Below are 111,223 nucleotides of genomic sequence, written 5' to 3'. Positions count from 1 at the left end.
TTCACTCCGGAGGAGATCCGGCACCTGTTGCAACTCGCAGCCAGCCTCAAGATGGCGAAAGCAGGCGGATATGAACAGCAAATGCTTCAAGGCAAGAACATCGCCCTCATTTTCGAGAAGGACAGCACACGCACCCGCAGCGGGTTCGAGGTGGCGGCCTACGATCAAGGCGCGCATGTCACTTATCTGGGACCATCCGGCAGCCATATCGGCCACAAGGAAACCATGAAGGACACCGCGCGAGTTCTGGGCCGGTTCTACGATGGCATCGAATATCGCGGCTTTGGCCAAAAGGATGCCGAGGTGCTGGCGGAGTTCTCCGGCGTGCCGGTGTTCAACGGGCTGACGGACGATTTTCACCCGACACAGATCCTCGCCGACCTGATGACCATGCGCGAGTTCACGCACAAGCACCTGTCTGATATCGCCTTTTGCTTCATGGGGGATGCAGGGAACAACATGGGCTCAAGCCTGATGGTTGGCGCCGCCCTGATCGGCATGGATATCCGCCTTTGTGGTCCCCAAAGCTGCTGGCCCCACGATGACCTTGTCGCGCAATGTCGCACCATCGCCGAGACCACGGGTGCGCGGATCACGCTGACCGAGAAGCATGCCGAAGGATTGGAGGGGGCCGATTTCGTTTATACCGATGTCTGGGTCTCCATGGGCGAACCTGATGACGTCTGGGAAGAACGGATCGCTCTGCTACAGCCTTACCGCGTGACAACTGAGGTCATGGAAAAGACGAAAAATCCCTACGCCAAATTCCTCCATTGCCTGCCCGCATTCCACAACAGGGATACCGAAGTCGGCGAAGCAACGTTTCAAAAATTCGGTATCGATTCCATGGAAGTGACCGAAGAGGTGTTTGAAAGCGCAGCGTCAGTCGTTTTCGATCAGGCAGAAAACCGGATGCACACGATTAAGGCGGTCCTCGTCGCCACAATGGGGGCCTGACATGCGCATCGTTGTGGCCCTTGGCGGAAACGCATTGTTACGCAGAGGAGAGCCGCTGACCGCAGCCGTACAGCGTACGAACGTGAAGATCGCGGCACTTGCACTTGCAGATCTCGCGCGTGACCACGAAATCATCGTGGCCCATGGCAACGGACCACAGGTTGGTTTGCTGGCCCTCCAAGGTGCGTCCTATGATCCTCAAAAACCATGGCCGCTGGATGTACTGGGCGCTGAGACAGACGGCATGATTGGCTACCTGATCGAACAGGAATTGATGAACGCGCTCCCAAAGGGTTCGCACTGCGCAACTCTTCTCAGCCGTGTGGAGGTGGACCCGAAAGACCCTGCCTTTGGCACTCCCAGCAAGCCCATCGGTCCTGTCTATTCCGATACAGAGGCTGCGCAGGCAGCCCGCGACCACGGCTGGCAGATGGTCCAGGAAGCAAACGGCGGCATGCGCCGCATTGTGCCGTCGCCAATGCCCCTTCGCATCATAGGTTTAGACGCCATAAAGGTTCTTTTGGACGCTAAGCATATAGTCATCTGCGCTGGCGGCGGAGGCATTCCGGTTATCCGAAATGCGAGCGGTGACATGGAGGGCGTCGAGGCGGTGATCGACAAAGACCGAACGTCAGCCCTTCTTGGCCTTGGCCTCGGCGCAGACGCGCTTTTGCTTCTGACTGACGTGCCAGCTGTCTACCGGGATTTTGGTGCTCCAGATCAGAGCGCGATCAGCACGACAACGCCGGCAGAACTTGGGAACCTTGACCTCCCGCCCGGTTCGATGGGTCCAAAGGTCGCTGCTGCGGTGGCCTTCGCAACAGCCAGCGGCAAACTCGCCGGTATTGGACAACTGACAGATGCCCGCGCCATCATAGAGGGGCGTGCCGGGACCCGGGTGCTGGCAGAGTAGCCCAAAGCTGGGCGACGCGCAGCAGATCAACCGTCAGCCCAACAACCATTCGCATCTGACATTCGAGGCTAGGCATGAAACCCACTCCCTTCAAAACAACCCTCAAGAACGGCGCATCCGTTCTCGTAAGAGAAGTGACACCGGCAGATCGCCATCTGTTGGAGATTGGTTTCGCGCATTTGTCCGGTCGAGCGAGGTACTTCCGGTTTCTGGGGGCGCACAAGAACCTCACAGAGAAAGAACTGGACAGGTTCACAGCCACAAATGACCCGGACCACGTCGCGGTCGGAGCTTTGCTCGGAGATGGACCAATACAAAAACCGATTGGTATCGCTCGATATATACGGCTGACCGATCAAAAGCATGTCGCTGAGATTGCGGTCACCATTGCGGATAGCCATCAACATCAAGGGCTTGGCAGTCTTCTGCTTGGAGTGCTGGCGGAATTCGCGAAGCGGGGCGGAATTACCGAATTCAATGCCCTGGTCCACAGCGAGAACACAGCAATGCTCGGGCTTCTGGATCAATTCGGCGGCACCCAGACATCACTTGGTGGTGAAGATATCGAGGTAACTTTTCCTGTATCCGCCATTTCTGTGCTTATTTCCAAGTTATCGGCTGCAAAGCGCGGAACAATGGGTGGAGCGGCGCGGAAAATCGTCAAGCTGACCTCGGCCAAACTCCAGCGTTTTGTGAATGTCCATCCGGAACTATCGGAAATTGCGGCTCCAGACCAACCTACATCAGTATGGGAGAACGAGGGTGGTGCCATAGTCTGAATGTCCGCCGGTTCTCGGTGGACATGTACCAGTCCGAGTGAGCCAGAGACACGTGGGGCAAGCTGTCCCAACTTTCCCATGCCCTGCGTGTTTCTCGTTTTCGGACCGTCCACGGAAGGACAATCCAATGACACCCGACACAAACAAATCAGCCAACGTTGCTGAAAAGATGAAAACCGTGAAGGCCGCGTGGGACAAGGCGCCCTCCGGGCCGAAAAAGGATGCTGCACTGAAGCATTATCGGGCGGCCGAGAAGGCCCATTTGGCCAAGAACGACGCCGACACGCACAAGGAACTGGACGCCGCGACCCACGCTCTCGCGTGACATAACGGCATGTCTGCCCGGCAATGCATGCCGGGCAGGTGTACTCGGAAAACCAGTTCAGGAACTCCCGCTCAAGCCCTCACAATCATTTCATGAAGACCTGATTAAAATAGTTTCAGGTGGCCGGTCATGTTAGCCGTGCCGCCCATCATTCTATTTGAACGCCCTCATGGCCGACTAAGGTCGCCGACCATCAATTTCACCGCCGCCAGACATTGGGATTACAGGGCAATCTCGTGGAGTGGGTTTGACGACGCAACAGCATTCTTTTCCTTAGGCTGATCGGGGTTAGTGCGGTTCTTGGAACGACAGGCGAAAAGGACTCAATCGCCGAGTTCGGAACATGGCACCACGTCATCTTCTGGAAAGGCTCGCTCCAAAAGGACAAGTTCCATGACCAAGATTACTGGAATTCTCTCTGCCGCAACCGTCATCACCCTGGCGGGCTGCACCTACAACAATGGTACGCCGAACCAACCTGCAACGGGTGCGGTTATCGGCGGTGTGACAGGGGCGGCTATAGGCAACGCAATCGGCGATGACACGCGATCCACCATCATCGGCGGCGCGATCGGCGCTGCGGTGGGCGGCGCCATCGGGGCCGATATGGCCCGACAGGAACGCGAGTTGAACCAGCAGCTGGCGGGCAGCGGCGCGGTCATCACCAATACCGGCAGCCAGCTGCGTGTCATCCTGCCCGAAGGCGTGACCTTCCCGACCGGGTCCGCCACTGTCGCCTCCAGTTTTCGGCCTGCCCTGCGCGAAGTCGCCCGTTCACTGAATGCGCACCCGAACTCGACGGTCCGTGTCGTGGGTCACACCGACACCGTTGGCTCTGCCGCCTACAACATGCAACTGAGCCGGGATCGCGCTCTGGCCGTCGCCCGCATCCTGATCAGGGACGGTGTGCCCGCGTCGCGGATTACCTATTCCGGTCGCGGCTACAACGAACCGATCACGACGAACGCCACGGCCGCCGGCCGGGCGCAGAACCGTCGCGTCGAAATCGTGATCACGCCCACGCGCTGACCGGCATCAATGCGAAAGCAGGGCATCGCCGGCAGCATAACTCCTGGCCGCACCGGATTTGGCGACCACCTACCCTCAGAAAGGAATACGCAATGGACAAGGATCGGTTGATCGGCTCCGCCAAGGTGGTCAAGGGCAAGGTCAAGGCTGCCGTCGGCAAAGCGGTCGGCGACGCCAAGCTCGAAGCGGAGGGCCAGGCCGACAAGGTCGAGGGCAAGGTCCAAAACGCTGTCGGCGGCATCAAGGATACGATCCGTGACGCCTAGAGCCCCAGTGCTTCGGGCGTCCACTCATTCGCAGGCAATGGTCCCGGCAGCGCGGCCTCCTAGCGATCAGTGTTCCGGCTTGGACAAGAGTTCCACCTGCCAGCGAGGACAGTTCCGATGAGCCGAAATCTTCTTCTTGTCTTGATCGGAGTCCTCGCCGTCTGCCTCATCGGCGCAGGCTATCTCTACTATCAGGAACGCCAAAGCGGCATCGACATCGAGATCAACGAGCATGGCATGACCATAGAGGGGAACTGAAACAACCTCTTGCCGACAATACCACCATCGGAGCGTCTCGCATGACGAGCGCGCCCCAACGTAGGAGAAAGCGCCATGACACTCGGTACGATCCTGATCGTTATTCTTGTCATTTTTCTGCTCGGCGGGTTCAGCGGGCGCTTCGGCGGCTATGGCTATGGCTTCGGTCATGCCGGGACCGGTGTGCTTGGTACCGTATTGATCATCGTTGTCATCCTGATGCTGCTGGGTCGCATCTGACGGCACGCCAATGCGCCGCGACGTCAGCGGAGAATGGGCCCTTTATGATCCATGTAGGACGGATCGAACTGGGCAAACTTGACCAGTTGGTCATAGTCGTCGAACGCGACGAACCCGTCCCGAAACGTGATCATGCCTGCTTCACGAAGCTGCCGCAGGACCCGATTGACGTGGACGGCGCTCAGCCCAAGCGCATCGGCCAGGTGGTATTGCGTCAGCGGACAGGCATAGCCGTCCTTGTTCCCCAGTCCCACCAAGGCAAGCCTTGCGCCAAGCTCCAGCAGGAAATGCGCCATGCGTTCGGCCGCATCGCGACGCCCCACATCCACCAGATGCTCGACCACCATCGCCTCGTCCCGGGACGCCGCCCACAGGACTGCCGTGGCCAACCGGGGCGTTTGCGCAAATGCGTCCAGAAGGTCGGCAACGTGGATTTCGGTCACCTCGATATCCGACACCGGCTCGATGCTGTGATCCGAGACATGCAACAGGACGCTGCGCAGCCCCAGGAAGTCGCCGGGAATCTGGAAATCCACGATCTGCCGCTGACCATCCTCAAGAAGCTTGTAGGAACAGGCCCAGCCGGAGGCGAGGATATAAGCGGCCTGATACGATTGCCCCTGATGAACAAGATCCCGCCCGGCCACAAAGGTGCGGCGGCGCTTGTGCAAGGACGCGAGCACCGACAATTCAGGGTCCGACAGGGCGACGAATGCGCCGAGCTTTCGGACAAGCGGAGTGTTTTCGATCATTTGTTCCCGTCCAGCGCCTGACACAGTCTTAGCCAAAACAACCGCAGCGACGACTGATGTGGATCAGCGCAGCATAGCAGATTTCTTGCCAGTCTGCCCTGCAAGCAGCGGGCGCCTTTCGGCGTCGCTCATGCCGGAAAGGTCAAGACCCCATGACGGACGATCATAAGTATTCAGGCATGGCAGCCCTCTCAGTTTGCGAGGCCCTGCTCCTCGCACTGAATGACGCCGGGATTTTGCCCGAGAAAGAGATCATGGGCGTTCTGACGGATGCCGCTGCCACCCATGAGAACGCCGTTGGATCCGCGGCCGATGTCGAAAGGCACCAGGCTGCGGCAGCCTTGCTCCGACGGATCATTGCTGGGGGGAATTCGGTTCGCAGGGGGTGACTCTACAGATGGCGCGCCTGGTTCAGGCCAAGATGGCGCACGCACCAAGTTCGGAGAACAGGGCCCATTATCTACAAAAGGAGGAAAACCATGAAACATCACGAAAAACCTAAGTCCCGGTCCCCGGAGGTCTCGGACGAAACCGGCGAACACAAGCGCGGGAAGGCCGCAGAAGACGAACCGCACACACCAGACGAAGGCGCTCAAAAGATCGACCGACCCGGTTTTGATTTGAGTGGCTCATCTGACGACACACATGCCGGAACGGGTTTGGGTCTAGGTGCCGATGCATCCGACACAGCCGGTGACAGACGGCTTCCGGGGCGCCGGCCTGACAACAAGCTGACAATCCCCCGCTGGGGTGGGCCCGAGCGAGATGGCAGGACCGAACCTGACAGGAAACCGTCGGGCAGCAAAACGTAGGTCCCAATGAACGCCTTGCAGATCGGCACGCTTCTGATTGTGTTCGCCGGCGTGTTCGGAGCGGTAAATCACATCGTCTTCCGCCTGCCATCTGCTATCGGCATCCTGATCGTCGCCCTTGCCGCATCCTTCTGCGTCCTAGGCCTGGATGCGCTGCGCCCCGATCTCGGTGTCGCCACGGAAATGCGGCAGTTCGTGACCGAAGCCGAGTTCTCACGGACCCTGCTCGAAGGAATGCTCGGCCTTCTGCTGTTCGCTGGGGCCCTCCACGTCCGCCTCGAGGATCTGCGGGAACAGGCCTGGACAATAGCGATCATGGCAACGCTCGGGGTGGCGCTTTCGGTCACCGTCGTCGGATTCGGCTTCCATTGGGTCACCGGCATGCCGTTGCTGGCGGCACTTGTCTTTGGCGCACTGATCTCACCAACCGATCCGGTGGCCGTGCTCGGTGTCATGGCCGAAGCCAACCTGCCGAAGTCACTTGAAGCCAAGATCGTCGGCGAATCCCTGTTCAACGACGGCGTCGGCTATGTCGTCTTCCTGGTGCTGGTCGGTCTGGCTTTCCAGCCGGTCGGCGGGCATGCCGCTGCCGATACCGTCGGCATCATCATGTTCTTCCTGAAGGAGGTTGGCGGCGGCGCGCTGCTCGGGGGCGTCCTCGGATTCCTGACATACAGGGTCATGCGCCGGATCGACGACTATCCGCTGGAGATCCTGCTCTCGCTGGGGCTGGCCCTGGGAGGGTATCAGCTCGCTGTCGCACTGGGCCTCTCAGGTCCGATCATGGCCGTGGTTGCCGGGCTCTTCATGGGGGATATCGGCATCAAACATGCGATGTCAGAACAGACCCAAGCGTATCTGAGCGGATTCTGGACCGTTATCGACGAGATTCTCAATGCGGTTCTGTTCCTTCTTATCGGCGTCGAAGTCTTCGTCGTCACCCTGAACTTCGACACGATTTCCGCTGGAGTCGCAGCGATTGGCCTGTCTCTGGTCGGACGCCTCTTCGCCGTTGCGGTTCCGGTTGTTCTGATCCGGCCGTTCCGAGAGTATTCGCGCGGGGTTGTGCCCATCATGACGTGGGGCGGGCTCAAGGGGGGAATCTCTGTTGCCCTCGCGCTCAGCCTGCCGGACAGCGACTGGAAGCCGCTGATCCTGACTGCGACCTTTATCGTCGTCGTGTTCTCGATAATCGTTCAAGGGCTCACGATCGCGCCTCTGGCCCGATTTCTGAGCCAAGAACCAGAGTAACGTCAGGCGTAGCCACTCACGAACGGGCCGGTTGCGTCGCCCTGGTCACGTCTTCGAAATCGCAAGCAGCGCTTCCCACCCTGATCGTATCATGGAGTTGCATTATCTTCTCACGATCAGATGCGGGCGCGCTGCGGCTGCATCTCTCCATGACATCAAGCAGTCGTCCGACAAGATCGGCGTCTCTGATCCCGTACCGGGCAATGGCCGCAAACGCCGAACAGACCAATTCCGCGAATGTCACCGGATCGAAAACGACCCGCAGCTTCATGTCCTGATCCAGGACCCGGCCAGAGGGGAAGTGCCGATCCGCCAAGATCCCAAGCACCTCACCCAGGCGATCCAAGCAATAAAGTGCGGTTGTCGGGTCGTTGACGCCCGGCGACAAGGCACGTTGCGCGATTTCCACAGTCCGCCTGAGCGAGAACTCGATATCGTGGTCGGGCGTACGCTCGGGGCCAAACGAGAACGCATCGGACAGCTCGTCGGCAACCGCATCCGAGACCCGGCCATAGGGGAAGGCAACGGCCAGCGAACCCGCCCCGGGTACAAAATTGCCGATCCGACCCTCGATCCGGACAACAAGATCGTTGTCGCTGGCGACCTGCACAAGCCGGTCCAGATCAATCGACTGAATGTAGCCGCCGCCAGACGCGACCACGGAGCGGCTGTCTGAGTCAAAGTCGGGGGGCAAAGCCTCTTCGAGCGATTTCTCCCGAAATGATGCGGAGGGCGTCCGGCCGTTCTCCGGGAAGACCCGCGCAACGGTTTTGCGGGCCTCCACCGCGAGTTTCTCCAGAATGGTCTCGATGCGGATCGAAGTCGCGATGTGGTGGATGAAGTAGATGAGCGTCGCGAGGCTTGCGACGGCCAGGATCATACCGAAGCTCACGGCGATCACCGGCACGAAGTAGGAGTCGCCGCTTCCCCGAACGGAGGCAAGGACCAACAGGCAATATACGAAGGTGGACAGGAATGTGCCCAGCACGATCTGATTGCCTCGGTCGCGCATGAAATTGCGCAGCATTCGGGGGCCGAACTGTGAAGATGCCAATTGCAGGGTCAGCATCGTCATCGAGAATGTGACGCCAGCGACGGTGATCATTGATCCCGCAATAGCCGACAGGATCGCCCGCGCGCTTTCTGGCCCGAAGGCATAAGTCCATTCGTCGATCCATCCGAGCCATGCGGCCTCAAGAGCGTCCAGCATGACAAACAAGATAGCCGTTGCCATGGCCGAGAGTGCCATGACCGACGGCAGAAACCAGAAACTGCTGTGCAGTCGGTCCCATGTCCTTGATATGAGTTTGAAGTGGCCGCGCATCGTTCTCCGCACCCCGGTAGGGATACTGTCATGAGCTCATTTCATCTTTTCTCGCGAACGACATGATCGCGTCGATCAGACGATCCTTGTGGCTTCACACGCGCTCCGACTACTCGCCTTTTTCGTCGGATTTAGTGACGCGGGTCTTGCCGGCGGGGCGTTCGTTTGCCCGCCTAAGCTCATCCTGTGTGCCGATGTCACGCGGCAAACGTCCACCGGAACGCCCGGCTTGAGAGATGGTGCCTTTGGCACCAAGCCCGTGGTCGGCAGTGTCAGGTTTTGGGGTTTTCCCTTTAGTCATCGCTTTGCCTCCAATTGTTCCGCTACAAATATATCCGCACTCAGCGAAGGCCGAAAAAGCCGAGTATGAACAAGACAATGACCACGAGGCCGACGATGTATACGATCCGGTTCATTGTATTCCTATCTGTTCTGAGAACGGCCATTGCCCACCTACATCGCTGAGCTTGGCACATCGGAATTCCTGCCAGATTGACATCAGTCAGTGCGCCAGCAATTTCTTGCGCTCTTCAAATTCCTGAGTGTCGATTTCACCCTTTGCGTAGCGCTCCTTGAGCAACATCAGCGCCCGATCAGGTGCAGGCCCGCCACTACCGGCCACGCCGAACAGCCGCAGGAGGTAGATTGCACCAACGACGATCCCGACTAGGATTAGGATCATGAAGATCGGACCAAGTACCATTCCGAACCCTCCCCATTGATCACCGCCCCACATCATATCGTGCCCGTGATAGAAGGGTGCATCACGGTTGGGCATTTCATCGGCTTGCGCTAAGGCCATGTTGGCCGTCAGGGCCGCTCCGATGGCCAAGGTCGTCGAGCGTGCCGCAATCCAGATTCTCATCGGACATCTCCTTGAATGTGGCGGCAAAAGCCGCTCTGCGATCATCAAATCGGAAATGTCCCGAACGCACACTAATCTGCATCACTCTGTGCGCTGCTTTCAGGGGATATCATAACGAAGAGATAAAGACCTTCGAAGCGTGGGCCTTGAGCCCGATGCGGCAGCCCGGACACGCGCCTCGGAAAGGCCGGACCACGCGGTCGATGGTTTCGACTGAAAGGATGCTGCCATGAACTACACGATCAACCGCACCTTCGAGGGGGTATCCTTCGAGGATATTGACGCCCGAACACGCACAGCGCTGGCCGAAAATGGCTTTGGCGTTCTGACCGAGATCGACGTCAAGGCGACGATGAAGAAGAAGCTGGATGTCGAGATGCCGCCCTACAGAATCCTCGGCGCCTGCAGCCCGAAGATGGCCTATCAAGCCATTGGGTTCGAACCACGCGTCGGCGCCATGTTGCCCTGCAACGTGATCCTGCGCGAGGTTGAGGGCGGGGTCGAGGTCAGCGCGGTCGACCCGGTGGCCTCGATGCAGGCGATCGAAAACGCTGAGTTGACGGCCGTTGCAGGCCAGGTGCGCGACCTGCTGGCCAAGGCCGTGGCGGCGATCTGAGCTGCTGAAGACCGGCGTCACATGGCCCTGCCCTCCAAACAAGGGGCGGTCGCGGGCAATTCGTGAAACCGCATCAGGCTGCTGGTGCGGGCTCAAGCAAACTCAAGGAGCTTTGCATGTCCCCCACCCATCCGCAAACAGACCATCGGGACCCAACCGACGACGATCTTTCGGAGCTGGAGGGCGACCCGGACACCGGGTCTGCTGACGTCGACCCAGTCTGCGGGATGACCGTTACGCTGAAGCCTGACACTCGGTCCGAGACGTTTGACGGCAAAACATATCATTTCTGCTCAGAAAAAATGTCAGGCGACCTTCAAGGCCGATCCGCCATCGTACGCCACTTGCCCGCCTGACCAGCCCGTTAACACCGCCCCGGCCGAGGTCCAGTACACCTGCCCGATGCACCCCGAGATCCTTCGGGACGCACCCGGTGCCTGCCCGCTCTGCGGTATGGCGCTGGAACCGATGGAGCCGACGGACGGGCCAAACCACGAGCTGGTGGACTTCACCCGCCGCATGTGGATCTCGGTGGCGGCGGCTGCCCCGCTGATCGTGCTGACGATGGGGCCGATGGTGGGTTTGCCCGTGCGCGACTGGCTTGGGGCTAAGACCGCGGGCTATCTTGAGTTGGCGCTGGCGACGCCAGTCGTCCTTTGGGCCGCACTGCCGTTTTTCCAACGTGGATGGGCGTCAATCGTCAACCGGTCGTCGAACATGTGGACGTTGATCTCGCTGGGCGTGGCGGCGGCCTATATTTATTCGCTTTTTGCGGTATTCTTGCCCGGCCTATTCCCCGAAAAATCCCGAACAGGCGATGGCGTTGGCACCTATTTCGAGGCATCGGTGGTGATCGTGGCGCTGGTCTTTTTCGGCCAGGTGCTGGAACTGCGGGCGCGCGAACGCACGGGCGATGCGATCCGAGCGCTTCTTGACCTCGCGCCAAAGACCGCGCGGCGCATCGAGGCAGATGGCTCCGAAAGCGACGTTCCGTTGGACTCCATCGTGGAGGGCGATCGCTCGCGTGTGCGACCCGGCGATGCGGTCCCGGTCGATGGCGTGGTGATCGAGGGGCGATCCTCTTTAGATGAAAGCATGCTGACGGGCGAGTCGATGCCGTTGGAAAAAGGTCCGGGCGATGCGGTGACCGGGGCCACGATCAACAAGAACGGCAGCCTCGTGATCGAAGCGAGCAAGGTCGGTGCAAATACAGTGCTGGCGCAGATCGTGGCGATGGTGTCGAACGCGAAGCGGTCGCGCGCCCCGATCCAGGGGTGGCAGACCGGGTCTCGGCAGTCTTTGTGCTGACCGTGGTCGGTGTGGCGATCCTCGCCTTTGCGCTCTGGATGATCTTCGGCCCGGAACCCGTGCTGGTCTTTGCAATGGCAGCCGCCGTGTCGGTGCTGATCGTCGCATGCCCCTGCGCGCTTGGGCTGGCGACCCCGATCTCGATCACCACGGCGGCGGGGCGCGGAGCGCAGGCGGGCGTGCTCATAAAGGATGCTGAGGCGCTGGAACGCATGGCGGGCGTCGACACACTGATCGTCGACAAGACCGGCACGCTGACCATGGGCAAGCCGAAACTGACCGATATGGTGGCGCTTGCCGATATCACAGAGGCCGAGCTACTGTCGCTGGCCGCGGCGCTGGAACGCGGCTCGGAACACCCGCTGGCCGAAGCGATCGTGGAGGGGGCCGAGGCGGCGGGCGCCGCCCGGCAAGAGGCCGCCGAGTTTGCGGCTGTCACCGGCAAAGGCGTGCGCGGACAGATCGGCGGGCGCGCAGTTGTCCTCGGCAATGCGGCGATGATGAAGGACCTGGGGCTCGACACGGGCGTGGCCGAAGATAGGGCCGACACCCTTCGCACCGAGGGCAAGACGGCGATGTTCATCGCGGTCGACGGGGCGCTGGCGGGCATCGTCGCAGTGGCCGATCCAATCAAAGAAAGCACCGCGCAGGCGATCAAGGAACTTCATGCTCTGGGCCTGCGGGTTATCATGGCAACAGGTGACAATGATCGCACCGCGCAAGCGGTGGCGGGCAAACTCGGGATCGATGAGGTGCGCGCCGGCGTGCTGCCCGAAGCCAAGAAGTACCTAATCGACCAGTTGCGTCGAGAGGGGCACAAGATCGCGATGGCGGGCGATGGGGTGAACGACGCCCCCGCCCTGGCTGCAGCAGATGTGGGCATCGCCATGGGCACCGGCGCAGACGTGGCGATGGAAAGCGCGGGGATCACCCTACTCGGCGGCGACCTCATGGGCATCGTGCGGGCGCGCAAGCTGGCCCGCGCCACCCTGCGCAACATCAAGCAAAACCTGTTCTTCGCCTTCGCCTATAATGCGCTTGGCGTGCCGATCGCAGCAGGATTGCTCTATCCCCTCAGCGGCCTGCTCCTGTCTCCCATGATTGCCGCGGCGGCTATGAGCCTCTCCTCGGTCTCAGTCATCACCAACGCACTGCGGCTGCGACGGGTCGAACTCTAGCGGCAATGGGAACAGACCGCAGAGCAGCTCGCCCTGCACTGCCATCAAGCCGATTAAGGTTTTGCCCCTGGTCGTTCGGCCTGTTCACGCGCGCTCAGAACCATGCGCCAAAGCGGCTTCAGCGCTTCCAGCGCCAGCAGAACCCCGACCCCGGCCAGGGGCGGCACGGCCAGCCAGATGCCGCCGAGCACGCCAAAACCGAACATATCCCGGGCCGGAGCCCAAACGAATGTCACCGCAAGCAGCGACGCCACAATCGGCAGCACGACGGCCAGCGCCTTGTTCGGCCGCAGCAGTGCCGACAAGATCGAATTGGAGTTGGACCGATCGATCAGGATCAACGCGACAACGCCGAAAACCAGCGTGGCAAACGCCAGTCCGCGCACCTGATCGGGATCAAGGCCGTAGCCGGGCGCAAACCACGCAGCAGAGCCCGAAATCCCCAGCACCATCAGGCCCTGCAACAGGCTCCAGACCACTGTGGGCCAGGAAAACAGCGGCTCATCCGCAGGGCGCGGCGGGCGTTGCATCACGCCGTCCTCTTCGCGCTCGGCCTCGAAGACCAGCGCACAGACAGGGTCGATCACCATCTCCAGAAAGGCGATATGCACTGGGCCAAACAAAAGCGGCATGCCAAAAAGCAGCGGCATTAGCGCAAGACCCGCAATCGGCACATGCACGGCGATGATAAAGCTCATTGCCTTGCGCAGGTTGTCATAGATCCGTCGGCCCAGCCGTACCGTTGTGACGATGGAGCCGAAATCATCGTCCAACAAGACAATCGACGCCGCCTCGCGCGCAACATCCGTGCCACGTTCGCCCATCGCCACGCCGATATCGGCGGCCTTGAGGCTGGGCGCATCGTTCACCCCGTCGCCTGTCATCGCCACTACGGCGCCTTTGGCCTTTAGCGCATTGACGATACGCAGTTTCTGTTCGGGCAGGATGCGGGCGAAGATCGTTACGGTCGTGACCGCTGTGGCAAGGTCATCCTCCGACATCGCCGACAGATCATCCCCCGTCAGCACGATATCGCCGGGTAACCCCGCTTCGGCCGCAATCGCGCGCGCCGTGACCGGATGGTCCCCGGTGATCATGATAACCTGAATTCCTGCCGTCCGACATTCAGCCACGGCAGCGGGGACCGAGGTACGCACGGGGTCAGCCAGACCGACGAGGCCCAGCAGTCGAAAGGCAAACCCGGTCTGCGTCTCGGGCAGGTCCTGCCCGGCCGGCCATGACGCCTCGGCCACAGCCAGCACGCGCAGACCCTTGGCGGCCATCGCGTCCAGTTGTGCCGAGATGACGACTCGCTGATCTGCTTCCAGCTTGCACAGATCGGCAATCGCCTCGGGTGCGCCCTTGGCAGCTATGGCAAAGGCATCCTCGGCCTGCCAGACCTGCGACATGGCCAGAAGATCGGGCGACAGCGGATAACTGCGGATCAGAGTCCGCCCAGCCCCCGGCAAGGTCTCACCTTCCCGCAGGTCATCGGCTGCCAGCGCGTGAAACGCCACTTCCATCGGGTCGAACGGCTCGGGTGCCGAGGCCATGACGCCTGCCGCGGCCAGCTCGCGAAAGGCGGGGGGCAAGGGCACTTTCCCTGCAATCTGGTGGGCTGAGCCATCGACCAGTTGCAAGGCGACAATTGTCATGCGGTTCTCGGTAAGAGTCCCGGTCTTGTCGGTGCACAGCACGCTTGCCGACCCCAAAGCTTCAATGGCGGAGGCGCGGCGCGTCAGCACTCGGGCCTTGGAAATGCGCCAGGCCCCCATTGCCATGAAAACCGCAAGGACCATCGGAAACTCTTCGGGCAGCATCGCCATGCCGACCGCGATCCCGGCCAGCAGGGCATCCAGCCAACCGCCGCGCAAGAAACCGTAAAGCGCTACGACAACCGCGCTTATGCCTATGCCTATTCCAGCCATGGCAATCACAAGGCGCCGCATCTGGCTTTGCAAATGAGGCGTCTCGGGCTCGATCTGGCTCAGGCTTTTGCCGATCTTGCCGATCTCACTTTCAGCGCCAATCGCGGTGACCTCGGCCAGCGCCGATCCGCGCACGATCAGCGTGCCGGCAAACACTTGCGGCAAGTCGTGGCCGCCCGGACGCACATCGGCCCCTCCCGCTCCCACCGTCTTGCGCACGGCCTCAGCCTCGCCCGTCAAGAGGGACTCGTCCGCCGACAGGTCCGCGGACTCGATCAGCATCGCGTCGGCTGGCACCCTGTCGCCCTCGGACAATACGATCAGGTCACCGCGCACCACTTCACGCCCCGCGATACGCAGGCGCGCACCGTCCCGGATCACCAGTGCGCGGGGGCTGGACAGATCACGCAGCGCCTCCAGCACTCGACCGGTGCGAGCCTCCTGCACCGCCGTGATACCGATGGACATGCAGGCGAAGGCCAGCAGGATCAGCGCTTCGGCTCGACTGCCCAACAAAAGATAGACCACGCCCCCCACCAAGAGCAGCACCAGCATCGGCTCTTTCAGAACGTCCAATACGATGCGAAAGGAAGACCTCCGCTTTGTCGTCGCCAATTCATTGGGTCCGTCAGCGGCCAACCGCGCCTTCGCCTCGGCTGCAGTTAGCCCAGATTGGGCCAGTTCCGGAGCGAGCGTCGTTGCGTTCATGCCTGTGATCCATCATGCATCGATTCTGGTGTTGCCGCGATGGTGGCGCAAACGGCCCGCGGAAACCCTGATCTCGGTCAGCACCGTGTTTCGGTGCGACGAGAGTAAAAATCGCAAGGTGCACCGCGGCTGTGATAGGGAACGTCGTATCGCCGCTTTCAAAACCGCGAGCTACCCGATGACGGGCTTTAGAGCAAAAAATGAATTCATAGGTTCAAACAGACTTCAAATAGACCAGATCGACGCAACCGCCAATCGCTGAGCGAAGCGCGCCATAGCGCGATTTCAAGTTGCATATACAGCGCACACGATGCCCATTACACTTTTGTATTTAAATACAAAACTGTCGAATCCATCATAGCAGCTGCATCATCGTGTGCTGCAAGTCGCACCTCAACTCCGACCGCAAGATCAGAAAGGGCACCCCGCCCGCCTGAAAAACTGCCCGAGACCGGCACGATTTGGTGAATGCCGCGACCGACTGCGACTGGAATCAGGTTCTGAGACCCGACACTTCGGTTCGTTGGATCGAAGGCAATCCATCCAGCACCGGGGACAAATATCTCGACCCAAGCATGGGTAGACCCTGAACCCGCCGACCCAACGAGGCTCATTTCGGGATCGGACAGATAGCCCGAGACGATGCGGGCGCCAAAGCCAAGCCGGCGGGCTGCCTCTGCAAGCAGGACCGCGAAATCGCGGCACGAGCCCCATCGCCGGTCGAGCGTCTCGATCGGTGACTGAGTGCCCTCGTCATCGCGGCTCTGGTAGAGAATTTGCGTGGAAACGCCGTTGCTGATGTCCTTCAGCAAGGACAACGTGTCGGTCGGGCGCGCCATGACAAAGCCCTCGACCCATAGGGAAAGCCGGCCGTCCGGGTCGGGATATTGCGGAACCGTCAACGCGCCCAGATCCGTCCATTCGTCGTCGGCGTAGACAAACGGGTACTGCGCGGCCGAGGCAGCGATGGCAAAGACCGGCCAGGCCGGCGCGGTGAGTTCCACGGAAGCACGGCTCTCGATCGCCAGATGATCCGTCACGCCGTCAAAGACGGCGGTGGCGACAGCGTTGCCGGCCACGTCATGCGCCCAGGTCACCGTCGCCGTCGGAGAAATCGAAAGGGCATGCGCAAGGAGCCGCAGTTCCCTTGTTTCTCGGGGGCGCAGCATCAACCTGTGCGGCCCGAGAGACACCTCGTGCCGGTATCTGTAGGTCGTGGTGTGAACGATCTCGAGGCAGGCCAAAATGATGTTCCAGTCAGGATTGAGGAAGACGGCGCGCGGCTGCGGGGATCAGCGGCGGCGAGATGCGCCCGGGCTTACGGGCACGGCGTTCCGCCAGGCATTCAACCCCTTGCAGCGTCGGCAAATCCGTTCTCCGAAGCCTTCGCTCCAGAACGAGGTTTCGCATCGCAGGCATCGGCGTTCTTGCGGAACATCTCCCACGGACCTTGGGGTCGCGATGTCCGGTACGTCACCCTCGGCGATGGCCTGGTCCGCCATCACGTTTTCCCCTCAGCCAGACGGGTGCGCAAGGGCGGCGGCGAGTCCGGTCGCGTAGGCATGCCTTCGTTTTCGGCGGTCCGGATCGACTCTTCGTCCCGCGCTCCTCGGGCGGGCGTCTTCGAAGGCGGCGCAGCCAGGGTCGCATCGGACGTCCCAGACCGGGAATAGAGATGTCGCAGGTGCGCCTCGGAGACCCCGTCGGCCTTCATCACGAGCTGTACCATCGGATCAGCCAGCATTTCCTCAAGGAAGAAGTCGGACAACTCCCTGCCCGTCAGCTTGTCCCTGGCGCGTGCTTGGTCCAGATCGGCAAGGGAAACGGTGAGCGTCCTCGCAAGTCCAGGATGCGATGCCCGGGAATGAAGTTTCACCAGGACGGAGGCTTTCCAGGCTCCGGGATTCTTTTGATCCGGGGGTGAAACCAATTCCGTTTCGATCTCGTACTCTCCCGCCGGGAGCGTCTCGTCAAAGCCTGGAACGGTGAACGGGCGGGAAAAAACCGCAACGGTCTTGCTCGTCAGTTCTTCCATTGGCGTGATCCTTTCCCTTGGTGCTGCGGTTGGTCCGCGCCCCTCATAGAAATGAGGCGCGTAGTCCGTGTGCGTCTCAAGATGTCTTGGACTTCGCGGGTGCTTCCTTGCCTGCGGCCATGGGCTCGTTCTTCTTGGCAGGGGTCGTCGCTGTTTTCGCAGGCTTGGGCTTTAACGCAGCCGCAGCCCTGGCGGTCAGGTCCTTGAAGGACATTTCATCGATCCTTTGATTTTCCGACGCCAACTCCTCGTCCATGTCGGACCGGGATACCTCGCATCGGTACTGTACATATGGGGGCTGGCGACCCGAATTGCGATGGTGCGTCGAAAAGAAAGCCGAGGTCAGTCAGGCCAATTCATCCGTCCAGACCTTGAATTCCGTCAAAGTGTTCTGACCAAATGTCTGGGTCAGAGGGACGTCAGCGGCATCGCGGCCACGCGCGATCAGAATTCTCGCAATCCTCGGCTGGTTATTCCGCGGGTCGAACATGTGCCATTCACCAGCGAGAAAAACCTCCATCCACGCGGCGAAGTCCCCTGGCGGATGAGGCAAAGGCTCACCGATGTCGCTCAGGTATCCGGTGCAGTAGCGGGCCGGAATGTTCATGCAACGACATAGAGCGATTGCGAGATGGGCTAAGTCGCGGCAGACACCCTGTCGCTCGGCCATGGTCTGCGATGCGGTGCGCGTCGCCTTTGCCTGCATGTAGTCGAAGCGGACATGTCCGTGCACGAAATCGCAGATCGCCTGGACGCGTGACCATCCGGCGTCCGTGGTCTCGAACAGGCGCCACGCCTCCTCCGATAGGAGGTCGGTGTCGCAATACCGGCTGCCCTGCAGAAACACGAGCGTCTCGAAAGGAAGATCCTGAACCGCGTGCTGCCGCGCGCCGGGCATGGAGGGATCAGGCTGGCCCGTGTCGCGGAAGATGCCATCCGTCGACAGGCAGAAGTCGCCCTCCGGGGCCACCATCCGCGTGCACCAGTTGCCGAACCCGTCGCGATAGCTTTCCAGCGGCACGCTCGGCTGCGTCACGAGATAGTCGGCACGCTCCAGATCGCCAAAGCGCGAGTAGTGGACGTTCAGCATCGCAATCAGCGGCGTCGGCTGCGGGAAGCTGTAGCGCAGACGGCACCCGATGCTGACGCGCATGCCGGACATACGGCCGCGCCTGGTCATGTCATGATCATCTTGCAAGGGTGAGCGTCCGAGGCATCGCGTCAGTACCATCCTTCGCAAGGACGGGGAAGGCGAAGGACGCGATCAGACCCGCTATAACTGCCGTCCCCGCGATCAGCCTCGCCAGCGGATGTCTCATCGCCGCTTTCTCCTTGGCGGACCAGAGTCCGCCGGTTGCCCCGCGTGTCTTCGATGGCCCAAGCGTGAGCGTTCCGGTCAGCCGTCGAGTTGGCGCGGGCGATGGCGGGGAGACTCTGGAATTCGGTCTCGTTGGCATGCCTTCGTTCTCAGCCACTTGGATCGCGAAGTCCGTCGGGACTGTAGGGTGGGTGCTGCTGGTCATCGGGGCGACAATTTGTGCAAGGCCGCAGCGGCAAGAGCATGTTCCTTCTGGTGGTAGTCGCCGCGGAACTTGCCGTCGACCTGCACCTCCCAGATGCCGTTTCTTTCGCGAACCTGAACCCCACCGCGCTGTGCCGGCCGGTCCATGGAAGAATCCTTTGCTCCTCTGCTTTTCGGCGGCACGGGTTTCATGTCGGTCATTTCCGGCTCCTTCGCCTTTGGCACGTGCGCTTCTCCGAGGAGCATCACAGCGCGAATGAATTCTGCCGCATAATCATCGGTTTCGCGGTGGTCGTGCTCGCGCTGGGTCACTTTCATCGGCTCCACGAACCGTTCTCGCAGGTGGTCCACGAAACGCGGCTCGGTACGGGCCATGTAGGCGATCAGAGCCTGCAGGATCCGTTCATGGGCCAGCACGCGCCGTTCAAGATCGGTCGTCTCTGCGGCCATCCTGGTGAGATGTTTGACTGATGTCATAGCGTATTGTCCTCCTCGCTGCGCGGTGCGACGCTGGATGTCGTGTCCTTGAGCCTGGGCAGGCAGGCCCTCGCCTCATCGCGATCCAGATCTTGCCATCCACCTACCAGCCAAGCGCAAATCGTGCGCTGACGCAGGTTAGGGGCACGGAATTTAAGTGGGTGTGTCTTGCTCAGAAGCGGACAGAAACCGAGCGCGGTGGTCCAGGTGTCATTGACGTGCTTCCCGATTGATACCCTCTATTCATGCTTGAAACCTTCCAACATGAACCTATCGGCCTGCTTCGACCTCCGTCTGTGTCAAGATTGGCGTCGCGGGGTCTTGCGCTGGTCGGGCCCTGCCGATTGACGCCACGCCACCGTCGCCTGGGACGCTGCCCGGATCGCGGAGTGGGTCTGCCTCGCCCTGCATGCCGCGCAGGAACTGGAATAGATCGCTGTCCGTCGTCAGGACAAGCGTTGTGTCGTCCGAGATCATGTCGCCGTAGGCCTGCATGGTTCGGGTGAAATCGTAGAATTCGACCGAAACGGCATCGACATTGTAGGCGCCCGCATAGATTGCTGCTGCTGCGGCATCGGCGGCACCGCGGATTTCCTCGACGGCGCGATAGGCTTCGGACTGGATCTTGTTGAGATCGCGCACTCTGTTGCCTTGAATACGGGCCGCTTCACCGTTGCCTTCGGACAGGAACCTTTCGGCGATCTGCCGGCGCTCCGAGATCATGCGGTCATAAATCTTGGGTCGCACGCTCTCATTGTAGTTTATGCGCTTGAAACGAATGTCGAGAAGCTCAATCCCGAAGACGCGCACCTTCTCCGCCGCCGCCTCGAAGATCTGCTGCTCGACCAGCGCCCGCCCCTTCGTGATGGGAACCAGTGCGCCAATGTCCTGCGCAAGCTCCTGATCAGTCAGAAGCGTGTCGCGAAGCGGTGTCCGGCCCCTGGTCGTGCGCACAATCTCGATGAGTTCGTGCTTGGCGACGGCGTTCCGCGTCTCGCTGCCGAGGATATCATCGAGGCGCGACTGGGCGCTGCGCTCGTCGCGCAGGCGCAGAAAGTACTGCAGAGGGTCGGTGATCTTCCAGCGCGCGAAGAGATCGACCGAGATATAGAGCTTGTCCTTGGTGGGCATGTCCGATGGCGAGCCGTCCCACTCCAGAACCCGGCTGTCGATCCGGTTAACCTCCTGAACGAAGGGGAGTTTCAACTTGAGACCAGCCTCGGTGATCGGCGCGCCGACCGGCTTGCCGAACTGGGTGATGATGGCCTGTTCGACCTCGCCGACCGTGTAGACGGCGGATGACGCAGCGACGACCCCGGCAACCGCGATCACCGAGGCAATAAGCGAAAGGGTCTTCATCGTTGCTCTCCTGTCTGTCGATCAAGGTTCAAAAGCGGCAGGATGCTTGCCGTGGACCCGTCGACAATGATCTTGGAACCAATTCCCGGCAGAACATCCTGAAGGGTTTCGATGTAGATCCGGCGCCGGGTAACTTCGGGCGCCAGACGGTATTCCGTCAGGAGCGCCTTGAATCTGGCCGCATCGCCCTCGGCTTCGTTGATCCGCCTCAGGCGATACCCATCGGCTTCGCGGATCCGCTGGTCCTTTTCGCCTTCGGCCAGAGGTATGACGCGGTTGTATTCGCGGCGGGCCTCATTGATGATCCGCTCCTTCTCTTGTTGTGCCTGGTTGACCTCGTTGAACGAGGCTTGAACCGGCTGGGGCGGATTGATGTTCTTCAGCTGTACCTGATCGATGCTGATGCCCATCGCGTATTTGGTCGCAAGCGCCTGCATCTTCAGCAGGGCTTCGCTTTCGATTTCCTGGCGCCCGACGGTGATCACCTCGTCGACTGTGCGGTCTCCCACGACTTCGCGCATGACGGACTCCGAGACGTAGCGCAGGGTCGCGCTCGGCTCACGCACCTCGAACAGAAATTTCCGAGGTTCGGAAATCCGGTACTGCACCACCCACTCCACGAGCGCGGCGTTGAGATCGCCAGTCACCATCTCGGTCTCGCGGCGCCCGTCCGTCGGGCTCTGATAGGGATCGGAGGCACCCGGAGTCGTAAACCCGAACTCCTGTTTCAGCTGGCGCTTGACCGGGACCAACGTGGTCACGTCGATCCCGAACGGGATCTTGAAGTGCAGCCCCGGAGGGACCTCGGCCACGTACTTCCCGAACCGTTGGACAATTGCGACGGAGTCGCTCGGCACCGTGTAATATGAGGTCCACGCCCCAAACGCCGCAAGCGCAATGGCGGCCCCGATTGCAAGACGCTTCACCGGTGGCAGACCGTCCGGCAGGATGCCGTGCAGCCGATCCCGGCCCCGCATGAGAATTGCATCAACCTCAGGGGGAACGCGGGTCTGCTTGTTTTTCCAAGGTCCGCGATCTTCCGGTCCATTATCATCAGAAGGCATCGCAAGCTCCTATCTCGGTTTTGGCACTCGGGGCGATGCCTGGCTCGCGCGTTTGACGGTGCGACCCGTTTTGCGCCATCACATCGTCGGCTCTGAACGGCATGACCTCAGAGGTCCAGTTCCTTCAGGCAGGCTTGCGCAATGTCTCGGTCTGGGGCATCGGTTCCTGGCATCGTCGCCCAGCCGGCGGTCATGAGAGCGTCGCGCTTCTGGTAGGTTGAAGCTGCTCGGATCGTTGCAAGCTTGTCCGCACGAGCCGGGTCTGACCGCGCCATGTCGAGGCAGACCGGTACCATTGAGGCGACGACATCGTTACGGGACATCGCCACCGCCCGGTCGTTCGAGGTGCCGCCGGTCACCCAGCCGCCCCAGGTAAAACCGACCACGCCGACGAAAACCGCACCGATCACGGCACCATAGATGCCGGGTTTGAGCCATTCGGGAGTATTCATTTTCAGTCCTCCTGCGGAGAAAGCGCCGCTTCGCTGTAGTTGTTCATCTCAGTCGGTCCCTGATCCCGGCTCAGCGCCTCATTCAGGTCGCGCTCTGATATCCTGTGCAGTTCCATCCAACCCGCCCGATCACCTCTGCCAGGAACGGTCATATGGATCGCCGTCCTCTGATAGGTTTCGAAACCCTGTCCGCGGAGAAGTTCCTCTTGAATCAGGACTTCGTAGTCCCCGGCCGGAAGTACGTCCGGAAAATCGGCTAGGCTGAACGGGTGCAGGAAAGTCACCCTCAAACTGGATGAACGCACGCTCATCTCTGGCCTCCACGATTTTGGCAGATCCGTCGCTCACCACTGTTGACGGCCCCTTGGAATGCGGGACGGACCAGTCGAACGATTGAGTGTCTTGTACCTCGGGATCGTCCGACTGGTGCTGACGCATGTTAGTCCCGGGCACCGAACCGGCTGCGACCCCGTCCTTTGGGCAGTCGCCCACACTGACCCGTGTAAGGGCGGCGAGACCGACCTGCGCGTATCCTTTGGGAAACAGGAGCGATCTGGGTTCCTGCAACCCTTGAAAGGATTGGCGATGGCCGACAACAATGTTCTCAACCCGCACCCGCCCGAGTTCGATCGGTTTCTCCAAGCATACGTCGGCAAGGACCGGAACGGCTATGCCGTGACTGTACTCTCCACTCTCGCGCGGCTCGGCCTCGATCCATGGAAGGAAACCGCTGAACTGGTCACGCTGGGGCACGACGCCGCGCAGGCACGCTTGGGAACGCTGCTTGCCCGATTTCGGGACGTACCCGCGCTCGCCAGCGATCACGGGAGGGTCGCACGAGACTTGAGCGAGCTGCTTCCCGAAGGCCGGGCGTCAGGTAGCCTGAAGCGAGCTGCCTCGACGGTCGCCGACGGGCGCCCGGGAGCAAGCGGAGCGATCTGGGCGGTGCTCGCGATCATCTTTGTACTGTTTCAGATGTTCATGGTTGGCGGGTCGGGGTCAGGCGAATGACCGTCTCAACCGCAGCCATGGGCAGACCGGCACATGCGGCACACAAGTCCGGGACGCTATCGCCTCGCGAACAGGGCGTTCTCTGGGACTTGGAGGAACACTTCTGGACCAGTGGCGCCGACAACGCGCGGGCAACGACTGCGACCAACGCAGTCATGGTCTTCCCCTATCCGCCCGGGATCCTCCAGGGCGACCAGATCTGGACCCATCTTCGGGAAAGGACCGGCTGGCGCACCGTTGTCATGGCCGAACGGCGCGTCACGCGGTGTCGTGATATCGCAATTCTCACCTATCGCGTCTCGGCAGAGAAACCGGATGTGCCGATCTACAAGGCCCTCTGTGCCTCAACCTACCTCAACGATGACGACAGATGGCTGCGGATTTCCCACCAGCAAACTGCAGTGAATTGAGAAGCGCATGGGCAACCGACCTGCCGCAGGCGTCGGGGCTAACCTGCGTCAGTGCGGCGAGGCGCCGACTCCGTTTAGGTGAGACGTGCCGCCGAACATTCGGTGGTGCATTTTTCCGAGTACCCGAGAAGCGTGTGGGCGTGTCGATCTCCAAAGGACGGCATGTCGACACGCTTCTTATTCTCGGAGCGTCCAGGAAAGGACAATTCCAATGACTCCCGAACAGAACAAGACTGCCGAGAAGATGACGTCCGTGAAGGCCGCTTGGGACAAGGCGCCCTCCGGCCCGAAGAAAGACGCGGCGCTGAAGCACTACCAGGCAGCCGAGAAGGCGCATGAAGCGCATGACGACGCTTTGACGAACAAGGAACTGAACGCGGCGTCAAACGCTCTTGCGTGACGTCTAACGTCAGATAACGTCTGACCTTACAAACGGGCCGCCTTTCGATATTCAAAGGCGGCCTTAACCATTCCGTGACCTCCGCATTGGCTGGATAGCTACTAACACAAATCAGTGCTGAGACGGATTAGGTGAGGCATTGTGGATATTGCCCGCCAGAATCCTGGCGGGAACACTGTCCAAGCTCCCAACATATCTGAAACCGGCGGCGCCCCGATCATTTGAGCCGCCAATTGAATTTGTGCGCTTTGACCAGTCCAGGAAAGGACTACACAATGACACCTCTTTCAAACATCATCTCGACAGCGCGAGTTGCCCGGCTCAAGCTGCTCTTGGGGTCGGCGCTAATCTTCGCCTCTATGGCTGCTGCCGGTCAGGCGGAAAGCCTTTATCCTCAACCTGTGCCACTGGGCCAGACTGCCGACGTCGTGCGCCCTGAACCGCGCGCCTTCACTAAGGTGAAAAGCCGTTACCCTCAGCCTATTCAACAGGAACAGTCGGCAGACGTTGTGCGGCCAAGCGCGCGTGCCGACATGAACAACTGCACGCAACTGGAGCTGTCGGCGAAGATGTCACCGGACGAGTGCGGGACTCTGACACTGAATGATGTTGTGAAACGTCTGACCGCGATGAGGGATGCAGACAACAGCAAGTGAACGTATTTCCAAGGGATTGCTGATCCGCACGTCCGGACAAGCTTAGTCGCCGCTCTGCACGACCCGCAGAGCGGCGAAACTCGTCATTTCAAGAGCGGCCCGGTCTGGTCCAGATATGCCGGATCGAACTCGGCGAAAGCCACGAGCCTGTCGAAGTCGTCAAAGGAAACCCGACCGTCTCGAAAGGTCACCAGCCCTCTTTCGCGCAGCTGTCGCAGGACGCGATTCACATGAATGGCACTTAACCCCAGCACATCCGCGAGGTGGTACTGGGTCAGCGGGCAGTCGTACCCATCCTTGGTCCCCATGCCCACCAGCGCAAGCCTCGATCCCAGTTCCAACAGAAAATGCGCCATGCGGGCGTCCGCATCGCGCCTGCCGATCCCGACGAGATGTTCGACCACCATGGCCTCGTCCCGTGACGCGGCCCATAGAATGGCCGTCGCAAGCCTGGGCGTCTGCGCGAAGGCGTCCAAAAGGTCACTCTTGAGAACCTCGGCGGCCATGATGTCCACGATCGGCTCGAAACTGTCGTCCGAGGTCCGCAGCAGCACGCTGCGCAGGCCGAGGAAATCCCCGGGCACCTGGAAATCGACGATCTGGCGCGTTCCGTCAGGTTGAAGCTTGCAGGAACAGACCCAGCCTTCCGACAGGATATACGCGGCTTGATCGGATTGCCCCTGATGCACCATATCACGCCCCGCGACGAAGGAGCGACGGCGCTGGTGCAGGCGCTCACACGTCCAACTCTGCCTTTGACAAAGGGACAAAGGCCGAAAGCTTGCGGGTCAAAGGGCTGTGTTCGGCTGATGTCATAAAGGCTCCCGGCGTGTCGTGACCCAAGAGCGGAAATCGGCCTGGACACTGCTCTGGATCAGTCCAGCATAGAGCACTTTCTGCGACAAGTACGCGTGTATTTGAGCCTCACCTTCTCTCAGGTTCACGATGCCAAGGAAGGAAACTCAGATGTCCACCGCAAGCGAACATGCAGGCCAGGCCGCCCTATCGATCTGCGAGGCGCTCCTGCTTGCCAGGAACGATCGCGGGTTGCTGCCGGAACACGAGATCGTGGGGGTTCTTCGTGACGCCGCGGCGACCCATGTGAACGCCCTTGGCACCGAACTCGAAATGGAAAGGCACCGGGCCGTCGCCGAAATGATCAACGCTATCATCGCTGGCGGGAACTCTGTTCGACGCCCGTGAACCGCTCGGGGGGCGGTGTCGATCGGAATTCTCGGAGTGGAGACCGAATGGGATACCGCGGACTTGCGCGCAACGCAGCTAAGCATTCGACCCGGCCCGTTTCGCCAACGAAATCTCAACAAGGAGCACTTCGATGTCATTCACTCCCCTCCACGACCGGGTGCTCGTTCGCCGCATTGAAGGCGACGAGACGACCGAGGGCGGTCTCATCATTCCCGATACTGCCAAGGAGAAGCCTCAAGAAGGCGAAGTTGTCTCCGTTGGTGCCGGGGGAAGGCGCGAGGACGGCGAGCGCATCCCGATGGACGTCAAGGCCGGCGACCGGATCCTGTTCGGAAAATGGTCCGGGTCAGAGATCAAGCTCGATGGTGAAGACCTTCTGATCATGAAGGAGAGCGACATTCTCGGCGTGATCGCCTGAGTCCGAAACCTTTCACATCAACCTCAGTCTCAGGAATTCACATCATGTCCGCCAAGGAAGTTCGATTCAGTACCGACGCCCGCGACCGAATGCTGAAAGGAATCAACACGCTGGCAAATGCCGTCAAGATCACCCTCGGCCCGAAGGGCCGAAACGTCGTTCTCGATAAATCCTGGGGTGCGCCGCGCATCACAAAGGACGGTGTGACCGTCACCAAGGAGATCGAGCTGTCGGACCATTTCGAGAATATGGGCGCCCAGATGGTCAAGGAGGTCGCGCAGCGCACGAACGACGAGGCTGGCGACGGAACCACCACGGCAACCGTACTCGCCCATGCGATTGTCCGGGAAGGCATGAAGTCGGTTGCGGCCGGCATGAACCCGATGGATCTCAAGCGCGGGATCGACAAAGCCGTCGCTGCGGTCGTGGCCGAGATCAAGACCATGTCCAGACCGGTCGGCGACAGCGACGAGATTGCCAAGGTCGGCACCATTTCGGCCAATGGTGAAGTCGATATCGGTCGGCAGATCGCCGACGCGATGGCCAAGGTCGGCAAGGAAGGCGTGATAACCGTCGAGGAAAACAAAGGGTTGGAGACCGAGACCGAAGTGGTCGAAGGCATGCAGTTCGACCGCGGTTATCTGAGCCCCTATTTCGTCACGAATGCTCAGAAAATGGTCGTCGAGCTGGATGACTGCGTCGTCCTGCTTCACGAGAAGAAGCTGACCTCTCTCATATCCATGGTGCCGTTGCTGGAGGCTGTGATTCAGGCCGAGAAGCAACTGCTGATCGTGGCCGAGGATATCGAAGGCGAGGCGCTGGCGACGCTGGTCGTCAACAAGCTGCGCGGCGGATTGAAGGTGGCGGCCGTCAAGGCGCCGGGCTTTGGGGATCGCCGCAAGGCGATGATGGAAGACATCGCCGTGCTGACGGGCGGACAGGTGATTTCCGTTGAAATGGGCACCAAGCTGGAGAACGTCACCATGGACATGCTCGGGTCCGCCAGAAAAGTCACGATCACCAAGGATGACACGACGATTATCGACGGTGCCGGCGACAAAGGTGCTATCGCGGCGCGCGTGACGCAGATCCGGGCGCAGGTCGAGGACACCACCTCGGACTACGACAAGGAGAAGCTGCAGGAACGGCTCGCCAAGCTTGCCGGTGGCATTGCCGTGATCCGGGTCGGCGGGGCAACCGAGATCGAGGTGAAGGAGCGCAAGGACCGCGTCGACGACGCGCTGAACGCCACCCGCGCTGCGGTTCAGGAAGGTGTCGTGCCCGGCGGCGGCGTGGCCCTGGTTCACGCTGGCAAGGTGCTGGCGACGCTGGAGGGTGAGAACAATGATCAGGATGCCGGCATCAAGATCGTCCGCCGCGCGATCCAGGCTCCGCTGCGCCAGATCGCCGAAAATGCCGGGGTCGACGGATCGGTTGTCGTCGGAAAGGTGATCGAGAACGACAGCCCAAACTTCGGTTTCGACGCACAGGCCGAAGAATACGGCGACATGCTGAAGGCCGGTGTCATCGATCCGACGAAAGTCGTTCGGATCGCACTGGAAAACGCCGCGTCCATTGCCGGGCTATTGATCACGACCGAGGCGATGGTCGCGCAAAAACCCAAGGAGGGCGGCGTCGGTAACGAAATGGCCGATATGGGTGGAATGGGCGGAATGATGTGAAGATCTGCGTCCCTTGGTCACGAGCCTCAGGACGCGAAACCAAATTCTTGAAGGACTTGAACACGGATCAATTCGTTAAGCAAATCCAGAACTAGGAGAAACTCAAATGACCAAAGGTGACAAACGACGTGGCAACCGTGAAGCGAAGAAGCCTAAAAAGGTGAAGGAAAAGGTCGTTGCAACAGCCGACTTCACGAAGGGCAAAACCTTAACCAATCTAGGCGAGCACAAGAAGAAATAGGTAGAGGGCCAAGTGATTGGCTATCACCGAATACGGAGCCTGATGGCGGCGGGAGACGACGCGCATAACACTTTGGCAGAGCTTCCGCTGCGCAAGGCTGCCCCTATGAGACGGGAAGCACCGGAGATTTCTTTCATTCGCGGAGGCCCGGACGCTTGCCACCTGAGCGCAGGCGCGGCCTCATGCGCGAAGCGAGAGGCAGCGTATTTCGAGTGCCGGATCGTGATCTCCTGGAAGTCCTCGACGCCCCAGAGGTTGCGGTTCTGGCAGACCGCGCGCAGGTAGAAGCTGGCGATGCCGAGCGTCTTGGCGCCCACCTCCGAATTCCAGCAATAGAACCCCCGGAAATAGAGGTCGGGCGAGCCGTCGGGCATCAGCCCCGCCTCGATCGGATTGAGGTCGTCGACGAGAAACAGGAACACGTCGCGGTCAGAGGCGTACAGCGTCGTCGTCTCCTTCGTCACGTCCACGCGCGGGTTGTAGATGCCGGTCGACCAGTCGAGCACCCCCGGCACCTTCCAACGCGTGTCGCCGGTGCCGTTGCCCGCGATGCGCTGCACGGCGGAGACAAGTTCGTGGTCGTAGATTCGCCCGTAGTCGGGGCCGGTCACGGCGCGCAGCTCCGTGCGGCCGTCGGCGACTTCCAGCGTCTTGATCTGCTCGGCCCGGTGGTTGGTCAGTCCGTATTGCAGGTTGATCCCGGCGAGCGGCGCGGGCAGTTGCCGCAGATAGGCCGCCGGCGCGCCGACGATGCTGGCGAGCTGGCCGAAGGACCAATGCGTCGGCGCGATGGGTTCATCCGCGCCCGGCAGGACAAGGCCCAGCTTTTCCGGGTCGTCGCAATGCGCCTCGACCAGGATCGCCGCGCTCTCCACCGTGCGCGTCCGGCTCCGCTCCGCCCGGCCCTTGACCGAGGCGAAAAGGTCGTCGAGCGACAGATATCGCTCGTCATCCGGCCGCACGAACCACTCCGACGACACGCGGTCCACGTTCTCGCCGCGCGACACATCCACCTTGTAGCCGCCGCTGATATCACGCCCGGCATCGATAATTTCGGTGTTCATTGGAAAACCTCCGCGACGGGCGCCGGAGGCCTCTCCTCCAGCCCTCAACCCGTCACGGCACCCCTCCCAGTCTCTTGCTCTCTCGCTTGGCCAGTGGCTGCTTACTGCGCCTTAGTGACACCTGCGTTGCGCGATTCGGGCGGCCTATGGCAGACTTCGTTCAGGCAACGGTCTTCGCGCCCTACCACAGCTTAGGGCCCCTGAATGGTGAGAATTCGCATAGAACAGCGCAGTATCTCCGGTTTCCGGGCCGCCGATTTGTGCGACGCTGTAGCAGCCATCAATGCGCCAGACTACGCGAGTATGCGCGCGCCCCACCTCCAACCCGTTATGATGCATAGGCTTTTTCCTTCGTACGCGCGCCACCCTCTGGCAGGCTGGCGACTATGGAATGGGACCAGAAAAGCAGGCCGGGGGCTGACGCCTCAAGGGACGCCCAGGACTCATCTCGGGGTGGCGGAGCGACTGAGAACAAAATCGCGCGCCTCACTCCTGCTGGTGATGACCCGCGGCTGGTCACCCTTGTTCGCTTGTTGGCGCGGCAGGCTGCGAGAGATTTCATTGAGGCGGAGAACAGGCGACATGCACGGGCTCGCCTCCACGATTAAGGGGGCCATCGCATGAAGGCAGCGCTTTGAGCTCGGTATTCATCTGACAACCAACGTGATGCGTCGATCGAGGACCAGCTGCGCATCTGCCGTGCACGCGCGGAGCGGGAAGGCTGGACGATTATCGACAGCTACACGGATCGCGCGATTTCCGGAGCGTCCTTGCTTCGGCCCGGCGTTCAGGAACTGATCTCGGATGCGCTGAAGGGGCGGTTCGACGTGATCCTCGCGGAGTCGCTGGATCGTCTCTCCCGGGACCAGGAGGACATCGCCGGGCTCTACAAGCGGATGCGCTTTGCAGGAGTGAGCATCGTGACGCTGTCCGAAGGTGAGGTCAGCGAATTGCACATTGGTCTCAAGGGAACGATGGGCGCACTCTTCCTAAAGGATCTGGCTGACAAGACCCGGCGCGGTCTTCGCGGGCGGGTCGAAAAGGGACGCTCCGGTGGTGGGCTCTGTTATGGGTATGACGTGGTTCGCACGGCCGATCCGGACGATCGGGGCGAACGGGAGATCAACCCAGCCGAAGCAAACGTCGTTCGGCGCATCTTCAGGGATTACTTGTCCGGACAATCATCGCGGACGATCGCAATGACCTTGAACCGGGAGGGCATTTCGGGACCGCAGGGCAAGGAGTGGGGGCCGTCGACGATCCACGGCAACCCGAAACGAGGGACGGGCATTCTCAACAACGAACTCTACATCGGGCGGCTGGTCTGGAACCGTCTGCGATACATGAAGGATCCTGACACCGGCAAGCGCGTCTCCCGCCCGAACCCGGAAAGTGAGTGGGTTGTCCAGGAGGTCCCGGACCTTCGGATTGTGGACCAAGATCTCTGGGACGAAGTGAAGAAAAGGCAAAAGAGCCTTTCGTTTGAGACGTCGCCGACAGGCAGCAATCCGATGAACGATAGACGGCGGCCGAAGCACCTTTTCGCCAGCCTCATAAAGTGCGGTTGCTGTGGTGGTGGGTATTCCCTGATCTCGAAAGACCTGCTTGGCTGCGCAGCGTCGCGGAACAAGGGCACATGCAATAACCGTCTGAACATCCGTCGGGATGCCTTGGAGGCGTCGATCTTGAATGGTCTTCGGAAGCATCTCATGTCGCCGGAACTCTTCAATGAATTCTGTTCCGAGTTCACGCGCGAGGTAAATCGGCTCCGGATCGAGCGCGGAGCCGACCTGGCCGGCTGGAGGAGCGAACTCGAGAAGGTTGACCGAGAGCTTGACAAGATGGTCGACGCCATTCTTCAAGGCTTCCCGCCGGCGAAACTCAAAGACAAGGCCGAGAAGCTGGAGGCGAGGAAGGCGGAGTTGACCGAGCTTCTGGACAATGCCGACGAGCCGCCGCCATTGCTGCACCCGAACATGGCACGGATGTATCAGGATCGGATCGCGAAGCTCTGCGAGAACCTGCAATCCGAGGAAGATCGAGGCGCCGCCGTCGACGTGCTTCGGTCACTGGTCGATGAAATCACCCTCGTGCCCGAGAACGGCGAACTATCCATCGTCCTGCGCGGCGACCTGGGGGCGATCCTGCGCTATGCAGCCGGAAAGCAAAACCCCGACTTCCTTTCGGAGGCCGAGGCTTTGGACAACCTGCTTTCGCAGAAATCGTTGGTTGCGGGAGGGCGCAGCAGACGATCCCGGCAAACGGGAGGCAAAAAAGCAAAAACCTCCGCGGCAGGACCGGCGGAGGCATCGCAAGTATCGTTGGTTGCGGGGGCTCGCAACTCACGATTCCTGCGGTTGGTTGAGAGCGTGGTCCCGCGGCTTGTGGCGTAGAATTGGCAAGCTTGGCGTGAATAGGTGTGGGCAACACGAATTCAGCCTTTTCGGGAGAACCGGAGCCCGGTGATACCCATGTGCACATGATCCGCACACACAAATGGCCGAAACGTCTCTGACGCCTTGGGTTTCGGCCCGATCCTCCATCGGTGAAGATAAGGTTGGAGGCTTTCAACGCATTATTGCGAACATTGCTGGCGTCGAGCTCATTTGGTGAACAGTTAGTTGGCGCCTACATATTGGCTGCGGGTACGAAGTTTATGTTAAAGATATTGACGTTATGCCAGATACGCGTGGCATGACACCTGCACGGAGTGCATCAACCAAATTCACTCCGCAGTTTGTTGATTAGAAAAAGTGCTCCTGCGGCTCACCATAGCTATGGCAACCCATACGACCAGGCGTAGGGTCATTGCGCCCATCGTTCGCATCTCGAAGGCTTCGCCGGACAAGATGCGGAAACCAAAAAACAAGAACACAACCGCGATAGAAATCGCCAGGAGGATCGAAAGTGAGGCCGCCCAGCGACGCCGCGTCGCGATCCCGACCCCCGCCAGCACATAGGCAAATCCTGACAGGAAATTGAACCACAGGACAAACCAGACGACGTTCCCCGCGGCTGCCCGCGCCGTGTCATCCCCGAACAGCACGCGACCACCTGACAGGATCGTCAGGAGGCCGAACAGAATGGCTACGCCGGTAGCCGTTCGTATTGGCCAGCTCTTGTATGCACGGTTCTTCACGTCGCTTCCTCTCCTTGAACTTCCAGAACCCCATCGCGCAGATGAAACAAACGGTCGAAGCGGTCGTAGATCTTTTCGTCATGGGTGACGGCGACAATGCAGGCATCCTGTTCGGCAGCCAGTTTGCGCAGAAGATCCATCACGATCCCCGCGCGTTTGCTGTCCAGCGCCGCCGTAGGCTCGTCCGCAAGGATGATGCGCGGACTGTTCGCGAGCGCGCGCGCGATGGCCACGCGTTGCGCTTCACCTCCGGACAGGAGTGCCGGCATGGTGTCCTTTCGATGGCCTACTTCAAGATAATCGAGCAACTCCACAGCCTGCGCTTGAGCCTCCGCAGACGACCGACCTGCCAGCGTCAACACCAAGGCGACGTTGTCGCGCGCGTTGAGAAACGGAAGCAGGTTATGGAACTGAAAGATGAAGCCGATCTTGTCGAGCCGTAGGCGGCGCAGATCGCCGCGCAGGGCGCGGTTGTCATAGACCAGTTCGCCGTCCAGCGTCACCCGGCCTACGGTCGGCGCGATGATGCAGCCGATGACGTTGAGCAGTGTGGTCTTGCCCGACCCCGACGGGCCCAGCAGGGCCACGACCTCGCCACGGCGTACGGTCAGGCCAATGTCGCGCAGCGCATCGACGCGCGCCTCGCCCTCGCCAAAATGCTTGGAGACGCCGGCGATCTCGATCAGGGGCTGGCGCGCGTCATCCATTGTTCAGCCTCCGATCGCTGTTGCCGGATCGACCTTCAGCGCTGCGCGGACACCAAGCCCGCTGGCGACGATACAAACCACGATGATAATCCCGCCGAGTGCCGCCGCATTCACCGGCTCCAGCACGACGCGGCGGGGGAAGTAGTCCTTGACCAGCAGGATCAGGATCAGGCCGAAACTCCAGCCAACCATACCCAGGGCTAGCGATTGTTGCACGATCAGGCTGACGATGGTGCGATCGGGCGCGCCGATCAGCTTCAAGGTGGCAATCTGTTTGAGTTTTTCCATCGTCATCGTGTAGATGATCAGCGCGATCACCACGGCCGAGACCGTCAGCAGAATACCGAGGAACAGGCCGATCTGCCGCTTGGCGCGGTCCACGACCGACCCGATCAGGATCGCCTCCTGCTCTGCCTGCGTCAGCGCGCCGAGGTGCTTCCACTGACGAACAGTGGTGGCGACACCCTGCGGATCGGCCGCGGGTTCGAGCCGGGCGATGACCGCCGCAACGGTGTCGGCGCTTTCCAGCAGGCCGGCACCCCGCGCGGTCTGGACTCGCTGGGCTGGCGGGGCAAGTTGCGATTGCAGGGTTTGCGCATCGACGAGTGTGATGAACGCGGCAGGGTCGCCGCCCGAATTCATCGTATCCTCGACGAGGCCAACGACAGCAAAGCTGTTGCGGCCGAGGCGGATGCGGTCGCCGACCACAAGCCCGGTCTGCCGGTCGGCCACTAGTTCGAAATGGGTCTGCGTGATACCGCGCCCCTCGGCAATTGCCTGCGGCCCGCCGGGGCGCCCTGGCTCATAGCCGATGACATACAGGCGCAGTGTGTCGCCCGCATGGCGCGCCTCGACGGTCTGGTAGGTGATGCTGCCCGCTTCTGCCACGCCATGCAGCCGGGCGACGGCATCACGCGTGCTGCCGGGGATCTTTGAGGCCTCCGCAAATGGGCCTTGCGTGCCCGATTCCACCACCCAAAGATCGGCTTGCGGTGCCTTCACGATATTTAATGCGTCGGCGACCAGACCATTGTAGATCCCGATCATCGCCAGCACGACCGCCATCAGCAGACTGAGGCCAAGACAGGTCAGCACAAATCGAAACAGGTTGTGACGCACATCGCGGTAGGCGAGGTTCATGATGCCCTTCCCCCCAAGACACGCGCCATCCGCCCTTCGGACAGGCCTTTCGCGGGAGCCGAGACCACCTGGTCACCCTCGGCCAGTCCGCTCACGATCTCCAGCCGTGCGTCTTCCGTGCGGTGGCCGAACACCGCAGAAACCTCGGTCAGTTTCTCGTCCCGCACCACCCAGACGCGGCCCTGGTGCCCATCGAAACCGCTGACGGCAATCTCGGGCACAAGGAAGGCTTCGGTCAGAAGAGCGACGGTGATCCTGACTTCGGCCTGTTCTCCCAGATAGACTTGCGGCGGACAGCGGTCGCAGGCGATCCAGACGCGCCGCTCCTCGTTGACGCGATCACTCTCGATACCGATCCGCGCCACCGTGCCGCTAAAGACCTCGTGTGGCAGCGACCGCAGCCGAACTTCTGCCGACTGGCCCAAGGCAATGGCACCGGCACGCGCTTCGTCGACATAAGCCAGTGTCCAAACGGTTGTGGGGTCCATCAGCGAGAAAATCGGCTCGCCCGCACGCACGACCGTGCCCGCCTCGACATGTCGATCAACGACAATCGCGTCGAAGGGTGCCCTCAGAACATGATGATCGAGGAGCGCTTGCTCGTAGCGCAATGCAGCTTCGGCATCGGCACGTTGTGCCAGCGCGACCGCGATATCGCTTTCGGCCACGGCAAGCTCCGCGGCCGCGACGTCCACGTCGCGCTGCGCTTCCTCCGCTCTTTGCGCAGAGATCGTGTTGCGGACGGCCAAGGCTTGTTGACGGGTATTGGTCGCCTCACGCTGTGCAAGAACGGCACGTGCACGCACGACGTTCGCGCGGGTTCGTCCAAGTGTCGCGTCCGCCGCTTCGGCGGATGCGGCGGCACGTGCCACCCGGGCCTCCTGTTCGGCGGCGTGCAGTCGCGCCAGTATCTGACCCCGCGCAACGGCATCGCCATTATCGACCTCCAGACCGGTCAAGGCGGCGCCAACCTCGAACCCGATCCGGGAAACGATGCGCGCCTCCACCGTGCCAAGTCCGTAGATCCGGACCGGAACATCCCGATCGATGGTGACCACCTGCACCGCGATGGGGCGTTCGGTCAGAAAGAACCAACCGGCCATGACGATCAATGCGATGACTGCAATGGCAACGAGGCTTCGGCGTGTTCTGCGTTTCATGAGCTTGGCTCCCCGTCTGGGGCGCCCCGAAACAGGCGCATCTGCGCGTCGAGAAGTCGCTCGCCCTCTGTCGCAAGCGGGAACGAGCGGTCGCCGAGTGACCAACGCAGCGCCATCCCCTGAATCAGCGAAATCAACAGGACCGCGGCATCTTCCGGGACAAGATCGGAGCGAACGCGCCCCGTATCACGGGCGCGGGTGAGCTCTGCCTGCAGCAGTCCCTGAAACCGCGTCATCAGTACGCGGAAACTCTGCCGCAGATCGCTGTTTTCGGTTTGCAATTCGTGTGAATGCAGGATCGCGGGGATCGCGGGATTGGCTTCGATCTGGCGAAATTGAACGAGAACGAGCGCGACCAGCTGTCGATCCGGCTCACGCTCTTTCGCCAGTGCTCCCTGCCATGCGTTTGTCATCCTTTCAGTGATGACCTCTGCCACCGCCTGCCAAAGGGCCTGTTTCGTCGGGAAATGTCGGAAGATCGCGGGTTGGGTCAGCCCAACGGCATCCGCGACTGCCTGGGTCGTAAGCCGGTCCGGCCCAAGCTCATCAGCCAACCTCAGGGCGGTTGCAACGATCTCTGCCTTGCGATCATCGGCGGATTTGCGCGGCATTTCCGTTGTCCTAGTTAGTTATCTATTACTAACTAATATCTCTCCTTTCGTTCTTCAAGTGCCGTTCTGCGGCCCCCCGCCCGGAGGACCTGACGTTCATCAGACCGCCACTGCATGCCGCGCGATATTGGTCGCAAGATAGGCATCAAAGACTGCTGCAACCACTCGCACAACCGGCGCGCCTTCCTTGGTCATAGAGATCCGGCCAGCACGGCGCGCAATCAGTCCGTCCGCTTCGAGCGTGGCCAACTCCTGCTCATGGATGTGATACCAATTCTGCGAGACACCGGCCCGCAGGGCCGCCGCATCAAGATCAACTTCGCCGGTACACATCAGCCGGTCGATCACATGGCCCCGCAAAGTATCATCCTGGCTCAGGGCGACGCCCTTGGCGACCGGCAAAACACCGGCGTCGATGGACCGTGCCCAAGCCCCGGTTTCCGACAGGTTCTGCACATATCCCGAAGGGGTGCGACCGATGGATGTCGATCCAACCCCGAGCATGGTTTCGGCACGATCTGTGGTATAGCCTTGGAAATTGCGCCGCAGGGTGCCTGCCTTGGCGGCTTTCGCCATGGAATCGTTTGGAAGTGCGAAGTGATCCAGTCCGATGGCGACGTACCCCGCCTCGACCAGCGCGCTGGCGGCCGATTGTGATTGTCGAAGCCGTTCTGCGCTCCCCGGCAGCGCGGTTTCATCGATCAGTCGCTGTTTCTTGGCCATCCAAGGCACATGTGCATAGCCGAAGAGCGCAATCCGGTCCGGGCGCATGTCGATGCAGAGGCGGATCGTTTCCAGCAGCGTGGCGACAGTCTGGTGCGGCAGGCCGTAGATCAAATCGAAGTTGATGCCCGCCACCCCTGCCCGGCGCAACTCTTCGACCGAATGGCGCACCATTTCGGGTGGCTGGACGCGATTAATGGCTTTCTGAACCTTCGGATCGAATTCCTGCACGCCGAAACTCGCGCGGGTGAAGCCCAACTGTCCGATCCGCCGGATCATTTCATCCGTGAGCGTGCGCGGATCGCTCTCGATGGCAAGTTCGGCGTCAGCGGTGATGTCGAAATTGTCCCGGACGCTCTGCATCGCGCGCTCCAGATCATCCGGCACCAGCGCCGTCGGTGTCCCCCCACCCCAATGCAGATGAGAAATCGACATGCGGTCCGGCAATTGTTTGGCCAGAAGACGGATTTCCTGGTTGAGCGTCTGCGCGTATTGCGCGACAGGCGCATCTTTTCGGGCCAACTTCATGTTGCACCCGCAATACCAGCAAAGCTCGCGGCAATAGGGAACGTGCAAATAGAGAGATACGGGTTCCTTTGGAGAGAGCGAGGAGAGCCAGTTGGCGTAATCCGCTGGCCTTACCGCCTTGGAGAAGTGCGGGGCAGTCGGATAACTCGTGTAGCGCGGTACATTGCGGCTCATGTAGGTTTTCAGCGTGTCCGTCATTGATGTTCCGATCTGCTCCGATCATGCCCCGACTTGATTCCGGGAAAAAATGTCGCGCGATTGTTGCCTGTCTTCCAAAAGCCATTTCAATCAGCTCATGTTCTGATCATTCTCACCGACAACCCTTGATCCGTCCTTGACCGAGATCACAGATGCGGCGTGAAAGGTCTCAGGCCACATCCCGTTCCTTGTTCAACACAGTTTGTAGCCAACGGACCAAGTCCTCCAGGGAAGGCTCGAGCTCTGTTGCTTCAGGGCCCACGAAGTCTTGAAAGGCCTCCAAGTTTAATGCGTTGACCCCAACAAGAACGGGCATATCGCGCGCAATGGCCTCTGCGATCACCGAACGGAACCCCCGACCATCGGCCTCGTGCTTTCCGAACTTGTTCACGATCAGCAGCTCCGGGGTGGCCTCAAGCCCTGTCTCGACCAGTCCAACAGCCGTTTCGAGAGTGGCAGGGTCCAGTCGGCATCCCCTCGCCCCGGCCCCGAGGTTCTGGGAAATTCGCAACACAGGCCCGTCCGGAAGCACCTTGACATCCATGTCACACGGATGCGCGCCACAATCCGTGTTGATCTGAACCGTGCCGCATGTGCGATACCCGTCAGACGCGAGGTGTTGCGCCAAAGTGAAAAGCAACTGATCGGTATCACCGCGCCCAGGGCCCATCGTATAAGCAATCTTCATGGTCTTTCTTCCTTTATCAATCACGGAAGGGCTGGAACTCGACCAGCGCACCTTCCGGCAGAACTTCAACTTCCGACGGAATCAAAATGACGCCATCTGCTGCGGGAAGCCGCGCCACGCGGCCGGAATGGGTGGTCTTGTCAAAGCGGACGATCTCGCGGCCTGTGCTGTCGAAACCTGAGATTTCCGCGAGCCGCACTTCGCATCGCCCGTAGCTGTGGCGCAACTCCTGTGACAGCACCACATGACGGCGGTCGGGCGATGACGCGCTGTTCCCGGCAAGGGACTGGCAAAGCACCGTTCCGAAAAGCTGCCAGGTGACGAATGCGGAGAGCGGATTGCCTGGCAGCCCCAGCCAATGCGCCTGTCCCAAACGACCGTACGAGACCGGCTTGCCGGGTTTTATCGCAACGCCGCTGAACACCATATCCAGACCAAGATCACTCAAGGCGGGTTTGACATGATCTTCCTCACCCACCGATATCCCGCCGGTGGTGACGATCAGGTCGACCTCGTCGGCAAGCGCGCTGAGCTGCTGCCGCAGAGCTGCGCGATTGTCCCGAAACCCCAGGACATCGACCAATTCGATCTCCGGAGCAGGGATCAGAGCGCTTAGCATCGGCGTATTCACATCCCAGATGCCGCCAGAGCTCAATGTCCGGCCGGGGGAATTCACTTCATCACCGGTGACAACAAGCGCAACCCGAAGCCGACGGCGCACGCAAACGGTTGCCCGCCCTGCTGCCGCGCAGGCTGCGATATCACGCCCCGTCAGGGTGCGGCCCGCAGGGACAACCATGTCGCCCGCCGCCATGTCCTCGCCCTTGCGCCGGACATGCGCGCCTGCCAGAATCTCATGCGAAACGATAATGGTGTTTTCTGTGCGTCGGACGTTTTCCTGCATCACGACCGCATCCGCACCATCGGGCATCAGAGCGCCTGTAAAGATCTGTGCTGCCGCGCCCATCGGCAGCGGTTCCGAGCCGCGCTGCCCTGCCGGAATGCGGGTGACAACGGGAAGCCGCCACGGTCCCGGCCCGACCAGGCAGGCCGTGTTCAGCGCAAACCCGTCCATCGCGGCATTGTCAAACGGGGGTGCGGCCGCGATTGCAGCAATAGGTTCGGCCAGAGTTCGTCCACGCGCCCCGGCAAGCGCCACCTCTTCGGACTCCCGAACGTGTCCCGCGTTCCGCAAAATCTGCGCAACCGCTTCATCGATTGATATCAAATCCCCCGGATGATCAGCAGAGCCGCATCCGCACCCCTGCTCTTCGATCCTCGTGAGAACAGTCATTTTGCAGCCTCCTGTTGGAAATGCCCCGGGCCCACAGTGCTGTCGAGATCGCGCAACCGCCCGTCCTTCAGGCCATAGATGAGCCCGTGAATGCGGATGTTGGCTTTTGCGCGCCAAGCTCTCTGCATGATCGGCGTTTCCGCAACACGCCGAACCCCTTCGATGACGTTGAATTCGGCCAGCCTGTCTTGCTTTGCTTCCGCGCAATCCTCCCGCGCGAGGTCCACGGCGTAGGCGCGGGCCAGGCGGCGGATCGGCTCCAACCAATGGTCGGCCAGGCCATGCGGTAGGTCCTCCGTGGCGGCCTTCACGCCGCCGCAGCCATAATGGCCACAGACAATGATCTCGCGAACACGCAACGCATCGACGGCAAACTCAAGCGCCGAAAGCATGTTCATGTCGCTCGAGTGGATCACATTGGCCACATTGCGATGGACAAACACTTCGCCGGGATCCAGCCCGGCGACGACATTGGCAGGCACTCTGCTGTCAGAGCAGCCGATCCAGAAGAACTCGGGCGATTGCTGTTGTGCCAGCCTCGGGAAGTAACCCGGCTCCTCGGCATTGATCGTGTCAGACCACCGGGCATTCCGCTCCAGAAGATCAGCCAGCATGTTCCGCTCCTTGTTCGGTTGCCTGTCCACGGCGCTCCAACATATGCGCGCGCATCTTTTCGAGATCTGCTTTGGTCAGCCGCGCGCGGGCTAGCGGAAGGAGGATGGCATTCTCGAGGATCAGATGGCGCCGCGCATGCGTGGCGAAGTCCGACATCTTGGCGCAGTCCGTATCGGACAACGGCTTTTTGCGATCCGCTTGGGCCACGATCAACGCGGCAATGGCCGGGGAATCGCCAATCGCATGGCGGTGATCGGCTTGCAGACGCGTGATCATCTTGTCAATTTCCTCGTCCGGATCGCATCGTTCCAGCATCAAGGGAAAGAGGTCACTCTCCTCGTCCGCAAGATGCTTTGGCAAATCGTCGATCAGGAATGTGCGCATCATTGCGATGTCTTCGTGATCGACCGGTTCTCCCTCCACCATGCGATCGATCAGGGTGCAGACTTCCCGCTCACGCAGGTGGTCTTCGGCCATGAAATCCAATGGATTCTCTAGCGTCACAAGGCGATGTGTTGCGCTGCGTGCCGTGTTCAGACGTCTGTCTCGATCTCGCGCCATCGGTCCTTCCTCCCGTTCAGACCTGCTTCAAATCCGCCCCTTCGATATCTGCGGATTGGACCAACTGGTCGACGAACCGCCGCGCTTCGCGCGCCCATGCGGCCTTTTCGAGCGCCTCCGCAATCCTGGCACGCACCGCAGCCAAGGGGAGAACTTGTCCCAAGGCCAGAGCGTCCATGCGAATGATGTGGTACCCGTGCCGTGTCAGGACCGGTTCGGATGTGACCTCCCCCTCAGCCAGAGTGCGCAGTGCGGCCTCGAATTCCGGAACTGTATCTCCCGGACCCAATTGGCCTAAAGCTCCGCCCGAGGATTTCGACCCACAGTCACTTTCGCGGGCGGCCAGGGCGGCAAATGCTTTCGGATCGTTTGACGCGATGTCCAACAGTTTTTTGGCGCGGTTCAACGCACGGTCTCGGGCTTCCGCGTCTCTTGGATCACAGGCAATGAGAATATGTGACACCTCCCAAAGTGGCGGGGACCGAAAGCGCGAGGGATCCTTGCTCCACTCGGCCTCGATTGCAGCGTCATCGGGGGCTCCGACATCGATGGCCTCTTCGAGGAGGCCCCGTATCCGGGCCTCCTCGTCGGTCTCGAAACGGCCCGGCCCCACCTCCTGCGGGTCAGCGGCAATGCCGCGTGATCGGGCTTCCTGCAGAAGCAGCGTTCGGATCGCAACTGCGTTGGCCGCTTTCCGCCAGGCAATTCCGGGCTTGCCCTTTGGGGCGTCCTGGTTCTGCGTTTCTGCGGCGACGAGCGTGTGCGGCACATGCTCGCCGTTCACGATCAGATCGGGAAACATTGCTGCATTCATGATCCCTACTCCGCCGGCGTTGCTTTGGGCGCAGCGCGCTTGGGCAGTGGTTTCTGCCGCCGCGAGCGCACCAATTGGTATCCGGGGCGCAACAGGTACCGGAACGGCGCGGCAAAACCGGACACCATGTGCACCAGCCGGGTGAACGGAAACAGTGCCGTGATGATGAGCCCGAGGAAGATGTGCAGTTTGTAGAGCCAGTGCACGTCAACCACCATGGCCCAGGCGTTCAGGTTCCATGACACGATGCTCTGCGACCAGGTCATGAAACGCACCATCTCTGCGCCATCCATGTGTTGCAGGGTCTGCGTGATGGTCAGAAGGCCGATCACCAGCTGCCACCAGATCAATACCATGATAATGATGTCAGCCCAGCTGGATGTCATCCGGATACGGCTGTCGCCCAAGCGGCGATGCAATAGCATTGTCGCACCGATCAATGCAGCGATGCCCGCAGGGCCGCCAATGAGCACGGCCATCCATTGCTTGACCCAGTACGGCACGCCAATCGCGTCCAGCACCCAGACCGGGGTAAAGAGCCCGACCAGATGCCCGAAGAAGACGGTGATGATGCCGACGTGAAACAGGATCGACCCCCAGATCAGTTGCTTGCGACGCAAAAGCTGGCTCGATGAGCTCTTCCACGTGAATTGATCCCGATCGTAGCGGGCGATCGAGCCGACCACGAGGATGGTCAACGCGGCATAGGGCATTATGCCGAAGATGATGAAATCGATATCGAAATTGGCAAACATGGTGCTTTCTCCCTATTCGGCCGCGTGGTGCGGTGCGGGATTGACGGGTGTGTCCATGCGCGAAAGCATGTCACGAACTTGCGGGCACCCCGCATTCGGGTCTGGGCCGAAAAGCACTTCGCTTTCTTCCCAAACCTCGTCGAGGGCCTCCAGATCGGAAGGATCGTCATCGGGCTGCGCCAGCATCTCGGCCACTGCGCCCTGGTCGGCCTTTGCGCCTGCCAGCTGCAAGAGGCTGGCAAACACAGCACCGTAGTTGCTTTCCCGCCGGCCAAGTCGTGCGTTCAACGCCTCAAAGATATGGGCTGCATCCGCGAGAATGTCCTGTGCTTCCGAGAAGGGACGCGTCGACAGGAATTCCAGCAGGACCGGCAGGTGATCAGGCAGTTCCGATGTATTCGGCTCGAAGCCGCCCGCGCGATAGGTCTCGATCAGAGACACCATCGCCCCGCCCCGGTCCCGGCTTTCGCCGTGGACATGCTCGAAGAGGTTGAGCGACAGGGTCCGCGATCGGTCGAAGAGCAGCACGAACTGTTCTTCGAGGTCATAGATGTCGCGCCCGCCAAGCTCCTCCACCAGCGGGCGCAACGCCCGACGGGCTGCTGCTGTCAAACGCGTGTCCGAGGCCAGAACGGCGCCGATCTCGGGCATGGCATGCTGCAGCTCGCGTGTCGGGTAGCTCAGAATGAGCGAGAGTGCTTTCAAAGTCCGGTCCATATCACATCGCCTCCGTGGGCATCTTGAGGGGCCTTTTGGAACCACCGAAGAGGGAACCCTTGGTTGATCCGCCGCCGCATCCATTGGTGTCGGTAAAGCCGCAGCCGCCACGCAGGTCATAGGCTTCTTCGACCTGCTCGCGGTGCGTGGTCGGGATGACGAACCGGTCTTCGTAATCTGCAAGGGCCATGATTTTATACATGTCCTCGATTACGCGACCGCTCAGGCCGACGCGGGCCGCAATGGCCTCGTCGATCACACCCTCGATGGTCTTGGTCCGCATGTAGGACCGCATGGCCAGCATACGCTCCAGCGCGTGCACCACCGGCTCTTCGTCTCCGGCCGTCAGCATGTTGGCGAGGTATTTCACCGGAATGCGCAGGTTCTTGACGTCGGGCATGCCACCATCGGTCCCGATCGCCCCGGCTTCCGCCGCGTTCTGGATCGGGCTGAGTGGCGGGATGTACCACACCATTGGCAGCGTCCGGTATTCGGGATGCAGCGGGAAGGCGACCTTCCACTCCATTGCCATCTTCCAGATCGGGCTTTCCTGCGCGGCCTTGATCCAATCCTCGGGAATGCCGTCGGCACGGGCCGTCTCAATAACCACCGGGTCTCTGGGGTCGAGGAAGACACCAAGCTGCGCATCATAGAGATCCTGTTCGTTCTCCATGTTGGCCGCATCTTCGATCTTGTCGGCATCATAGAGCATGACGCCGAGGTAGCGGATGCGCCCAACGCAGGTTTCCGAGCAGACAGTCGGGTTGCCGCTTTCGATCCGCGGATAGCACAGGGTGCATTTTTCGGATTTCCCGGATTCCCAGTTGTAGTAGATCTTCTTGTAGGGACAGCCCGAGACGCACATCCGCCAGCCCCGGCACTTCTCCTGGTCAATCAGGACGATGCCGTCCTCCTCGCGCTTGTAGATCGCACCCGATGGACACGAGGACGCGCAGGCCGGGTTAAGGCAGTGTTCGCACAAGCGGGGGAGATACATCATGAAGGTGTTCTCGTATTCCCCGTAAATCTCCTTCTGGATGCCTTCGAAGTTATAGTCCTCGGACCGTTTGGAGAATTCGCCGCCCAGGATTTCTTCCCAGTTCGGACCCTTCTCAATCTTCTCGATACGCTCGCCGGTGATCTTGGAGCGGGGACGTGCCGTCGGAAACGCCTCCATCTCGGGGGCGGATTTCAGATGATCGTAGTCGAAGTCGAACGGCTCATAATAGTCGTCGATTTCCGGCATGGATGGGTTGGCGAAAATGTTGGACAGGATGCGCCACTTGCTGCCCTGCTTAGGCTGCAGTTTGCCTGCCTTGGTCCGTTCCCAGCCGCCTTTCCAACGCTTCTGGTTTTCCCAATCCGTCGGATAACCTGTGCCCGGTTTCGTTTCCACGTTGTTGAACCAAGCGTATTCAACGCCATCCCGGCTCGTCCAGACGTTCTTGCAGGTGACAGAACAGGTGTGGCACCCGATACATTTGTCGAGGTTCAGCACCATGCCGATTTGTGCGCGGATTCTCATGTCGTGGCCTCCTGTGCAGGCGCTTTCCAGCTCTCTTCGCGGTCGAGCCAGTCAACTTTCTTCATTTTGCGGATGACCACGAGCTCGTCCCGGTTCGCGCCCACGGTGCCGTAATAGTTGAAGCCGTAGGATTGCTGGGCGTAGCCGCCGATCATATGGGTGGGTTTCAGGACCGTTCGGGTGACCGAATTGTGGATCCCTCCCCGGTGTCCGGTCTTCTCGGACCCCGGTGTGTTCACGATCTTTTCTTGAGCGTGATACATGAAGGTCGTGCCTTCCTTGATCCGTTGGGACACAACCGCTCGAGCGGTCAACGCGCCGTTGGTGTTGTAGACCTCGATCCAGTCGTTATCGACGATACCGGCGGATTTGGCGTCCACTTCGGAGATCCAGACCACCGGCCCGCCCCTGTTCAGCGTCAGCATCAACAGGTTGTCGGTATAGGTGGAGTGGATGCCCCATTTCTGGTGGGGTGTGATGAAGTTCAGCACAAGGGTGTCACCTTCGTCCTGCACCTCCTTGGTGATCGTCTTGAGGTCGATCGGAGGTCGATAGGACATGAGCCCTTCGCCGAAGGCCAACATCCACAGGTGATCCTGGTAGAGCTGTTGCCGTCCTGTCAGTGTCCGCCAGGGGATCAGTTCATGAACGTTGGTATAGCCTGCGTTGTAGCTGACCTTCTCGCTCTCGATCCCTGACCATGTCGGGCTCGAGATGATCTTGCGCGGCTGTGCGGCGATGTCGTGAAAGCGGATCTTCTGGTGATGCTCACCTTCGGCCAGATGCGCGTGTTCGCGCCCTGTCGCCTTGCCTAGCGCTTCCCAGGCTTTCACGGCCACGTTGCCATTGGTTTCTGGGGCCAGCATCAGGATGACCTCGCAGGCATCGATCGCACTGTCGATCTTCGGCCGTCCGGCCGCGGCTCCGTCCAACTGCAGGCCGTTCAATGCCGCTAGGTTGTCGATTTCCTCCTGCGTGTTCCAGGTGATCCCCTTGCCGCCGTTGCCCAGCTTGTCGAGCGCGGGTCCAAGCGCCGTGAAACGATCATAGATCGCGGTGTAGTCGCGTTCGACCGCCACGTAAGCCGGCGCCGTCTTGCCGGGGATCAGGTCGCATTCGCCTTTCTTCCAGTCCTTCACCTGGTCCTGTGCAATCTCGGCAGGGGTGTCATGCAGGATCGGGAGAGCGACGATGTCGGTCTCTTTGCCCAGATAGCCCGGCACGATCTCCTGGAACTTCTTGGCGATGGCCTTGAAGATCTCCCAGTCGGATTTGCTTTCATAGGCAGGGTCCACGGCCGCCTGCAGCGGGTGGATGAAGGGGTGCATGTCCGACGTGTTCATGTCGTCCTTTTCGTACCAACTGGCCGTCGGCAGAACGATGTCGGAGTAGACCGCCGTGGTGCTCATCCGGAAGTCGATGGTCACCAGCAGGTCCAGCTTGCCGCGCGGCGCGTCTTCATGCCACTTGGCTTCCTTGGGCAATTGGCGACCGTCTTCGCCCAGGTCCTTGCCCATAACGCCGTGGTCGGTGCCGAGCAGGTGCTTGAGGAAGTATTCATGGCCCTTGCCGGAGGAGCCCAGCAGGTTGGAGCGCCAGACAAACAGGTTGCGTGGCCAGTTGGCGGGGTTGTCCGGGTCCTCGCAGGACATTTCCAGATCGCCCGACTTGAGGTTCTCGGCCACATAAGCCGGGATTTCCTTGCCCGCTTCCTTCGCGGCCTTTGCGACCTCCAGCGGGTTTGTCTTGAGCTGTGGTGCCGAGGGCAACCAGCCCATGCGTTCCGCACGGATGTTGTAATCGATCAGGCTGATGTCCCAATCCCCCTCGGGGGCGGTCGGTGACAATATCTCCGAGGCCTCAAGCGTCTCGTAGCGCCACTGGTCGGTATGGGCATACCACGCGCTGGTCGAGTTCATGTGGCGTGGCGGACGGTTCCAGTCGAGCGCAAAGGCCAGAGGTTGCCAGCCAGTCTGCGGGCGCAGTTTTTCCTGCCCCACGTAATGCGCCCAACCACCACCGGACTGGCCGACGCAGCCGCACATCACCAGCATGTTGATGACACCGCGATAATTCATGTCCATGTGGAACCAGTGGTTCATCGCGGCCCCGATGATGATCATCGACTTGCCTTGTGTCTTCTCGGCGTTGTCCGCGAATTCCCGAGCGACATGGATGATCTTATCGGCCGGAACCCCGGTGATCTTTTCTGCCCAGGCAGGGGTGCCGGGCATGTCATTGGCATAGTCCGAGGTGACCCAGTCCCCGCCCAGTCCACGATCCAGACCGTAGTTGGCGCAGAACAGATCGAAAACCGTGGCCACGGAAATCTCGCCATCCGCCGTCTTGATCTTCTTGACGGGGATGTTGCGGGTCAGCACGTTGGGGTGATCGGCGTCGGTCGCAAACTGACCGTACGCCTCCCCGCCAAAATAGGGGAAATCAACGCCGACCACATCGTCATGGTCTTCGTCGAGAACGAAGGACATCTTCAGGCTGGTGTCCGCCTCGTGTGCCTTTTCTTCGAGGTTCCACTCCCCGTCTTCGCCCCAACGATAGCCGACCGACCCATTGGGGGCGACAAGCCCCTTGGAGTTCTCGTCAAAGGCGACGGTCTTCCATTCGGGGTTGTTCTGTTCTCCGAGCTTGCCGTCCAGATCGTCGGCGCGCAGAAAGCGGCCCGGGACGAGCTTGCCGTTGCGTTCGTCCAGTTTTACCAGCATCGGGAAGTCGGAGTACTTGCGGGTATATTCTTCGAAATATTCGCACTGCCGGTCGAGGTGGAATTCGCGCAGGATGACGTGACCGAAGGCCATGGCCAAGGCTGCGTCGGTGCCCTGCTTGGCATTCAGCCAGACATCGCCGAACTTGGCGGCCTCGGAATAGTCGGGACAAATGACGGCGGATTTGGTGCCCTTGTAGCGGGCCTCGGTATAAAAATGCGCGTCCGGCGTCCGCGTCTGCGGCACGTTCGATCCCCAGAGCAGCAGGTAGCCCGCATTGTACCAGTCGGCACTTTCCGGTACGTCCGTCTGCTCGCCCCATGTCATCGGAGACGCCGGCGGCAGGTCGCAATACCAGTCGTAGAAGGACATGCAGACGCCCCCCATCAGCGAGAGGTAACGCGACCCTGCGGCGTAAGAGACCATCGACATCGCGGGGATCGGCGAGAAACCGAACACGCGGTCGGGGCCGTAGGTCTTGGCGGTGTAGGCGTTGGCAGCCGCCGTGATCTCGGTCGCTTCGTCCCATGTGGCGCGCACGAACCCGCCCTTGCCGCGGGTCTCCACGTAGGAGGCCCGCAGGATCGGATCGGCCTGCAGCTTGGTCCAGGCCTCGATCGGGCTCATGTTTTCGCGCATCTTGCGCCAGACCTTCATCAGCCGTCCGCGGACCAGCGGGTTCTTCACGCGGTTGGCGCTGTAGAGATACCAGCTGTAGCTTGCGCCGCGGGCACAGCCGCGCGGTTCATGGTTGGGCAGGTCGGCCCGCGTACGCGGATAATCGGTCTGTTGCGTCTCCCAGGTGACGATGCCGGATTTCACGTAGATCTTCCAGCTGCACGACCCGGTGCAGTTTACCCCATGTGTGGAGCGCACGACCTTATCGTGACGCCAGCGGTTGCGGTATGTGTCTTCCCAGTCGCGGTTCTCGCGGGTGACTTTGCCAAAGCCATCGGAAAACTGTTCAAGGTCCCTGGACTGGAGGAAGTTCAATCTGTCGAGCAGGTGGCTCATCTGGCGTCCTTTCTTATTCAGCAGGTTGCGCAGCGGCACCTGTGCCGCGACCGCGTTCAATGTCATAGAGAAGCCCGCCGGGCCGGGTGTAGTAGACCCAGGTCACGACCAGGCAGATCACGTAGAAGCCGAGGAAGGCCCAGAGCGCGCCATTCGGGGCTCCGGTCATGGCAATCGACGTGCCGTAGAGTTTGGGGATGAAGAAGGCCCCGTAAGCCGCGATCGCCGAGGTAAAGGCGATGATGGCAGCGCTTTCGCGTTCGGCCTGCCTACGGCTTGCCACCGCATCGAGTTCCGGCATCAGGCGCGGGATCTCGCGTCCCATGATCGCGGGGATCATCTGGAAGGTGGAGGCGTTGCCCACGCCGGTCAGGAAGAACAGAGCCATGAAGCAGGCAAAGAAGCCCATGAAGCTGCCGCCCTGCCCGTCCGACGGCAGGAAGGAGATCACCCCGAAGACCGCGACGATCATGCCTGCGAAGGTCCAGAAGGTGACCCGCCCGCCGCCGAAACGGTCGCTGATCCAGCCCGTGCCCGCGCGGCTCAGCGCGCCAACGAGGGGTCCAAGGAACACGTATTGCAATGCATTCACTTCCGGGAACATCAACCGTGTCAGCAGCGGAAACCCGGCCGAGTAGCCGATGAAGCTGCCGAAGGTGCCGGTGTAGAGCACACACATGACCCAGTTGTGGAAGCGGCTGAAGATGATCGCCTGATCGCGGAAGCTGGCCTTGGCGTCGGCAATGTCGTTCATGCCAAGCCAGGCTGCCGCCGTGGCGACGAGGATGAAGGGCACCCAGACAAAGCCTGCGTTCTGCATCCAGAGCTGGCTGCCGTCATCCAGAGTGACTGGCGATCCGCCCATGGCACCGAATACACCGGCGGTGATCACGATCGGCACAAGGAATTGCATGACCGAGACACCGAGGTTGCCGAGACCCGCATTCAGTGCCAGCGCATTCCCCTTCTCTGCTTTCGGGAAGAAATAGGCGATGTTGGCCATGGAGGAGGCGAAGTTGCCGCCACCGAGGCCACACAGAAGCGCGAGCGCGAGGAAGATCAGATAGGGCGTTTCGGGGTTCTGAACGGCATAGCCGATCCCGATGGCCGGTAGCAGCAGCGATGCCGTTGACAGAGTTGTCCAAAGCCTGCCGCCGAAGATCGGCACCATGAAGCTGTAGAAGATGCGCAAAGTCGCGCCCGACAGGCCCGGCAGGGCAGCCAGCCAGAACAACTGGGACGAGGTGAAGTCGAACCCGATGGCGGGCAAGCGGGCCACAACCATCGACCAGACCATCCAGACCGAGAAGGCCAGGAGCAGCGCCGGGATCGAGATCCACAGATTGCGGCGGGCGACGGCGCGCCCTTTCTGCTGCCAGAAGTCGGCGTTCTCGGGCTGCCACTCGGTCAGCGTCCGGGGCATGGCCGTTTTCTCGGGCGAGTGGATCTCCTGCATCTCGGGAAGTTCGGGGAGGGCATCGAGTTCGGGACCATGCGCCGCCCGCTCCATCGCGCGCACCGACAGGTGCATCCAGCCGAGTGCGATCGCGACCAGCGCAAACAGAAGCGCGAAACAGCTTGTGTAAATCCCCGTCAATTCGAGCAGGGCACCAAAGCCGATCGGCAGGACAAATCCCCCGAGGCCGCCGATCATGCCCACAAGTCCGCCGACCGCGCCGACATGGTGCGGATAATACACGGGGATGTGCTTGAACACGGCTGCCTTGCCGAGGCTCATGAAGAAGCCGAGGACAAAGAGCGTGATGACAAATGGCCAAAGCGCCATTTCGGTGGAGAAAGTGATGGGTCCGTTCTTGCCCTGGATGACATAGTCCGTCGGCGGGTACGACAGCATGAAGAGCAGCACCAGGCTGAACCCGAAGGTCCAGTACATGACCGCGCGTGCGCCGAACTTGTCGGAGAGATGTCCGCCATAGGCGCGGAAGAGCGAGGCCGAGAGGGAGAAAGCCGCAGCCGCCATACCGGCCGCCCGGACATCAAGCCCGTAGACATCGATCAGGTAGTGCGGCATCCAGAGCGCCAGCGCCACGAAGGCACCGAAGACGAAGAAATAATAGAGCGAAAAGCGCCAGACCTGGAGATTCCGAAGCGGTGCGAACTGCTGCATGAGGCTCGGCGCTTTGACTCCGGATTGACGCCGCGCCACCAATTCCGGATCGTCCTTGGCGAACAGGAAGAAGATGACGGCCATGATGGCCAGCCCGACCGCCCATACATGCGCGACGCCCTGCCAGCCGTAAGCCACCATGACAAAGGGAGCGACGAACTTAGTGACTGCGGCCCCCACGTTGCCCGCCCCGAAAATTCCGAGTGCCGTTCCCTGATGGCCCGCATCATAGAAACGCGACACATAGGCCACGCCGATGATGAAGGAGCCGCCAGCCAAACCGATGCCGAGCGCCGCGACCAGATACATGATGTAGGTTGACGCGAATGTCAGCGCCCATGTGGCCAGCGCCGTCAGCAGCATCTGTGCGGTGAATACCAGACGTCCACCGTATTTCTCGGTCCAGACCCCCAGGAACAGTCGCGAGATCGAGCCAGTCAGGATCGGTGTTGCCACCAACAGGCCGAACTGAGCCTCGTTGAGACCGAGCTCGGCCTTGATGCCGACCCCGATGATCGAAAAAATGGTCCAGACGGCAAAACAGGCTGTGAAGGCGATCGTGCTGAGCGCGAGGGCTCTGTTCTGGTCTGATCTTGGGACGGTTCCGGCACTGTCCATGGCATGTCCTCCTGGCATCTGTACGGCAAGAATGCCCTTTGCGGGCTTGCGGACAGGTGTGGCGGAGGTCGCGTGAACGGTGCTTGATCTGGATCAAGAAAACAGAAAAATACAGCAAAATAAATATATTATGCAGATTTATCAAGTCGGTGCACGCGGCGATCAAGTTCGGGTCCGGCAAAGGTCATACTGTTGATTGACATTTATCAATTATTGAAGAAACGTATGTCAAAAAGGGATCGGGAGCCGCGAAGTCTGCAATGCCTGAGTCGTATGAAGAAGACATTCGCGCGCTCGAGCTGTTCGCGGAGATGGAAGAGGCAAATTTTGATGCCCTGATGCGGGGCGCCTATGTACAGAATTTCCCGCCACGCATCGATCTGATCCATGAAGAAGACCGGCCTGATTTCCTACATGTCGTTCTGACCGGATCCGTCGATCTTTATTCGTCCTGGAACGGCCGCGAGAGTTCGATGGCCACGGTGCGGCCGATCTCGACCTTCATCCTTGCGGCAACCATCAACGACCTTCCCTATCTGATGTCCGCCCGCACATTGGAAAGAAGCCGTATCATGTTGGTTCCTTCCACGGACGTGCGGCAAATCTTTTCCAAGGACCCCGCCTTCGCACGGGCGATCGTGACTGAATTGGCGCAGTGCTATCGGTCGGTCGTCAAGAACACCAAGGATCTGAAACTGCGCACGTCGCTGGAGCGGCTGGCCAACTACATCCTGCGTCAGCAAACGCTTTCCGGGTCGACCGAGTTCGACCTGACAATGGAGAAAAGGCGTCTGGCTTCCTTTCTCGGCATGACCCCGGAAAACCTGAGCCGCGCCTTCAAAGGCCTTGAGCCCTATGGCGTAAAGGTCTCCTCGAACCATATCTCAATCGTCGATCCCGATGACCTTGCCCGGTTCGCAAAGCCCAATCCCCTGATCGATGATCATACAACGTGAGGAGCGTCCAATGACAAAATCCATGCCTGGCGCGGCCGGTGACCTTGCAGAGCAGCACCCCGAAATCTGGAGCGCCTATTCCAGCCTCGGCGCAGCCTGCGCAGAGGCGGGTCCGTTGACCGATCGCGAGAAACGGTTGGTGAAACTGGCGCTTGCGATCGGGGCGGCCTCCGAAGGGGCCGTCCACTCGCACAGCCGCCGGGCGAAGACCGAGGGCGTCGAGAATGCAGCGCTCACACAAGTGGCGCTACTGGCGATCGGCACACTGGGCTTGCCGCGGGCCGTGGCGGCCAAAACCTGGATCGAGGACGTTCTCGGCGCGTAAAGTGACTTAGCGCGGTCTCAGCCCGTCAAACAGCGCTGCGTTCGGACAGAAGGACGGTGGCTGAGCGCCGTGCTCGGCCTTTGCCAGCCAAGCCTTGCAGGCCTCGTCATTCCGACAGTTCAGACATCTGATGACGGCTGACTGAAGCTCCGAGTCCCCACACAGCCCGCGTTCAAGGGCCGTCATCGCGCCGGTGATATCAAGCATATCTCCCATCTGGCCCAGCCGCGCCTCGCGGACCGCGTAAAAGCTGCCAAGTGCCTCGCGAATGGTCATGCGCCCGGTTCCTTTGTGTAGCCGTCTGCCTTCAAACGCAGGATCGTGTCCCGGTTGGGACAGAACGCGGGCGGCGGCACGCCATCCTCTGCTGTCGCCAGCCAGCTTGCGCAGGTGTCGCCGCTCTTGCATTCGTAGCAATTGATAATGGTGTCGCGAATTTTGTCTTCCACGTCCTTCGGGATACGCCGTTTCGGGAGCGTGACACCCGTGACGTTGAGCATTTTCCGCCTGAGCGCCAGGCGTTCTTCGAAGGCACCAATCGTTGTCTCGAACAAGCTTGTTGTCATGGCAGACACACCTCCCCTGTGTTGCACATGCTCACCTTACGCGTAGAATCACTGAATACCTTGATCTGGCGCAATTCGGCTCAAAATGAGACGCGCGGCGTCACCGGTTATCCGGGCACCACAAAAGCGCTCGCTACCCGGATATGTATCGCTCCAGTTGGTCGATCACGAAGCGCTGGTCGCTGATCTTGCTTTTTACCAGATCGCCGATCGAGACAATGCCAATGACCCGGTTCTCACGGATGACCGGCAAATGACGTATCTTCTTTTCCGTCATCAAAGCCAGACCCTGATCGGTAGACTGGCCGGGATCGGCGCAGACAACCGGGGTTGTCATGATGTCCCTGACTTTGGTTTTGGGAGAGGATTTGCCCTTCAGAAAAACCCTTCGTGCGTAATGCCGCTCGGTAATAATCCCGACCAGCATCTCACCATCCAGAACAACAAGCGCCCCGATGTCATGATCGGCCATTGCCTGGATGGCATCGAGGACGGTGGCATCAGGCGGCACACTGAAGACCTCCGTGCCCTTCTCGTCCAGGATTTGCCGAAGCGTTTTCATCGGATACGGTTCCATCCATCAACTGCTGCAAGAGACTGTAGCCGATCTTGGTACGCGCGCCTTGATCAGAATCAATTATGGGTTTTCTCAGCCCAGCGGGCTGACGCCGAACAACCATGGATGCACCCAGATCAAGCCGACATAAAACGCGACGCCAGCGATCCCGCGGGCGATCGCCCCGCCCCAGGACGTCGGTCTGGCAGTCCCAAGGCTGGAGGTCACCTCGGCATGGAGACGGTGCCACGCCACCCCCATGTCACGCTGCCGCCGCCGGTCGACAAGACGCACGCCGATCGCGGCGAAGATCGCGAAAAACCCGAACAAGAGCACATGCGCCAGATCGCCGTTGGGCACGACATGCGCCAACGCCCAAAGCGACAATGCCAGAAGTATCGGGTGCCGCGTCATCCGAACTATTCCAGCGTGCGTCGGATCAAAGCGGTCGTTGTGCGCGCCGCCGAAGGAAAACGGGTTCGGCCGCCCGATGGCAAGCGCCAGGACCACGCAGACGGGCAGCATCACAGCAAGTGGCACATGCCCCTGCCACGGCGTCCAGTTCCACAGCAGCACGACAGGCGCGCGCCCGGCGGCGCCAATCAGCCAGACCAGTGCGGCCAGCGACAAAGCAGAATAGGCAATGGTGAACCCGCGTTGGCCCAACCGGGCCTGCAACCACGGCCGTATGGGAGGGCGCAAGGGGAGCGAATGTGTGACAAGAAAACCGACCCAGGCCAAGGTGAATTCCAGCCAGCCCACATCCTTACCCTCTGCGCTGCTTGTCTGGAGGCAATCGCAGCAGGAGTGGTCCATAGATCATGACGAACGCGCCGAAGCCCGTGATCCAGCCAAGGCCCGCGAGCAGGTGCAGCCTGTCCGCCTCGGACGGCCAGACCCCTGCACTCACCCGGGCCAGAACCGCCACGATCACAGCGACATAGATACCAATCGTTCCGATCCCGGCCGTCAGCGGCTGGCCAGTATGCCCCAGCGTGGCACGGGTCATCACGGCCATCGTCATCAGCCCGATCGCCCCGGCCATCCAAATATGCTGTGCCGCTGCCGCCCCGAAGAGATCTGGCCGGAGAGTTTCTGCGGCGATGGCGAGTGCCCCCAGAGGCACAAGGGCATAGGCGACGTGCAGAACGGCAACCAGCGGTTCGGGTCCCGTGCGATGCCCGGCCCACCGTGCTAGCCGGACAGCATGCGCAATGCCCGCCAGAAGAAGCGCGAGACCCGCGACCGAGTGATCCGGAAAGGCGACCCAGATCAGAAGCGCCGCCAGAAGCAGCAGCAGGGCGCCCTTGTCGAGTTTCTGCATTGGCGGTGTCGGCAATTGTCCATCGCCACGTTTGACCAGCCAATTGCGCGTGAAAGACGGCACAATCCGCCCGCCAATAACGGCGATCATCATCACGCCAGCGCCAAGCCCCAGGCGCAAGCCATAGCCTTGCGCGGCATAGGAGCCAGTCGCGGCCTCCCAATGAAACAACGCATTGGCGAGCGTGAACACAGCCAGCATGCCAAGAACGAGAAGGTTCCTCCAATTTTTGCCCACGACAATCTCGCGCGCGATCATCAGGCCAAGGGCAACCGGCATCGCGAGGTCGACGACGGCGACCACAAGAGGCGGCAGCAGCAGCGACAGCCCTACGGCAACGCGCCCTGCCACCCAAAGCGCAGCCAGCCCGCCCAACGGCCAGCCGACAATCGGCAGCCGCCCGGTCCAGTTCGGCACCGCCGTCAGCAGGAATCCCGCAACGACGGCCGAGAGATACCCGAACAGGAATTCATGCGCATGCCATGACACCGGGTCGAATGCCGTTGGCACTGTCAGCGCCCCGGACAGCATTGGCACCCAGAGCGCCATGATCAGCACGGCCCAGACCGCAGCCCCGAGGAAAAAGGGGCGAAAGCCGAATGTGAGCAGTGCCGGGCCGCGCCAAGCGCGCATTTGCTCAGCCGTGGAGCTCATGGTGTTTGCCGGGAAACTTGCACGCCCTCTTGGGTCAGGATGACGTCCAAGGGAATATCGTGAGGCTGTGGGAAAATCGTTGTCAGGTAGGCGGAGTGAAACCCTATTCCGATGGTAAACGGCCGTGGCGTCAATGCGGCCAGCGTTCTGTCGAAATAGCCACCCCCATAGCCAAGTCTGCAGCCCTGGCTATCCCAGCCCACCAATGGCGCCAGCGTTATGTCGGGCGTCAGCGCATCTGCCTCGGGCGGCGGGACGGGAATGTTCCAACTCCCCAGCACCATGATTGTGTCGGGGGTCCAGCGGCGAAAAACAAGCGGCGCGGCCCTGTGTTCGACCAATGGCAAAGCAAGTGTGACACCTGCCGCGTGCAGATCGGCCATCAGCGGTCGCAGATCGGGCTCTCCCTTGATTGGCCAATACGCCGAGACCACCCTGCCCTGCGCCCTGTCAAAGCGCGTGAACAACAGCTCTCGCAGATGCTCGGCTAGCGCCCTTCCCACGGCTGCACGGCCCCTGACGCTGAGCGCTTGGCGCTCCGCGCGCAGTCGCGTACGTTCCGACGCTCGCCATCGCGCCACGTCCCGCGCCTGTTCGGGATCCACCGCCATCGGATCAAAATAGTCTGGCGCGATCTCGCCCGCGAGGCACGGCGGCGAGGCGAAACGGCTTCCAGTGTCTGTGATCCCCATTTCGCGAGCGCCCTCAAGCCGGCTCGAACTGTGGGAACAAGACATCGTTTTCCAGGCGCATATGCTCCTCCAGGTCGCCGAGGAACTCTGCCAGTCCGGTGTAAAGCGCAGTCCAGGTGCCGCAGGCCCCCGCCGGCAAGGTCAAATTGCAGGTCAGACGGCGGATATCGGCAATTTCGGTGGCGTGATTGTCGTGATCAGCACGCATGACCGCAATCGGGTTTTCGATGCCGGGCATCCCCCCCTTGCGGATGGCGGGGAAGAGGATCAGTTCCTCTTTTTTCATATGCACTTCCATATCGCCGATCATCCGCTCTAACAGGTTGGACAAACCCTCCGGCACATCATCATCACCGAAATGCACCGTTTCGACCCGTTCGGCCATCTGGGCAAGCAGGGGCAGCTGTTCACGGTGCCGCTCATGATAACGCGTTTCGATGTACCGGGTCAGCTCAGCAGGATCTTGTGGCGGGCTTGTATCAGGCATTGCAGCATCCTTTCTTCAGCGTAAGTTAGGAACGGTTTTTGAGTTGGCGCGAGCCGTGTCCTCCACGGCCATATGCAAAGAGTGTGCAATCCGCTCGGCGCGGATCATCACATGCGCGGCACCGGCAGGTGGGCAGGTCTCATAGGCGGTCTCGCGAAACAGGCTCAGCCAACGGTCGAAATGCGACCGTGATACCGGCAGATGCGCATGCGCTGGCACTGGTGCACCGTGATACTGCCCTGTCATCAACGCGACGGACGACCAAAAGGCTATCATCCGCGCAAGATGTGGCTCCCAGTCGGTGATGCGGCTTGCGAAGATCGGTCCGAGAACACTGTCTGCGCGAACCTTACCGTAAAATCGATGTACCAAATCCGTCAGCATCCCTTGATCGAGGCCGGTCTTGTCCATGATCGCGCGGGTCATCTCGGGTCGTGCTGATGAAATGCGCGGTTGTTCTGATTGCATGCCGACCATTCTGGCGTCCTGAGGGTTTTTCCGTTGCACCAAGAGGTAGACCTGCTAATGGGTATTGTAAATACCTATTCATGTAGTGGAGAGCCCTTTGCGTCTCACATCTTTTACGGATTACGGCCTTCGCATGCTGATGCGCATGGCTGGTGCGCCGGACCGCGCCCACTCCACGGCCGAGATGGCCGATGAGTTCGGTCTGTCCCGCAATCACCTGAGCAAGATCATGCAGCGGTTGTCGTCAGCCGGTGTCGTCGAAACGCGCAGAGGCGGCGGTGGCGGCGCGATACTGGCAAGGCCCGCGCAAGAAATCCGTTTGGGTGATGTGGTGCGCCTGCTTGAAGAAGATCAGCCCCTCGTCGAGTGTTTCCAGCCAGAGACAAACACTTGCTCACTTCACGGTCGGTGCCGGTTAAAAGCTCGTTTGCGCTCAGCCGAAACGGTGTTCCTTGCTGATCTTAATCGCTCGACACTTGCCGATATTATCCTTCCGTGAATGCCTACAGGCGCTTGAGCATTCCCTCCTTCACATTTCAAAATGATGAAAGGACATCTCATGTCGAAATGGCTTCCAACCCTGATTACGAAGTCTCCCGAAGAAGGGTACGATCTCGCGTTGAAGCGCTCAGGCATGAGCATCAAACTCAGCCAACCTGACGCAGGTCTGCGGGAGGTATCAAGGACGACCGGAACGGGCCGCCGAGCGTCCGGTGACGGTTGGATGGTTGCAACGCGCGCTGCCCCAGATGGAGACGGACCAGATTGCGTCGTGTCTAGACGCCGGCCGGTGCACCCCGGTGGCCCGAGCTGGTAAGGCTCTGGAAGCCACGTTGGATAGCTGTCTGCGTGACCAGTGGTTCGCGCTGTTTCTGGCCGACGCTGTTCTGGCGCAGGCGCTCTGCTGGTTACATGTGACGTCACTCATCGTGCTCGGTCGCAAGCACGCCGATCTGAGGAGGGCAGGCGCAGACTTGCGATTGGCCTGCCACGCGGCCTTGGTGACAGCAGTAGTTGTAGCGCCGCCATCACAGACCAGTGCCGCTTTCCTGCCCGCTTTTCGTAAATGGGGCAAGAAAAACAGATGGTAAGTCCGAGAAATCAGAAGATGTCAATCTGGAGCCCTCAGCCGTTCGGCCATCTCGTTATATCCACGCGCCTCGGCGTGCTGAAGCGGTGTGACGCCATCGCGGTCGGCAAGGGTTCGGTCGGCTCCGGCGGAGAGAAGTGCGTCGAGCACGGCCTGGTGATCGGCGCCGCCATCGCCCAGAACCACGGCTTCCATCACCGCCGTCCAGTGCAGGTTGTTGATGTGATCGAGCGGCGCGCCCGCATCAATCAGACGCCGCACCACCTCGGCATGACCGAGATGGGCCGCGGCGATCAGCGCGGTGCCGAGATAGGGGCTCGTCACGAGGCCCGGATCGTTGCCCAGTTCGATGGCGAGCGACATCAGCTCGGGATCATCCGCGACGGCGGCGATCGTCACGACGTCGTAGGCCCGGTGTTCGAGGGCGTTCATGTCGGCTCCGGCCTCAGCCAGGGCGCGCAGCGCGTCGTCCTCGGAGGCGAAGGCCGCCACATGCACCGGCGTCCGGCCCCTGGAGTCACGGGCATCGACGTCAGCACCTTGTGCGACCATTCGTTCAATCCCGGCGACATCGCCCTCATGGGCGGCGCGGAAGAGACCGTCATAGGCCGCGACTTCGCTTGCGGAGGGGGCGGTTTGCGCCGCGACCGGGCCGGCAAGGGCGATGAAAAGGGCAATCAGGGAAAGACGGCGCATGGGTCTACCTTTCTTGGGGTGTTCGTGAGGACGGGGCCGCGCCGCACGCGCGGCCCCCGTTGGTGTTACGCGGCGCCGATCGCGTCGAGACCCACGCGGGCGCACTCCGCGTCGATCGCACCCGACGGTGCGCCGCCGACGCCGATGCCGCCCACGAGCGCGCCACCGATCCGGATCGGCAGACCGCCGGCCTGGATCACGAGACGCGGGTCCATGTCGCGCAGGCCGTTGTTCGCCGTGTTGCCGGAGATGAAGTCGGCAAGCCCGGCCGTGTCCCGACCGAGACCGGCCGAGGTGAAGGCCTTTCCGGTCGCGCTCGACGCGGTGTGCGGGCCGGAAGTGTCGGCCTTCAGAAGCACCTTGGTGTTGCCGTCGCGGGCGACGATCGCGACGCTGACGTTGTGACCTTCAGCGGCACAGGCCTCGAGGGCCGCGTTCGCAGCGTCGCTCGCCATGGTGAGCGGCAGATAGGGGATGGTAGGCAGATCCTGCGCCTGCGCCGCCACAGGGGCGGCGAGAGCGGCGAGAAGAGCGGTTGTTCTGAGCATGTCGGTTCTCCTTTGTGGGTGACGGGGAGACACCTACGCCATCGCGGGAGCCCGTCCCATTCGTAGGCCGGCCCGATCCTTCCGTAGAACTACGCAGCGCTCTCGGCCTCGATCCACAGACGCGTCATCTCGGCCGGCGAGGTCGTGCCGAGCTTGGCCCCGATCGCCGCGCGATGGCTTTCCACCGTCCGGGGCGAGACATCCAGCGCTGCGGCGATGTCGCGGGTCGCGAAGCCGCGCGCCACGAGCGACAGCACTTCCCGCTCGCGCGGCGTCAGCCCGGCCAGCAGCGCCATGGTTTCCCGGCGCTCGGCGTCGGCTTCGGCGGCCCGGCCGAGCGCGGACTGTCCCTTCTGGATGGCGTCGATGAGGTCCTGCTCGTCCACCGGTTTCGACAGGAAGTCGATGGCGCCATTGCGGAACGCCTTTCGGCAGGCCTCGATATCGCCATGCCCCGAAATCACGACGGTCGGCCATTCCACGCCGCTTCCCGTCAGGCGTTCCTGCAGCTTCAACCCCGAGATGGCCGGCATCCGGATATCTAGGATCAGACAACCGGGCGCGAGTTTGGGCAAGGCCGACAGGAAGTCTTCGGGACCTGCGAAGGCCCTGACATCGACCCCGACGGTCGACAGAAGCAGCGAGAGCGCATCCCGGACCGCCGCATCGTCGTCGACAAGATAAACCGGCGCGGTCATTCCGCGGCCTCCCGGGCGGCGCGGGCCAGCGGCAGGCTGACCCTGAACCGGGCGCCCTCGCGAGCCTCAAGCAATGTCAGATCGCCGCCGGCCCGCTCGACCAGCCGTTGGCTGAGCGCAAGGCCGAGGCCCGTTCCGTTCTCTCGTGTCGTCACGAAGGGGGTGAACAGCCGGTCCCGCACATCCGGCCGAATGCCGGGTCCGGTGTCGCTCACGTCGATCACTGCCATAGCGCCGTCGAGCGACGCCTCGACGGCAACCTCCCGCGCCCCGGCACTCTCGGCGACCGCGTCGAGCGCGTTGCGCATCAGGTTGAACAACACCTGCTCCAGCTCCACACGATCGCCCTCCACCGTCAGAGGCTTCGATGGCATCGTCAGGGTGAGGCGGACGCCTAGCTCCCGGGCCTGTCCCGCGAGCAGGTTTTCCGCCACGCCGATGCAGTCCCTGACGTCGATGGGTTCCGCATTGCGTTCGCGCAGCCGCGTCCACGTCCGCAGGCGCTCCAGGATCGCGGAGGCGCGCCGCGTCTGCCCGACAACCTCCTCGAGGATCCCAGAGACGCGGTCGATATCGCCCCGTGCGGCGAGGTGCCGGGCCGCCTGGGCCTGCGCCAGGATCGCCGTCAGAGGCTGGGTCAGTTCATGGGCCATGCCACTGGCCATCTCGCCGAGCGCGTTCACCCGGGATGCATGGCTGAGACGGGTCTCGAGACCGCTCAGTTCAGCCCGCGCTTCCGCGTCGCGGACCTTGGCGCGTTGTCGGCCGATCACGCGCAGCGCCATGGCGCCCAATGCGATCACGGCAAGGACAAGAGCCACCCGGCCCGGAGGCAGGATGTCCGAAAGGGTCATGCGGATCGCGGTCTTCAGGTCAAGCGGCTGCGTGCCACTCGACAGGGGGCGGGTGAACTGCGGAGCGTTCACGTCTCCGGGAGCACCGATCAGCGTGGTCCCGTCGGGAAGCGCCAGCCAGCGTGTCGCCTCGGCCCGTGTCCAATAGTCGGAATCCCCGTCAAGCAGCGCCGCGGCGTCGATCACGAGGGCAAGCCCGTAACGCGCAGCCTGCGAATTCGGGCTTCGTTTGACAATCAGGTAGGCCGGACGATCGGAGGGATAGCGTACCAGCACCGGGGCACCTGTCGAGCGGTCAGCGGCCGCGCGGATGAGCGCCCGCAGATCGGCCTCGCGGACCCTGATCTCGATCACGCCGTCCGCCCCGTCGAGCGGCACGAGAGAAATGCCGATGATGCGGGGGTAGAACCGCATGATCGCGCCCGCGACCTCGCGGAAGAGGTCTGGACGCGGCTCCGCTCCGGCCACCGCAATGGCCGACAGGGCCGTCAGATGCGCGTCATGCTGGTCGACGCGTTGCGAGGCGACCGCGTGAAGGCGATCGCTCTCCGCCGTCAGGTCGGCCAGACGCGCGTTGCGCTCGAAACCGGCGAGAAGCCCAAGCGCAAGCACGCAAACGAGTGCCCAGGCGATCCCCCTGGCAAGGGGCCCGCGCAGGATTTGTCGTCGTGTTGTTCGCATTCTCTCTGGCACCTGTGCGGTTGCGTTGCGCGCGACGCCTCCTCTGGCACCGTGACTTCGAGACAAGCATACCAACGTGGCGCAGTTTTGAAATCCGTAGGACTACAGAGGACCCACTCAGGGAAACGCGTGATCGGTCGCACAACTGCAATCCGGAAGGGTGTGACGGCATCTATTCCAGAGAACAGCGATATTGGGTACAGATACCGCCGGCCTCAGGGGAAAAACAGGTGCGAAAATCTCGACCTCACTTCGGTTCCTACATGCAAGAGCACAATTCGTGACAGGTCTTTCTTATGTCTCAGAGGTACGGTTGACAGACGCACCCCGATTTATTACCCGGTCTCTGTTATCGGCGTGATGGCGTCACGGCGGTTGCACCCCTTTAATCTTTCGAATTCCGTCCTGAACGCCCGGACGTGTCTCCTGCAGTCCGCTGCCGGAGCCATCGTTGTGAGGTGATGTCATGAGCCAGGCTCTGATCTTGAACCGCGCCGCCGCGCCCGTCTGGTCGACCACGAACACCGGCATGGTCTTCATGGCCCTTGCCATGCTAGTGCTTCCGGTCGGCGATACCTTTGCCAAAATCCTGACTGGCGTCATGGGGCCCGTCGAAGTGACGATGTGGCGCTTGCTGGCCCAAGGGTTCTGCCTGCTGCCGATCGTGGTCCTGCTGCGCCACAGGCTGCGCGGCGCGATGTTTTCGCCCGTCGTCGCACTCTCCGGGCTGCTGGTCATGATCACGCTGACGAGCCTCGTGACGGCGTTCTCGGTGATGCCGATCGCAACGGCCATCGCGATCTTCTTCGCTGAGCCGCTGATCCTGACGTTGCTGGCAGGTCCGCTGCTGGGCGAGGTCGCGGGGCCGCGCCGCTACGCCGCCGTGGGCGTCGGGCTGGTGGGCGCGCTGATCGTGATCCGGCCGGGCTTTTCCGAGTTCGGTCTGGCGACGCTGCTGCCGCTCGTCGCCGCCACGGCCTATGCGCTCAACATGATCGTGTTGCGCCGTGCCTGCGCGACACGCTCTGGTCTCACGGTGCAATGCGGGGCGACGGTCTATGCCGCGCTTGGCATGGCCGGAGTCATGTGCGCTCTCAGCGCCGCCGATGTCGTCGAACTGGCTCCCCTGACCCGGCCCGCATGGACCTGGGGCGCGATCTTTGGCTGCGGGGCTTTCGCTGCAGCGAGCTTCGTGCTGATTGCCGAGGCGTTCCGCCATGCCGAGGCGACGACGCTGGCGCCGTTCCAGTATCTGGAAATCGTCGGAGCGACAGCTGCCGGGTTCCTCGTGTTCTCGGAATTCCCGGACGGGCTCACCTGGCTCGGCGTTGCGATCATCCTTGGCTCCGGCGCCTATATCGTCCACCGGGAACGTCAACGCGATGTCCGCGTCCCGCGCCGGCGACGCGGCGGGCGCTGACCCCGTGGTCGGGTGGCTGACCGCCGCCCGCGCGGTCACATCACGAAGAACGCCACCGTCATCGACGCCCCGACCAGCGTGATGAACCCACGCAGGAGGTCGGTGCGCACGATCCGGCGGCTGAGCCGGGCGCCGGCATAGCCGCCCGCCATCGCACTTGCGGCCATGACGGCGGCCTGCTCCCAGACGATCAGCCCGGCCCATACGAAGGCGGCGGCCGAAACCAGAGACAGCAAGGCAGACAGCACGTTCTTCAATCCGTTCATGCCGTGCAGGTCCACGTGCCCCAGCAGGCCGAACGTGGCCAGCAGCATGATCCCGAGGCCCCCGTTGAAACACCCGCCATAGACCGAAACGGCGAGGATCGCGATGCCGGACAGCACGGGACCGGCAACACTCGTCCCGCTGCGGCGCAGGATCTTCAGCAACATCGGTCCAGTCGCGAACAGTAAGGTCGCCAACAACAGGAGCCACGGCACGATCCAGAGGAACGTCTCGCCGGGCGTCACGATCAGCAGGAACGCCCCGAGGATACTGCCCAAGGCGGCGAGGCTCAGGATGGCCGCAAACCCCAGCGTCCCCTCGGCGCGCATGTCGCCACGGAAGCTCCATGCGCTGCTCAGGTACCCGGGCAGCGCGCTCAATGTCGCGGTCGCGTTCGCGGCGACGGGCGGCAAACCGACATAGAAGAGTGCCGGCAAACTCAGGAAGGTTCCGCCGCCCGCCACGGCATTGAGCAGGCCCGCAGCCGTCCCGGCGAGGCAGAGCAGGAGAAGGTCGGTCATCATGGCGCAAGCTCCGTTGCTGGTATGCGCCCGTCCTTGTTTCTTTCCCGAATGGTCTGCAAATTGGTCTGCAAAGGAGACATCCATGCCAAGACGATCCGTGGCGGATATCGAACCCGAACTGCGTCGGTTTCTGCGTGACCTTGCACCAGGAGAGCGGCTGCCAGCCGAACGTAATCTGGCAGAGCGGCTCACCTGCTCGCGGCAGACCCTCCGGTCGTGCCTCGCAGAGCTGGAGAAGGACGGCGAGATCTGGCGGCATGTCGGTCAGGGTACTTTTCGCGGATCGAGGCCGCGCCAGCTGCCTGTGCGCGACACGCTCTTGATCGAGGGCGCGACCCCGCCCGATGTCATGCAGGCCCGCATGCTGCTCGAGCCGATGGTCGCGGCCGAGGCCGCACTCCTCGCCGATGCCAGCAATGTGGTGCTGTTGCGCGAGAAGGTCGGCGCCGGGCGCAGAGCCCGTGACCGGGCCGCCTGCGAACAGGCGGACGACGCGTTCCACCGCGCCCTAGCGCAGATCTCCGGCAACCCGATCCTGGTCGGTTTTCTGAACTACCTATCGGGTGTGCGCCGCCGAGTCGCCTGGCAGCGGGAATGGGAACGCACCTACCGACGTATCGGAACGCAGGCGTTTCAGACCCTGCACAGCGATCAGCATGAACGCATCGTCGATGCGATCGAACAGCAGGATCCGGAAGGTGCGTCCGCGTTCATGACAGAGCACCTAGAAACCATTAGGGCGGACATGTCGGAAACTGGCTGATTGGAACGAATACGTCGGTAGGTTTACGTCTTGTAGTCGGATCTATCGGCAGCTGCTCCGCCGGTTCTATGGCAGAACGCGAAATCACGCGATCGAAACATGACCACGTGTTGAACACGGCACTTCACGAGTTATGGAAATCAATTCATAAACTCCACCATCCATCAACAGACCAACGTAAGCACTGTTCGGCTGCGCCGGCACTGTTCTTATGGGAACCGGAGCTGTGGATCATGATCCTTGCTTCGCCACCTCACGTTTCAGATGGGATCGCCGCGCCTTCGCAAAGCCGCGATCCGTCGCGATGAAGCGCTCGAGCATGGGAACCACCAGCCTTGCGGGTTCAATCGGTCCCTTTCCGGCTTCCTGGCCGAGGATTTCACCGTAAGAGATCAGGTCGCGATGCAGTTCCGCGGGGAGTTCCACGGTGAGTTTCACAGGCTTATCGTCCGGGATCGGTCCGAGTTTCAGCTTGGTCATGTCAGCCTCCGGGTGGCGCGAAGACAAGATCCCGCGTGACGATCACGCGGACCGGGAAGCCCGGGCGAATGGTGAGGGTCGGCGGGACCTCCAACTGGCGTTGAACGATGCGCTGCCCGGCCTCGTTGATCGTGTCGAGGGCCCCGTCGCGGAGGGCACGAGCGAGGCGATCTTCCTCGTCGAGGGAAAGCTCCGCGCCGACGGCGAGCAGGGTCGAAAGCCCTGCTGCACGCAGGATGCTGCCCAAATGATTGTCGACGCGGTCCTCCAGACCGGCATAGCCCGCGGCATCCGCTCCGGGCTGACGTTCGAGCACGAGGGACCGTCCATCCGGGAAGATCAGCCGGGTCCAGACCAGGAGCACGCGACGCTGGCCGACGGTCACGCTGTCGTCGTAAGCGCCGATCAGGCGGGTGCCCTGGGGTATCAGAAGCAGGCTTCCCGTGGGGCTGTCATAGACGTTCTGGGTGACCTGCGCGGTGATCTGACCGGGAAGGTCGGAGCGAATGCCGGTGATCAGCGCGGCCGGGATGACGGAGCCGGCCTGCAGGAGCCAGGGCGAGGCTGGTGGCTGGACGCGGTCGGGCGCGACGGTGCGACGGTCCGTCGGCACGGTCAGGAAGGCCTGGCGTGGATCGGTTTCCGGGGTGGCCGCCATTCCACCTCCGGGTGCCGCAGGCGGCAATTGGAACCCGTTGGACGCAGGTGTCCCGGAGCGCGTCTGGAAGAACAGGTCGCTGACACGGGCGGCCTCCAGTTCGGCAAGCCGCTGCTGCTCCGCCGGGTCCATGGTCGGGGGCGCGAGGCTTGGAGCCGCAATGGGCTGGCCGCGTTGCTGCGCGTCGAGGATGCCGCCGCCAAGGTCGCCCGGCAGGGGCGGTCCGAGCCGCGGGATCGCGTCATAGCTGCCGGGCAGATCGCGGAGACCATCGGCGGGCTGGCGGCGATCCGTGGTGATCAGCTCTTCCGGGGCCGGAGTTCGGTCCGGACGTTGCAGCCCATAGATCAGCGCGGCACCGATCCCGAGGCCGGCGACGACGCCAAGCCCGATGATCACCTTGCGCGAAATCCGCGTGACACGCGGCGGATCGGCGCGCAGGCGCATGGCGGCAGCGGTGTCGGTCGATCTCTCGCTCATGTCCCCCGCCCCGCATCGTGCCGCACCTCCGTCGCCTCGGTCTGCGGTTCGATCCGCAGGATCCGGACCACTTCCTGTCGAGGGCCACGTCCGAGACGCAGCTCGGCTGCTCCGAAGAGCCGGTCGACGATGAGAACATTGCCGTGGATGCGGGAGTTGACGATCTCCAACTCGCCATCGGCCCCGAGAACGAAGAGCGGCGGCATCTCGCCCTGGGCGATGCCGCGCGGGAAGACGACATAGACCCGGCGCCCGTCATCGAAGACCGAGACCGGTCGCCAGGGCGGGCTGTCGCCCTGCAGCCCGTAGCGGTGATTGCGCGCATGCGCGGGCGGGATCCGCGGCGTGGTCGGCGCGACGCGTGGGGCGTCGGGCGCGCGCGGATAGGCCCAGGAGATGGCAGGCATCCAGGTTTCGTCGCTGGCGTTGAGCTCGATCAGGTAGGTGCGCCGGTCGGTCGAGATCACGAGGTTCGTGCTGATATCCGGTCGTGTGGGTTTCACGAGAACGAGGACGCGGGTGTCGCGGCCCGCGCCGCTTTCGGTGTCACCGATGATCCAGCGCGCGGTGTCGCCCGCCGCAATCGGGCCGGTGCCCGCCAGGCGTTCGCCGGGTTCGAGTGCGATGGTCGTGATCTGGCCGGGGGCGGCGTAGACCTGATAGAGCGCCCCCTCGGACCAGGGATAGATCTGGATCGCGTTGAAATACCCCGCCTGCCGCGGCTCGACACGGGCGGCGGCATTGGCATTGCCGACCTGGGCGACGGGCGTCGCGGCCGCCTCCCCACCCCGGCTCGGGGTCCAGGCGGGCGGAACATGGAGCGGGCGCGGGCGGTCGTCGGGTGCGGTCACGGGGGGTGACGGCAAGGGTGGCACCGCGTCGTCATAGGCGAATTCCGGCGGACGGTCGCGGGCGCAGCCGGCCAGAAGCGTGATGGCGAGAAGCACGGGGGGCAGGATCGGTCGGGTCATTGGCTCATCTCCCGCGACCAGTTGATCGCGTTCACATAGATGCCGAGGGGGTTCGCCCGCAGGCGCTCCGCCGTGCGCGGCGGGTCGATCACGATGGTCAGGATCGCGGTCCAGCGTTCGGTGCGGGCGAGCTGGCCGCTCTCGTAGTGCCGCTCGGACCAGGCCACCCGGAAACTGTCAGGCGAGGCACGGATGACGCTCGAGACCTCGACCGAGACCTGGTCCTCGCCCACCCGCGTGAAGGGATCGTTGGCGCGGGCATGGTCGTTCAGCGCCAGCGCGCCGCGGTCGGTGGTGAACTCATAGGCGCGGAGCCAGTTCTGCCGCACAACGATCGGATCGGCAGGCAGGCCCCGGACCTCCTCGATGAAGCGGGCAAGATGCCAGGCGATCTGCGGATCGCTCGGACGATACCCGGCGCTGGCGGCCTCGACGGCGCGCGCCTCGCCATGCCGGTCGATCTCGACGACATAGGGCACCACGGTGCCGCGCGCCGATTGCCAGACCAGCGCCGTGGCGAAACCGCCCGCGAGGATCAGGCAGCCGAAGGCCATGAGGCGCCAGTTCTTCGCCTGCACCCGGGCAGAGCCGATGCGCTCGTCCCAGACCTGGGCGGCCTTCTGGTAAGGGGTCTCGGGGGCTTGGGTCTTGCCGTAATGCGCGGCGGCGCGTTTGAAGAGGCTCATGTTCGGTCACTTTCGGACAGGGAAACGGAGGCGCCGGAGCCGGGGCTGTCCCCGGCGCGCAGCGCGTGCGTGGCGGCGGAAACGCCATGGCTCATGGCCTGGCTGCGGCGCATGGACCGCGCCCAGGCCGGTGGGCTGCCTGCGGGGGCGGACAGGGCGGTCGAGGTGCCTGTCCCGCTGCCGAGCGAGGAGGCGCCGCCGGTGGCGGCAAAGCCCGCGCGGGCACCGTCGGCATGGCTTGCCTTGACGGCGTCACTGGCCGAGGCCGCGGCGCGGCGCAGGGGCGATGCGGCGGCAGACCCAGCGGCCCGGGCCACGCCACCGAGACCGGAGGCGACCCCGGCGGCCCCGGTCTGGCCCATCGATCCGAGACTGTAGGCGGTGGAGGCAGCCCCGGTGGCGGCAGCAGCGCCGCGCGTGGCGGCAGCCCCGCCCGAGGCGAGCGCCCCGGCCCCGCGGGTGCCGAGCAGGACCCCGCCACCCGCCGCGACCGCGGCGCCACCCACGGCGAGACCAGTGCCGACGGCCGCGCCTGCGCCCAGTTGCGGCCCGCCGGAGACGAGGCCCGTGGCGATGCCGGGGCCGAAGATGCCGAGACCGAGCAGCGAAAGCGCCGCCAGAACGATCGCCATGGCCTCGTCGATCGTGGGCGTCACGCCCCCGAACCCGGCGGTGAATTGGCCGAAGAGGGTCGAGCCGATCCCGATGATCACCGCCAGCACCAGCACCTTGATGCCGGAGGAGACGACATTCCCGAGCACCCGCTCGGCCATGAAGGCGGTCTTGCCGAAGAGGCCGAAGGGGATCAGCACGAAGCCCGCAAGCGTCGTCAGCTTGAACTCGATCAGCGTCACGAAGAGCTGCACGGCGAGCAGGAAGAAGGCCAGGAGCACCAACGCCCAGGCGAAGAGCAGGCAGGCGATCTGGATGAAGTTCTCGAAAAAGGCGACGAAGCCCATGAGATCGGCGGTGGATTCCAGAAGCGGCCGTCCGGCATCGAGCCCGGTCTGCGCCACCCGGCCAGGCCGCAGGAGATCGGCAGGAGAGAAGCCGGTGCCGGAAGCCAGCAGTCCCAGCCCCGCGAAACTGTCGAAGACGATGGCGGCGAGGCTGTTCCAGTTGGAGATGAGCCAGGCGAAGACGCCGACGAAGAGGGTCTTTTTCACGAGACGGGCGATGATGTCGTCATCGGCGCCCCAGGCCCAGAAGAGGGCCGCCAGTGTCACGTCGATCACGATGAGCGTGCTGGCGATAAACGCGACTTCGCCGCCCAGCAGCCCGAAACCGCTGTCGATGTAAGAGGTGAAGACCCCGAGGAAGGTGTCGATGACGCCGGTGCCGCCCATGGCTCACTCGCCCCCGGTTCGGTCGCGCCCGAGAAAGCGGTCGCGGGTTTCGGCCCAGACGGCGAGGCAGTCGGCATCGGAGGCCGCGGCCTCGCCCAGTTCCTGGCAGCGCCGCTGTTCGGCGCGCAGGGGATCGGCCTCCGGCATGAGGGGCGCCGCCGGACGCGCCACCTGCCCTTCCTCGTCCCGGCCCATCTCCACCACCGCCGCGGTGATCGCGATGGCGACGAAGACAATGGCCGCGATGCGCGCGAGGACCGATCCCTCCATGGGCCTGTCTCCCTTCAGTTGTTGAACATCCGGGCATTGCCGGGCTGGTAGCCGGCACCCGGGGTGAGGAACCGCTCGCGCTGGACCCGGCCCTGTTCGGCCGCTGCGGACCGCTCGGCCTCGACCAGCGCCGAAGCGCGGCCATTGGCGGCCACGACCGCGATCAGGTCGGCGATCTGCTGGGATTGCAGCGCCAGGAGCTGGTTGCCGGCTTGCGTGGCCTGCAGCGCACCGACCGCGGATTGGCTTTCGCCGACGAGGGCGGAGAGCTCGGCGCGCTGGCCGTCGAGATTTCCGACGACGCCCGCCTGCACGCGCAAGGCGTCCTGCAACCCGCCGACGGTGTTTTGCCAGCGGGAGCGCGCATCGGCCAGAAGCTGCGCTTCGGGCGCAGCCATGGGGATGTTGGCATAGTCCTGCTGGAAGATCTGGTCGATCTGGGCGACGTCGAAGGCGATGTTCTGCGCCTCGGACAGAAGCTGCCGCGTCCGGTCGACATTCTGCTGCAGCGCCTGCAGCGAGGAATAGGGCAGGCTCGCGAGGTTGCGCGCCTGGTTCATCAGCATCTGCGCTTCGTTCTGCAGCTGGGTGATCTGGTTGTTGATCTGCTCGAGCGCCCGGGCCGCGGAGAGGATGTTCTCGGCGTGGTTGCGCGGGTCGTAGACGATGCGCCCGCCCCCGCCGAAGAGGAAGGCCTGCACGGGTGTGGCGAAGATCGGTGAAAGACCGATGGGGGCGGCGAGAGCGAGGGCCAAGGCGGAGGCGCTGGCGAGGTGGGACAGGCGATGGGCGGCATGGGTCATGGGGTGGTCTCCTCTGCGGGTTCGGGGGCTTGGGGGATCGGTGCATCCGGAACTTCAGGCTCCGGCGCGAGATTGGTCAGCTCCGGGATCAGCTCGGCAGCCCAGCCGACCCCGCGGGCCTCGAGCCAGGCAGCGAGGAAGCCGTCGCGGCCATGTTCCGCGAGGATCTCCGAGATGAGCGCCTGGTCGGATTTGGATGAGGCGGCGCAAAGCGCGAGGCCTACCTCGGACAGGCCCAGCTCGAAGAGCCGGTTGCCGCGCCGCGACTGGCAATAGTAGTCGCGCTTGGGCGTGGCGCGGGCGAGGATCTCGATCTGCCGGTCATTGAGGCCGAAGCGGCGGTAGATCGCGGTGATCTGGGGCTCGATCGCGCGTTCGTTGGGCAGAAGCAGCCGGGTCGGGCAGCTTTCGATGATCGCGGGCGCGATGGCCGAGGCGTCGATGTCGCTCAGCGACTGGGTCGCGAAGATGACCGAGGCGTTCTTCTTGCGCAGCGTCTTCAGCCATTCACGGAGCTGGCCCGCGAAGCCCTCGTCATCGAGCGCGAGCCAACCCTCGTCGATGATCAGAAGCGTCGGTCGGCCGTCGAGCCGGTCGCCGATGCGGTGGAAGAGGTAGGCGAGGACCGCGGGTGCCGCGGCGGTGCCGACCAGCCCTTCGATCTCGAAGGCCTGGACCGAGGCGGCGCCAAGCTCTTCGGTCTCGGCATCGAGCAGCCGCCCATGGGCGCCGCCCAGGCAATAGGGGCGCAGGGCCTGTTTCAGGTCGGAGGATTGCAGCAGGACGGCGAGACCGGTGATCGTCCGTTCACCGACCGGGGCCGAGGCCAGCGAGCTCAGCGCAGACCAGAGATGCTCCTTCACCTCCGGGGTGATCATGATGCCCTCGCGGGCGAGGATCGCGCCGATCCAGCCCGCGGCCCAGCTGCGTTCGGCGGGATCGTCGATGCGGGCCAGCGGTTGGAGGGAGACCGTGGCCTCCGCGCCTTCGGTCAGTTCGCCGCCCAGATCATGCCAGTCCCCGCCCATGGCGAGGGTCGCGGCGCGGATCGAGCCCCCGAAATCGAAGGCGAAGACCTGGGCGCCCTGGTAGCGGCGGAACTGCAGCGCCATGAGCGCGAGCAGCACGGATTTGCCGGCCCCGGTGGGACCGACGACCAGCGTGTGGCCGACATCGCCCACGTGGAGCGAGAGGCGGAAGGGCGTCGCGCCCTCGGTCTTGCCGTAGATGAGCGGCGGGCCGTCGAAATGCGCATCCCGCTCCTCTCCCGCCCAGACGGCGGAGAGAGGGATCATATGGGCGAGGTTCAGGGTGGAGATCGGCGGCTGGCGGACATTAGCGTAAGCCTGCCCCGGCAGCGAGCCGAGCCAGGCATCGACGGCGTTGACCGTCTCGACCATGGCGGTGAAGTCCCGGCCCTGCACGACCTTCTCGACCAGGCGCAGTTTCTCGTCGGCGCGGCGCGGGTCCTCGTCCCAGACGATGAGGGTCGCCGTGACATAGGCCTCGCCCGCGATATCGGCACCGAGTTCCTGCAGCGCCATGTCGGCATCCGCGGCCTTGTTGGCGGCATCGGTATCGACCAGCGCCGATTGCTCGTTGGTCATCACCTCCTTCAGGATCGCGGCGATGGATTTGCGCTTGGCGAACCATTGGCGGCGGATGCGGGCGACCATCCGCGCGGCCTCCATCTTGTCCATCAGGATCGCGCGGGTCGCCCAGCGATAAGGAAAGGCCAGCCGGTTGAGATCGTCGAGGATCCCGGGCGTGGTGGCGGTCGGGAAGCCCGAGAGGGTCAGGACGCGCAGATGGGCGGTCCCCAGCCGGGGCTCGAGCCCGCCGGTCAGCGGCTGATCGGCCAGAAGCGCGTCGAGATAGGCCGGGGTTTCCGGCACGCGAACACGGTGCGGCTGCGTCGAGATCGTCGAATGCAGGTAGGTCAGCGTCTCGCTGTCATCCATCCAACGGCATTCGGGCATGATGCCGTCGAAGAGCGCCAGCACCCGGTCGGTGCGGTCGATGAACCCGCGCAGCACCTCGCCAGCATCGATGCCGGTCTTGTCGCGGCCTTCGTAGATCCAGGTCTCGGCGCGCGCGGCCTCCTCGGCGGGCGGCAGGTAGAGGAAGGTCAGAAGATAGTCCGACTGGAAATGCGCCCCCTGCTCGGCGAAGCCCGCACGTCGCTCGGCATCGACAAGCGCCGAGGCCGGATCGGAAAGCGGCTGTCGGGATAGTCCGCCGCCGCCACGCGCTGCGCCTCGACGAAGATCGCCCAGCCCGAGCCGAGGCGGCGAAAGGCGTTGTTGATGCGCCCCGCCACGGCCACGAGTTCCGCCGCGACGGCGCTGTCGAGATCGGGCCCCCGGAACCGGGCCGAGCGCTGCAGGCTGCCATCCTTGTTCAGCACCACGCCGGGCGCCACCATCGCCGCCCAGGGCAGGTAATCCGCGAGCCGCGTCCCTTTCCGGCGATATTCCGCGAGGTTCATCATGGGCGCGCCCTCAAACCTCGAGATGACCGGGAAGCCGCAGGTTCCGGCGCCCGACCTCGACGAAGAGCGGATCGCGCCGGGCGGCCCAAACCGCCACGGCGTGGCCCAGAAGGCCGATGACGATGCCCGCGATCCAGAGCTGCAGCCCGAGCCCGATGGCCCCGGCCAGCGTCCCGTTCAGGATCGCGAAGGCCCGCGGCGCACCGGCCAGAAGGATCGGCTCGGTCAGCGCCCGGTGGACGGGGACGGTGAAGCCGGGGACGTCCGCCAGCTGCTCGAAACCTGGCCATTCGCTACCGCTCATGGCGTTCCTTCTTCGCGGCTTTCCACTGGAAAGCCGCGTTCGCCTGCGGTGAACCGGTCGTCACCATCAGATCAATGCCCCGCCGCCGAAGCTGAAGAAGCTCAGGAAGAAGGAACTCGCCGCGAAGGCGATGGAGATGCCGAAGACGATCTGGATCAGGCGGCGGAAGCCCCCGGAGGTGTCGCCGAAGGCCAGCGTCAGGCCGGTGACGATGATGATGATCACCGCGATGATCTTGGCGACCGGGCCTTCGATCGACTCGAGGATCGATTGCAGCGGCGCCTCCCAGGGCATGGAGGACCCCGCCGCGCGGGCGGGTCCGGCCAGCATCAGGGTGACGGTGGCGTAGGTGACGGCATGGGCGGCCTGCGCGCGCAGCCGGTGAAGGGGTCGGGTCATGAAGGGTCTCCTGTGTCGTTGTCCATCCCGGTCGGCCGCGCCGCCGGGGAGATGCGGTAGTCGCCGTCCGGTCCCAGCCCCTCGACGCAGGCGAGCTCGGCGAGATGCCGATTGGCCCCGCGCCCAGAGAGGACGGCGATGAGATCGATGGTCTCGGCGATGAGGGCGCGCGGCACGGTCACCACCGCCTCCTGGATGAGCTGCTCCATCCGGCGCAGGGCGCCGAGGGCCGAGCCCGCATGGATCGTGCCGATCCCGCCGGGATGCCCGGTGCCCCAGGCCTTCAACAGGTCCAGCGCCTCGGCCCCGCGCACCTCGCCGATGGGAATGCGGTCGGGACGCAGGCGGAGCGAGGAGCGGACGAGATCGGAGAGCGAGGCGACGCCGTCCTTGGTGCGCAAAGCGACGAGGTTCGGTGCTGTGCATTGCAGCTCGCGCGTGTCCTCGATGATCACGACGCGGTCCGACGATCCGGCCACTTCCGCCAGGAGCGCATTGGTCAGCGTCGTCTTGCCGGTGGAGGTGCCGCCCGCCACGAGGATATTGGCCCGCGTGGCGACACCGTCGCGCAAGAGTTCAGCCTGGGTCTCAGTCATGATCCCGGAGGCGACGTAATCAGTGAGGGTGAAGACCGCGACGGCGGGCTTGCGGATCGCGAAACAGGGCGCGATGACCACGGGCGGGAGGAGCCCCTCGAAGCGTTCCCCGGTCTCGGGCAGTTCGGCCGAGACGCGCGGGCGCGCGGCATGGACCTCGGCCCCGACGTGATGGGCGACGAGCCGCACGATCCGCTCGCCATCGGCGGGCGACAGCGTGGCGCCGGTATCGGAGAGCCCCTCGGACAGCCGGTCGATCCAGAGCCGCCCGTCGGGATTGAGCATGACCTCGACGGTCATCGGGTCTTCCAGAAACCCGGCGATGGCGGGCCCGAGCGCCGTGCGCAGCATCCGCGCGCCGCGGGCCATCGCTTCCGGTTTCCGAATTGCCTCTGCCATGCTGTCCCCGTTCCGTGATCGGCCACCGACGGGCGGCCCTGGATCGGGTCCATCAAGAAAACCGGAAACCGGCCGCGCTCAACAGGTCTTCAAGGGGCGTAGCGCCATAGCGTGCAAAGACAGGGATATGGGCGGGAGGCGATCAAACCGGCACCGTACGGCCCGTCTTGCCTTTTGGCACATATTATCTATATTGATGCCAAAGGAGAATGCCATGCAGTTCGCCACGATCCAGCCCGTCACCGCCCGCACAGATCTTCCCGTCATCACCGACGAGGAGGCGGCGGCGCTGGCACGCACAACGGTCAACCTGTTCCGGGCCTGGGAGCTGACGGATGCGGAAGCCCGGACGTTGCTGGGCGACATGGCGCAGCGCACCTGGGCGCGCTGGAAGACCGGCGATATCGGCCGGATCGACCGCGACCTGCGCGCGCGCATGGCGATCCTGATGGGGATCCACAAGGCGCTCCGCTATCTCTTCGCCGACCCTGCCCGGGGCTATGCGTGGATCCGCAAGCCGAACGCCGCTTTCGCGGGCCGAAGTGCACTGGACGTCATGCTCCGGGGCGAGATCACCGATCTGATCGACCTGCGCGCCTATCTCGATGCCGAACGGGGTGCCTGGTGAATGTGCCTGTCCGCCGCGTGACTTGGCCGCGGACGGTCCGCATCATCCGCTCGATCCACCCGCCCATCGACCTCTTCGAGGACATCGCCGATCCAGCCGACTGGGAGGCGCTGGCCTCGGCCGAGGCCAAGTTCAACCCGCGCATCCGCGAGAGCATCGGCGATCTCTCCAAGGTGCCGGCGTCCCGCCGCGTGACCGGGCCCGGCGCAAGCTGGGTCATGGCGCCCTTCGTGCATTGCTCGCCGCTCAGGCCCGGACGGTTCTCGGATGGCAGCTTCGGCCTCTATTATGCGGGCGACCGCACCGAGGTGGCGATCGCCGAGACCGTCCATCACCACGCCCGCTTCATGCGCGCCACGGACGAGGCGCCGGGCTGGACCTCGCAGTTCCGCGAGCTGATCGGATCGATCGACGCCGATCTCGACGATGCCACGGGCCGCACAGATCTTCTGGACCCGGAGGACTACCGCGCGTCCCAGGTCTTCGGGGCCGAGCGACGCGCGGCCGGATCGAAGGGCATCACCTGGCCCAGCGTCCGCTTTCCCGAGGGCCAATGCATCGCCGTCTTCTGGCCCGACGTGATCCCGATCCCGAAACAAGGGGCTCATTTCGCGTACCACTGGGATGGGGAGCGCGTCGACTACGTCAAGCGCCTGGACGATGGGGAGGTGTGGGAAGTGCGATGACTGGCTTCGGGCATGCCACAGGGGAGTCCTTTACCGTTCAACGTCACCGTTGCTGGGCCTCCTCCAAAACCTTGGCATTTCCAAGGAACCTGCCCAAACCGTTTCTGTGGGGGGGGGGGGGAGCACCCTACCTAGTGTTGCCGGAAAACGATATCTTGACAGTGGTAGCCGAGGCAGGCCGACTGGTTGATCGACTCGAACGGCCGCAGACTTTCTTGGCGAAAAACAAGAACGGCAAATGGAAGGTGGATGGTGCTGAGTTCGTTCAGATCGTGAGAGCTATTGCCTGCGATGTCCGAGCGGTTCTTGACGACTTTGCACGTGCTAAGCTGGGTGCCTGATGCAATCACTGGTGGATTGAATTCGTTGAAACCGCTAGAAAATCAACAACAACAGGTAAGACGACTCGTCACTGAATAAGGCGAGACTTGGGGGTTTTGAGCAGATGCAGCTTCAAGAATTGTTGAACGCTTATCGTGAGTCTTCGCGGAGCGAGCGCGAGAAGGGCGATTATTTCGAACGGTTGGTTCGCGTCTTCCTTGAAAACGACGATACACAGAAGCAATACTACTCCGAGGTGGTGCCGTTTGCCGATTGGGCGAAAGCACAGGGATGGAGCAAAACGGACACCGGGATTGATTTGGTTGCCAAGCTCGCGGATGGATCAGGCTACGCGGCCATCCAGTGCAAGTTTTATGCGCCGAACCACAGCATCCAGAAACCCGACATCGACAGCTTCATCTCGGCAGCGTCAAACGATCTCTTCACACGCCTTATCATCGCCGACACGACCCGCAAGGAGTTCGGCAGGAACGCCAGCGAAACCCTCGACAAGCTATCGAAGGATTGGAACCGGATCGGGATCAACGAGCTTGAGGCCAGCCGGATCGACTGGTCGCAGTTTATCCGCACGGGTACGATTAGCCTTGCCCCAAAGAAGCAGCTCCGTGACCACCAGCGCGACGCGCTGAACGAAGTCATGGATGGCTTGGTCGAAGCGGATCGTGGCAAGTTGATCATGGCTTGCGGCACCGGGAAAACCTTCACCGGGCTGCGGATCGCCGAAACCATGGCGGGCAAAGGCAAGCGCGTGCTTTTCATGGTGCCCTCGCTTGCCCTCATGTCGCAGACGGTCCGCGAGTGGAAGAACGACTGCCAGGAAGATTTCACAGCATTCTCGGCCTGTTCTGACACCAAGGTAGGGCGCAACGCTGACGCCGATAGCCTCGATCTGAACGTGCATGATCTGGCCTTCCCTGCCACGACCGACCCAGAGCGGCTCGCGCGTCAGGTCAATTATGCCGCCGCAGATAAGATGACAGTCGTCTTTTCGACCTACCATTCGATTGACGTGCTGACCCGGGCGCAGAAGCAATATGGGCTGCCCGAGTTCGATCTGGTTATCTGTGACGAGGCGCACCGCACTACTGGCGTCACGCTTAAGGACGAGGACGACAGCAACTTCGTCCGTATCCACAGCAACGATCATGTGGCTGCTAATAAACGGCTTTACATGACCGCTACGCCCCGCATTTTCGGGGATGCAGCCAAGCGCAAGGCCGACGACCACGATGCCGAGCTTGCGTCGATGGATGATGAGAGCAAGTTCGGCAAAGACCTGTTCCATCGTGGGTTCGGCTGGGCCGTCGAGAACGATCTGCTGACCGATTACAAGGTGGTCGTGCTGGCCGTGGATGAAGGGCTGATCTCGACCACGATCCAAAACCGCCTCAAGGACGGCGCTGAGCTGACCCTTGACGACGCCACCAAAATTATCGGCTGCTATAAGGCCTTAACCAAATCCGACCTCGCCGCCGATCTGGAATTCGATCCGCGCCCCATGCGCCGCGCTCTGGCCTTCTGCCAGAGCATCGCCAAATCCAAGATCATCGAGGACGAGTTCGCTCAGGTGGTAGACGAATACACCGGAAATGAGCTGATCGACGATGCCCGCCACCTCTCCACCGAAGTCCGCCACATCGACGGCAGCTTCAACGCCAGTGCCCGCGAGGAAATGCTGAACTGGCTCAAGGCCGATGCGGGGGATGATACCTGCCGCATCCTGACCAATGCCAAGGTGTTATCCGAGGGCGTGGACGTGCCCGCACTTGACGCCATCATGTTTATGCACCCGCGCAAGAGCCAGATCGACGTGGTGCAATCCGTGGGCCGCGTGATGCGCCGCGCCGAAGGCAAGAAACTCGGCTATGTCATCCTGCCCGTGGCCATCCCGCCGAACACCAAGCCGGAAGAGGCCCTGAACGATAACGAGCGCTACAAGGTCGTCTGGCAAATCCTCAACGCCCTGCGTGCCCACGATGAGCGCCTTGATGCCCGCATCAACCAGGCCAAGATCGGCGAGGATATCAGCGACAAGGTGGAACTGGTCCGCATTTCCTCGGAATCCGAGCTGCGCGAACTGACCGCCGTGGTCGATGACTTCACCACCACCAAGACCAAAGCCGCCAAGGCAAGCGCCGGGATCGGCAGCGATGCGCCTGAGCGCCGCACATCCGATCCCGAAGTCCAATCCGAAATGGTCTTCGACGAATTCACCCGCGCTATCATGGCCAAGATCGTCGAGAAATGCGGCACCCGCGAATATTGGGATACCTGGGCCAAGGACATCGCCAAGATCGCCCAGACCCACATCACGCGCATCACCACCATCGTCGCGAAGGACGGGCCGGAACGCACCGCCTTCCTCGCCTTCCTTGAGGAACTGCATGACGACCTGAACCCCGAGATTTCCGAGGCTGAGGCGATCGAAATGCTGGCCCAGCACCTCATCACCAAGCCGGTCTTTGACGCGCTCTTCAAAGGCAGCCGCTTCACCAAGGAAAACCCCGTCTCCCGCGCGATGGAAATCGTGCTGGGTCAGCTTCATGAGCACAATCTGGAAAAGGAATCCGACAGTCTCGCCAAGTTCTACGCCAGCGTTGAACGGCGCGCGGCGGATGTGAAAACCGCGCAGGGCCGCCAGACGCTCATCACCGAGCTTTATGACAAGTTCTTCCGAACGGCCTTCCCCGTGCTGACCGCACGGCTTGGCATCGTCTATACGCCGGTCGAAGTGGTGGATTTCATCATCCACTCGGTCAACGACGTGCTGAAATCGCAGTTCGGCCAGACGCTGGGATCGAAGGGCGTGCATATCCTTGACCCCTTCACCGGCACCGGCACTTTCATCACGCGGCTCCTGCAATCGGGCCTGATCGCGCAAGACGAGCTGGAGCACAAATACAAGCACGAGATCCACGCCAACGAGATCGTGCTCTTGGCCTACTACATCGCCGCCGTGAACATCGAGACGGTCTATCACGAACTGGCCTATGGCTCGCTCTCGGCCAACGCGCCCTATGACCCGTTCGAGGGCATCCTGCTGACCGATACCTTCCAGATGTACGAGCAGGAACGGGACATGGTCGCCAACCTTCTGCCCGACAACTCGGAACGCCGGACCAAACAAAAGGCGCTGGATATCCGCGTGATCATCGGGAATCCGCCCTATTCTTCGGGGCAGACCAGTGCGAACGACAACGCGGCGAACATCGCCTACCCTCAACTGGACACGAAAATCCGCGACACCTATGCGGCGCATTCAACGGCGACACTGAAGAACTCGCTCTATGACAGCTACATCCGCGCCTTCCGTTGGGCGAGCGACAGGATCGGCAATGCGGGTGTCATGGCTGTTGTGACTAATGCAGGCTGGATCGACGGGAATGCCGCAGATGGGATGCGCAAATGCCTCGCGGAGGAGTTCAGTGATCTATACGTGTTCCACCTCCGTGGCAATCAACGCACCTCCGGTGAGACCTCACGGAAGGAAGGTGGTAAGATATTTGGCTCAGGGAGTCGCGCCCCAATTGCGATTTCTGTTCTCGTCAAAAATCCAGACGCCAAAGAACACGGGCGTATCCGTTTTCACGATATTGGCGACTATCTAGATCAGAAGCAGAAGCTAGCGGTAATTCGGAACTTTGGCTCAGTTAACGGTATTTCGAACGCCAAAGGCTGGAAGAGCATCACGCCAGATAAAAATAATGATTGGCTGGATCAGATTGATCGTAGTTTCGAGAAGTTTCCAGAGCTTGGCACAAAAGATAAATCAGCCAAAGCTACTGATGTAATTTTTTCTGGGTATTTCAATGGAATAAAGACCGGACGAGACGTGTGGTGCTTCAACTCATCTCCCTCTAAGGCCATTGCAAACGCAGAGCGCATGATAGATTTCTATAACTCTGAAAGAGAACGATATGCCTCAGAGGGTGATGGGAACGATGTAGTCAAATTTATTGATAGCGATCCCAAGAAAATCAGTTGGAATCGTATTGCCCGTCAAAAGCTAGCTCGCAACGTTGTATTGAAAAAGGCGGACGTAGTCACTCGATTGAGCATCTATCGCCCATTTTTTAAACAGGAACTTAGCATTCTGCCGGAAATCAGTGACTTGGTGACGTTGCTAAGGAATGCTTTTCCCTCACAAAGTACTGACAACAAAGTCATGATTATTCCTGGCAATGGTGCAGCAGCAGAGTTTTCACCGTTGTTAGTGAACATCCCTGTTTCGCTACAGCCCTACCACAATACACAGTGCTTCCCCCTCTACCTCTACGAACAAACCCAACCCGATGACGGCCTCTTCGCCGCCTCGGGCGATCAGGCGGGCGGCCTCGCCCGCCGCGATGCGATCACCGACGAAGGGCTCGCGCATTTCCAAGCCGCCTATCCGGGGGAAGAAATCAGCAAGGAAGACCTGTTCTACTACATCTACGGCCTGCTACATTCGCCCGACTACCGCGAACGCTTCGCCAACAACCTCGCCAAGCAACTCCCTCGCATCCCGGCGGTCAAGACCTTCGCCGACTTCGCCGCCTTTCGCGATGCGGGCCGCGCGCTCGGCGATCTGCATGTGAACTTTGAAACCGTCGCGCCCTACATGGTTACGTTCAAGGAAGGCGACCACCGCCTGATCCCCGAGGCCGAGGCCAACCCCAAGAAGTTCTACCGCGTCAAGAAGATGAAGTTCGGTGGCAAGGGCAAGGAAAAGGACCGCACCACGGTCATCTACAACGAAAACATCATCATGCAGAACATTCCGCTGGAGGCCTATGACTACGTGGTCAACGGCAAACCCGCGTTGGAATGGGTGATGGAACGGCAGGTCGTCAAAACAGACAAGGCCAGCGGCATTGTCAACGACGCCAATGACTACGCCAATGAAACCGTAGGCGACCCGCGCTACCCGATGGAGCTGTTCCAGCGTGTGATCACGGTGAGCCTTGAGACGATGCGAATTGTAAACAGCCTGCCGGGGCTGGAGATTGATTAAAATATTGAGGAGCACTCATGGCACTGCCATCTAACCACCGCTGGATCGCCGTCGGCAAGCTGGCGCTTCGCAACCGGAAGAAAGCGCCGCACTACGCACCGGAGTTCGTGGTTCAAGACCTAATCGACGCCCTGGCGGACCGCATTGCGCGGAACGAAATCCATAGGAATTATGGCAAGGACAGCCGTCTGATGTGGTGCGCTGACATAGCCGATGATGATCAGTTTCACCGGCTTATCCTTCAAGCCGGGGACAAGAACGTAACGGGAATGTCGTTCCTTCACTTCCAAGACTTGACGACACGCGACATTGAGAAGGAGGAGGAAGAAGGCAGCCACTACGCCTCGCATATTCTCATCAGGAAGACCCCCGATGCCATTGGTCGTTACTTGATCCTTGTCGAAAAGGTTCCGGGTATCTACCTATCCTCCATCAAGGATCACTTCACCTGGGCCTGCAATGACGCAAACTACCAGAAGGTGGCCGATGACGATGATGGCCAGCCCAAGGCGTTCCGGCCTTACTTCGAGATTTTGGGACATCAGTCGAAGACGATCCGCGAAGCACTCCGCACGGGTGTCCTTCAAGACATCGAATTGGTCGGTCACGACGAAAACCACGAAGATGGCTTGGATGAAGATCCGATAGTGCAAGAGGTCATCCACGAGGCACGTTTCGAAGTTAAGCGCAAAGTGTCAGAAGATCAGGCGCGGTCGGTTTTTCAGAGGGCGAAGGACTTCGTCAAAGACTTTCGCGGTGGAGCAGACGACACGCAGATGTTCGTGAGGATCAAGGCGGCGAACGGCCAGATCAAACGCACCGAAGTGAACTACGATGGCGACGAGATACTCGAGCAGGCGTTCGTCCAGAACGAGATCGTCACGGACTTCGATCCGCCGCTCACGCAGAGGTATGAGGCTTTTCGCAACGATATGATCGAGAAGATGCTAGAAGTCGCCGACAACGTGGGCGATTGAGATGGCACTTCGGAAGCATACCAAGGTGTTTACAGTATTCTCGTTCCTCAGGCTGAGGAGCGCAGACATTTTCTGGTATCAGTGGATTTATCCTACTGCCCTTTTTGTGGCCGTGTTCTTTGGTTTTCACTGGGTCGGACGGGTGTGGCTCAACTATGACTCCGCGAAGCTGATCGCTGACATTAATTCTCTCATGGGCATCCTCGTGGGATTTTACATCGCAGCGCTGGCCGCCGTCTCGAGCTTCACAAACGAGAATCTGGATCAGGTGATGAAAGGACGAGCGCCAACACTGACGACCGTTCGACAAGGTCATGAGGTCAAGGAGACGCTGACCCGCAGGCGGTTCCTGTCAGTCTTGTTCGGATACTGCGCGATGCTTTCGATCTTGGTCTACATTTTCGGCGTCCTGTCGGTTCATGTAAGTTTGGAGGTAGGCAGCGCCGGTTGGATCGAAGACTTGGTATTCATCTTGGCGGCAGTTGGGTGGGCCGCTTACACTTGGATGGTTTCTAGCCTTTTGATCGTGACGCTTTTGGGCCTGCATTACCTTGTGGAAAGGATGCACCGTGCATGAGGTCCTGTCTCTTTGTGAGGCGGAAAGTGTGTTGTGCCGGTCTCTACGGCAAACATCTCGGGAACGTAAAGCTGGACGGACACCAGGTGATGAGTCTGCGAAACCTCTGTTAGTCTCCGTCTAGCATTGGCCTATCCCCCACCACCTCATCCGTGAACCAACGGCCCTTCTGCACCCGCTTGCCCAGCGTCTCGACGAAGCCATCAAACCGCTCGCGGCCCTTGGCCTGCGCCGCGGCTTGCCGCTCCGGCGCGATCGGCGGGGTGATGGTGAGCCAGAAGCGTACGAAGAGCGCGAGCGTCTCGGTCGTGATCCGCTGGTCGCGTTCCAGCCGCGCGACCTGGCGGGAGAGGCGGTCGAGGCGGCGCGTCAAGGCGGCCTCCTGCATGTCGGCGTGATCGGGCGAGAGGAAGGATTCGACCGCCGCCTCGACGATTGCCGATCGGGTCACGCGTTTCCGGTCGGCGATATCCTTGATCCGCCCGATTAACTCGGCGGGCAGGGACAGGTTGATACGGTCGCGCATGGATTCGCCCTCAGAGATCGATGCCATCATTGCGGTCCATCGTGGCCTGCCGGGCCACCTGCCCCATCTGCTTACGCAGGCCCTGCCGTTGCCGTGCAGCCTCTTCTGGTTCGTCGTCGAGCATCATCTCGAACTCGCGCGCTGGTTCTTTCGTCTTTTCCGGGGCTGCGGCCACATGCTCAGGCAAGTCAGGTTCCCGGCGCAAACCCGCGTTCGCCTCATCGGCATTGGTCGAGGGCACCGACATGCCCATCGGTGTATCGGCTTCGATGGCCGGGAGCGATGACCATGGATCATCCTGCAGGACCGGATCTCCTTTCCGCGGTTCTGGCGGCGGCACCACACGATCAACGAACCGCTTGTCCTCGAAATACCGCGCCTTCTTGGCTCGGATCGGCGGGGAGCCTGCGACCATGACGATCTCATCGTCGGGCGGCAGCTGCATGATCTCGCCCGGCGTCAGCAGCTGGCGCGCGGTCTCGGAGCGCGAGACCATGAGGTGACCCAGCCAGGGCGCCAGCCGGTGCCCGGCATAGTTCCTCATCGCCTTCATCTCGGTTGCCGTGCCGAGCGCATCCGAGACACGCTTGGCGGTGCGCTCGTCATTGGTCGCGAAGCTCACCCGGACGTGGCAATTGTCTAGGATGGCGTTGTTCTGGCCATAGGCCTTCTCGATTTGGTTGAGCGACTGAGCGATCAGGAAGCTCTTGATCCCGTAGCCCGCCATGAAGGCCAGTGCGCTTTCAAAGAAGTCGAGCCGCCCGAGCGCGGGGAATTCGTCGAGCATCATTAGCACGCGATGACGACGGCGCGTGTCCTTCAAATCCTCGGTCAGACGTCGACCGATCTGGTTCAGCACAAGCCGGATCAGCGGCTTGGTGCGGGAGATGTCCGAGGGCGGCACGACGAGGTAGAGGGTCGTCGGCTGGTCCGCGCCTATGAGATCGTCGATCCGCCAGTCGCAGCGCCGGGTCACATGTGCGACTACGGGATCGCGGTAGAGGCCAAGGAAGGACATGGCCGTCGACAGAACGCCCGAGCGTTCGTTGTCGGACTTGTTCAGAAGCTCCCGCGCGGTCGAGGCAATGACCGGATGCGGGCCGGCGTCTCCCAGATGACGCGCCGCCATCATCGCTTCGAGGGTCTGCTCGATCGGACGGCGCGGATCGGACAGGAATGCGGCAACGCCGGCCAGGGTCTTGTCGGGTTCGGCGTAGAGCACATGCAGGATCGCGCCGACCAGCAGCGAGTGCGAGGTCTTTTCCCAATGGTTGCGCTTCTCCAGCGAGCCTTCCGGGTCAACGAGAACATCGGCCACGTTCTGGACATCACGCACCTCCCACTCACCGCGGCGGACCTCGAGCAAGGGGTTGTAGGCGGCAGAGATCATGCTGGTCGGATCGAAGCGCAGCACCCGGCCATACCGCGCACGGAAACCGGCCGTCAGGTCCCAGTTCTCGCCCTTGATATCGTGCACGATGGCCGAGCCTGGCCAGGTCAGAAGCGACGGGACCACGAGACCCACACCCTTGCCCGACCGGGTGGGCGCAAAGCAGAGGACATGCTCCGGCCCGTCATGGCGCAAGTAATCGTGATCCAGCTTGCCGAGCACAACGCCATCGGACCCCAGCAGCCCGGCGGCCTCGACCTCGGTCCGGTTCGCCCAGCGGGCAGACCCATAGGTATCGACGTCGGCGGTTTCGCGCGCCCGGATCACGGACATGGTGATGGCAACGGCGATGGAGATGACTCCGCCCGAGGCCGCGATCGCGCCGCCCTCCCAGAACACCGTGCGCGCATAGGCATCGTAGAAGTACCACCACCAGAAGAAGGCGGGCGGCGGGTAGATCGGCATGCCGAAGGCCTCGAACCACGGGGGGCCCAACTGCGCCTGAAACCCCAGCCGCCAGGCCACCCATTGCGTCGCGCCCCAGGTCGTCGTGAACACGATCAGGAAGACGGCGAGGATCTGGCCCCAGAGGATTTTCGTAGCAGTCATGGTCAGTGTCCTTTCGTCAGATGCCGAGCCCGCGCTTGCGCCCGAGGCTCCAGTCGATCCCACCGCCGCCGCGCGCGATCCCGGTGATGTGCTGGCCAAGGCGGGGCTCGATCTCGCGAGACCAGGGGACGAGCTGGAAACTGCGCCTGCCGTCGGGGCCGACGCCCTCGATCATCGCGTAGCGGCCGGAGGACAGACGGAGCTGCCGGGTGTAAGTGCCGGACACATGCTCACCGGGTTTCGCCGGGCGATGTTGGAGACCGGTTTCGGCCTCGAGCGTTTGGCCAACGACGTCAAGTTCGCGCGACCGCAGGGTCGCGAGGAGATTGCGCTGGAGGATAATCCGCTGTCCCTGCCTTTGGGCCAGCCCCTCGTCTGCGAGGTGTTCGGCGCGGGCATTGAGCGCGTCTCGGACCTCCGCCCCGAACCCGCCCATCGCAAGCGGCATGCGGGAACGTTCGACCAGACGGTGATCGAGCCAGGTCGCGCCGGACGCGGTGATCTGGCCCTGCAGGTCGAGATCGTAGCGGTTTGCCAGGACAAGCGTCGGGCGCGGATCGTCCGAACCGCCGAAGCGGCGGACCTCGACGATGCCACCGGGAGCAGGTGCCTGGTCGAAGGCCTCCAGACCGCGGAAGCGGACATGATGCGCGCGCCCATCCGTCCCGTCGATCACCGCATAGGCGGTGCCGGTCTGTTCGTCATGCAAACCGGTCTCGACCAGCTGCCCGACGATCGGGTCCCCTGGCCTACCCGCGTCGATGGCGAAGTCGGAGAAGCCGCGGTCCTGCCCCCGCTCGGCGAAGGCGCGGTGCATCGTCTTGATGATGTCGCCGCGCTCGCCCAGATCGCGGAGCGTGGCCTCCGCCTCGAGCCCGAGCATCCATTCGCCGGAGCGACCTTCCGACGCGAGACCGAGTTTCCGAAGGTGCTGCAAGCGGCCGATCATCAACCGGCGGATTTGCGGGTCCGCGGGTCCGGGTGCTGAAGGGCGCAGGTCGAGCAGACCGAGATCGTCGGCGTGATAGAGCAACTCCCGGTCGAGGCGGGTCCAGCGTTCCGCCGTGACTTCCCGTTCGAGCGCGTGCCGGATTTCGTGCTCCGGCTTTGGGCCAAGCTCGAGCGCAACGAGCTCCTCCGCGCGGGACCGCAGCCCGCTGCTGATGTAGTCCCGCGCGATGACGAGATCGCCGCCACGATCATCCACGCCACGGACGATCAGATGCACATGCGGATTGTCGGTGTTCCAGTGATCGACGGCGACCCAGTCGAGCCGCGTGCCGAGATCGGCCTCCATCCGGCGCGCGAGATCGCGGGTGAACCCGCGCAGGTCCTCCATCTCTGCGGCATCCTCTGGCGAGATGATGAAGCGGAAATGGTGCCGGTCGTCCTCGCATCTTGCCGCGAAGTCGGAACCGTCCAGACCGTCGGTCTGGGCATCGAAGAGCAGGCCCTTCTCCCCATCCTTGCCGACGCCGTCGCGGCGCAGATAGGCGAGATTGGTCGAGAGCGGAGCCGCACGATAGGCCCGGCCCTTGTGACGGGCAATGCGGGCAGCGACCATGACCCGGCGCGATGACGAGAATAGCCGCGATCTGCCAAATCGGTTTTGTCCGCGCCCGAAGTTGGAATGGCTTCGCTGTTTGCCGCTTGGCCGCGTCGAAACGTGGCCTGCCTTATTGGCAGCACGCAGCACCTGATCAACGAAGGCTTTCGGACGCGGGGCGCGCGCGCTGCGGGGTTTACCCGGCCTGATCCGGAAGTCGTGCTCGGGTTCGTTCATGCGAAGACCCTCCGGTTGCGCGGAGCGCCCCTGTGCATGCCGGAGCCTTGAAATCGCAGGGCAAATTCCGGGAACCTGCACACGACCGACCGCCATGCACGCGAAAATACCAGTCCTGTCAGGGACTTGCGGCATTCGTGGCATGCCCTTTTATCTTGCCCTTTTTCCTTCTCGCCCGTTTTCCGAACGCGCCCTTCCACCACGTTTGCGACACGGCCCTCCGGAGCCCGAGAAACCGCGATCATGGTCATGGCCGTGCCTCCGCGCCGGGCCGGGCAACGAAAATGCCGGGATCTGGGGCGGCTGAACCGGCTTCAAGCAACGGTCGACCTGCATCCGGATTGCCGCCATTTCGCTGCGGATGCGCCGCCGATTGGTCGGTGAAGAGGACCGCCTCGCGCCAATCGGCGACGGTTGCGCGGGTCGGGAGCGGCGCCGTGCCGCCCAGACGTGGGGCCAGCATCGCGACATAGGCGCGGGTCTCGGCGGGAAGACGACGGCCCTCAGAGAGGTATGCGTCATACCGGCCTGGCCCCGCATTGTAGGCGGCGAGCATACCACCGACGGTGCCATAGCGATCGAGCATTGCGCGCAGATAGGCCGTGCCCGCGATGATGTTATCGCGCGGATCGAAAGGATCAGCGCCGAGTCCATGGTCCTCCTGCAGGACAGTCCATGTTCCGGGCATGACCTGCATCAACCCCATGGCCCCGGCACGGCTGACCGCACGCGGATCGCCCGCGCTTTCGGCCTGCATCACGGCACGGATCCAGTGTTCCGGGATCACGAAGCGCGCGGAGGCTTCGGCGATGGCAGATGCATGAGGATCGCGCATCGGATCCACTTGGATGGTCGGTGCTTCGGCGAAAGCCGGGGCGCTGACTGGTCCCGTCACGGCAAGGCCGGAAAGAAGGAAGATGGCGCAGACTTGGGCAATGGGGGGTCGATCAACCGTTATCCGACTGCTACCTTTGCGGAAGATCTGGAGCATCGCTCACGCCGCCCCATTGCGCTTCGGCGGACGGGTCCATTGCAACGACCAGACCGAGCTTTCGCCGTTGCGGAAGAGGTTGGCGCGGATGGGCTGCGCCAGCATCGGGTCATCGATAAGCACCGAGAAATACTCGCCGGCCTTCTCCCCCGTGCGCGCCCAGGCCGCCCCGATCTCGCGGGCGAGGTCGCCGTCCCCGTGAAAAAGACGGTAGTCAGGGGCGTTCTCGGCCTCGGTCGCCTCGGCCTTGTCGAGGGAGACCGCAAGGTCGAGTGTCAGCGTCCGGACATACCCGGCAAAGCCGGATTTCGTGCGGGTGAATTCACCGATCTGGGGCATTGCGTGCCTCCTTTCTGTTGTGGTGCGGTGTGGAATCTGGATGCGCCTGCTCAGCGGTGATGGCGTCGTCGACGGTCCAAAGCGGTGTCAGTCGGGCGGTGATCGCGGTGCGCGGCAAGGGCCCGAAATACCGACCGTCGAGGCTGTTGGGTGCATCCGGGTTCATGAGAAAGACTTCGCCAGCGCCGAGCCGATGACAGCCCTGCCAAATGGGCAACGCGCGGCCGACGCGGTCCTGCGCATGGGCGTCGCCAAGAGGGCGGTGATCGACGGCGATGCTGTCGCCCGAGCGGCAGACCAAAGCGCCTTCGAGCGCGACAACATGCTTGAGCAGCGGCACGCCGCGCGACAGATATTCGCGGGAAGCAAGGAAATCCGAAAGCGCCGGGGGTGGTGCAACGGCTACCAGATCCCCGATGGCCAGCCGCTCGACAGGGTGCAGCCGATAGAGCCCGACGGGAACGCTCGCGCTGACATTCCACAGAACGCGCGGCGACCAGGTGGCAATAACGGGAAGGACGATCAGGCTAACTGACAGCGCTGTCGCCCCGATGATTTCCCTCCGCGAGATCATAACCCGAGGCTCCGCCGCTTGAGCCAGGCGCGGTGCTGGAGACGGGTATAGGGATGGGCCGGTTGCGCTGTGGCCAGGCGATTGTGCAGGTGTCGCCAGTAGTCCGGCGAGGCATCCGCCGGATCGATTCCGAGCGCCTCGATCGCGTCGATCGCCTGCAACACGCGTTCGACCTTGGGCCAGCCGTGGGTGGAGAGCAGCAATGTCCCTCCGGGCCGCAGATAGGGCAGCGTTTGCATCGGCGTTGCGGGCGTTGCAGCCTGCAGGATGTCGAAGCGCGATAGGACCGTGCCATAGGCGTTGGCAGCCCAGCGATTGACCCCGAAGACGGCGCCTCGCGCGAAGCTGAAACGACGCCGGTGATGATAAATGCGCTCTTCGCAGACCGGATGGCCGAACCGGACCCACTGTTCGATTTGTCCCTCTTTCCAGGTCAGGTCGACGAAGGTCAGATTGCCTTCTCTGCCAATGGTCTCCGCATCAGCCCTGCGCGGATCTGAGCGGATCGGCCTCATGTCGTCGCCCCCCTCGACTTGCCGAGTGGTCGCTCGGGTTTGTCATTCCGAGGGTCCGTTTCGAGGGATAGAGCGCGTACGCGTGCGGGCATGTCCCCAGCGGGAGCAGCGCAACAAGAGTTAGATTCTGAGTTAGACTCTAAGTTACGGCCCCGAATTCTGCCCGCATTTGAAGAGGATGCGCCTGGTTCAGGTTCCTGATAGCACGAGGGTCCGGTTCCTGATGGCACGATACCGGGGGTTCCCGAAGGCACGAGCCCATCCACAGCTTGTCCACAGGGCTCGAAGGCGAGCAGACGACGCCCCCGCGCCTCGATTTCGAGCGCCAGGCGGTAGCCCGGCAGGGGCTGTCGATGGATAATGTCTCGCAGTTCGAAGGCAAAGCGTTTGAAGGGTGAGAGGCTGCCGGATTTGACGTGGAGATGTCGGAATTCGAACCGCCACCCTGTCCGCTGACGGCCACCATGCTTTCGCACGAGGCGATAAAGCCAGCGATCGAGGCCGCCCGTCAGATCAAAATAGGCGCGGTCGATGGTCAGGATCAGTGCGTCATCGAGGACCGCCCGGTAGAACCAGTCCGGCACGATCAGCTCGATTCCGTCTGGGCGGCCAGTGACATCGGTCCGCTCCGTCCACTCGTTGATCCAGGAGAACCGGTGGCGCCGTCCTTCGGCAGGCTGGCGGATCGAGGTGCAGACTGTCGTCGACTGCAACCTGTCCAGCGCGGCCTTCAAACGGTGATAATCCCGGGCGGAGGTGCCTCGCCCGATGAAGGTGAGGATCTGGTACGGCGTCGCCGCCATGAGCCGCGACGTGCGCAGCCCGGAATCGCGCGCTTCAACGATCTGGCTCGCCGCCCAGATCAGGATATCCGCGTCCCAGATTGTCGCCATGCCATGGTCCGCCACGGCCTCGACGCGGATTTCTATGCCGCCGGCCGAAAACTCGATGGGCCGCGTGCGATGGCTCTTGGACAGGGAAAAGAACGGATAGGACATGAGATCCTGCGCGTCCCGCACGGCGAACTCGCCCGGGAGGGCGTGAAAGAGATCGAGTTGGCCGCGTTCTGATGCGTAGCGGGACATGGGAAATGCCTCGCCCGGATCAGCGGAAGGCCCGGCCCGCGGGCGGGGTCGCGGTCAGAACATGGCGCTTGGCGGGCCGCACGCGGCCACCCCGCGGGTCAGACGTCGAGGTGACGGCGCCGCGCTGGACCCAGGCCTCGAGATCCTCGATCGAATAGACGACCCGCCCACCCAACTTGTGATAGGCCGGACCGGTGCCGTAGGTGCGGTGCTTTTCGAGGGTACGTGCAGACAGGCTGAGAAACTGCGCAGCCTCCTTTGTGCGCAGATAGCGCGGCGGCAGGGGAGCGTGATCGGGTCGCATGGAAAGCCTCCGTGGAGTCCGTGAGGCCGCCGGACAAAGGCGGCTGATTGGGGCCACGATGGCGAAGTGCGACGGGTGGGATGGAGTGCGAAGGTTGAGTTGCGGAGATCGCACAGCGAAGAAGGTGAAGGGCTATCGATGCACGTCGGGACACAGCAGTGATCGGTAGCCGCCCTCAACCAGTGCTCTGGCGTCACGTATCAGCCTGATCACGGCGAAGCGCTCCGGCGCGCTTTGCCACTCGTCTCGGCTGACCCGGGATAGCCGAAAGACCACTTCGGCTATCTCGCGCTGCGACGCTCCGGCACGCCGTCCATCAAATGTCTGCAACATACGCTTGGCGCGCAGTCGTTTCTGGCGGGTGAGGCGCTTGTCGGCAGGAATCGTTCTGCCGTGAAGCTGCGCGAGCAACCTGTAGATAGCATTGAGGCGGGCAAAGCCGTGTTGATCAAGCGGGACGATCGCCACAAGTGCCTCGGCGTCCGAATCTTCTTGCAGAAGCTGCAAGCGAACCTGCAGCCCAGGGTCAAGAAGATGGTGGAGGCCGTCCTGGGCGCGTCTGGTCGCCCCTTCAGGCAGGATCGTCGGTTCCACCGCGCGGCTCAGGACCTCCGGAACCCTCTGCAGCACGACCACCGAGGGATCGATCCGGGGGTCCCAGAGTACGCAGGCCTTTGGAGCCGGGAGGTTGGGATCGGCCGCGAAATCGCAACCCCCATTTGTCGAGGAGTGCTTCTTTCAGAGACGCGTCGTCCGGTGCGGCCTTGGAGAGGGTCGCATAGTCCTTTGCATAGCGCTTGTTGCGGCGCAGCCATTCCCAGGCAAGATCGGACGCGCTCAGGTCTTCGACGTAGTCGTACTCTGCCGAGGAACGCCAGCCGGAGCGTTCCGACGGCATGACAAATCCCGTTCGTCAACTTCTCTGAAACGACCTGATTTTACACGTTTTGATTGATCTTCGGGAGTCCGGCCCACCCTGCATGGGCGGGTTTCGGCGTGACTCAGCCGTTCGGGCCGTCGCCCCCCTGCCGAAGCAGGTCGCGATAGCCGTGCTCGGTCATCCAGCGGGCCCGCGCGAGGTGACTATCATAGACGTTCCTGCAGCGATCGGGATCATGCTTAGGATCGAGTCCAAACAGGACTTCGACCACTTCCTGCCAATCGGCTCCTTCCTCGGCAGCGTCGAAAATGCGGAGGTAGAGAACCATATGAGCATGGTCGTAGTCGGTCAGCGTTTCGCTGTCCGGCGGAGCATCCAGAAATGTCGTCTCGCCCTGTGCCATTTGCCTACAGGATCGCAGAAACGACCCCCCTCCCGAAGTTGCCTTTCCGTACAGGCGCGCCACCGATATCCGCATCAACCGGTTACGATCACTTGGCCTTTTTCGCCTTGGTCACATCGATCAAGACGCCTTCACCCTTGTCCGAATGCAGAAAGGTGATCCCTGCATCCTCGAACACCCGCCGCACCTGATCTTCGGTCGACTCGTAGACACGAAGATCCTTCTCGGATTCGAGCCTCTTCAGTGCGGTCAGTGATACCAGGGCCTTATCGGCTAGCTGCTGCTGCGTCCATCCCAGCAATGCGCGCGCGGCCCGTGATTGTCGGGCGGTGATCATGATGATCACCTCCCACCCGGCCATTCACACATGCCAGAACTACGACTATTTTAGTCGCATTTCCGGGGGCTTGCCAGTGATCGTCGCAGTCTGCGGTGGTTTCAGGCACTGGATCGCGAGGAAGGCGACCTGCGTGCGACTCAGTGCCCATCCAGCCGCTGCGCGCGGCGAGATATCGCCGAATGATACGAATTGTGATCGGCGTCCGACAGTGCCATCGGAGAAGCCCGGCGGCTCGCGCCGCCGGGCGTCGGTGCTGTGTCAGGACTGGTCGTCCTCATCGTCGATGAGGGAGGGCTCCTCGTCCTCGGCCTGCTTGGCCTTGGTCAGGAAGTCGACCGTCTCGGCGATGATCTCGCAGCCGTAGCGATCGACACCCGCGGCGTCGGTCCACTTGGTATAGTGGATGCGGCCACGGACCAGGAGCTTCATCCCCTTCTCGCAATACTGCTGGACCGTCTTGCCGAGGCCGTTGAAGCAGGTGATGCGGTGCCATTCGGTGTCCTGGACGCGGTAGCCGTTCTCGTCGCGGACGACCCGGCCTTCGGAGTAGCGCGGGCGGGAGGTGGCAAGGGTGAAGGTGGTGATCGAGGTGCCGCCCTGGGTGGTGCGGGTCTCGGGGGTCTGGCCGATGTTGCCGGCGAGGATGACGATGTTCTGCATGGTATGTCTCCGTTGCTTCATCCGGAGGGACCGTCCCTCCGATGAGGCCCGTCAAAGACCGCTGGACGTGGCCTGCACGGACGCCCCCGGTGTCCGCTCGACCCCCAAGGCGGACGTGGCGCGGGCAGGCGTGGAACACGCCAACACGGGTCCCGCCGCGCGGGGTTGCTGGCCTCGGACAGACGGGCTTAGGGGATCAATCAGGAGGAGGGACAGGTCTTCTCGGAGGAAAGCCAGCGAGGATGCAGGGCAGAACCATCTTCCTCGCGAATGGCAACTTGGGCCCCAGATCACGCACCCATCGACAATCGGCCTCGCGCACCCACCTTCGCTTGCCGCAGCTGCGCCGTGTCCGATGGCCAGAAACCGCAGGCAGAACCGAGCACGTCAGGCGCCGTTCACCACACTCACAGGCATAGGCCCGGCTGGTTCATGGTCATACGAGAAGACAGGGATGGTCCGGGCTTTGGCCGGCCATCACCCAAGGACCGTTGCAGCGCAGATTTCCACCGCGCCTGCGATCAATCGACTGGGGACGGCCGCAACCGAGGGCTACCGGTCGAGAAGCCCCTCGCCCAAGGCATTAAGGTTGATCATCGCCGCAACGGCGACGACCGCGCCGCAGCCACCGCAGATCAGCGTCAGCATCACACCCGGGTCAAGCGCATGTTTCACGACGCCATGGGCCAGCGCGTAGCCCGCCACGGCGGCGGGCACCGCAAAGAGGCCGAGCGCCCCGAGGCGGAGGAACGGGTTCCTAACGAAGCCGAGAATGACAATGACGAACGCGACGGAGAGCGCCGCTCCCGCAAGGCCGGCAAGGAAGGACAGGCCGAAACCGGCACCGCCACCATGAACCTGCAGGAACGCGGCCATCCCGGCCATGACCGGCAGCGCAAAGACCGCGAAGCGAAAGGCCAGTACGCCGAGGGCGATGGACAGAGAGATGGCGAGAAGAACAAGCGACATGGACGCCTCCATAGGTCTGTGACTGTGGGGATCACGACAGGCTGCCCGAATGCGCGCACCGCCTGCGACTATGCTGCTTCGCCGGTTCTGCTCGCAGGATTATGCCCCAATTTCATGTGCTGCCCAAGCCGAGCATCGTAGAGAAGCGGACCTTCGCGCATCATCAAGCCAAGGACAGCAGTGTGGGACGAAGTGGTCTTTCGCTAGGTGTGAGACCATGACCGCGGGCCAGCCCAGAGCGGAAATTGAACGCCGAAACGGACAATCGCCAAAAACTCAACCGCGCCAGCGCATCAGGTCTATTTGACCAGCCGAAGCTCCGGTTTGCGCGGTTCGCTGACCGTGCCTTGATCCGGCGACAACCGGAAAATCAGGGCTTCGATTTCTTCCAGGGGAATCCCAAGGTCTTTGGCGATGTCGTCCTTGGTCATGCCTTTGGACCAAAGAGCGGCCAAGACCTTGGCAAGCACGGTCGAAACCTCACGTTCGATTCCGTCCGGTTCGCCGCTGCGATATCCGCGCTTTCCAAGCTCAATCAGCAAGGAACGGTAGTTCCATTCGCTGATGTAGCCGAGAGAGTTGAGCCGATACGCCAAGGCCATTGCAGACACCTTCCAGCGCTTTTTGGCCGAAATGATTTGTCCCGGTGTGAACAAGTGCGCATAGCCCATCAAGTCATTCTCGGGCATGAGGAACGCCGACGCGAACCTGTCGGCCTGCGTCTCCGCTTCTTTGTCGGCTTTCGACCCTGCGTGACTATGCATGACAAGGTGCCCAAGCTCGTGCGCCGTGTCGAAGATAGACCGTTCTGCCGTCTTCAATTGGTTCAAGAAAACATAGGGGTGATCCCCTCGCCAGAACGAGAAAGCGTCAACATGTCTGGTCGCCTCCGAGAGAGATAGGACGCGAATGCCCTTGGACTCGATCAACTTGAGAACGTTGCCAATCGGTCTGTCACCTATACCCCAATGCTGGCGCAGAAGGCGCGCTGCGACATGCGGGCGGCGGCGTTCCTTGCTCAGGTCGATAAGGTCAGCGTCAGGCAGATTAAATCGGGAGTCGATCCACTCATAGAGCTCGATTCCCAATGATCCTGCCGCTTCCGCCGCACGGCGCTCTTTGGCCTTCATCCGGGCCAAACTGCGGAAACTGACAGCATCGGTATCAAGGCGCTCTGGCGCGTCCCGGTAGAAGAAATCAAGGGGATAGGAAAGCGCCAAGGCAAGGCGCTTTACAGTCGCTTCATCGGGCGCGTGCCCGTTTTCATACTTCGAAAGCGTGACCGCAGAGACGCCTATGCGCTCTGCGAGTCCCTTCGCTGTCAGCATCCGCCTTTCGCGGGCTGTCTTGAGACGGTCTGCGTTGAACATCAGGAGTCTTTGAAAGAAACGTTGATGTCGAAGTCTTCGATGGGGCTGGTATCGGTTTCCAGCTCTGCCTCCCAATCGCCGTCAGACGAATAGATGTAGATGCGCTCGATCCAGTCGACGTACTTGCCCTTTTCAATGACGGGGCAGGAAAGCTCAACGCTGCCGTCAAGGCCCACCATCACGTAGTAGGTCCGAACGCCGTCATGCACCCCGGTCAGGGGACCAGCTTCAACGCCAGCATGTTCAAAGAGCGACGGGGAAGACAGGGAAGCGGCACCGCTGCCCTTCTCAGTCCGGGGCAACGGCGGCATGTCAGCACAGCTTTTGTCAACGTTCTGGAATGCGATGCGCACACTACGGTCCCGACGCATAACCGACTCGACGCCACAGGCGCGGTCAGGAATGTAGTCGGACCCGACGAGCTGTTGGCGGAGTTCGCCAACGCCGTGAATGTAAGACAGCATGCCAGCCGCGTTGAGCGGCATGGAGGGGCTGGCGTCGTCCGCATAGGCGCGGGCGGTGTGTCCGATGGCCATGATCTGTTGGCGTGTGACGCCAAAGTCCTCAAGGCGGGTTTCAACGTCCACCTGCGTGGAGACGATCACGGTGTTGAATGTCGGCAATGCTCAGCCCCTTTAAGATTTTCCACATCATATGATGTTGGGTTTCTTAAAGGCAAGCGAAAGTTGCGCGCTCGTTCGAAGTTTGAAGTGTCCGGTTCCACCGCTTGTACGCCGTTCGAGCGAAGTGCAGAATCTCGCAAATCGGGCTCGAGCCAGAAGTTTGCTGCGATGCACGTGGATGTCCGATCTGACGTGGTGATGGCACGATGTACCGATTGAGCAAAAGGCGGCGCTCACGTGCCGCCATCATGCTTGAGGACCGGAATGCCCAGCTTGCGTGCCTTGTCTGCGAGGTTCTCCTGGATCCCGGTGCCGGGAAAAACGAGGACTCCGATCGGTAGCACATCCAGCATCGCGTCGTTGCGCTTGAACGGAGCCGAGCGGCCGTGCTTGGTCCAGTCGGGTCGGAAGGCGACCTGCGGCACCTTGCGGTGATCGGCCCAGCGGGAGGCGATCAGTTCCGCCCCCTTGGGTGAGCCACCATGGAGCAGCACCATGTCCGGGTGCTTGGCGTGGACCTGGTCAAGCCTCGCCCAGATCATGCTGTGATCATTGAACTCCGCCCCGCCGGTCACGGCCACCTTGGGGCCTTCGGGCAGAAGTAACTGCGCCTCGGCCCGCCGCCGGGCGGCAAGGAAATCCCGGCTGTCGATCATCGCGGCGGTCAGATTCCGATGGCTGACGCGCGAGCCGGTCCGGGGATGCCAGAGTTTCCCGAGGTGATGCTCGAAGCCCTCGGCGGCGAGGTCGCGAAAGAGTTCCAGCGCGGTGCGTCGTTCGACCATGCGCTGCCCCTCCGCCACCAGGCGTTCGAGTTCGAGGGATTTCACTTCCGAGCCATCCTGTTCCCGCTGGAGGCGGCGTTGCGCCTGTTCGTTGTCGTCGAGCTGCCGCTCGGCCCGCGTCAGCGCCCGGTGGAAGAGGTTGACCGTGCCCCAGAGCAGTTCGTCGAGATCGGGCTCTAGGCGCGTTTCACCCAGCGTCGCGACGAGGGCGTCGAGGATATCGGCGACGGCACCGGCGATCTGGCTGCCCTCGGGCAAGGGACGCGGGTCGGGTTCATCTTCGTAGGGGCGCCAGCCGTAGAGCTGGAGTTCGGTCAGGACATGGGCGGTCGAGGACGTGCTGTGATGCGGCTCGTGGGCATCGGTTTCGGGATCGAGGGTCATCTGCGGGTTCCTTCCTCGGGGGAGCCGCGCGCCACACGCGGCCTTCATGGCAGGAACGCGCCCAGGGGCGGGGCGGCCGGGCAGCCCGAGCCTTTCGCGAGGGCCTTGATGGCCAAGCCCGGCTATTTTGCCTCGCGATGCAAAGCGCCCCAACGGGGCGCGGCGGAAAATAGCCGGAGCGCGGCCATTGCCGGGCCGTCCCGATTGTGGGCCTCCTGCCCTCTGAGAAGGCCGTGCGCGCCGGCCTTTCCCGTGGATGCGAACCGCGCGCGGGATGCCCCTGCGAAAACGATGCTGTGAGCCGTACAGCGCCAGCCCGATTGCCGCCCTGTCACACCGGCACGGAACGAGCGGCATCCTCGACGTGGAGATGAAGCCGAAACCGCGCTTGCAAGGCCGCCAGCCCATAGCGCCGGAGATCGTCGTTGAAGTCGCCCAGTCGCGGCGTGAGGGTCTGCGCCTCGATCCCGGCCTCGGCTGCGCGCGCCTCCAGTCGATCCCTTGCCGCCGCGCCTGCGGGATCACGGTCGCGCAACACGTAGAGCCGCCGCAGGCCAGCGGGAAACCGGATGGCGGCCAGGTGTCCCGATGACAGTGCCGCGACGGCGGGCAACTCAGGCAGGGCCGAGCGCACGGAAAGAACCGTCTCGATCCCCTCGCCCGCGATGAGCACGTCTGCGGGCGCGCCGAACCGCACCCCGTTCCCGAGCAAAGCGCCCATCGCGCGCCGCGGTGTGTCGATATCGGCCTTGGCGCTCCCGTCCGGCCGCAGCCAGGTGCGATGGGTCCCGGTATGGCGGCCTTCGAGATCGGTGATGGCGGCCAGCATGGCCGGAAGCCGCGCGATCGGCCCGCTGCCTTCGGGCCGACAGAAGCAGGCGGGATGGAACCGCAGGCTTGGCATTTGGTCAAACGCTCCGATGCCACGCCTGCGCAGATAGGTTTCTACCGGAGTGCCGCGGATCGGTACACCCATTGCAAACAGGCGTCGTGCCGCCTCCTGAGATCCGGTGGCAGCTGGTGGCTGTGAATGTGGAGAATGCTGTCGGGTTGGATCAGGTAAGGGCAGGCTCAAGAAGCGTCGGGCCTCATCGGCAACGTCCTTGAAGTCGACCAAGCCGCAGCTTTCACGGATGACATCGAGTAGGTCGCCATGCTGTCCCGTGGCTGCGTCGGTCCATTTTCCAGCGGCACGGTTGCCGGACAGTGGCCCGGACAGCCGAACGAACATGGATCGGCCCGGTGTGTTATGAACGTCTCCCACCAGCCAGTAATGACCCTGCTTCCGGCCGTTCGACAGATAGTGCCGGCACACCGTTTCGGCGTTCTGGGAAAGCTGGCGCGAAAGCTCGGTGGCGGGGCTCGTCATGGCGGTCTCCAAGAGGGTTGGACGCAATCAGGGGCCCGCCATGACTGACGGGCCCCTGACTTTGGACCTTGGGGGAAGGTCCAGTGCTGCTCGAAGGTCACTCGGCGGCTGTCTTGGCGAAGGCGTCACCGGCGACCGGATCATCGTCCTCCATCGGGTCGGAGTCTCCGATAGCCGGTTCGCCGCCGTCTTCCGCCGATTGCGCTTCGCCGCTGTCGGGATCGTCTTCCGAAGCGTCATTGGCGCGGTCCGCCTCGTCTATCAGTTTGATCTCCGGTGCGTCGTCTTCCGGCAGCGGCGGCGTGCGCAACGGTTCGGGCAGCCAGCCGGTGCCGACGAGCAGGTCCTCTGCTGCCGTCACCATTTCGGCCTTCTTCAGCCCGGCGATCCGGTCGGCGGCGTCCTCACCTTTCGCCTCGCGCACAGCCTCGAGGATGCGCGCCTTGGTCACGCGACCAAGGTAGCTGTCACCGGTGGCCGTCCAGCCCGCCTTGGCCATGTCGAGCCCGACGGTCCCGGCCAGCACATCCGCATGCGCTATGGCGCGCGGTCGGCGCTGGTAGGGATCGTGGACGGCATTCACGCTCATTGCCACGCAATGGGCGAAGAGCGTCTCGCGGCTGCAGCTGTCGAATTCGGTCAGCGCCTCCCAGAGGTCCTCGGATGCCTTCGGCAGGTTGCGTGCCCAGGTTTCGTGACGTTGGTCGATGGCCTGCGCGTAGACCGTATCACCGAGGCCCGGCACCTGCGATCCGAACCCCGCGTTGCGCGGTTCGATCTCGACACAGCTGTCGACGGCGTAGCGGTAGAAGAGCCGCAGGACCATCGTGTGCAGGGCCGCGAGGAAGGCGACCTGCGGGTCCTGGGCCAGCGCATTGCGCAGCGCCAGGGTGCGATGGGCCGTCAGTTCCATGACGAGGCGGTCGGAGAGCGGTTTGAGGCCCTCGTCTTCTTCCTCCTCGTCCGAGGCCGACGCAACGGTGTTGTCGGAGTCCTCGACCGTCGACTCTTCCGGTACGACCTCGCCAGTGTCCTCCACCTCCTCGACCGGCTCATCCTCGGGCCGCACATAGCCCCGTTCGACCCGCAGCCGCCCGGAGCTGTCGATGCTGACGAAGGCTCCCGCCAGCGCAAGGTCGTCGGCCTCGTACCGGATCGGGCGTGCCTCGAGCGCCTCCATCGCCTCCTCGATCTCGCCCAGCCGGGCATCGACGTCGTCGGGCAACTCGTCGGCCTCCGCATGCTCGGCCTCAAGCGCGTCGTATTCGGCCTTCAGCGTCTGGTAGCTGGCAGACTCCTCGTCGGTCATCGGCACCGCCTCGCCTTGGACCCGGCGCATCCCGAAGGTGTGGCCATAGGGGAACTCGGTATCGACCTCGACCCATTTCCAGCCCTCGCTGCGCACCGCTTCAGCCTCTTCGTCCAGTTTCTCGCGCACCATCACGTCGAGCAGGGCGGCATCCTGCAGCCAGCCGCCATCGTCCTGCTGAAACAGGTCGCGCAGGATTTCGCCCCCGGCCTCGACGTAATCGTCGAGCCCGACGAACTGAGCCCGCTTGTCCGAGGCCCGCACCGCACCCTCGGTCAGCATGCGGCGGATCTCGTAGGGCTGCCGTGAATAGTGCCGCTGCAGCGCCTCCCAGACCTGTTCCTGCCGCGTGTGATCGGGATTGACCGTGAAGGCCATGAGCTGGTCGAGCGTCATCTCCTCCTCGGCATAGGCGTCGAGCAGCGACGGCGCGACGGCGGCGAGCTTCAGCCGCTGATTGACCACGCTGGCCGAGACGAAGAAGGCGGCCGCGATCTCCTCCTCGGTGCGACCCTTCTCGCGCATCGCCTGGAAGGCGCGGAACTGGTCGAGCGGATGCAGCGGCGCGCGCTGGACGTTCTCGGCGAGGCTATCCTCCTCTGCGAGCCCGTCTGTGCGCACGATGCAGGGCACCAGCGCGGTCTTGTTCATGCGCTTCTGCTTCACAAGCAGCTCGAGCGCCCGGAACCGCCGCCCGCCCGCCGGGATCGTGTACATGCCGGTCTCGGCGCCGCTGTCGTCCAGCACGGGCCGCACGGTGATGGAGCTGAGCAGCGTCCGCCGCGCGATGTCCTCGGCCAGCTCCTCGATCGACACGCCGGCCTTGACGTGACGCACGTTCGACTGGCTGAGCATCAGCTTGTTGAAGGGGATGTCGCGCGAGGCGCTGAGGGTGATCTTCTGTTGCTTGGTCATCGGGATATCTCCGCGACAGGCCAGCCGGGAGCCTCTCTCCCGACCTCCAAACCCGTCACGGAAAACCCGGCACCCCTCTAACTCTAACGAGTGCGACGGGCAAAAAAAATTCGCTGGAAGCGGCGGCACAGCGGTGCAGCACAAACTACAAGTCTAACGGTTAGTTCCAACCCTGGCGGACACAGCATCAATCCACGCTTTTTGCTTCAGGGACCGGTTTTGCATCACGCGAACATGCTTCAGGTGATCTTTCAGCAGCCCTGAAATCCTATCTTTCTCTCGCTTCACTTCCTTCGGCGATAACCATGGATTTAGATAGATCCGTTTGAGGCTGTTAGCGGAAAAAGAAAACTTATCGGCGCTCATTCCCGGATTTGTATGCATTCTAAGAACACGAAATTCGCATTCATCGCGGTACTGTTTTCTTTTGGCAAATGGGATCAAACGAAGCTCTAACTGACTCAGTTCAGCGGGCAGCCAATATCGAACTTTGTCAGCAAGAAGTGAACCGTCCTGTTTTATGTCATCGATAAGGCTGTCTCTTTCGTACCAAAGGCATACGCCTTTCTCACGTTCACCAAAAACATGCCAGAAATGAAACCTATCTGCTGCTTCCGTAAGACAAGTTCCTCGGATTTCATGCTCGGGAAACCTCTCAGAATATATGCGGATACACTCGCTATCATTCTTGTCATCCCATTCCTTCGGGTCTCCCAGATGCAGTTGCAGTGCCCTTAACGTCGGCTCCAAGTGCTCCAATTTCGTGTATTTTTTCAGCCAGCGGTTCATTGGCATTGGCGAGCTCCAAGAACAAATATCGAGATTTGAAAATCGTATCCGTGGATTGCACACTCAAGGCAAGTACCGAAGAAACACGGCGAAGCCGTCTGTGTGTGCAAAGGTAACGATTTGGCTGTTCCTCCCCGTTTTCGGGTGGCGGACCTTGTCTTGGCCCGCCACCCGAAGATACCGCCTAAGTCACCCTTTCCAACAGCCCCTTCGCCTTCCCTTCCATCACCAACCGCGCATCCTGCTGCGGCTTCGACCGGGCGATCGCCGTGATCCCCTGCACGAAGTCGAAGACGCTCTCGGGCGGCCGGCCTTCCTCGGCCAAGACCGTTTCGACGATCCGCCCCGTCTCCGCCTTCGAGAACCCGCGCTTGCGAAGGAAATCCTGACGGTCCTCGTCCGACCGCGCGACGATCTTCTCCTGTGCAGCGCGGATGCCGTCGATGAAGGGCGCGGGCGAAGACTCGGCGAAGCGGCTGAGCGCCGGGGCGGCCTCGTGAGCGAAGCGGGAGGCGGCATATTTCGAGTGCCGGATGGTGATCTCCTGGAAGTCCTCGACACCCCAGAGGTTGCGGTTCTGGCAGACCGCGCGCAGGTAGAAGCTGGCGATGCCGAGCGTCTTGGCGCCCACCTCCGAATTCCAGCAATAGAACCCCCGGAAATAGAGGTCGGGCGAGCCGTCGGGCATCAGCCCCGCCTCGATCGGATTGAGGTCGTCGACGAGAAACAGGAACACGTCGCGGTCAGAGGCGTACAGCGTCGTCGTCTCCTTCGTCACGTCCACGCGCGGGTTGTAGATGCCGGTCGACCAGTCGAGCACCCCCGGCACCTTCCAACGCGTGTCGCCGGTGCCGTTGCCCGCGATGCGCTGCACGGCGGAGACAAGTTCGTGGTCGTAGATTCGCCCGTAGTCGGGGCCGGTCACGGCGCGCAGCTCCGTGCGGCCGTCGGCGACTTCCAGCGTCTTGATCTGCTCGGCCCGGTGGTTGGTCAGTCCGTATTGCAGGTTGATCCCGGCGAGCGGCGCGGGCAGTTGCCGCAGATAGGCCGCCGGCGCGCCGACGATGCTGGCGAGCTGGCCGAAGGACCAATGCGTCGGCGCGATGGGTTCATCCGCGCCCGGCAGGACAAGGCCCAGCTTTTCCGGGTCGTCGCAATGCGCCTCGACCAGGATCGCCGCGCTCTCCACCGTGCGCGTCCGGCTCCGCTCCGCCCGGCCCTTGACCGAGGCGAAAAGGTCGTCGAGCGACAGATATCGCTCGTCATCCGGCCGCACGAACCACTCCGACGACACGCGGTCCACGTTCTCGCCGCGCGACACATCCACCTTGTAGCCGCCGCTGATATCACGCCCGGCATCGATAATTTCGGTGTTCATTGGAAAACCTCCGCGACGGGCGCCGGAGGCCTCTCCTCCAGCCCTCAACCCGTCACGGCACCCCTCCCAGTCTCTTGCTCTCTCGCTTGGCCAGTGGCTGCTTACTGCGCCTTAGTGACACCTGCGTTGCGCGATTCGGGCGGCCTATGGCAGACTTCGTTCAGGCAACGGTCTTCGCGCCCTACCACAGCTTAGGGCCCCTGAATGGTGAGAATTCGCATAGAACAGCGCAGTATCTCCGGTTTCCGGGCCGCCGATTTGTGCGACGCTGTAGCAGCCATCAATGCGCCAGACTACGCGAGTATGCGCGCGCCCCACCTCCAACCCGTTATGATGCATAGGCTTTTTCCTTCGTACGCGCGCCACCCTCTGGCAGGCTGGCGACTATGGAATGGGACCAGAAAAGCAGGCCGGGGGCTGACGCCTCAAGGGACGCCCAGGACTCATCTCGGGGTGGCGGAGCGACTGAGAACAAAATCGCGCGCCTCACTCCTGCTGGTGATGACCCGCGGCTGGTCACCCTTGTTCGCTTGTTGGCGCGGCAGGCTGCGAGAGATTTCATTGAGGCGGAGAACAGGCGACATGCACGGGCTCGCCTCCACGATTAAGGGGGCCATCGCATGAAGGCAGCGCTTTGAGCTCGGTATTCATCTGACAACCAACGTGATGCGTCGATCGAGGACCAGCTGCGCATCTGCCGTGCACGCGCGGAGCGGGAAGGCTGGACGATTATCGACAGCTACACGGATCGCGCGATTTCCGGAGCGTCCTTGCTTCGGCCCGGCGTTCAGGAACTGATCTCGGATGCGCTGAAGGGGCGGTTCGACGTGATCCTCGCGGAGTCGCTGGATCGTCTCTCCCGGGACCAGGAGGACATCGCCGGGCTCTACAAGCGGATGCGCTTTGCAGGAGTGAGCATCGTGACGCTGTCCGAAGGTGAGGTCAGCGAATTGCACATTGGTCTCAAGGGAACGATGGGCGCACTCTTCCTAAAGGATCTGGCTGACAAGACCCGGCGCGGTCTTCGCGGGCGGGTCGAAAAGGGACGCTCCGGTGGTGGGCTCTGTTATGGGTATGACGTGGTTCGCACGGCCGATCCGGACGATCGGGGCGAACGGGAGATCAACCCAGCCGAAGCAAACGTCGTTCGGCGCATCTTCAGGGATTACTTGTCCGGACAATCATCGCGGACGATCGCAATGACCTTGAACCGGGAGGGCATTTCGGGACCGCAGGGCAAGGAGTGGGGGCCGTCGACGATCCACGGCAACCCGAAACGAGGGACGGGCATTCTCAACAACGAACTCTACATCGGGCGGCTGGTCTGGAACCGTCTGCGATACATGAAGGATCCTGACACCGGCAAGCGCGTCTCCCGCCCGAACCCGGAAAGTGAGTGGGTTGTCCAGGAGGTCCCGGACCTTCGGATTGTGGACCAAGATCTCTGGGACGAAGTGAAGAAAAGGCAAAAGAGCCTTTCGTTTGAGACGTCGCCGACAGGCAGCAATCCGATGAACGATAGACGGCGGCCGAAGCACCTTTTCGCCAGCCTCATAAAGTGCGGTTGCTGTGGTGGTGGGTATTCCCTGATCTCGAAAGACCTGCTTGGCTGCGCAGCGTCGCGGAACAAGGGCACATGCAATAACCGTCTGAACATCCGTCGGGATGCCTTGGAGGCGTCGATCTTGAATGGTCTTCGGAAGCATCTCATGTCGCCGGAACTCTTCAATGAATTCTGTTCCGAGTTCACGCGCGAGGTAAATCGGCTCCGGATCGAGCGCGGAGCCGACCTGGCCGGCTGGAGGAGCGAACTCGAGAAGGTTGACCGAGAGCTTGACAAGATGGTCGACGCCATTCTTCAAGGCTTCCCGCCGGCGAAACTCAAAGACAAGGCCGAGAAGCTGGAGGCGAGGAAGGCGGAGTTGACCGAGCTTCTGGACAATGCCGACGAGCCGCCGCCATTGCTGCACCCGAACATGGCACGGATGTATCAGGATCGGATCGCGAAGCTCTGCGAGAACCTGCAATCCGAGGAAGATCGAGGCGCCGCCGTCGACGTGCTTCGGTCACTGGTCGATGAAATCACCCTCGTGCCCGAGAACGGCGAACTATCCATCGTCCTGCGCGGCGACCTGGGGGCGATCCTGCGCTATGCAGCCGGAAAGCAAAACCCCGACTTCCTTTCGGAGGCCGAGGCTTTGGACAACCTGCTTTCGCAGAAATCGTTGGTTGCGGGAGGGCGCAGCAGACGATCCCGGCAAACGGGAGGCAAAAAAGCAAAAACCTCCGCGGCAGGACCGGCGGAGGCATCGCAAGTATCGTTGGTTGCGGGGGTAGGATTTGAACCTACGACCTTCAGGTTATGAGCCTGACGAGCTACCGGGCTGCTCCACCCCGCGCCAATGGGGGTCATCTATCCCTCCTGCCGGGGACCTGCAAGGGGGGCCGCCTGCTTTTTTGGCACGATTTCTGCGAATAAGGCTCTGTCTCAACCGCCCGCTGCGGCGGCGCGGTCAATGACTTCCTGAAGTCGTGCCGCCGTCGCGAAATCGGGCTTCATCGGCGTCCCCTTGCGGACTGCATCCGCGAAGCGTTGGTAGTTGGTTTCCACCGGCTCAAGAGGCACGTCCCGCCATGTCGCTGTAGAAAGATCGTCGCCCTCGCAAATCCGGAGCGTCCCGAGCGGACCGCTATTGGTCAGCTCGATCCCGCCTTTGGTTCCGAACAGCCTGAGCGACAGGTCGTTCAGGTGCCCAGGCGCGAATCGCGTCGCATGGATAACGCCCGCGGCACCGTTCTCCAGTCGCGCGGTCATGGTGAAACTGTCATTTGCATCAAGGACATACTCGCCAATCCGGTCGCCTGGAGCTTTCGGAAATGTGGTCAGGTTCGAATGCATGTCGAGAATGTTCGAGCCCGCCGCATAGGTCGCGAAGTCGAAAATGTGAATGCCGATATCGCCAAGCGCACCGAGCGAGCCATGGGCACTCGACAACCGCCAGAGCCAGACGTCCTCGGTCGCCCAGTCGCCCCAGGCGGGCTGGGTCAGCCAGCTTTGCAGATAGGCCGCCTCGAAATGCCGGGCCGCGCCGATGCGGCCCGCCGCCACGATCCGGCGCGCCTCTTGCAGCGCTGCGACATTCCGATAGGTCAGGTTCACCCCCGTGATCCGCCCTGCCGCATCCGCCGCGCGCACCATGCGGCGCGCGTCCTCTGCATTCGTGGCAAGGGGCTTCTCGCAGAAGATATGAAGGCCGGCGTCGATCGCCTTCATGGTCGTCGCGAAATGCGCAGCATCCGGTGTCGTGTTGGCCATCGCGGTACAACCGCCCTTCGCCAGCGCCGCGTCCAGAGAACCGTAAGCCTCTGGAATGTCGAAACGATCCGCAAAGGCCCGCGCCCGCCCCTCGTCGATATCGGCACAGGCGACCACGTCTACCCCGTCAATGGCGGAAAACGCCTGCGCGTGAGTGCCGGCCATGTTGCCGGTCCCGAGAATCAAGAGGCGCATCACCGAAGCCCCTCTTCGCCATCCTGATGCAGACGCGGTCCGCGCTGCTCGATCTTTTCGGGTGCCTCGGCGACGGGGCGGTTCGGAGCGTCGGTCGGCGCCGCAAGACGAGGCTGATCGCTCGCTGCCCAGTGAACGGCATTGCGAAGGACGTGGCCGATCACCGGGTCATGGTAGGTGGGATAGGTCTCGTGCCCCGGCTGGAAATAGAAGATGTTTCCCGCGCCACGCCGGAAGGTCACACCGGATCGAAAAACCTCGCCGCCCTGAAACCATCCGATCATCACCGTCTCAAGCGGCTCCGGGATCGAAAATGGTTCACCATACATTTCTTCGTGCTCCAGCTCGAAGGATTGCGGCAGACCGGCAGCAATCGGATGGAGCGGATTGGTCACCCAGATACGCTCCCGCTCGCCTGCTTCGCGCCAGGTCAGCGCACAGGGCGACCCCATCAAGCGCTTGAAAATTTTCGAAAAATGCGCCGAGTGCAGCGCGATCAGGCCCATACCCGACCAGACGGCTTCCGCCACCCGTTCGACCACGGCATCCTCGACATCGCCATGGGCGGCGTGACCCCACCAGATCAGCACGTCGCAATTGGCCAGACGCTCCGCCGTCAGTCCGTGCTCTGGTTTCTGAAGTGTGGCCGTGTCAGCCGTGATCGCCGAATCCTGCCGTAGTGCCGCGGCGATCGTCTCGTGCATACCGTCGGGGTAGATGTCTCGGACGACCTTGCTCTTTTGCTCGTGGACGTTTTCGCCCCAGACGATAACCCTTGGCATTCCGTGCTCCTTCTGATTTGGGCGACGGTTCCCCATCGCCAGAGCGGCGTCAATTCCAATCGCAAGCACGCCATCCATTCACCGAGGCATGAAAAACCTTCGGAAACGTGGAATTGCAATTGCCGCCTGTCTGCTTCAGCCTTTACGCGGGGTTAATTCGAAAAGCGAAATCCAGCCAGCGCCCCGGTCTGGCGTTACTCAGGAGCCCGCATGGGAGCGACGCTCAATCGTCTACGGTCTCGGTGGCGGGTTCTTCTGTTCTGGATCGTCCTCCTTGGCATCGGCTGGCTCGTAGGAGATGCGTTGAGGACGGCGCTTTTGCCGGAACTTCGGCCCATGGACACGCCCATGTTCAACAAGATGGTCGTATCGGCGCTGGTTCTCTACGTGGTTCTGGCTGCCATTCCCTTTGTACCGGGGGCCGAGATCGGCTTTGCCTTGTTGTTCTTGTTCGGCGCCGTGGCGGCTCCTGTGGTGTATCTCGGGATGGTCGGAGCGCTGACCTTGTCATTCCTGATCGCGCGGCTGGTCCCGCATGAAACGCTTTGCGGCGGTCTCGCCTGGCTTGGGCTCAAACGGACAGCCGCCCTCGTCCGGCGGATACACGAGACACCGGCGGCCGAACGAGACGCCATTCTGCTCGAGCTTGTGCCTGAGGGCGCACTTAAAAAAGCTTTTGAAAACAGATATGTGACGCTTGCCATTCTGATCAACACCCCCGGAAATTCGCTGATCGGTGGCGGCGGCGGTCTCGCCTTCGCGGCCGGCGCCTCAGGCCTTTACGGCCTCCCGCAATTCTTGCTGACGATACTTATCGCGGTCGCACCGCTGCCGGTTTTCTTCTTCCTGACGATGTAGCGAAGGGCGCAGCACTCTGTCGGTATATGACTCCGTACGATGTATTTGTCGGATAGCAGCAAGAGCCAGCTTCCATTCTATCGAGCGGATCCAACCCGAACCAGGGATATGCTCGGGGACACTGCACTTTGGACATGTCTCACCGAAGCAATCCGCGACTTGCCCGTCCACGCATTCTGCTGAGAACGCGGCAGAGACGCTCCCTTTCGCTCAACGCAACGCTCTGGATCAAAGAGTAAGACGTCCAAACGGTTATTTCGGGAGCCCAGAAACAACAAAAGCGCCCCGTGGGGCGCTTCGTCGTTATTCAACATCGTCGAGAGATACACACATGTGCTCGCTAGGTTTGGCGGCGACCTACTCTCCCACGTCTTAAGACGCAGTACCATCGGCGCTACGGCACTTAACGGCCGAGTTCGGAATGGGATCGGGTGTTTTGCTCGCGCTATGACCACCAAACCGAGGGAGCACATGTTCCGCAATTGCCAAGGCAATCACGTTTCCAAGTCAACTATACTGCGGTGTATGCTTTCGATCCTGTCTTCTACTGGATCAAATCAAGCCTATCGGACAATTAGTACCGGTCAACTGAACGCCTCACAGCGCTTACATCTCCGGCCTATCGACGTAGTGGTCTACTACGGTCCTCAGGGATACCTTGTTTTGAGGGGGGCTTCCCGCTTAGATGCCTTCAGCGGTTATCCTTTCCGATCATAGCTACCCTGCACTGCTGCTGGCGCAACAACAGGTCCACCAGTGGATCGTTCACCCCGGTCCTCTCGTACTAGGGGCAACTCCTCTCAAGTATCCTACACCCACGGCAGATAGGGACCGAACTGTCTCACGACGTTCTAAACCCAGCTCACGTACCTCTTTAAACGGCGAACAGCCGTACCCTTGGGACCTGCTCCAGCCCCAGGATGAGATGAGCCGACATCGAGGTGCCAAACGGTGCCGTCGATATGGACTCTTGGGCACCATCAGCCTGTTATCCCCGGCGTACCTTTTATCCGTTGAGCGATGGCCCTTCCACTCGGGACCACCGGATCACTATGGCCGTCTTTCGACTCTGCTCGACTTGTCAGTCTTGCAGTCAGGCTGGCTTCTGCCATTGCACTCAACGAGCGATTTCCGACCGCTCTGAGCCAACCTTCGCGCGCCTCCGTTACTCTTTGGGAGGCGACCGCCCCAGTCAAACTACCCACCACAGAGGGTCCCGGATCCGGATAACGGACCGCGGTTAGACATCAAGCGAAGCAAGGGTGGTATCTCAAGGGAGGCTCCACAGAAACTAGCGTTCCTGCTTCAAAGCCTACCACCTATCCTGCACATGCTTGGCCTGATGCCAGTCTGAAGTTGTAGTAAAGGTGCACGGGGTCTTTCCGTCTAACCGCGGGAAGCCTGCATCTTGACAGGCAATTCAATTTCGCTGAGTCGATGTTGGAGACAGCGGGGAAGTCGTTACGCCATTCGTGCAGGTCGGAACTTACCCGACAAGGAATTTCGCTACCTTAGGACCGTTATAGTTACGGCCGCCGTTTACCGGGGCTTCAATTCGGAGCTTGCACCCCTCCTTTTAACCTTCCGGCACCGGGCAGGCGTCAGACCCTATACGTCGTCTTGCGACTTCGCAGAGCCCTATGTTTTTAGTAAACAGTCGCCACCCCCTGGTTTGTGCCCCCAGCCACTAGTTGCCTAGAAACTGGGCCTCCTTCTCGCGAACTTACGGAGGTATTTTGCCGAGTTCCTTCAACATCGTTCTCTCAAGCGCCTTGGTATTCTCTACCAGTCCACCTGTGTCGGTTTAGGGTACGATCTAATGGAGGGCTATTTCCAGGAACCTCTGAGCAGCCCATTCAATCCGATAAGGATGAACTACCTTCGAGATCCGTCACATCCTCCTGGCCCAGGAATATTAACCTGGTTCCCATCGACTACGCCTTTCGGCCTCGCCTTAGGGGTCGGCTTACCCTGCTCAGATTAGCTTTAAGCAGGAACCCTTGGACTTTCGGCGACAGGGTCTCTCACCCTGTTTGTCGCTACTCATGTCATCATTCTCGCTAGTGATCACTCCACCGGATCGCTCACGCGCCGGCTTCACAGTAAACCCCTCTCCTCCAATACGGGCGAACCCGCTAAGGAGGAATGGAGTTATATCACACTACGCTCCGCTACCACTGCATACGCAGTCCTAAGCTTCGGCTCATGGCTTGAGCCCCGTTACATCTTCGCCGCAAGACAACTTATTTAGACCAGTGAGCTGTTACGCTATCTTTAAAGGATGGCTGCTTCTAAGCCAACCTCCTGGTTGTTTTGGTCGTCTCACATGCTTTCCCACTTAGCCATGAATTGGGGGCCTTAGCTGTAGGTCAGGGTTGTTTCCCTCTCCACGACGGACGTTAGCACCCGCCGTGTGTCTGCCAGATAGTACTCTACGGTATTCGGAGTTTGGTTAGGATCAGTAAGCCTGTGGGGCCCCATTACCCATCCAGTGCTCTACCCCCGTAGGTATTCGTCTGACGCTCTACCTAAATAGATTTCGCGGAGAACCAGCTATCTCCGAGTTTGATTGGCCTTTCACCCCTAGGCACAGCTCATCCCGATCCTTTTCAACGGATGTGGGTTCGGTCCTCCAGTAAGTGTTACCTTACCTTCAACCTGGCCATGCCTAGATCACTCGGTTTCGGGTCTGATCCCACGAACTCATTCGCCCATTTAAGACTCGCTTTCGCTGCGCCTACACCTACCGGCTTAAGCTTGCTCGTGAGACCAAGTCGATGACCCATTATACAAAAGGTACGCCGTCAGGACTCGAGGTCCCTCCGACTGCTTGTAGGCGTTCGGTTTCAGGTACTGTTTCACTCCCCTCGTCGGGGTGCTTTTCACCTTTCCCTCACGGTACTGGTTCGCTATCGGTCAGTAAGGAGTACTTAGCCTTCGAGGGTGGTCCCCCGATCTTCAGACAG

113 protein-coding genes, 1 tRNA gene, 2 rRNA genes and 3 pseudogenes (2 of these 119 running past the window's edge) are annotated in these 111,223 nt (G+C 62.0%); 36 read left to right on the top strand and 83 right to left on the bottom strand.

Going from position 1 to position 111,223, the window contains the following annotated elements; genetic code table 11:
* From argF to GQ651_RS14200, 8 genes are all read left to right on the top strand, one after another.
* Positions 1–957, top strand: the 3' portion of a protein-coding gene (gene argF, locus GQ651_RS14230; protein ID WP_160764869.1) for an ornithine carbamoyltransferase. It extends 45 nt beyond the left edge of the window; the window shows 957 of its 1,002 coding nt (coding positions 46–1,002); its start codon lies beyond the left edge, outside the window; it ends in the stop codon at positions 955–957.
* A 1-nt stretch (position 958) separates the two neighbouring features.
* The gene (locus GQ651_RS14225) at positions 959–1,870 is read left to right on the top strand and encodes a carbamate kinase (RefSeq protein WP_160764868.1); all 912 of its coding nucleotides are present in this window, start codon (positions 959–961) and stop codon (positions 1,868–1,870) included.
* Positions 1,871–1,944: 74 nt separating this feature from the next.
* Complete coding sequence (locus GQ651_RS14220; RefSeq protein ID WP_160764867.1) at positions 1,945–2,649, top strand: GNAT family N-acetyltransferase; 705 nt, start codon at positions 1,945–1,947, stop codon at positions 2,647–2,649.
* Positions 2,650–2,776: 127 nt separating this feature from the next.
* On the top strand, positions 2,777–2,974 hold the full coding sequence (locus tag GQ651_RS14215; protein WP_160764866.1) for a hypothetical protein: 198 nt from the start codon (positions 2,777–2,779) through the stop codon (positions 2,972–2,974).
* 393 nt (positions 2,975–3,367) lie between these two features.
* Positions 3,368–4,003, top strand: a complete 636-nt coding sequence (locus GQ651_RS14210; protein ID WP_160764865.1) for an OmpA family protein — start codon at positions 3,368–3,370, stop codon at positions 4,001–4,003.
* Positions 4,004–4,095: 92 nt separating this feature from the next.
* Positions 4,096–4,269 carry a CsbD family protein gene (locus GQ651_RS14205; RefSeq protein WP_160764864.1) on the top strand — a complete coding sequence of 58 codons (174 nt, stop codon included), beginning with the start codon at positions 4,096–4,098 and terminating at the stop codon, positions 4,267–4,269.
* 117 nt (positions 4,270–4,386) lie between these two features.
* Entirely contained in the window at positions 4,387–4,527 is a 141-nt protein-coding gene (locus GQ651_RS18785; RefSeq protein WP_227258190.1) for a hypothetical protein, read from the top strand.
* 75 nt (positions 4,528–4,602) lie between these two features.
* Positions 4,603–4,767, top strand: coding sequence for a DUF3309 family protein (locus tag GQ651_RS14200; protein ID WP_160764863.1), 165 nt, complete (start codon positions 4,603–4,605; stop codon positions 4,765–4,767).
* Positions 4,768–4,790: 23 nt separating this feature from the next.
* On the opposite strand, the gene GQ651_RS14195 is transcribed toward GQ651_RS14200, so the two are convergent.
* Positions 4,791–5,519, bottom strand: coding sequence for a Crp/Fnr family transcriptional regulator (locus tag GQ651_RS14195; protein ID WP_160764862.1), 729 nt, complete (start codon positions 5,517–5,519; stop codon positions 4,791–4,793).
* 152 nt (positions 5,520–5,671) lie between these two features.
* Between GQ651_RS14195 and GQ651_RS18780 the strand changes: the two genes are divergently transcribed.
* Positions 5,672–5,908 carry a hypothetical protein gene (locus GQ651_RS18780; protein WP_227258189.1) on the top strand — a complete coding sequence of 79 codons (237 nt, stop codon included), beginning with the start codon at positions 5,672–5,674 and terminating at the stop codon, positions 5,906–5,908.
* A 429-nt stretch (positions 5,909–6,337) separates the two neighbouring features.
* Complete coding sequence (locus GQ651_RS14190) at positions 6,338–7,582, top strand: cation:proton antiporter (protein WP_160764861.1); 1,245 nt, start codon at positions 6,338–6,340, stop codon at positions 7,580–7,582.
* Between the two features lie 16 nt (positions 7,583–7,598).
* Here the strand turns inward: GQ651_RS14190 and GQ651_RS14185 are convergent, their stop codons facing one another.
* Both GQ651_RS14185 and GQ651_RS14180 read right to left on the bottom strand, forming a co-directional pair.
* Positions 7,599–8,906, bottom strand: a complete 1,308-nt coding sequence (locus GQ651_RS14185) for a DUF2254 domain-containing protein (protein ID WP_227258188.1) — start codon at positions 8,904–8,906, stop codon at positions 7,599–7,601.
* Between the two features lie 502 nt (positions 8,907–9,408).
* A complete protein-coding gene (locus GQ651_RS14180; protein WP_227258187.1) occupies positions 9,409–9,771 on the bottom strand; it encodes an SHOCT domain-containing protein in 363 nt (120 codons plus the stop codon).
* A 229-nt stretch (positions 9,772–10,000) separates the two neighbouring features.
* Between GQ651_RS14180 and GQ651_RS14175 the strand changes: the two genes are divergently transcribed.
* Together GQ651_RS14175 and GQ651_RS14170 are read left to right on the top strand one after the other, a co-directional pair.
* Positions 10,001–10,387: a DUF302 domain-containing protein gene (locus GQ651_RS14175; RefSeq protein ID WP_160764859.1), complete on the top strand. Its 387-nt coding sequence runs from the start codon at positions 10,001–10,003 to the stop codon at positions 10,385–10,387.
* A gap of 227 nt (positions 10,388–10,614) precedes the next feature.
* A pseudogene (locus GQ651_RS14170) lies at positions 10,615–12,873 on the top strand (heavy metal translocating P-type ATPase).
* 53 nt (positions 12,874–12,926) lie between these two features.
* Here the strand turns inward: GQ651_RS14170 and GQ651_RS14165 are convergent.
* Positions 12,927–15,482, bottom strand: coding sequence for a cation-translocating P-type ATPase (locus tag GQ651_RS14165; RefSeq protein ID WP_227258279.1), 2,556 nt, complete (start codon positions 15,480–15,482; stop codon positions 12,927–12,929).
* On the opposite strand from GQ651_RS14165, the gene GQ651_RS18775 reads away from it, so the two are divergent.
* A complete protein-coding gene (locus tag GQ651_RS18775) occupies positions 15,382–15,771 on the top strand; it encodes a hypothetical protein (RefSeq protein WP_227258303.1) in 390 nt (129 codons plus the stop codon). The genes GQ651_RS14165 and GQ651_RS18775 overlap by 101 nt on opposite strands.
* 55 nt (positions 15,772–15,826) lie before the next feature.
* Here GQ651_RS18775 and GQ651_RS14160 read toward each other — a convergent pair whose 3' ends face one another.
* The 10 genes from GQ651_RS14160 to GQ651_RS14120 form a co-directional block, all read right to left on the bottom strand.
* Positions 15,827–16,753 carry a transglutaminase family protein gene (locus GQ651_RS14160; RefSeq protein WP_160764857.1) on the bottom strand — a complete coding sequence of 309 codons (927 nt, stop codon included), beginning with the start codon at positions 16,751–16,753 and terminating at the stop codon, positions 15,827–15,829.
* Between the two features lie 257 nt (positions 16,754–17,010).
* Positions 17,011–17,544 carry a hypothetical protein gene (locus GQ651_RS14155; RefSeq protein ID WP_160764856.1) on the bottom strand — a complete coding sequence of 178 codons (534 nt, stop codon included), beginning with the start codon at positions 17,542–17,544 and terminating at the stop codon, positions 17,011–17,013.
* Positions 17,545–17,620: 76 nt separating this feature from the next.
* A complete protein-coding gene (locus GQ651_RS14150; RefSeq protein ID WP_160764855.1) occupies positions 17,621–17,800 on the bottom strand; it encodes a hypothetical protein in 180 nt (59 codons plus the stop codon).
* A 90-nt stretch (positions 17,801–17,890) separates the two neighbouring features.
* On the bottom strand, positions 17,891–18,697 hold the full coding sequence (locus tag GQ651_RS14145; protein ID WP_227258278.1) for a transglutaminase-like domain-containing protein: 807 nt from the start codon (positions 18,695–18,697) through the stop codon (positions 17,891–17,893).
* Positions 18,698–18,731: 34 nt separating this feature from the next.
* Positions 18,732–18,863, bottom strand: a complete 132-nt coding sequence (locus GQ651_RS18965; protein WP_264464705.1) for a hypothetical protein — start codon at positions 18,861–18,863, stop codon at positions 18,732–18,734.
* A 200-nt stretch (positions 18,864–19,063) separates the two neighbouring features.
* Entirely contained in the window at positions 19,064–19,543 is a 480-nt protein-coding gene (locus GQ651_RS14140) for a hypothetical protein (protein WP_227258186.1), read from the bottom strand.
* A gap of 270 nt (positions 19,544–19,813) precedes the next feature.
* On the bottom strand, positions 19,814–20,902 hold the full coding sequence (gene hflC / locus GQ651_RS14135) for a protease modulator HflC (protein WP_160764853.1): 1,089 nt from the start codon (positions 20,900–20,902) through the stop codon (positions 19,814–19,816).
* Complete coding sequence (gene hflK / locus GQ651_RS14130) at positions 20,899–21,966, bottom strand: FtsH protease activity modulator HflK (protein ID WP_160764852.1); 1,068 nt, start codon at positions 21,964–21,966, stop codon at positions 20,899–20,901. Before hflK ends, hflC begins: the two co-directional genes overlap by 4 nt.
* Positions 21,967–22,073: 107 nt before the next feature.
* Complete coding sequence (locus tag GQ651_RS14125) at positions 22,074–22,418, bottom strand: hypothetical protein (RefSeq protein WP_160764851.1); 345 nt, start codon at positions 22,416–22,418, stop codon at positions 22,074–22,076.
* Positions 22,419–22,420: 2 nt separating this feature from the next.
* The gene (locus GQ651_RS14120; RefSeq protein ID WP_227258185.1) at positions 22,421–22,729 is read right to left on the bottom strand and encodes a hypothetical protein; all 309 of its coding nucleotides are present in this window, start codon (positions 22,727–22,729) and stop codon (positions 22,421–22,423) included.
* Between the two features lie 274 nt (positions 22,730–23,003).
* Here GQ651_RS14120 and GQ651_RS14115 point away from each other — a divergent pair, with 274 nt between their 5' ends.
* The 4 genes from GQ651_RS14115 to GQ651_RS14100 all read left to right on the top strand — a co-directional run bounded on the left by GQ651_RS14115 (position 23,004) and on the right by GQ651_RS14100 (position 24,895).
* Entirely contained in the window at positions 23,004–23,429 is a 426-nt protein-coding gene (locus tag GQ651_RS14115) for a hypothetical protein (protein ID WP_160764850.1), read from the top strand.
* A complete protein-coding gene (locus GQ651_RS14110) occupies positions 23,426–23,839 on the top strand; it encodes a hypothetical protein (RefSeq protein ID WP_227258184.1) in 414 nt (137 codons plus the stop codon). The genes GQ651_RS14115 and GQ651_RS14110 overlap by 4 nt, the downstream gene beginning before the upstream one ends.
* A gap of 211 nt (positions 23,840–24,050) precedes the next feature.
* Complete coding sequence (locus tag GQ651_RS14105) at positions 24,051–24,239, top strand: hypothetical protein (protein WP_160764849.1); 189 nt, start codon at positions 24,051–24,053, stop codon at positions 24,237–24,239.
* A gap of 275 nt (positions 24,240–24,514) precedes the next feature.
* Complete coding sequence (locus GQ651_RS14100; protein WP_160764848.1) at positions 24,515–24,895, top strand: hypothetical protein; 381 nt, start codon at positions 24,515–24,517, stop codon at positions 24,893–24,895.
* A gap of 83 nt (positions 24,896–24,978) precedes the next feature.
* Here the strand turns inward: GQ651_RS14100 and GQ651_RS14095 are convergent.
* Positions 24,979–25,711 (bottom strand): annotated as a pseudogene (locus GQ651_RS14095) (Crp/Fnr family transcriptional regulator).
* 150 nt (positions 25,712–25,861) lie between these two features.
* Between GQ651_RS14095 and GQ651_RS14090 the strand changes: the two are divergent.
* From GQ651_RS14090 to GQ651_RS18960, 4 genes are all read left to right on the top strand, one after another.
* A complete protein-coding gene (locus tag GQ651_RS14090; RefSeq protein WP_160764847.1) occupies positions 25,862–26,098 on the top strand; it encodes a hypothetical protein in 237 nt (78 codons plus the stop codon).
* Between the two features lie 133 nt (positions 26,099–26,231).
* A complete protein-coding gene (locus tag GQ651_RS14085) occupies positions 26,232–26,519 on the top strand; it encodes a co-chaperone GroES (protein WP_160764846.1) in 288 nt (95 codons plus the stop codon).
* 44 nt (positions 26,520–26,563) lie between these two features.
* Complete coding sequence (gene groL, locus GQ651_RS14080) at positions 26,564–28,201, top strand: chaperonin GroEL (RefSeq protein ID WP_160764845.1); 1,638 nt, start codon at positions 26,564–26,566, stop codon at positions 28,199–28,201.
* A gap of 106 nt (positions 28,202–28,307) precedes the next feature.
* On the top strand, positions 28,308–28,442 hold the full coding sequence (locus GQ651_RS18960; protein WP_264464704.1) for a hypothetical protein: 135 nt from the start codon (positions 28,308–28,310) through the stop codon (positions 28,440–28,442).
* 23 nt (positions 28,443–28,465) lie between these two features.
* Here the strand turns inward: GQ651_RS18960 and GQ651_RS14075 are convergent, their stop codons facing one another.
* Positions 28,466–29,506: a DUF932 domain-containing protein gene (locus tag GQ651_RS14075; RefSeq protein WP_227258183.1), complete on the bottom strand. Its 1,041-nt coding sequence runs from the start codon at positions 29,504–29,506 to the stop codon at positions 28,466–28,468.
* A 674-nt stretch (positions 29,507–30,180) separates the two neighbouring features.
* On the opposite strand from GQ651_RS14075, the gene GQ651_RS19120 reads away from it, so the two are divergent.
* Complete coding sequence (locus GQ651_RS19120) at positions 30,181–31,899, top strand: recombinase family protein (protein ID WP_455026325.1); 1,719 nt, start codon at positions 30,181–30,183, stop codon at positions 31,897–31,899.
* 332 nt (positions 31,900–32,231) lie between these two features.
* Here the strand turns inward: GQ651_RS19120 and GQ651_RS14065 are convergent, their stop codons facing one another.
* The 16 genes from GQ651_RS14065 to GQ651_RS13990 form a co-directional block, all read right to left on the bottom strand.
* Positions 32,232–32,645 (bottom strand): hypothetical protein, encoded by a 414-nt coding sequence (locus tag GQ651_RS14065; protein ID WP_160764844.1) that lies wholly within the window; start codon positions 32,643–32,645, stop codon positions 32,232–32,234.
* A complete protein-coding gene (locus tag GQ651_RS14060; protein ID WP_160764843.1) occupies positions 32,642–33,352 on the bottom strand; it encodes an ABC transporter ATP-binding protein in 711 nt (236 codons plus the stop codon). The genes GQ651_RS14065 and GQ651_RS14060 overlap by 4 nt, the downstream gene beginning before the upstream one ends.
* A gap of 3 nt (positions 33,353–33,355) precedes the next feature.
* Entirely contained in the window at positions 33,356–34,492 is a 1,137-nt protein-coding gene (locus GQ651_RS14055; RefSeq protein ID WP_093994227.1) for an ABC transporter permease, read from the bottom strand.
* A complete protein-coding gene (locus GQ651_RS14050; protein WP_160764842.1) occupies positions 34,489–35,652 on the bottom strand; it encodes an efflux RND transporter periplasmic adaptor subunit in 1,164 nt (387 codons plus the stop codon). The genes GQ651_RS14055 and GQ651_RS14050 overlap by 4 nt, the downstream gene beginning before the upstream one ends.
* Entirely contained in the window at positions 35,649–36,263 is a 615-nt protein-coding gene (locus GQ651_RS14045) for a TetR/AcrR family transcriptional regulator (RefSeq protein WP_072779861.1), read from the bottom strand. The genes GQ651_RS14050 and GQ651_RS14045 overlap by 4 nt, the downstream gene beginning before the upstream one ends.
* 99 nt (positions 36,264–36,362) lie before the next feature.
* The gene (gene hemN / locus GQ651_RS14040; protein WP_072779862.1) at positions 36,363–37,712 is read right to left on the bottom strand and encodes an oxygen-independent coproporphyrinogen III oxidase; all 1,350 of its coding nucleotides are present in this window, start codon (positions 37,710–37,712) and stop codon (positions 36,363–36,365) included.
* Between the two features lie 169 nt (positions 37,713–37,881).
* Positions 37,882–38,400 (bottom strand): DUF2478 domain-containing protein, encoded by a 519-nt coding sequence (locus GQ651_RS14035; RefSeq protein ID WP_093994229.1) that lies wholly within the window; start codon positions 38,398–38,400, stop codon positions 37,882–37,884.
* Positions 38,401–38,416: 16 nt separating this feature from the next.
* On the bottom strand, positions 38,417–39,694 hold the full coding sequence (locus GQ651_RS14030; RefSeq protein WP_160764841.1) for a molybdopterin molybdotransferase MoeA: 1,278 nt from the start codon (positions 39,692–39,694) through the stop codon (positions 38,417–38,419).
* Complete coding sequence (locus GQ651_RS14025) at positions 39,691–40,308, bottom strand: carbonic anhydrase (protein ID WP_108887230.1); 618 nt, start codon at positions 40,306–40,308, stop codon at positions 39,691–39,693. Before GQ651_RS14025 ends, GQ651_RS14030 begins: the two co-directional genes overlap by 4 nt.
* On the bottom strand, positions 40,298–40,786 hold the full coding sequence (locus GQ651_RS14020; protein ID WP_160764840.1) for a hemerythrin domain-containing protein: 489 nt from the start codon (positions 40,784–40,786) through the stop codon (positions 40,298–40,300). Before GQ651_RS14020 ends, GQ651_RS14025 begins: the two co-directional genes overlap by 11 nt.
* A gap of 100 nt (positions 40,787–40,886) precedes the next feature.
* On the bottom strand, positions 40,887–41,684 hold the full coding sequence (locus GQ651_RS14015) for a peptidylprolyl isomerase (RefSeq protein WP_072779867.1): 798 nt from the start codon (positions 41,682–41,684) through the stop codon (positions 40,887–40,889).
* A gap of 5 nt (positions 41,685–41,689) precedes the next feature.
* On the bottom strand, positions 41,690–42,439 hold the full coding sequence (gene narI / locus GQ651_RS14010; RefSeq protein ID WP_072779868.1) for a respiratory nitrate reductase subunit gamma: 750 nt from the start codon (positions 42,437–42,439) through the stop codon (positions 41,690–41,692).
* A gap of 12 nt (positions 42,440–42,451) precedes the next feature.
* Entirely contained in the window at positions 42,452–43,156 is a 705-nt protein-coding gene (gene narJ, locus GQ651_RS14005; RefSeq protein WP_072779869.1) for a nitrate reductase molybdenum cofactor assembly chaperone, read from the bottom strand.
* Position 43,157: 1 nt separating this feature from the next.
* Entirely contained in the window at positions 43,158–44,681 is a 1,524-nt protein-coding gene (gene narH, locus GQ651_RS14000; protein WP_093994234.1) for a nitrate reductase subunit beta, read from the bottom strand.
* Positions 44,678–48,418, bottom strand: a complete 3,741-nt coding sequence (locus GQ651_RS13995; protein WP_160764839.1) for a nitrate reductase subunit alpha — start codon at positions 48,416–48,418, stop codon at positions 44,678–44,680. Before GQ651_RS13995 ends, narH begins: the two co-directional genes overlap by 4 nt.
* A gap of 13 nt (positions 48,419–48,431) precedes the next feature.
* The gene (locus GQ651_RS13990) at positions 48,432–51,164 is read right to left on the bottom strand and encodes a nitrate/nitrite transporter (protein ID WP_160764838.1); all 2,733 of its coding nucleotides are present in this window, start codon (positions 51,162–51,164) and stop codon (positions 48,432–48,434) included.
* A 260-nt stretch (positions 51,165–51,424) separates the two neighbouring features.
* Here GQ651_RS13990 and GQ651_RS13985 point away from each other — a divergent pair, with 260 nt between their 5' ends.
* Together GQ651_RS13985 and GQ651_RS13980 are read left to right on the top strand one after the other, a co-directional pair.
* Positions 51,425–52,120, top strand: coding sequence for a helix-turn-helix domain-containing protein (locus GQ651_RS13985; RefSeq protein ID WP_160764837.1), 696 nt, complete (start codon positions 51,425–51,427; stop codon positions 52,118–52,120).
* 10 nt (positions 52,121–52,130) lie between these two features.
* Complete coding sequence (locus GQ651_RS13980; protein ID WP_093994237.1) at positions 52,131–52,445, top strand: carboxymuconolactone decarboxylase family protein; 315 nt, start codon at positions 52,131–52,133, stop codon at positions 52,443–52,445.
* 6 nt (positions 52,446–52,451) lie between these two features.
* Here GQ651_RS13980 and GQ651_RS13975 read toward each other — a convergent pair whose 3' ends face one another.
* The 8 genes from GQ651_RS13975 to GQ651_RS13940 all read right to left on the bottom strand — a co-directional run bounded on the left by GQ651_RS13975 (position 52,452) and on the right by GQ651_RS13940 (position 57,201).
* Positions 52,452–52,721 (bottom strand): DUF6455 family protein, encoded by a 270-nt coding sequence (locus tag GQ651_RS13975; RefSeq protein ID WP_227258182.1) that lies wholly within the window; start codon positions 52,719–52,721, stop codon positions 52,452–52,454.
* On the bottom strand, positions 52,718–53,011 hold the full coding sequence (locus GQ651_RS13970) for a DUF6455 family protein (protein ID WP_160764836.1): 294 nt from the start codon (positions 53,009–53,011) through the stop codon (positions 52,718–52,720). Before GQ651_RS13970 ends, GQ651_RS13975 begins: the two co-directional genes overlap by 4 nt.
* Before the next feature lie 133 nt (positions 53,012–53,144).
* Positions 53,145–53,588 (bottom strand): CBS domain-containing protein, encoded by a 444-nt coding sequence (locus GQ651_RS13965; RefSeq protein ID WP_227258181.1) that lies wholly within the window; start codon positions 53,586–53,588, stop codon positions 53,145–53,147.
* A gap of 72 nt (positions 53,589–53,660) precedes the next feature.
* Entirely contained in the window at positions 53,661–54,269 is a 609-nt protein-coding gene (locus tag GQ651_RS13960; protein WP_406565469.1) for an NnrU family protein, read from the bottom strand.
* A gap of 64 nt (positions 54,270–54,333) precedes the next feature.
* Positions 54,334–55,545 carry an NnrS family protein gene (locus tag GQ651_RS13955; RefSeq protein ID WP_160764835.1) on the bottom strand — a complete coding sequence of 404 codons (1,212 nt, stop codon included), beginning with the start codon at positions 55,543–55,545 and terminating at the stop codon, positions 54,334–54,336.
* Entirely contained in the window at positions 55,542–56,156 is a 615-nt protein-coding gene (locus GQ651_RS13950) for a 5-formyltetrahydrofolate cyclo-ligase (protein WP_227258275.1), read from the bottom strand. The genes GQ651_RS13955 and GQ651_RS13950 overlap by 4 nt, the downstream gene beginning before the upstream one ends.
* A gap of 94 nt (positions 56,157–56,250) precedes the next feature.
* Positions 56,251–56,724, bottom strand: coding sequence for a hemerythrin domain-containing protein (locus GQ651_RS13945; protein ID WP_160764833.1), 474 nt, complete (start codon positions 56,722–56,724; stop codon positions 56,251–56,253).
* A 15-nt stretch (positions 56,725–56,739) separates the two neighbouring features.
* Entirely contained in the window at positions 56,740–57,201 is a 462-nt protein-coding gene (locus tag GQ651_RS13940) for a group III truncated hemoglobin (RefSeq protein ID WP_227258180.1), read from the bottom strand.
* An 88-nt stretch (positions 57,202–57,289) separates the two neighbouring features.
* Here GQ651_RS13940 and GQ651_RS13935 point away from each other — a divergent pair, with 88 nt between their 5' ends.
* Genes GQ651_RS13935 through GQ651_RS19110 form a run of 3 tightly spaced genes read left to right on the top strand, consistent with a single transcriptional unit; the run spans position 57,290 to position 58,283 of the window.
* Positions 57,290–57,691, top strand: a complete 402-nt coding sequence (locus GQ651_RS13935) for an RrF2 family transcriptional regulator (RefSeq protein WP_160764832.1) — start codon at positions 57,290–57,292, stop codon at positions 57,689–57,691.
* A 42-nt stretch (positions 57,692–57,733) separates the two neighbouring features.
* The gene (locus tag GQ651_RS13930; protein ID WP_319637434.1) at positions 57,734–58,009 is read left to right on the top strand and encodes a hexameric tyrosine-coordinated heme protein; all 276 of its coding nucleotides are present in this window, start codon (positions 57,734–57,736) and stop codon (positions 58,007–58,009) included.
* Positions 57,942–58,283 carry a DUF1403 family protein gene (locus tag GQ651_RS19110; RefSeq protein WP_160764831.1) on the top strand — a complete coding sequence of 114 codons (342 nt, stop codon included), beginning with the start codon at positions 57,942–57,944 and terminating at the stop codon, positions 58,281–58,283. The genes GQ651_RS13930 and GQ651_RS19110 overlap by 68 nt, the downstream gene beginning before the upstream one ends.
* A gap of 20 nt (positions 58,284–58,303) precedes the next feature.
* Here the strand turns inward: GQ651_RS19110 and GQ651_RS13920 are convergent, their stop codons facing one another.
* The 4 genes from GQ651_RS13920 to GQ651_RS13905 form a co-directional block, all read right to left on the bottom strand.
* The gene (locus GQ651_RS13920) at positions 58,304–58,978 is read right to left on the bottom strand and encodes an ankyrin repeat domain-containing protein (protein ID WP_160764830.1); all 675 of its coding nucleotides are present in this window, start codon (positions 58,976–58,978) and stop codon (positions 58,304–58,306) included.
* A gap of 65 nt (positions 58,979–59,043) precedes the next feature.
* Positions 59,044–59,526: a GlcG/HbpS family heme-binding protein gene (locus tag GQ651_RS13915; RefSeq protein WP_160764829.1), complete on the bottom strand. Its 483-nt coding sequence runs from the start codon at positions 59,524–59,526 to the stop codon at positions 59,044–59,046.
* 89 nt (positions 59,527–59,615) lie between these two features.
* The gene (locus GQ651_RS13910; RefSeq protein ID WP_160764828.1) at positions 59,616–60,224 is read right to left on the bottom strand and encodes a response regulator transcription factor; all 609 of its coding nucleotides are present in this window, start codon (positions 60,222–60,224) and stop codon (positions 59,616–59,618) included.
* Positions 60,221–61,759 carry a sensor histidine kinase gene (locus GQ651_RS13905; protein WP_160764827.1) on the bottom strand — a complete coding sequence of 513 codons (1,539 nt, stop codon included), beginning with the start codon at positions 61,757–61,759 and terminating at the stop codon, positions 60,221–60,223. The genes GQ651_RS13910 and GQ651_RS13905 overlap by 4 nt, the downstream gene beginning before the upstream one ends.
* Positions 61,760–62,225: 466 nt before the next feature.
* Here GQ651_RS13905 and GQ651_RS13900 point away from each other — a divergent pair, with 466 nt between their 5' ends.
* Entirely contained in the window at positions 62,226–63,179 is a 954-nt protein-coding gene (locus GQ651_RS13900; protein WP_227258178.1) for a DMT family transporter, read from the top strand.
* A 35-nt stretch (positions 63,180–63,214) separates the two neighbouring features.
* On the opposite strand, the gene GQ651_RS13895 is transcribed toward GQ651_RS13900, so the two are convergent.
* Positions 63,215–63,964, bottom strand: coding sequence for a sulfite exporter TauE/SafE family protein (locus GQ651_RS13895; protein ID WP_160765175.1), 750 nt, complete (start codon positions 63,962–63,964; stop codon positions 63,215–63,217).
* Positions 63,965–64,049: 85 nt separating this feature from the next.
* On the opposite strand from GQ651_RS13895, the gene GQ651_RS13890 reads away from it, so the two are divergent.
* A complete protein-coding gene (locus tag GQ651_RS13890; RefSeq protein ID WP_160764826.1) occupies positions 64,050–64,730 on the top strand; it encodes a FadR/GntR family transcriptional regulator in 681 nt (226 codons plus the stop codon).
* 231 nt (positions 64,731–64,961) lie between these two features.
* Here GQ651_RS13890 and GQ651_RS13885 read toward each other — a convergent pair whose 3' ends face one another.
* The 11 genes and pseudogenes from GQ651_RS13885 to trbB form a co-directional block, all read right to left on the bottom strand.
* Positions 64,962–65,210: a DUF2274 domain-containing protein gene (locus GQ651_RS13885; protein ID WP_160764825.1), complete on the bottom strand. Its 249-nt coding sequence runs from the start codon at positions 65,208–65,210 to the stop codon at positions 64,962–64,964.
* A gap of 1 nt (position 65,211) precedes the next feature.
* Positions 65,212–66,348, bottom strand: a complete 1,137-nt coding sequence (locus GQ651_RS13880) for a TrbI/VirB10 family protein (protein ID WP_160764824.1) — start codon at positions 66,346–66,348, stop codon at positions 65,212–65,214.
* Positions 66,345–67,319, bottom strand: a complete 975-nt coding sequence (gene trbG / locus GQ651_RS13875) for a P-type conjugative transfer protein TrbG (protein ID WP_160764823.1) — start codon at positions 67,317–67,319, stop codon at positions 66,345–66,347. The genes GQ651_RS13880 and trbG overlap by 4 nt, the downstream gene beginning before the upstream one ends.
* The gene (gene trbF / locus GQ651_RS13870) at positions 67,316–68,005 is read right to left on the bottom strand and encodes a conjugal transfer protein TrbF (RefSeq protein ID WP_160764822.1); all 690 of its coding nucleotides are present in this window, start codon (positions 68,003–68,005) and stop codon (positions 67,316–67,318) included. Before trbF ends, trbG begins: the two co-directional genes overlap by 4 nt.
* Positions 68,002–69,351: a P-type conjugative transfer protein TrbL gene (trbL, locus tag GQ651_RS13865; RefSeq protein ID WP_160764821.1), complete on the bottom strand. Its 1,350-nt coding sequence runs from the start codon at positions 69,349–69,351 to the stop codon at positions 68,002–68,004. Before trbL ends, trbF begins: the two co-directional genes overlap by 4 nt.
* Positions 69,352–69,354: 3 nt before the next feature.
* Positions 69,355–69,621, bottom strand: coding sequence for a putative entry exclusion protein TrbK-alt (gene trbK-alt / locus GQ651_RS13860; protein ID WP_160764820.1), 267 nt, complete (start codon positions 69,619–69,621; stop codon positions 69,355–69,357).
* Positions 69,622–69,635: 14 nt separating this feature from the next.
* The gene (gene trbJ / locus GQ651_RS13855) at positions 69,636–70,424 is read right to left on the bottom strand and encodes a P-type conjugative transfer protein TrbJ (protein WP_160764819.1); all 789 of its coding nucleotides are present in this window, start codon (positions 70,422–70,424) and stop codon (positions 69,636–69,638) included.
* A pseudogene (trbE, locus tag GQ651_RS13850) lies at positions 70,421–72,915 on the bottom strand (conjugal transfer protein TrbE). Before trbE ends, trbJ begins: the two are co-directional and overlap by 4 nt.
* 10 nt (positions 72,916–72,925) lie before the next feature.
* The gene (locus GQ651_RS13845) at positions 72,926–73,219 is read right to left on the bottom strand and encodes a VirB3 family type IV secretion system protein (protein WP_160764818.1); all 294 of its coding nucleotides are present in this window, start codon (positions 73,217–73,219) and stop codon (positions 72,926–72,928) included.
* 66 nt (positions 73,220–73,285) lie between these two features.
* Positions 73,286–73,618, bottom strand: coding sequence for a TrbC/VirB2 family protein (locus tag GQ651_RS13840; protein WP_050532553.1), 333 nt, complete (start codon positions 73,616–73,618; stop codon positions 73,286–73,288).
* On the bottom strand, positions 73,615–74,565 hold the full coding sequence (gene trbB, locus GQ651_RS13835; RefSeq protein ID WP_455026324.1) for a P-type conjugative transfer ATPase TrbB: 951 nt from the start codon (positions 74,563–74,565) through the stop codon (positions 73,615–73,617). Before trbB ends, GQ651_RS13840 begins: the two co-directional genes overlap by 4 nt.
* 262 nt (positions 74,566–74,827) lie before the next feature.
* On the opposite strand from trbB, the gene GQ651_RS13830 reads away from it, so the two are divergent.
* The 5 genes from GQ651_RS13830 to GQ651_RS13810 all read left to right on the top strand — a co-directional run bounded on the left by GQ651_RS13830 (position 74,828) and on the right by GQ651_RS13810 (position 82,816).
* Positions 74,828–75,241, top strand: coding sequence for an MbcA/ParS/Xre antitoxin family protein (locus GQ651_RS13830; RefSeq protein WP_160764816.1), 414 nt, complete (start codon positions 74,828–74,830; stop codon positions 75,239–75,241).
* Positions 75,238–75,927: an RES family NAD+ phosphorylase gene (locus GQ651_RS13825; protein ID WP_406565468.1), complete on the top strand. Its 690-nt coding sequence runs from the start codon at positions 75,238–75,240 to the stop codon at positions 75,925–75,927. Before GQ651_RS13830 ends, GQ651_RS13825 begins: the two co-directional genes overlap by 4 nt.
* Before the next feature lie 445 nt (positions 75,928–76,372).
* Positions 76,373–81,262 carry a DEAD/DEAH box helicase gene (locus tag GQ651_RS13820; RefSeq protein ID WP_160764815.1) on the top strand — a complete coding sequence of 1,630 codons (4,890 nt, stop codon included), beginning with the start codon at positions 76,373–76,375 and terminating at the stop codon, positions 81,260–81,262.
* Between the two features lie 17 nt (positions 81,263–81,279).
* Positions 81,280–82,239, top strand: coding sequence for a hypothetical protein (locus GQ651_RS13815; RefSeq protein ID WP_160764814.1), 960 nt, complete (start codon positions 81,280–81,282; stop codon positions 82,237–82,239).
* Between the two features lies 1 nt (position 82,240).
* The gene (locus GQ651_RS13810) at positions 82,241–82,816 is read left to right on the top strand and encodes a hypothetical protein (protein WP_160764813.1); all 576 of its coding nucleotides are present in this window, start codon (positions 82,241–82,243) and stop codon (positions 82,814–82,816) included.
* A 109-nt stretch (positions 82,817–82,925) separates the two neighbouring features.
* Here the strand turns inward: GQ651_RS13810 and GQ651_RS13805 are convergent, their stop codons facing one another.
* From GQ651_RS13805 to GQ651_RS13700, 22 genes are all read right to left on the bottom strand, one after another.
* Entirely contained in the window at positions 82,926–83,369 is a 444-nt protein-coding gene (locus GQ651_RS13805; RefSeq protein WP_227258177.1) for a ribbon-helix-helix protein, CopG family, read from the bottom strand.
* Complete coding sequence (locus tag GQ651_RS13800; protein ID WP_160764812.1) at positions 83,353–85,341, bottom strand: conjugal transfer protein TraG; 1,989 nt, start codon at positions 85,339–85,341, stop codon at positions 83,353–83,355. The genes GQ651_RS13805 and GQ651_RS13800 overlap by 17 nt, the downstream gene beginning before the upstream one ends.
* A gap of 16 nt (positions 85,342–85,357) precedes the next feature.
* Positions 85,358–86,905 carry a relaxase/mobilization nuclease domain-containing protein gene (locus tag GQ651_RS13795; protein WP_455026254.1) on the bottom strand — a complete coding sequence of 516 codons (1,548 nt, stop codon included), beginning with the start codon at positions 86,903–86,905 and terminating at the stop codon, positions 85,358–85,360.
* A gap of 466 nt (positions 86,906–87,371) precedes the next feature.
* Positions 87,372–88,019 (bottom strand): lytic transglycosylase domain-containing protein, encoded by a 648-nt coding sequence (locus GQ651_RS13790; protein WP_406565467.1) that lies wholly within the window; start codon positions 88,017–88,019, stop codon positions 87,372–87,374.
* 99 nt (positions 88,020–88,118) lie between these two features.
* Complete coding sequence (locus GQ651_RS13785) at positions 88,119–88,454, bottom strand: DUF736 domain-containing protein (RefSeq protein WP_160764809.1); 336 nt, start codon at positions 88,452–88,454, stop codon at positions 88,119–88,121.
* A complete protein-coding gene (locus GQ651_RS13780; protein ID WP_160764808.1) occupies positions 88,438–89,028 on the bottom strand; it encodes a S26 family signal peptidase in 591 nt (196 codons plus the stop codon). The genes GQ651_RS13785 and GQ651_RS13780 overlap by 17 nt, the downstream gene beginning before the upstream one ends.
* Positions 89,025–89,543 carry a DUF2840 domain-containing protein gene (locus GQ651_RS13775; protein ID WP_160764807.1) on the bottom strand — a complete coding sequence of 173 codons (519 nt, stop codon included), beginning with the start codon at positions 89,541–89,543 and terminating at the stop codon, positions 89,025–89,027. The genes GQ651_RS13780 and GQ651_RS13775 overlap by 4 nt, the downstream gene beginning before the upstream one ends.
* Positions 89,540–90,628, bottom strand: a complete 1,089-nt coding sequence (locus GQ651_RS13770) for a replication initiator protein A (RefSeq protein WP_160764806.1) — start codon at positions 90,626–90,628, stop codon at positions 89,540–89,542. The genes GQ651_RS13775 and GQ651_RS13770 overlap by 4 nt, the downstream gene beginning before the upstream one ends.
* Before the next feature lie 19 nt (positions 90,629–90,647).
* Positions 90,648–90,932 carry a helix-turn-helix transcriptional regulator gene (locus GQ651_RS13765; RefSeq protein WP_160764805.1) on the bottom strand — a complete coding sequence of 95 codons (285 nt, stop codon included), beginning with the start codon at positions 90,930–90,932 and terminating at the stop codon, positions 90,648–90,650.
* A gap of 132 nt (positions 90,933–91,064) precedes the next feature.
* Positions 91,065–91,526, bottom strand: a complete 462-nt coding sequence (locus GQ651_RS13760; protein ID WP_319637433.1) for a DUF2285 domain-containing protein — start codon at positions 91,524–91,526, stop codon at positions 91,065–91,067.
* On the bottom strand, positions 91,504–91,830 hold the full coding sequence (locus GQ651_RS18770) for a transcriptional regulator domain-containing protein (protein ID WP_227258176.1): 327 nt from the start codon (positions 91,828–91,830) through the stop codon (positions 91,504–91,506). Before GQ651_RS18770 ends, GQ651_RS13760 begins: the two co-directional genes overlap by 23 nt.
* Positions 91,831–91,933: 103 nt before the next feature.
* Positions 91,934–92,215, bottom strand: a complete 282-nt coding sequence (locus GQ651_RS13750) for a DNA -binding domain-containing protein (RefSeq protein WP_071675746.1) — start codon at positions 92,213–92,215, stop codon at positions 91,934–91,936.
* Between the two features lie 88 nt (positions 92,216–92,303).
* Positions 92,304–92,576: a helix-turn-helix domain-containing protein gene (locus tag GQ651_RS13745; RefSeq protein ID WP_455026250.1), complete on the bottom strand. Its 273-nt coding sequence runs from the start codon at positions 92,574–92,576 to the stop codon at positions 92,304–92,306.
* A gap of 237 nt (positions 92,577–92,813) precedes the next feature.
* Complete coding sequence (locus GQ651_RS13740; protein WP_160764804.1) at positions 92,814–93,215, bottom strand: single-stranded DNA-binding protein; 402 nt, start codon at positions 93,213–93,215, stop codon at positions 92,814–92,816.
* A 552-nt stretch (positions 93,216–93,767) separates the two neighbouring features.
* Complete coding sequence (locus GQ651_RS13735; protein ID WP_160764803.1) at positions 93,768–94,184, bottom strand: hypothetical protein; 417 nt, start codon at positions 94,182–94,184, stop codon at positions 93,768–93,770.
* Between the two features lie 299 nt (positions 94,185–94,483).
* Positions 94,484–95,554, bottom strand: a complete 1,071-nt coding sequence (locus GQ651_RS13730) for an ImmA/IrrE family metallo-endopeptidase (RefSeq protein WP_160764802.1) — start codon at positions 95,552–95,554, stop codon at positions 94,484–94,486.
* Positions 95,554–96,177, bottom strand: coding sequence for a hypothetical protein (locus GQ651_RS13725; protein ID WP_160764801.1), 624 nt, complete (start codon positions 96,175–96,177; stop codon positions 95,554–95,556). The genes GQ651_RS13730 and GQ651_RS13725 overlap by 1 nt, the downstream gene beginning before the upstream one ends.
* A 233-nt stretch (positions 96,178–96,410) precedes the next feature.
* Positions 96,411–97,346: a DUF2493 domain-containing protein gene (locus GQ651_RS13720; protein WP_227258175.1), complete on the bottom strand. Its 936-nt coding sequence runs from the start codon at positions 97,344–97,346 to the stop codon at positions 96,411–96,413.
* Between the two features lie 331 nt (positions 97,347–97,677).
* Entirely contained in the window at positions 97,678–98,715 is a 1,038-nt protein-coding gene (locus tag GQ651_RS13715) for a DUF7146 domain-containing protein (protein ID WP_160764799.1), read from the bottom strand.
* A gap of 97 nt (positions 98,716–98,812) precedes the next feature.
* The gene (locus tag GQ651_RS13710) at positions 98,813–100,939 is read right to left on the bottom strand and encodes a ParB/RepB/Spo0J family partition protein (RefSeq protein WP_160764798.1); all 2,127 of its coding nucleotides are present in this window, start codon (positions 100,937–100,939) and stop codon (positions 98,813–98,815) included.
* A gap of 153 nt (positions 100,940–101,092) precedes the next feature.
* On the bottom strand, positions 101,093–101,734 hold the full coding sequence (locus tag GQ651_RS13705; protein WP_160764797.1) for a hypothetical protein: 642 nt from the start codon (positions 101,732–101,734) through the stop codon (positions 101,093–101,095).
* Between the two features lie 178 nt (positions 101,735–101,912).
* On the bottom strand, positions 101,913–103,106 hold the full coding sequence (locus tag GQ651_RS13700) for a DUF932 domain-containing protein (protein ID WP_160764796.1): 1,194 nt from the start codon (positions 103,104–103,106) through the stop codon (positions 101,913–101,915).
* 674 nt (positions 103,107–103,780) lie between these two features.
* Here GQ651_RS13700 and GQ651_RS19105 point away from each other — a divergent pair.
* Complete coding sequence (locus GQ651_RS19105; protein WP_406565472.1) at positions 103,781–105,472, top strand: recombinase family protein; 1,692 nt, start codon at positions 103,781–103,783, stop codon at positions 105,470–105,472.
* On the opposite strand, the gene GQ651_RS13690 is transcribed toward GQ651_RS19105, so the two are convergent.
* From GQ651_RS13690 to GQ651_RS13680, 3 genes are all read right to left on the bottom strand, one after another.
* Positions 105,429–105,505 (bottom strand) — tRNA-Met (locus tag GQ651_RS13690). The two genes, GQ651_RS19105 and GQ651_RS13690, sit on opposite strands and share 44 nt — an antisense overlap.
* Positions 105,506–105,594: 89 nt before the next feature.
* The gene (locus GQ651_RS13685; RefSeq protein WP_160764795.1) at positions 105,595–106,617 is read right to left on the bottom strand and encodes a Gfo/Idh/MocA family protein; all 1,023 of its coding nucleotides are present in this window, start codon (positions 106,615–106,617) and stop codon (positions 105,595–105,597) included.
* The gene (locus tag GQ651_RS13680) at positions 106,617–107,399 is read right to left on the bottom strand and encodes a ThuA domain-containing protein (protein ID WP_160764794.1); all 783 of its coding nucleotides are present in this window, start codon (positions 107,397–107,399) and stop codon (positions 106,617–106,619) included. Before GQ651_RS13680 ends, GQ651_RS13685 begins: the two co-directional genes overlap by 1 nt.
* Before the next feature lie 210 nt (positions 107,400–107,609).
* Here GQ651_RS13680 and GQ651_RS13675 point away from each other — a divergent pair, with 210 nt between their 5' ends.
* Entirely contained in the window at positions 107,610–108,257 is a 648-nt protein-coding gene (locus tag GQ651_RS13675) for a hypothetical protein (protein ID WP_160764793.1), read from the top strand.
* Between the two features lie 344 nt (positions 108,258–108,601).
* Here GQ651_RS13675 and rrf read toward each other — a convergent pair.
* Positions 108,602–108,716, bottom strand: a 5S ribosomal RNA gene (gene rrf / locus GQ651_RS13670).
* Positions 108,717–108,810: 94 nt separating this feature from the next.
* A 23S ribosomal RNA gene (locus GQ651_RS13665) occupies positions 108,811–111,223 on the bottom strand; it runs 414 nt beyond the window's last position.

Source organism: Kangsaoukella pontilimi (assembly GCF_009830125.1).
Lineage (GTDB): Bacteria > Pseudomonadota > Alphaproteobacteria > Rhodobacterales > Rhodobacteraceae > Kangsaoukella > Kangsaoukella pontilimi.
Note: the sequence above shows the minus strand (reverse complement) of the source record. Positions and strands in the feature narration are given on the sequence as shown.

Coding starts and splice junctions, on each gene's coding strand:
- GQ651_RS13955 (WP_160764835.1), bottom strand. CDS start 55,545: ATGAGCTCCACGGCTGAGCAAATGCGCGCTTGGCGCGGCCCGGCACTG.
- GQ651_RS13945 (WP_160764833.1), bottom strand. CDS start 56,724: ATGCCTGATACAAGCCCGCCACAAGATCCTGCTGAGCTGACCCGGTAC.
- GQ651_RS14035 (WP_093994229.1), bottom strand. CDS start 38,400: ATGAAGATTGCTTATACGATGGGCCCTGGGCGCGGTGATACCGATCAG.
- GQ651_RS13810 (WP_160764813.1), top strand. CDS start 82,241: ATGGCACTTCGGAAGCATACCAAGGTGTTTACAGTATTCTCGTTCCTC.
- GQ651_RS13700 (WP_160764796.1), bottom strand. CDS start 103,106: ATGAACACCGAAATTATCGATGCCGGGCGTGATATCAGCGGCGGCTAC.
- trbB (WP_455026324.1), bottom strand. CDS start 74,565: ATGCTGCGCACGGCGCTCGGGCCCGCCATCGCCGGGTTTCTGGAAGAC.
- GQ651_RS14225 (WP_160764868.1), top strand. CDS start 959: ATGCGCATCGTTGTGGCCCTTGGCGGAAACGCATTGTTACGCAGAGGA.
- trbK-alt (WP_160764820.1), bottom strand. CDS start 69,621: ATGGAGGGATCGGTCCTCGCGCGCATCGCGGCCATTGTCTTCGTCGCC.
- GQ651_RS14050 (WP_160764842.1), bottom strand. CDS start 35,652: ATGAAACGCAGAACACGCCGAAGCCTCGTTGCCATTGCAGTCATCGCA.
- GQ651_RS18770 (WP_227258176.1), bottom strand. CDS start 91,830: ATGCCGTCGGAACGCTCCGGCTGGCGTTCCTCGGCAGAGTACGACTAC.
- trbG (WP_160764823.1), bottom strand. CDS start 67,319: ATGACCCGACCGATCCTGCCCCCCGTGCTTCTCGCCATCACGCTTCTG.
- GQ651_RS14185 (WP_227258188.1), bottom strand. CDS start 8,906: ATGCGCGGCCACTTCAAACTCATATCAAGGACATGGGACCGACTGCAC.
- GQ651_RS14085 (WP_160764846.1), top strand. CDS start 26,232: ATGTCATTCACTCCCCTCCACGACCGGGTGCTCGTTCGCCGCATTGAA.
- groL (WP_160764845.1), top strand. CDS start 26,564: ATGTCCGCCAAGGAAGTTCGATTCAGTACCGACGCCCGCGACCGAATG.
- trbJ (WP_160764819.1), bottom strand. CDS start 70,424: ATGACCCATGCCGCCCATCGCCTGTCCCACCTCGCCAGCGCCTCCGCC.
- narH (WP_093994234.1), bottom strand. CDS start 44,681: ATGAGAATCCGCGCACAAATCGGCATGGTGCTGAACCTCGACAAATGT.
- GQ651_RS14145 (WP_227258278.1), bottom strand. CDS start 18,697: ATGCGCGTCAGCATCGGGTGCCGTCTGCGCTACAGCTTCCCGCAGCCG.
- GQ651_RS13995 (WP_160764839.1), bottom strand. CDS start 48,418: ATGAGCCACCTGCTCGACAGATTGAACTTCCTCCAGTCCAGGGACCTT.
- GQ651_RS13745 (WP_455026250.1), bottom strand. CDS start 92,576: ATGGCCGGGTGGGAGGTGATCATCATGATCACCGCCCGACAATCACGG.
- GQ651_RS13980 (WP_093994237.1), top strand. CDS start 52,131: ATGACAAAATCCATGCCTGGCGCGGCCGGTGACCTTGCAGAGCAGCAC.
- GQ651_RS14155 (WP_160764856.1), bottom strand. CDS start 17,544: ATGGAAGAACTGACGAGCAAGACCGTTGCGGTTTTTTCCCGCCCGTTC.
- GQ651_RS13845 (WP_160764818.1), bottom strand. CDS start 73,219: ATGAGCGGTAGCGAATGGCCAGGTTTCGAGCAGCTGGCGGACGTCCCC.
- GQ651_RS13970 (WP_160764836.1), bottom strand. CDS start 53,011: ATGACAACAAGCTTGTTCGAGACAACGATTGGTGCCTTCGAAGAACGC.
- trbF (WP_160764822.1), bottom strand. CDS start 68,005: ATGAGCCTCTTCAAACGCGCCGCCGCGCATTACGGCAAGACCCAAGCC.
- GQ651_RS13990 (WP_160764838.1), bottom strand. CDS start 51,164: ATGGACAGTGCCGGAACCGTCCCAAGATCAGACCAGAACAGAGCCCTC.
- GQ651_RS14195 (WP_160764862.1), bottom strand. CDS start 5,519: ATGATCGAAAACACTCCGCTTGTCCGAAAGCTCGGCGCATTCGTCGCC.
- GQ651_RS13840 (WP_050532553.1), bottom strand. CDS start 73,618: ATGACCCGACCCCTTCACCGGCTGCGCGCGCAGGCCGCCCATGCCGTC.
- GQ651_RS14025 (WP_108887230.1), bottom strand. CDS start 40,308: ATGCTGGCTGATCTTCTGGAGCGGAATGCCCGGTGGTCTGACACGATC.
- GQ651_RS13685 (WP_160764795.1), bottom strand. CDS start 106,617: ATGCGCCTCTTGATTCTCGGGACCGGCAACATGGCCGGCACTCACGCG.
- GQ651_RS13890 (WP_160764826.1), top strand. CDS start 64,050: ATGCCAAGACGATCCGTGGCGGATATCGAACCCGAACTGCGTCGGTTT.
- GQ651_RS13950 (WP_227258275.1), bottom strand. CDS start 56,156: ATGGCGGTGGATCCCGAACAGGCGCGGGACGTGGCGCGATGGCGAGCG.
- GQ651_RS13735 (WP_160764803.1), bottom strand. CDS start 94,184: ATGTCGCTTGTTCTTCTCGCCATCTCTCTGTCCATCGCCCTCGGCGTA.
- GQ651_RS13730 (WP_160764802.1), bottom strand. CDS start 95,554: ATGTTCAACGCAGACCGTCTCAAGACAGCCCGCGAAAGGCGGATGCTG.
- GQ651_RS13915 (WP_160764829.1), bottom strand. CDS start 59,526: ATGCTCAGAACAACCGCTCTTCTCGCCGCTCTCGCCGCCCCTGTGGCG.
- GQ651_RS13795 (WP_455026254.1), bottom strand. CDS start 86,905: ATGGTCGCTGCCCGCATTGCCCGTCACAAGGGCCGGGCCTATCGTGCG.
- GQ651_RS13975 (WP_227258182.1), bottom strand. CDS start 52,721: ATGACCATTCGCGAGGCACTTGGCAGCTTTTACGCGGTCCGCGAGGCG.
- GQ651_RS18780 (WP_227258189.1), top strand. CDS start 5,672: ATGACGGACGATCATAAGTATTCAGGCATGGCAGCCCTCTCAGTTTGC.
- GQ651_RS13785 (WP_160764809.1), bottom strand. CDS start 88,454: ATGCCCCAGATCGGTGAATTCACCCGCACGAAATCCGGCTTTGCCGGG.
- GQ651_RS13880 (WP_160764824.1), bottom strand. CDS start 66,348: ATGAGCGAGAGATCGACCGACACCGCTGCCGCCATGCGCCTGCGCGCC.
- hflC (WP_160764853.1), bottom strand. CDS start 20,902: ATGAAGACCCTTTCGCTTATTGCCTCGGTGATCGCGGTTGCCGGGGTC.
- GQ651_RS13710 (WP_160764798.1), bottom strand. CDS start 100,939: ATGACCAAGCAACAGAAGATCACCCTCAGCGCCTCGCGCGACATCCCC.
- GQ651_RS14015 (WP_072779867.1), bottom strand. CDS start 41,684: ATGAATGCAGCAATGTTTCCCGATCTGATCGTGAACGGCGAGCATGTG.
- GQ651_RS14060 (WP_160764843.1), bottom strand. CDS start 33,352: ATGGATGACGCGCGCCAGCCCCTGATCGAGATCGCCGGCGTCTCCAAG.
- GQ651_RS14075 (WP_227258183.1), bottom strand. CDS start 29,506: ATGAACACCGAAATTATCGATGCCGGGCGTGATATCAGCGGCGGCTAC.
- GQ651_RS13910 (WP_160764828.1), bottom strand. CDS start 60,224: ATGACCGCGCCGGTTTATCTTGTCGACGACGATGCGGCGGTCCGGGAT.
- hemN (WP_072779862.1), bottom strand. CDS start 37,712: ATGACGGACACGCTGAAAACCTACATGAGCCGCAATGTACCGCGCTAC.
- GQ651_RS13800 (WP_160764812.1), bottom strand. CDS start 85,341: ATGACTGCTACGAAAATCCTCTGGGGCCAGATCCTCGCCGTCTTCCTG.
- GQ651_RS18775 (WP_227258303.1), top strand. CDS start 15,382: ATGCGAAAGGAAGACCTCCGCTTTGTCGTCGCCAATTCATTGGGTCCG.
- GQ651_RS14190 (WP_160764861.1), top strand. CDS start 6,338: ATGAACGCCTTGCAGATCGGCACGCTTCTGATTGTGTTCGCCGGCGTG.
- GQ651_RS14140 (WP_227258186.1), bottom strand. CDS start 19,543: ATGACATCAGTCAAACATCTCACCAGGATGGCCGCAGAGACGACCGAT.
- GQ651_RS13920 (WP_160764830.1), bottom strand. CDS start 58,978: ATGCGCCGTCTTTCCCTGATTGCCCTTTTCATCGCCCTTGCCGGCCCG.
- GQ651_RS13895 (WP_160765175.1), bottom strand. CDS start 63,964: ATGACCGACCTTCTCCTGCTCTGCCTCGCCGGGACGGCTGCGGGCCTG.
- GQ651_RS14020 (WP_160764840.1), bottom strand. CDS start 40,786: ATGGCCGAAGACCACCTGCGTGAGCGGGAAGTCTGCACCCTGATCGAT.
- GQ651_RS13885 (WP_160764825.1), bottom strand. CDS start 65,210: ATGACCAAGCTGAAACTCGGACCGATCCCGGACGATAAGCCTGTGAAA.
- GQ651_RS19110 (WP_160764831.1), top strand. CDS start 57,942: ATGGAGACGGACCAGATTGCGTCGTGTCTAGACGCCGGCCGGTGCACC.
- GQ651_RS13765 (WP_160764805.1), bottom strand. CDS start 90,932: ATGCGACCCGATCACGCTCCCCTGCCGCCGCGCTATCTGCGCACAAAG.
- GQ651_RS13905 (WP_160764827.1), bottom strand. CDS start 61,759: ATGCGAACAACACGACGACAAATCCTGCGCGGGCCCCTTGCCAGGGGG.
- GQ651_RS14090 (WP_160764847.1), top strand. CDS start 25,862: ATGTCCACCGCAAGCGAACATGCAGGCCAGGCCGCCCTATCGATCTGC.
- GQ651_RS13715 (WP_160764799.1), bottom strand. CDS start 98,715: ATGACGAGCCCCGCCACCGAGCTTTCGCGCCAGCTTTCCCAGAACGCC.
- GQ651_RS13985 (WP_160764837.1), top strand. CDS start 51,425: ATGCCTGAGTCGTATGAAGAAGACATTCGCGCGCTCGAGCTGTTCGCG.
- GQ651_RS14100 (WP_160764848.1), top strand. CDS start 24,515: ATGACACCTCTTTCAAACATCATCTCGACAGCGCGAGTTGCCCGGCTC.
- GQ651_RS13750 (WP_071675746.1), bottom strand. CDS start 92,215: ATGGCACAGGGCGAGACGACATTTCTGGATGCTCCGCCGGACAGCGAA.
- GQ651_RS14030 (WP_160764841.1), bottom strand. CDS start 39,694: ATGACTGTTCTCACGAGGATCGAAGAGCAGGGGTGCGGATGCGGCTCT.
- GQ651_RS13780 (WP_160764808.1), bottom strand. CDS start 89,028: ATGATCTCGCGGAGGGAAATCATCGGGGCGACAGCGCTGTCAGTTAGC.
- GQ651_RS14105 (WP_160764849.1), top strand. CDS start 24,051: ATGACTCCCGAACAGAACAAGACTGCCGAGAAGATGACGTCCGTGAAG.
- GQ651_RS13675 (WP_160764793.1), top strand. CDS start 107,610: ATGGGAGCGACGCTCAATCGTCTACGGTCTCGGTGGCGGGTTCTTCTG.
- GQ651_RS14210 (WP_160764865.1), top strand. CDS start 3,368: ATGACCAAGATTACTGGAATTCTCTCTGCCGCAACCGTCATCACCCTG.
- GQ651_RS14220 (WP_160764867.1), top strand. CDS start 1,945: ATGAAACCCACTCCCTTCAAAACAACCCTCAAGAACGGCGCATCCGTT.
- GQ651_RS14045 (WP_072779861.1), bottom strand. CDS start 36,263: ATGCCGCGCAAATCCGCCGATGATCGCAAGGCAGAGATCGTTGCAACC.
- GQ651_RS14200 (WP_160764863.1), top strand. CDS start 4,603: ATGACACTCGGTACGATCCTGATCGTTATTCTTGTCATTTTTCTGCTC.
- GQ651_RS18965 (WP_264464705.1), bottom strand. CDS start 18,863: ATGAGACATCCGCTGGCGAGGCTGATCGCGGGGACGGCAGTTATAGCG.
- GQ651_RS18785 (WP_227258190.1), top strand. CDS start 4,387: ATGAGCCGAAATCTTCTTCTTGTCTTGATCGGAGTCCTCGCCGTCTGC.
- hflK (WP_160764852.1), bottom strand. CDS start 21,966: ATGCCTTCTGATGATAATGGACCGGAAGATCGCGGACCTTGGAAAAAC.
- GQ651_RS13775 (WP_160764807.1), bottom strand. CDS start 89,543: ATGAGGCCGATCCGCTCAGATCCGCGCAGGGCTGATGCGGAGACCATT.
- trbL (WP_160764821.1), bottom strand. CDS start 69,351: ATGGGCGGCACCGGCGTCATCGACACCTTCCTCGGGGTCTTCACCTCT.
- GQ651_RS14125 (WP_160764851.1), bottom strand. CDS start 22,418: ATGAATACTCCCGAATGGCTCAAACCCGGCATCTATGGTGCCGTGATC.
- GQ651_RS14120 (WP_227258185.1), bottom strand. CDS start 22,729: ATGAGCGTGCGTTCATCCAGTTTGAGGGTGACTTTCCTGCACCCGTTC.
- GQ651_RS13830 (WP_160764816.1), top strand. CDS start 74,828: ATGCAGTTCGCCACGATCCAGCCCGTCACCGCCCGCACAGATCTTCCC.
- GQ651_RS14110 (WP_227258184.1), top strand. CDS start 23,426: ATGACCGTCTCAACCGCAGCCATGGGCAGACCGGCACATGCGGCACAC.
- GQ651_RS14180 (WP_227258187.1), bottom strand. CDS start 9,771: ATGAGAATCTGGATTGCGGCACGCTCGACGACCTTGGCCATCGGAGCG.
- GQ651_RS14215 (WP_160764866.1), top strand. CDS start 2,777: ATGACACCCGACACAAACAAATCAGCCAACGTTGCTGAAAAGATGAAA.
- GQ651_RS14115 (WP_160764850.1), top strand. CDS start 23,004: ATGGCCGACAACAATGTTCTCAACCCGCACCCGCCCGAGTTCGATCGG.
- GQ651_RS13815 (WP_160764814.1), top strand. CDS start 81,280: ATGGCACTGCCATCTAACCACCGCTGGATCGCCGTCGGCAAGCTGGCG.
- narI (WP_072779868.1), bottom strand. CDS start 42,439: ATGTTTGCCAATTTCGATATCGATTTCATCATCTTCGGCATAATGCCC.
- GQ651_RS13770 (WP_160764806.1), bottom strand. CDS start 90,628: ATGTCCCGCTACGCATCAGAACGCGGCCAACTCGATCTCTTTCACGCC.
- GQ651_RS13740 (WP_160764804.1), bottom strand. CDS start 93,215: ATGCAGAACATCGTCATCCTCGCCGGCAACATCGGCCAGACCCCCGAG.
- GQ651_RS13900 (WP_227258178.1), top strand. CDS start 62,226: ATGAGCCAGGCTCTGATCTTGAACCGCGCCGCCGCGCCCGTCTGGTCG.
- GQ651_RS13930 (WP_319637434.1), top strand. CDS start 57,734: ATGATGAAAGGACATCTCATGTCGAAATGGCTTCCAACCCTGATTACG.
- GQ651_RS14150 (WP_160764855.1), bottom strand. CDS start 17,800: ATGGACGAGGAGTTGGCGTCGGAAAATCAAAGGATCGATGAAATGTCC.
- GQ651_RS13705 (WP_160764797.1), bottom strand. CDS start 101,734: ATGCCAATGAACCGCTGGCTGAAAAAATACACGAAATTGGAGCACTTG.
- GQ651_RS13805 (WP_227258177.1), bottom strand. CDS start 83,369: ATGGCATCGATCTCTGAGGGCGAATCCATGCGCGACCGTATCAACCTG.
- GQ651_RS14055 (WP_093994227.1), bottom strand. CDS start 34,492: ATGAACCTCGCCTACCGCGATGTGCGTCACAACCTGTTTCGATTTGTG.
- GQ651_RS13965 (WP_227258181.1), bottom strand. CDS start 53,588: ATGGAACCGTATCCGATGAAAACGCTTCGGCAAATCCTGGACGAGAAG.
- GQ651_RS18960 (WP_264464704.1), top strand. CDS start 28,308: ATGACCAAAGGTGACAAACGACGTGGCAACCGTGAAGCGAAGAAGCCT.
- narJ (WP_072779869.1), bottom strand. CDS start 43,156: ATGGACCGGACTTTGAAAGCACTCTCGCTCATTCTGAGCTACCCGACA.
- GQ651_RS14205 (WP_160764864.1), top strand. CDS start 4,096: ATGGACAAGGATCGGTTGATCGGCTCCGCCAAGGTGGTCAAGGGCAAG.
- GQ651_RS13940 (WP_227258180.1), bottom strand. CDS start 57,201: ATGGTCGGCATGCAATCAGAACAACCGCGCATTTCATCAGCACGACCC.
- GQ651_RS13680 (WP_160764794.1), bottom strand. CDS start 107,399: ATGCCAAGGGTTATCGTCTGGGGCGAAAACGTCCACGAGCAAAAGAGC.
- GQ651_RS13820 (WP_160764815.1), top strand. CDS start 76,373: ATGCAGCTTCAAGAATTGTTGAACGCTTATCGTGAGTCTTCGCGGAGC.
- GQ651_RS13720 (WP_227258175.1), bottom strand. CDS start 97,346: ATGACCCTCGATCCCGAAACCGATGCCCACGAGCCGCATCACAGCACG.
- GQ651_RS14175 (WP_160764859.1), top strand. CDS start 10,001: ATGAACTACACGATCAACCGCACCTTCGAGGGGGTATCCTTCGAGGAT.